Genomic DNA, 115,343 nt, shown 5'->3' with positions numbered 1-115,343 from the left:
CCGACCGCATCGCCATCATGAAGGATGGAGAGGTCATCCAGACCGGCACGCCGGAACAGCTGGTTGTCAACCCGGCGACCGACTATGTCGCCGAATTCACCCGCGATGTCGACCGCGCCAAGGTGATTTCGGCGCGCAGCCTGATGCGTGCCTGCGATGGCGCCGAGCACGGCGGCACGGTTTTGCCCGACGCCAAGATCGCCAGCTTCTCGGCCAGCATTGTCGCGTCGGGTAAGCCCTTCGCCGTGGTCAACGGCACCGGCAGGCCGATCGGCGAGGTGACGCCGCAATCGGTGATCGAGTTGCTGGCCGGTATCGAGCATACGAGAGCCGGCGCATGACGGTGACGGCAAGCGCCAGCCAAACGAGGCCACCGGTTCAGCGCTGGCTGCTGGTCTGGGCGCTCGCGCTGGCCGCCGTGCTGGTGGTGTTTCTGCTGCAGGACAGACTGCCCTGGGCCGTCAACTATCCGGCCGAGGCGGCTATCCCGGTCGCCGACTGGGTCAGTGCGCTGATGCGCTGGATCAAGTCGAACTTGTCCTGGCTGACCCGCTCGATCACCGCGGTGCTCGGCGTTCCCCTCGATTTCGCGCTCGACCTGCTGGCCAAGAATTTCAAGATTGGTCACGGTGCCGATGCCTATGTCCTGCCGCGCCTGTCCTGGATCGGCGTCTGCGCCGCCGCCTTCATCGCCGGGCATGCCGTGGGCGGTAGAAAACTCGGCATGCTGGTCGGCGGCTGCTTCCTCTACACCGCGCTGTTCGGCCAATGGACCAGCGCCATGCTGACACTGGCACTGATTTCCATCGCGGTGCCGTTCTGCATCGTCACCGGCCTGTTCGCCGGCATCTGGGCGTGGCGCAAGCCATGGGCCGAGCGGCTGATCATCTCCCCTGCCCTCGATTTGATGCAGACCATCCCGACCTTCGCCTATCTCATCCCGATGCTGCTCCTGTTCGGCAACAGCCCGGTCTCGGCGATGATCGCCACCGCCATCTTCGCCACGCCGCCCATGGTGCGGGCAACGATGCTGGGTCTGTCGCGGGTGCCCTCCGAGATCGACGATTTCTCAGAGATGGCCGGCTGCACGGCGCGGCAGAAATTGTGGCGCGTGCAGCTGCCGTCGGCGCGGCCGACACTGATGATCGGCGTCAACCAGGTGATCATGCTGGCGCTGAACATGGTGATCATCGCCTCGATGATCGGCGCCGGCGGCCTCGGCTATGATGTGCTGCTGGCGCTGCGTGCGCTGAAGGTCGGCGAAGCGATGGAAGCCGGGCTCGCCATTGTGGCACTCGCCATCGGGCTCGACCGGTTGAGCCAAGCCATCGCCCACAAACAGGCGAAGGGCCACGTTCAACGGCAGGCGAACCAGAGCTTTTGGCGGCGCTATCCCAATCTGTCGCTGGCCATCGCCATCCTGGTCGTGACGACGCTGCTCGGCCTGTTCGTACCGGCATTCGCAGCGGTGCCGAAGGCGATCACCTTCACCACCGCGCCACTGTGGAAGGCGGCGGTCAACTGGGTGACGATCAACTTCTTCGACGTGATCGAAGCGTTTCGCGTGGCGCTCATCCTCAATGTACTGAACCCGCTGCGCGCCTTCTGCGAAGGCTTTCCGTGGCTCGGCGCAGTGGCCCTGCTCGGCCTCGCCGGCTACCAGCTCTCAGGCCTGCGTCTCGCCGCCCTCGTCGCCGCGCTGACCGCCTTCTGCGCCGTCACCGGCCTTTGGGAAAAGACCATGGCGACGGTTTATCTCTGCGGCATCTCGGCCTTCATCGCTTGCCTGATCGGCATCCCGATTGGCCTGATGGCCGCGCGCAGCGACCGCTTCGAAAAGATCGTCACGCCCATCATCGACACGCTGCAGGTGCTGCCGTCCTTCTGCTTCATCATTCCTGTGGTGATGCTGTTCCGGGTCGGCGACGTCACCGCCATGATCGCCACGGTCGCCTTCGCCGTGGTGCCGGCGATCCGCTACACCAATCACGGCATAAGGCAGGTGCCGCCGGCATTGATCGAGGCGGCGAAGGTTTCCGGTTGCACGCCGCGCCAGACCTTCTTTCGGGTACAATTGCCACTGGCGCTTCCCGAAATCATGCTGGGCGTCAACCAGACGATCCTGATGGCGCTGGCGATGATCATCATCTGCGCCATGGTCGGCACACGCGACCTCGGCCAGGAAGTCTTCATCGCGCTGTCCAAGGCCGATTCCGGACGCGGCATTGTCGCGGGTCTCGCCATCGCTTTCATCGGCATCGTCGCAGACCGGCTGTTCAATGCCTGGACGGCGAAGGCGCGGGCAAGACTAGGATAATTGTTGAATGTCCAATCCCGGCGAACCGCCTTTTGCCGTACTCGTCTTCGACATGGCCAAGACCGGCGAGCCGGACGGGGAGCACGTAGTTTCGGGGTTTGAGACGCTGGAGGCGGCGACGTCCTACGCCATTGCGCGGGTTCGCGCCTCGGTGGAGGAGTTGCGCAAGCCCGGCATCGCCACTGCTGAGCTTCGCCAGCTCTGGCAGCTCTATGGCGAAGACTGTTCGGTGCTGAACGCCGGAGTGCGCGGCAGCGATCTACTCGACGATTTCATTGCGACGCCGGCGACGCCAGCCGAGTGCAACTGGCAGGCGCTGGCGCCCAGGCTGCGCCGCTTCCGCGCCTCGCTGCTGATCTCCAACGGCAACAACGAATCCGTCTGGGCGGGCGGCTTCTTTCGCTCGACCTACAGGCTGACGCGAGACGGCCTCCTCGAGCGCTTTGGCGACGACGCCATTGCCGCCTTCAAAGCCAAGGGGATCGAGCCGGCGGAGCCGACGAAGCTCATGGTCGCCAATTACTTCGAGCTTCCCGACCCGCCCTACCCGCCGCCAGGCTTGACGCTGCGATCCTGGAAGGTCGAGGTCGGTTTTGTCTGCCACGACGTGAAGTTCGGTGGCGACGCCGCCGGAATCTTCGCCTGGCCGCAAGAGCCGACCGACTGGGCGCTCAGAACCATGCAGTTCCTGCTGATGGCCGACATGATGGCCATGCGCGGCGATGGCCCCGACTGGGCCAACGACTGCGAGATACTAACCGCCAAGGTGACGAAGACGGAGGCGCCTCCCGACTATCCGCTGGGTTGAAAGGATGATCGTCACCTGCACCGCGGTCGGCACACGCGATCTCGACCCGGAAGTGTCCATCGCACTGTCCAAAGTCGCGGCATTGTCGCGGGCTGGCAACAACCTGCCATCGACATCATCGCGGTCGGTCGTCGACCCCTGAGCCGCGAAAGCTCAAGCACGGCTCGGATAGAACGGTTTCGCCTCTTCTGGAGTTCGCCTCTTCTGGAAATGCCAGGCCGCGCTCCAGCTCTTGACTTTGACGCATTTTCGCGCGGAAAGCTGCTTCATCCTCGACCAGCCTGAGCTTGCTGCCGAATGCCCGATCAGCGCGAACCGCCTTTTACTGTCGTCGTCTTCGACATGGCCAAGACCGGCGAGCATGTGGTTTCGGGGTTTGAGACGTTGGACGCGGCTACGTCCTACGCGATTGCTCGGGTTCGCGCCTCGGTGGAAGAGCTGCGCAAGCCTGGCATCGCAGCAGCCGAGCTCCGGCGGCACTGGCATATCCGTGGTGAGGATTGCACGGTGCTGAACGCCAATGTGCGCGGCAGCGATCTGCTTGACGATTTCATCGCGACGCCGGGGACACCGGCCGAATGCGACTGGCGGGCGCTGGCGCCACGACTGCGCCGTTTCTACGCCGCTGTGAACGTCTTCAACAACGATGGCAAATCTATCCGGGTCAGCGGCTTTTTCCGCGCGACCTACCGGTTATGGCACGCTGGCCTGCTCGCACGATTTGGCGACGACGCCATCGCCTCCTTCAAAGCCAAAGGCATCACGCCGGCAGTGCCGACGAGAGTCTCGGTCGACCATCACTTCGAGCAGCCCGATCCGCCGCGCCCGCCGCTCAGCGATATCAGGCCGTTGCTGTCGTGGAAGGTCGAGATCGATTTCGGATGCACCGATGTGAGGTTCGGCGCCAAAACCGACGGCGTCTTCGCCTGGCCCGAGGAGCCGACCGGCCGGGCACTCAACGACATGACACATCTGCTGATGGCTGACAGGCTGTCTATGTACGGCACCGGCCCGGAGGGTGCCTATTATAGCGAATTGGTGTGGGTCAAGGTGACGGAGACCGATGCGGCTCCCGACTACCCTCTGAATTGAAACTGGGCCGGTGCCGGCGCATTGTTTTGCATCACGCCGACCTATTCCGCCGCCACGCCCTTCACCTGGAGATAGCTTTCCATCGAGTCGTCCAGCGCCTGCAGCCAGGGCGTATGGTGCAATGGCGCCATGGTGCCGGTCATCAGCGAGCGGTAGGCGTGGTCGCGAAAGCTCATAATGTCTTCCGCCTTGTGGTGCTCCCATTCCATGAAGGTCTGGTTGACCGCCTCGACGTCGAAGCCGGGATAGTCGGTCTGGTCCATCAGTTCCTTGGTGTAGTCGCCCTGGAACCAGATCATCTGCTCGGCGTCTTCCAGCGTCTCTTCGCGTGCCCGCCACTTGGCGCCGTGCTCGGCCATCGCCTGTCCCGACGGCAGCTTGATGCGGCCCATGATGACGTCACGGGCGAACCAGGCCTGGGCGTCGAACATGTTGAAAGTGTAGAACTGGTCCTGCATGCCGATATAGGACAGTTTCAGGTTCTTCTCCCACACGACGCCCTCATAGAGCCCGTCCGGCCACATGCGGTTGGCGGTCTTCAGCTTCAGCTCTTCCGTGAGGAACGGGAAGGAATGCAGATAGCCGGTGCACAGGATGATGGCGTCGACGTCCTTGGTGGTGCCATCCTTGAAGTGCGCCGTCTTGCCGACGACCTTCTGCAGCAGCGGCACTTCCTTCCAGTTCTCCGGCCATTTGAACCCCATCGGCTTGGAGCGGTAGCTGGAGGTGATAGATCTGGCGCCGTATTTGTAGCATTGCGAGCCGATGTCCTCGGCAGAATAGGAGCGGCCGATGATCAGTATGTCCTTGCCCTTGAACTCCATGGCGTCGCGAAAATCATGGCTGTGCAGGATGCGGCCGTTGAATGTCGAAAAGCCTTCGAAATAGGGAACGTTGGGAACGGAAAAATGCCCTGAGGCGACGACGACATTGTCGAACTCCTCGGAGTAGGTGACGTCGTTGGTGCGGTCATGCGCGGTGACGGTGAATTTCCTCGTCTCGTCGGAGAAAGTCACCATGCGCACCGGGCTGTTGAAGCGTACCCATTCGCGCAGGCCTGATTTCTCGACGCGACCCTTGATGTAATCCCACAGCACCGCGCGCGGCGGGTAGGATCCGATCGGGCGGCCGAAATGCTCCTCGAACGTGTAGTCGGCGAATTCCAGGCACTCCTTCGGTCCGTTCGACCAGAGGTAGCGGTACATCGAGCCGTGGACGGGATCGCCGTGCTCGTCGAGGCCGGTGCGCCAGGTGTAGTTCCACAGGCCGCCCCAGTCGGACTGCTTTTCGAAGCAGACGATTTCGGGTATCTCGGCGCCCTTGTCGGCAGCCGACTTGAAGGCCCTGAGCTGGGCCAGACCGGATGGCCCCGCTCCAATGACGGCAACGCGCGTTTTCATGGCAGGCCTCCCGGTGTCATTCGATTTTTGGAATTGCTCTTACGAAACAAATTTCACTCACAGGACAGTAATTGCCTCTTGGATGCTGTCAACAGGCCTTGTGGAGAAACCGCGTTTCGCCCCAGCGGATTTCCGGAAACGGATGACGGCGCAAATCCGGTGCGGACACCATTCGACTTAACGGGCTTGCTGCGCGGTTGCGTTTCTGTATCGGCACCGAATATGTTCACCTGGAGTGAAATAATCATGGGGATTCGGGGGCGAGATGGCGAAGACAAGTTCCGACTCCAAGACTGCTTCGACAAGGGCAAAGCCACCGGCGAAGGCATCCGTGGACGGGAAGACCATCCGCGCGCCGCTGACGCAGAACCCGCATGCCATTCGCGACACCCGCGAAAAAGTGCTGGAGGTGGCGATCGGGCGCGAGGTGCGCGCCTTCCGCAAGAAGCTCGGCATCACCGTTGCCGATCTCGCCGTCGCCACCGATATTTCGCTGGGCATGCTGTCGAAGATCGAGAACGGCATCACCTCGCCGTCGCTGACCACACTGCAGGCGCTGTCGAGGGCGCTCGGCGTTCCCGTCACCGCCTTCTTCCGCCGATTCGAGGAAGAGCGCAGCGCCGTCTTCGTCAAGGCCGGCGAAGGGCTAGATGTCGAACGCCGCGGCACCCGCGCCGGCCATCAATACAATCTGCTCGGCCATATCGGCTCCAACACCAGCGGCGTCGTCGTCGAGCCGTATCTGATTACGCTGACCGAGGATTCGGATGTGTTCCCGACCTTCCAGCATGAGGGCATGGAATTCCTCTATATGCTGGAGGGCGAGGTGGTGTACCGGCACGGCAGCAACCTCTATCCGATGAAGCCGGGCGACAGCCTGTTCTTCGACGCCGACGCGCCGCACGGGCCGGAGCAACTGACGAAACTTCCGATGCGGTATCTGTCGATTATTTGCTATCCGCAGAGCGCGGGGTAGTCGGACCGCCGCAGCCCCCTCACCCGGATTGCCAAGGCCGAATTGCAAGAGCAATTCGGGGCAATCCGACCTCTCCCCGAGGGGAGAGGAGTCTGGCGTCGGCGCTGGCGATCTCTTCTCCGCTCGGGGAGAAGGTGGCCGCGCAGCGGCCGGATGAGGGGGCCTTTAGTCCGGCCCGAACCCCGGTGACGTCGCACTGCCATCATCCAGCTTCGACAGCCATTCCACCAATGTCGGCCGATACCGCGTCAGGCCCTTGTAGGTGGCCAGCTCTTCCGGCAAATCCCGGATCACCCGGTGCAGTCGCCTTGCCCATTTCGGCTGTGTCACCAGTTCGTCCATCTTGATGAGATAGCAGCGGATCGGGAAGACGATGCCGTTCGAGCGCGGCAGCCGCCAGAAGCTTTGCAGTTCGACGCGCAGATGCACCTTGTCGGCGACATTTTCGGGCGTTACCGTCGCGCGGTCCGGGCCCCATTTGTGGTAATTCTCCGGACTGGTGTCGAGGCGCGGGTTTATGGTCATCGTCCAGTTCAGCCGCCGCGCCGGCTTGCCCTGCTGGATGTTGGTGAGGAACTTCAGCGCCCTGACGAAAATGCCCTTTTCATGCGCCAACGGCACCGGCGCGTGCCATTCGAAGAAATTCATGCCGATGTCGAAATCGAGCGACCAGTCGGCCTGAGTGGTGACCATGCCGGCGTCCATCCAAAGATTGCCGTCGCGCTGATCGAGAATGCAGAAATCACCCTGGCTCTGGCGGGTGATGTACTCCATCGGCCCGTAAGGCAGTGTCGAGGTGTCGCCGAAGGTGAAGGTGTCGTCGATGCCGAGCGGCCGGTTGATCCAGCGCCAGCGGTCGCCGTCGCGGGTCAGGGTGAAATGCTCGGGATAGCCAAGTGCCTGTTGCTCCATCAAAAGTTCGAGCAGGTCCCAGCCGGCCAGCGTCATATGCGGCAGCGACTGGCAGCGCAGCGGATCGTCGGCCAGCACCAGTGCACGGTCCTGCATCTCGGCGACATAGTGCTCGTCGACGTCGATCAGGTTTTCCAGAACGCTGCCCTTGGGGCCAACCACATGCGGCTCGATGTTGACCGCATACATGTAGGCGTCTTCGTGGAACGGGAACGGAAACCGCCTGATGTGTTCCGGGCTGTTCCTGAAGGTGAAATCGTCGCGAAACGTTTCCTTGCGAAAGGTGATGCCCAAGCTGGCCTCCTATCTTTCCAGGACCAGCGACTTGCCTTCGAAGCGCGACACGCACGGCATGATCTTGCAGCCGGAACGATGGTCTTCCTCGCTGAGCCAGTGGTCGTTGTGGATGAACTTGCCGTCATACGAGACGACGTTGGTCTCGCACTGGCCGCAGACACCGCCGCGGCAGAGATAGGGCGGATCGACGCCGGCGGCCTCGATCGCTTCGAGCAGGCTCTGCTGCTCGCCGACGCGGATGGTCTTGCCGCTGACGGCAAGTGTGACGTCGAACGGCAGGCCGGGCTGGGGTGCCGCGAAATGCTCGTAGTGCACGGTCTCCGCCGGCCAGCCGAGAGCCGCAGCGCGCTCGCGCACCCAGTTGATCATGCCGGCCGGGCCGCAGACATAGAGATGGGTGCCGAGCGGCTGCGAGGACAAGAGACGGTCGAGTTCGATGCGCTCGTCGCGGTCGTCGTGATAGAGCCGGACGCGACGGCCATAGCGCTCCTGCAGCACATCGGCATAGGTGCCGAGCGAGGCGGTGCGGCAGGTGTAGTGCAGCTCGAAATTGCCGCCGGACCCGGCGAGCTGCGCGGTCTGCGCCATGAACGGCGTGATCCCGATGCCGCCGGCAAGCATCAGATGCTTCTTTGCCCTGAGGTCGAGCGAGAACAGATTGACGGGGTAGCTGACCACCATCTCCAGGCCAGGCTTGACGCTCCGGTGCATGAACAACGAGCCGCCGCGGCCGACATCGTCGCGGCGCACCGAGATGGTGTATTCGCGGGTGTCGAGCGGCGATCCCATCAGCGAATAGGGATTGAGCCTTGTGCGGTCGCCATCGCGCATCTCGACCACGACATGGGCGCCGCCGGAAAAGGTCGGCAAAAGCTCACCGTCACGGCGGCGGAAATGGAAGCGCGTCACCAGTTCGTTGACCGGGACGACGTCGCTGACGACGACATCGAGCTTGGTGGTGCCGGTGCTCATGGGAAGACCTCCTCTATGGGAGGGATCTCCGAGCGATCCTCGGCATTTATGCAGACGCCCTGGAATGCTGCCAGCCGTCGCGAATAATGATCGCGCACCAGAAGCAGCAGGCCGCAATGCGCGCAGGTGGCCGGCTGCGTCGTCACATTTTCGGTGATGCCTTTGCAATGCACGCACTGCATGCGCCGCGCCAATGAGCCGCGATGCTCGGTCTGCATGGAGGTATGATCGATGCCGGCTTCGAGCGCCACCTGCATGGCCTGGCCGATCAGCCCTTCGGTGCCGGCGAGATAGAGGCGCAGGCCCATATGCGCGTTGGCAAGCGTCTGCTTCAGCCGGGGCAGCAGGCTGGCGAAGGTTGGCGCGACATGAAATTGCGCGGACTTCAGTGCCTCAAGAGCGGCAACGTGCTTGCCGTCGGCCCCGGGAATGAAGACGATTTCGGCGCCGTCGAAGAAGCCGGGGGGCGCCGTCCTTGCCATATCGACGATCGCCAGCGCGCCTTCCGCATCCGCCACGAAAAGATGATGCTTGCCGGGCTGCGGGGACAGGGTTCCGTAAATGGGCCGGCTGATGATCGTTTTGGCTGCCATTCTCTACTTCGTACCTCAAAACCCCTCGCTGTCGATTGTGCCTCAGCCTTTCGCCGTGCGCTTGGTCTTTTTGGGATCGTCGAAGGGCAGAGGCTGCGCCGTCGCCCTGATCGAACCGCTCTTGTTGCGGATCTCGAGCTTGGTGTCCTTGACCGCGCAGTCGACGTCGAGGCGGGCGATGCCCATCGATTTCTCGACCAGCGGCGAATACATGGCGCAGGTGACCACGCCCACCTTTTTGCCGTCGCGATAGACCGGCGCGCCCTCATCCGCGGGTTGCTTGCCGTCGAGCAGCACGCCGTAGATCTTGAAGCGCTCCTTGCCCTTGAGGCGGTAATGCTCTTCGGCGCCGCGAAAGCCGGTCTTGCCGGGGCTGACGGTGAAGTCGAGGCCGAGCTCCCACAGCGTGTCGCCGGGGCCTTCGTTCTCGAACGGATATTTCTGCGAGTTGTCATAGGGATAAAACAGCAAATAACTTTCGACGCGCAGCATATCGAGCGTGGTGAAGCGGCACGGAATGATGCCGGCGCTCTTGCCCTCGTCGAGGATCCTGTCCCAGATCGTGCCGGCGTCCTGGCCGCGGCAGAATATCTCGTAGCCGCGCTCGCCGGTATAGCCGGTGCGCGAGATCATGACGGGAAAGCCGAACAGCTGCGTCTGCATATGATGGAAATAGTTGAGGTCGCGAATGCCCGGCACATGCTTTGAGAGATAGTCGACCGCGGTCGGTCCCTGCAGCGACAGGTCGTGCAGATTGTCGTCGAAGCGCAGCGATACGTCGCGGCCGACGGAAGCGCGCTGCAATTCCTCATGGCCGGTGCCGGAGCCGTGCACCACCATCCAGGCGTTCGGCCCGGTGCGGTAGAGGATGCAGTCGTCGGTGAATTTTCCGGCCTCGTTCAGCATGCAGGCATAGGCCGACTTGCCGGGATAGATCTTCTCCACGTCGCGCGTCGTTGCCAGGTCGATGAGGTGTGAGGCGTGCGGCCCGGTGATGTGAACCTTCTTCAGGCCCGACACATCCATCAGCCCGGCCCTGGTGCGGATGGCGGTGTATTCCTCGTCGGCGTCCTTGTCGTAGGTCCAGGCGGTGCCCATGCCGCTCCAGTCTTCGAGCTTCGAGCCTAACGCGCGATGGCGATCCGCCAGGGTCGAAAATCTCCAGGATGCCGTCATCCGCAAATCCTCCGTTCGAAAATTCTATTGTGTTCCCGGCTCCCTGCGCGAGGCGGGAGCATTTGGTCGAATATTGATCGCAAACGTCCTGATGCCGCAATACCCGGAAGCAAATAATTTCATTGTCAGGCAAAATTCGCGGCTGGGGACAAACGGTTAACCCAACGTAAAATCGGCTTGACAATTGCTGGATTCGGCCCGAATTTATGAAAAAAATTTCACTCTGTTGAAAGAGGGCAGCGGGCGGCCAATTCGGGGTCGGGCGCTGGAAAAGGGGAAACCGATGTCAGACCTGCAGCAGCGCATCGAAGCGCTGTACCGTTCCGACCTGCGCGGATCCGCGCTCCTGATCATCTGCCTTTGGGCGACGATCCTCTTCGTGCTTGTCATGACATGGCCCTACATCCCGGACACCGGGATCAAGATCGTCGTCGCTATCGCTGCCGCCGCCGTGCTGATCTTTAATACGGCCGCCATCCTGGCGATGGTCAATCACTACAAGGAAGACAAGGACTTCATCTACGGTCTCGACATCAAGAACGCCGACGCGGCCCGCAACCGCAAGTCCTGAAAACAGAACGTCCTGAGGGGTAGAAGTCATGTCGCGCTACACGCCGCCGGAACAAGGCAAGGCCGGGCAGATTTTCGATATCGTGGTCGTCGTGGTCGCCATTTTCGTGGCGCTGTGGCTGCCATTGAAACTCGGCCTGGCGGGTGCGGCGAAATCCATCGACGCGCTCGATGCCAAAACCTGGGAAGCGTTGGGACAGAACCCGACCATGGCCTCGATCTGGGAAAAGCTCGGCTATACGCCGGAGACCGCGCACGACATCATCCAGAACCGCTTCCACTACATCATCGACTGGCCGACGCTGATCATCATGGCGGCGGTGCTGATCGGCTATTTCGTCTTCCTGTTCCGCGCCTCCGACCGCGAATATCGCGACGTCATCAACGAAAAGTTCGACGACAAGTAACGCCAGAGATTTTGGGGAAGCACGCTCATGTGGGTCGCACTCTCTTACGCATCGTGGGGCATCTCGGTCGTGCTTGCGCTGTGGATGCTCTACGACTGGTTCAAGATCGACACGACCTATTCCGAGGAGGTGCTGACTTCCTCGCGCGAAGGCGAGCTTGAAGCCGCTTCCGAAAAACACCGGATCTGAGTGGGGATTGAACAATGACGATCACGCTTGAACCGGCAATACACGGCGACAGGGTTTCACTGCTACGCGTGCTCGGCCCGGCCCATGTCTGGGCGCTTGGCGTCGGCATCGTGCTGGTCGGCGAATTCACCGGCTGGAATTTCTCGGCCGACAAGGGCGGCGCACTGGCGGCGCTGATCGTCTGCTGGGTGGTCGGGCTCTTGTATACTTCGGTCGCCATGATCGACTCCGAGGTGACATCGACGGTTGCCGCCGCCGGCGGCCAATACGCGCAGGCCAAGCACATTGTCGGGCCGCTGATGGCCTTCAACGTCGCGCTGTTCCTGGTCTTTGCCTACACCATGCTGGAGGTTTCGGACGCCATCCTGCTCGGCGACACCATCGTCGCCAAGGCCGGCGTCGAAGGGCTCACCCACAACTCCTTCATTGCCGCCACCATCGTCGTGCTGGCATGGCTGAACTATCGCGGCGTGCTGATGACGCTCAACGTCAACTTCGTCATCACGGCGATAGCCTATGTCTCGATCGTTATCCTGTTCTTCTCGGTCAGCCCCTGGACGCAGGGTGCTGTGCTGAAGCTCAACGAACTGGTCACCCCCGGCAATGCGCTGCCCTATGGCTGGATCGGCGTCATCGCGGCCTTCCAGTTCGGCATCTGGTACTATCTCGGCATCGAAGGCACCACGCAGGCCGCCGAGGAAGTGCGCTCGCCGGCGCGTTCGCTGCCTTACGGCACCATGGCCGGCATGATCACGCTTTTGATCGCCGCCGCCATGACCTGGTATGTCTGCGCCTCGCTGATGCCCTGGGAGTACCTCGGTATCACCTATTATCCCTTGTGGGACGCCGGCAAGCTGACCGGCAGCCCGCTGCTGGAAAACCTGTTGTTCGTCGCCACGCTGCTCGCGGCACTGGCGTCGGCCAATGGCTGTATCAACGATGCGGCCCGCGCGTGGTTCTCGCTTGGACGCGACCGCTATCTGCCGACATGGTTCTCGGCCGTGCACCCGAAATACCGCACGCCCTATCGCTCGATCCTGTTCCTGTTGCCGATCGCGCTCGCCTTCGCCTTCATCGCCGACCTCAACCAGGCGATCACCTTCTCAATCCTGTCGGGCGTGCTGCAATACACCTTCATGAGCATAAACATCATGATGTTCCGCAAAAAGTGGCCGCTGGGCACGATCCGCCGCGGCTATACGCACCCGTTCCACCCGATCCCGGCGATCGTGCTGTTTTGCCTCTGCGTGGTGACCTTCTTTGCGATCTTCCTCGGCTACGGCACGCAGCTGATCGCCATGGTCGCCTTCTACTTCCTGATCTCGCTGTGGTTCCACTTCTACCGTTACCGCTATGTGCGCCGCGGCGACCAGTTCACCATGCCGTGGCCGAAGCCGCAGGGCTATTGACAGGAGAGGGCCTGCCGGTCTGGGCGGGCATGGCGTGACGAGGTGTCTGACGTGACGACAGCATTGCTGGCCGGGGCGGTCGCCGTGGCTCTCGTCCTGCACCTCGCCTGGCATACGCGCGCCAGCCGCAAAAAGGCCAAGGCTGATCTTGCAGCCGAGGCAGCCAGCATCCGGACCGTCATCACAGATGCCGTTGATGTCTCCGATGGCACAGCCGGCGTTGTCACCTGGGCCGGCACATGGAACGGACAGCGCGTGCAGCTGCGCACCATCGTCGACACGCTGGCAACGCGAAAGCTGCCGGCGCGATGGTTGAGTGTCACGATCACAGAGCCGGTTGCGGTGCCGGCGACCTTCGACATGATGATGCGGCCGGGCTCGCCGACGACCTTCTCCAATTTCGATCATCTTCAGCATACGCTGCCGAAGGCTCCGGGATTTCCGGCTGAAGCCGTGCTGCGAACCGACCTCAGGGCGGCGCGCTTTCCGCAGAACCTGATCGCCAGCCATCTCGACATCTTTGCCGAAGGCCGCGCCAAGGAACTCTTGATCACCCCGAACGGCGTGCGCATCGTCTGGCTGCTGGCCGAGGCCGAGCGGGCGCGCTACGGCGTGTTCCGGCAGGCCGCATTCGGCGGCGCAAGGCTGGATCCAACGCTGGTCGAGAGACTGCTGACCTCGGCCTCAGTGCTGCGCGATGCCATCAACCGACAGGAAAGGCAGGTCGCATGAGCGCACCCGCACCGACAAACCCGTATCTGGTGCTCGGCGCTGCCATCGTCTTACCGGCCAGCGGCCACGTCATTCTGGGCGTGCCCGTGCGCGGCCTGCAGTTCCTGTTCTTCATGGTGATCCTCGCCTGGGTGACGGCCAAGATCGCGCCGGCCGATGCCAGCTTCGTCGGCCGCCACGCCGGCGGCTTCCTGATCTATGCGCTGTCGATCCTCGATGCCTACAGAATAGCCCGCATCCGCACCGCCACATGGATTCACAGCGCCCGCGACGGCGGCGATAGTTCACAAGGCCGCATCGAGCCGGATACGTAACTACAGGAATATTTTTTTCATACGATTGAATTCGCACGACGCATTCGATACATCATCGTCTAGTGGTAACGTCGGGAGGCTGACATGTGTGGAATCGTCGGACTTTTTCTGAAAGACAAGTCGCTTGAGCCGCAGCTCGGCTCGATGCTGTCGCAGATGCTGATATCGCTCAGCGATCGCGGCCCCGACAGCGCCGGCATTGCCATCTATGGCGCGCCTTCCAGGAATGAAGCCAAGATCACCATCCAGTCCGCGAAGCCCGAGCGCGATTTCCGCGGCCTCGACGCCGAACTCGCGAAGGCCATCGGCGCGCCGGTGAGCATAGCGGTGAAGTCCACCCATGCAGTGTTGAGAACCGCGCCCGACAAGGTCGATGCCGCGCGCGAAGCGCTGCAGTCAATCCGCCCCGACGTGCGCATCATGGGCGCCGGCGAAGCGGTGGAAATCTACAAGGAAGTCGGTCTGCCGGAAGCGGTCGTCGACCGCTTCGACGTCCGCTCGATGACCGGCACGCATGGCATCGGCCATACCCGCATGGCGACGGAATCGGCCGTCACCACTATGGGCGCGCATCCGTTCTCGACCGGCGCCGACCAGTGCCTGGTGCACAATGGCTCGCTGTCCAACCACAACAATGTGCGGCGTGAGCTGGTGCGGGAGGGCATGAAATTCGAGACCGAGAACGACACCGAGGTCGCCGCCGCCTATCTCTCCTCGCAGATGGCGCATGGCAAGAACCTCGGCGAGGCGCTGGAAGGCACGCTGTCCGACCTCGACGGCTTCTTCACCTTCGTCGTCGGCACCAAGAACGGTTTCGGCGTGGTGCGCGATCCGATCGCCTGCAAGCCCGCCGTCATGGCCGAGACCGACCAGTATGTCGCCTTTGGCTCGGAATATCGGGCGCTGACCAAGCTGCCCGGCATAGACAATGCGAGGGTCTGGGAGCCGGAACCCGCAACCGTCTATTTCTGGGAGCATTGAGCCCATGCCGGCAACCAAACTTTCGAAGGCGGCGCAAGACCAGGCGTCCCGGGTCTTCGATCTTGATGTGTCGTCGCTGCGCGAGCTCAACCAGGCGCTTCACAATCTGACGCCCGGCTCCAACGAAACGGCGTGGGAAGTGCTGCACCCGAAGGGCAGCCATTCGGTTGCGGTCGGCGTCGACCAGCCTGTCAGCATCGATGTGCGCGGCAGCGTCGGCTACTACTGCGCCGGGATGAATGACGGCGCTGCCATCACCGTGCACGGCTCGGCCGGACCTGGCGTCGGCGAAAACATGATGTCGGGCTCGATCGTCATCAAGGGCGACGCCAGCCAGTATGCCGGCGCCACCGGCAAGGGCGGGCTGCTCGTCATCGAGGGCAACGCCTCGTCGCGCTGCGGCATCTCGATGAAGGGCATCGACATCGTCGTGCACGGCAATATCGGCCACATGTCGGCCTTCATGGCGCAGTCCGGCAATCTGGTGGTGCTGGGCGATGCCGGCGGCGCACTTGGCGATTCCATCTACGAAGCGCGGCTGTTCGTGCGCGGCAAGGTCGAAAGCCTGGGCGCCGACTGCATCGCCAAGGAGATGCGGCCCGAGCATATCGAACTGCTGCAGGGACTGCTCGACCGCGCCGGCGTCACCGGCGTCAAGCCGTCGGAATTCAAGCGCTACGGCTCGGCGCGCACGCTCTACAATTTCAATATCGACAACGCCGACGCGTATTGAGGCAGCATGACCTACAAGAACCCGCCGACGACGCCGCGCAAATCCGCGACCTTCGACGACTACACGCTTTCCGAAATCCGCCGCGCCGCGGCGACCGGCATCTATGACATCAGGGGCGCCGGGGCCAAGCGCAAGCTGCCGCATTTCGACGATCTGCTGTTCCTCGGCGCCTCGATCTCGCGCTATCCGCTGGAAGGCTATCGCGAGCGGTGCGACACGTCGGTGGTGCTGGGCTCGCGCTATGCCAAGAAGCCGATCGAGCTGAAAATCCCGATCACCGTTGCCGGCATGAGCTTCGGGTCGCTGTCCGGCCCGGCCAAGGAAGCGCTCGGCCGTGGCGCCACACTCTCAGGCACGTCGACCACCACCGGCGACGGCGGCATGACGGAGGAAGAGCGCGGCCATTCCAAGCAACTGGTCTACCAGTACCTGCCGTCGCGCTACGGCATGAACCCCAGGGATTTGCGCCGCGCCGACGCCATCGAAGTGGTCGTTGGCCAGGGCGCCAAGCCGGGCGGTGGCGGCATGCTGCTTGGCCAGAAAATCTCCGACCGCGTTGCCGAAATGCGCACGCTGCCGAAAGGCATCGACCAGCGTTCGGCCTCGCGCCATCCCGACTGGACCGGGCCGGACGATCTCGAGATCAAGATCCTCGAACTGCGCGAGATCACCGACTGGGAAAAGCCGATCTACGTCAAGGTCGGTGGCGCCCGCCCCTATTATGACACTGCACTTGCGGTGAAGGCCGGCGCCGATGTCGTCGTCGTCGACGGCATGCAGGGCGGCACGGCGGCGACGCAGGAAGTATTCATCGAAAATGTCGGCCAGCCGACGCTTGCCTGCATCAGGCCGGCAGTGCAGGCGCTGCAGGATCTCGGCATGCACCGCAAGGTGCAGCTGATCGTCTCCGGAGGCATCCGCAACGGCGCCGACGTCGCCAAGGCGCTGGCGCTCGGCGTCGACGCGGTGTCGATCGGCACGGCAGCGCTGGTCGCACTCGGCGACAATGATCCGCGCTGGGAAGCGGAGTACAATGCGCTCGGCACCACCGCCGGGGCCTATGACGACTGGCACGAGGGTCGCGACCCCGCGGGCATCACCACGCAGGACCCCGAACTGATGAAGCGGGTTGATCCGGTCGCCGCCGGACGGCGGCTGGCGAACTACCTCAAGGTGATGACGCTGGAGGCGCAGACCATTGCGCGTGCCTGCGGCAAGAACAGCCTGCACAATCTCGAGCCCGAGGATCTCGTAGCCCTCACCATCGAAGCCGCCGCCATGGCCGGCGTGCCGCTGGCCGGCACCAACTGGATACCGGGGAAAAACGGCTTCTAAAAAACACATCAAAATAAGCGAGGAACTATAATGGGGAACGATCTCGCCGCATTCGCCAAAGAGAACGGCGTCAAATATTTCATGATTTCCTACACCGACCTATTCGGCGGCCAGCGCGCCAAGCTGGTGCCGGCGCAGGCGATCGCCGACATGCAGAAGGACGGCGCCGGCTTCGCCGGTTTCGCCACCTGGCTCGACCTCACGCCGGCGCATCCTGATATGCTGGCGGTGCCGGATCCGGATTCGGTGATCCAGCTGCCGTGGAAGCCCGAGGTCGCCTGGGTCGCCGCCAACTGCATCATGGACGACAAGGAGGTCGAGCAGGCGCCGCGCAACACGCTGCGCCGGCTGATTGCGGAAGCCGCCACTGACGGCATGCATGTCAAGACCGGCGTCGAGGCTGAGTTCTTCCTGATCTCGCCGGACGGCAGCGTCATCTCCGACAAATACGACACGGCTTCAAAACCCTGCTACGACCAGCAAGCGGTGATGCGCCGCTACGATGTCATCGCCGAGATCTGCGATCATATGCTGGCGCTGGGCTGGAGCCCCTACCAGAACGACCATGAGGACGCCAACGGCCAGTTCGAGATGAACTGGGCCTTCGACGATGTGCTGGCGACCGCCGACAAGCACTCGTTCTTCAAGTTCATGGTCAAGTCGGTGGCGGAAAAGCACGGCCTGCGCGCGACCTTCATGCCTAAGCCCTTCCAGGGCCTGACCGGCAATGGCTGCCACGCCCATATTTCGGTGTGGGACAAGGCCGGCAAGGTCAACGTCTTTGCCGACAATGCGATGGAGCTCGGCCTGTCGGCCAAGGGCAAGAATTTCCTTGGCGGCATCATGAAACATGCCTCGGCGCTGGCCGCCATCACCAACCCGACGGTGAACTCCTACAAACGCATCAACGCGCCGCGCACCATTTCGGGCGCCACCTGGGCTCCGAACACGGTGACCTGGACCGGAAACAACCGCACCCACATGGTGCGCGTGCCCGGCCCCGGCCGCTTCGAGCTGCGGTTGCCGGACGGCGCCGCAAACCCTTATCTGCTGCAGGCCGTCATCATTGCCGCCGGTCTCGACGGCATCCGCTCCAAGGCCGATCCCGGCAAGCGCTACGACATCGACATGTACCAGAACGGCCACACGGTGAAAGGCGCGCCGAAGCTGCCGCTCAATCTGCTCGACGCGCTTCGCGAATACGACAAGGACAAATCGCTCAAGGCGGCGCTGGGTGAGGAATTCTCGTCGGCTTATCTAAAGCTGAAGCACCAGGAATGGAATTCCTATGCTTCGCACTTCACGCAATGGGAGCGCGACCACACGTTGGACATATAATCGTCCCAGCTGTGCGAGCGACCTCGGAATGACCTGATGAAATATTCGATCTTCTCGCTCGCCCGTGCTGCCCTTTCCGGCCACAAGAACTGGCAGCGCACCTGGCGCGATGCGGCGCCCAAGGACCACTACGATGTTGTGATCATCGGCGGCGGCGGCCATGGGCTCGCCACCGCCTGGTTCCTCGCCAGCGAGTTCGGCATCAGAAACGTCGCCGTGCTGGAAAAGGGCTGGATCGGCTCCGGCAATGCCGGCCGCAACACCACCATCATCCGTTCCAATTACGGCCTGCCCGGCAATACCGGCTTCTACGAGCTTTCGATGAAGCTTTGGGAGCGGATGGAGCAGGACCTCAACTATAACGCCATGGTCAGCCAGCGCGGCGTCCTCAACCTCTATCATTCCGATGCGCAGCGCGACGCTTATGCGCGGCGCGGCAACACCATGCGCATCAATGGCATCGATGCCGAACTGCTCGACCAGGCGGCGCTGAAGAAGATGCTGCCGTTCCTGAATTTCGACCATGCGCGCTTTCCCGTGCAGGGCGGCCTCCTGCAGCGCCGCGGCGGCACCGCGCGGCATGACGCGGTGGTCTGGGGCTATGCCCATGCGGCGAGCGAACTCGGCGTCGACATCATCCAGAACTGCGAGGTCACCGGCTTTGTCCGGGACGGCAACGGCAAGGTGACTGGCGTCGAGACGTCGCGCGGCAAGATCGGCGCCGGCAAGGTCGGCATGGCAGTCGCCGGGTCATCGTCGCGTGTCGCAGCGATGGCGGGCATGCGCCTGCCGATCGAAAGCCATGTGCTGCAGGCTTTCGTCTCGGAGGCGATCAAGCCGCTCATTCCTGGCGTCATGACCTTCGGCGCCGGGCATTTCTATGTCAGCCAGTCCGACAAGGGCGGGCTGGTCTTCGGCGGCGACATCGACGGCTATAATTCCTACGCCCAGCGCGGCAATCTGCCTGTCATGGAAGATGTCTGCGAAGGCGGCATGGCGCTGATCCCGATGATCGGCCGCGTGCGGCTTCTGCGCCAGTGGGGCGGCATCATGGACATGTCGATGGATGGCTCGCCGATCATCGACAAGACGCCGGTCGAGGGGCTCTACCTCAACGCCGGCTGGTGTTATGGCGGCTTCAAGGCGACGCCCGGTTCCGGCTTCGTCTTTGCCCATCTTCTGGCGCGTGACGAAACGCACAAGGAGGCGGCGCTGTTTCGGCTCGACCGCTTCCGGACTGGCGCCATGATCGACGAAAAGGGCCAGGGCGCCCAACCGAACCTGCACTGAGGCTGGCGAGATGCGTATTGTCTGTCCCTTCTGCGGCGAACGCGAACTCGGCGAGTTCAGCTATCTCGGCGACGCCAAGCCGGCGCGGCCGGCGGCGGGTGCCGGCGAGGATGCTGTCTACGACTACGTCTATCTGCGCGACAACATCGCCGGCGTGATGGCAGAGAACTGGTATCACGGCGGTGGCTGCCGGGCCTGGCTGAAGGTCACCCGCAACACGCTGACGCACGAGATCTCCGCGGTGGAACCGGCGGCGGGGGCTGGTGCGAGCCAGGTGGAGACATGAGCTATTCTGTCGAGACCACAGCCGTCGCGAAAAGCGCCAGCCCCCTACCTCCCCCTTGTGGGGAGGTAGGACCGCAGGTCCGGGTGGGGGTCGGTGCCGCACCCCCACCCCGCTGCTGCGCAGCGACCCTCCCCACAAGGGGGAGGGTAAGGGACGGCGCCATCCTTCGCCGTGACACCATATGGATCAGAGGCTGGACATCGTGACCTCTCATCGTCTCTCATCCGGCGGTCTCATCGACCGTTCCACCCCCCTCACCTTCCGCTTCGACGGCACGACATTTTCCGGCTTCCAGGGCGACACGCTGGCGTCGGCGCTGGTCGCCAATGGCGTCAAGCTGGTCGGCCGCTCGTTCAAATACCATCGTCCGCGCGGCATTCTGACTGCGGGCTCGGAAGAACCCAACGCGCTGGTCGAACTGCGCACCGGCGCACGGCGCGAGGCCAACACCAAGGCCACGACGGCCGAACTCTATGAAGGCCTCGAAGCGGCCAGCCAGAACCGCTGGCCGTCGCTGCGCCACGATGTGATGTCGGTGAACCAGCTGTTCGCACCGATCTTCGTCGCCGGCTTCTACTACAAGACCTTCATGTGGCCGGCAAAATTCTGGGAAATGGTCTACGAGCCGGCGATCCGACGCGCCGCGGGTCTGGGTCGCGCGGCGGTCACCCCCGATCCGGATCACTACGACAAAGCCTGGGCGCATTGCGATGTGGTGATCGCCGGCTCCGGCCCCGCAGGTCTGGCGGCGGCTTTGGCGGCCGGGCGCAGCGGCGCTCGCGTCATCCTGTGCGAAGAAGATTTTGCGCTCGGCGGCCGTCTGTTGTCGGATGGCGGCACGATCGATGGGCTGCCGGCTGCGGAATGGATCCAGCGCACACTGGCCGAACTCAGCTCAATGCCTGACGTTCGCATCATGACGCGCACGACGCTGTTCGGCGTCTATGACGGCGGCACCTATGGCGCGATCGAACGCGTCAACGATCATCTGCCGGTTCCGCCCGAGCATCAGGTGCGACAGCGGCTGTGGCGCATCGTGGCCAAGCGCTGTGTTGTGGCTGCAGGCGCGATCGAGCGTCCCATCGTCTTTGCCGGCAACGATACGCCCGGCGTAATGATGGCGTCGGCGATGCGGACCTATGTCGCGCGCTATGCCGCGACGCCGGCAAAGCGTGTTGCGCTGTTCACCAACAATGAGGATGGCTGGCGCACGGTCGAGACCGCGCTCGCAGCCGGACTGCAGGTCGCGGCGGTGATCGATGCGCGGACTGACGTCTCGCCTGCCCATCGTTCCCTCGCCTCCAGGAACGGCTTCACCGTGCTGCACGGCTCGGTCAGCGGCGTCGACGGCGGCAAGGACGGCGTAAGAAAAATAGCGGTGTCGCTGACCGGCGGCGCGCGCGCCGAGGTCGAGGCCGACGGGCTTGCCGTTTCCGGCGGCTGGAATCCGGCGGTCGGGCTCACCTCTTACCATCGCGGCCGGCCGAAATGGCGAGACGACATCGCCGCCTTCGTGCCGGACGGCGCGCCGCCCGGTATGGTCGCGGCAGGTGCCGCCAACGGTGCCTTTGGCCTCGGCGCCTGCCTGCGTGAAGGTTTTGAAGCTGGTGCGGCGGCCGCACGCGAAGCGGGGCGGTCGGGCAGCGCTGGATCACCGCCGACCGCCAGCGACGAGGCCTTCTCGCTGACGCCTCTCTGGCACGTCGCCGGCAAAGGCAAGGCTTTCGTCGACCAGCAGCATGATGTCACCGCATCCGACATCGAGCTGGCGCAGCGCGAAGGCTTTGAATCGGTCGAGCATCTGAAGCGCTACACCACGCTCGGCATGGCGACCGACCAGGGCAAGACGTCCAATGTCGCCGGCCTCGCCATCATGGCGGCGGTGTCGGGCAAATCCATTCCCGAGACCGGCACGACCATCTATCGGCCGCCTTACGTGCCTGTCGCCATCGGCGCCTTTGCCGGCCATCATCGCGACGAAAATTTCCATGCGACGCGGCTGACGCCGTCGCATCACTGGGCGGCCGAACAAGGCGCGATCTTTGTCGACACCGGCCTGTGGAAGCGCGCGCAATGGTATCCGCGCGCGGGCGAGAAGGACTGGCTGGAATCCGTGACCCGCGAGGTCAAGGCGGTGCGCTCGGGCGTCGGCTTCTGCGATGTCTCGACGCTGGGGAAGATCGATGTGCACGGCCCCGATGCCGGCGCCTTCCTCGACCGCGTCTACATCAACACCTTCTCAAACCTTGCCGTGGGAAAAGCCCGCTACGGGCTGATGCTGCGCGAGGACGGCCTCGTCTATGATGACGGCACGACCTCGCGGCTGGCCGATGACCATTATTTCCTCACCACGACCACGGCGAAGGCCGGGCTGGTGATGCAGCATCTCGAATTCTGCCGGCAGGTGCTATTCCCCGAACTCGACGTGCAACTCACCTCGGTCTCCGACCAGTGGGCGCAATTCTCGATTGCCGGGCCAAGGACGCGAGACCTGTTGAAGGAAATCGTCGACCCTGCCGAGGACCTTTCGAACGAAGGTTTTCCATTCATGGGCGTGCGCGAAGTCGCTTTGCGCGGCGGCATCAAGGCGCGGCTGTTCCGCATCTCCTTCTCCGGCGAGATGGCGTTCGAGATTTCGGTGCCGGCGCGTTACGGTGAAGCGATGGCACGCAATTTGATGCTGGCGGGAAAACCGTTCGGCGTGACGCCGTATGGCACAGAAGCCCTCGGCGTCATGCGCGTTGAAAAGGGCCATGTCGCCGGACCGGAACTGAGCGGCACGACGACCGCCGCCGATCTCGGTCTCGGCAAGATGATGTCGACCAAGAAGGATTTCATCGGTCGCGTCATGGCCGGCCGCGAGGCGCTGGTGGCGCCGGACCGGCAGGTCGTGGTCGGCATCAAGCCGGTCGACAAGGCGCGCCGCCTGCGCTCCGGCGCGCACATCATCCCGAAGGGCCAGACGCCCGGGCCTGATAACGACCAGGGCTACGTCACCTCGGTCTGCTTCTCGCCGGCGCTCGACCAGTGGATCGGTCTCGGCCTTGTCGAGCGCGGCCGCGAACGCATCGGCGAGATCGTCCACGCGCATGATCCGCTGCGCGGTGAAGACTACGATATCGAACTCTGCAATCCCGTCTTCTACGATCCCGATGGAGGGCGCCAGCGTGGCTGACTTTTTCTGGGATGTTCGCAGCCCGCTCGAGCGCGCGCTCGCTCCTGGCGCTTGCGGCCCGCAAGGCGATGCCGGTGTGTCGCTGACCGAGATCCGCAATTTCGACCTCGTCCAGGTGATGGCACGGCGCGGCAAGGCGGGTGATTTGGCCGAGGCCGCGAACGCTCGTTTCGGCGTCGCGGCTCCGGAAACGCCGAAGGCAGTTGGCACCGCTGATGCGACGCTGATCTGGTCGGGACCGGATCAGTTTTTTGTCCTGTCGAAGGGTGGCAGGACTGAGGTGCTCGCTCAGACCTTTGCATCTTCCGCTTCGCTATCCGACCAATCGCATGCACGCGTGCTGATCAGCATCTGCGGCCTCAAGGCGCGCGCCATGCTGGCGAAACTGTCGTCGATTGATTTGCATCCCGATGCGTTTCCGGTTGGCGCTGCTGCCGCGACCTCGATGGATCACACCAGCGTCACCCTCTGGCGTGGTGGTGACAAGGCGGATGGGCAGGCGGTGTTCAACCTCCTGGTGTTTGCGACGTTTGCCGAAAGTCTGTGGCACACGATGTTGGATTCGGCTGCGGAGTATGGTGTGGCTATCGAGCATTCCGAGGAGCTTTAGCTCGATAGTTTCAGATGTTGGCGCCGCCCCTCATTGCCCTGCCGGGCATTTCTCCCGGTATAGTGACGGGGAGAAAGAAGCTGGCCGCAGCCTCGGCGCTCATCCTGCAACGTTGGCGATTGGCGAAACCGGCGACGACAGCGTCCTTCGCCCCGTTTACGAGGAGAAGATGGCGGCGGCCAGATGAGGGGCAGCGCTGACGTTCGGAAGATAGGGCTGATCGGCAAGGTTCGGCCTTAGCGACCGCGGCGAGAACGCCACCCTCCACCTTGCCAAACCCAACCGCGCTGCTATTCTTGCTGCTAAAATAATTTTACACACAGGCAAACTTGTTTCTCGAACCGCAAGGCTGAGATGAGCCAGTCGCCCTACCCCTCTGTCGCAGCCGGACCGCCGCGGCCGAGCCTCATCCTGAGGCCCGGCCAGATCGCGCTGCCGCCGGGCATGGAGCGCCATACTATCCTGGGGAATGGCGCGGTGCTGATCGAGGTCGAGGCCGGCGATACGTTCACCGTGCGCAATGTCGAGGGCGGGCAGGCTTGCGAGTTGCTGGCCTGGGACAGGACCGGCGCCACCGATCCTTCCATCCTCGGCGAAAAGTCCAACAGCAATGCCGCCGGGATCAAGGCGCTTCTGGCCGAGGGCGATGACAGCCTGGCTTCCGTCCGTCGTGGCCTTGAGCGCCGCCAGGTGCAGCTCGACGAGCCCAAGGCGGTGCGTGTGTTCGGCGGCGCAACGCCTGCCGGCACCGAGCAGGCATTCACGGTCACGCGCGACGGCGCGATGCTGATTGCCGCACCCGGCGGGCCGATGCTCGTCGACGGCCATGATACGGCAACGCCGCTCACCGTCATGGTGCGCCGCGCCACCGTGCGCCTGAAGACAAAGTCGCAGCTGGCCGATCCGCTTGCCGATCTGGTGCTCGATCTGCGCGTCCATTCGGCGACAGCCGAATCCTATTTCGTCAAGGCCGGCGACTACCTGCAGATCATCAATGTCGACGGCCGCCAGTGCACCGATTTCCAGTGCTTCTCGGCGCGCAAGCTGGACAAGGGGCTGGACCATCCGCTCGACGTTACGACCACGCGCACGCTGATGGGGTCGAGCTACCCGATGCCCGGCCTTCACTCGAAATATTACGACCAGGACATGGAGCCATTGGTCGAGGTTATCCAGGACACGTGCGGCCGGCATGACGCCTTCGCGCTCGCGTGTGCGGCCAAATATTATGACGACATCGGCTATCCCGGCCACACCAACTGCTCGGAGAATTTCAATCGCGCGTTGGCCGACAAGGGTGTGACGCCCCGTGCCGGCTGGATGGCGATCAACTTCTTCTTCAACACGGCGATCGACGCCCATGGCGTGATGGTGTCGGACGAGCCGTGGTCGCGGGCGGGTGACTATGTGCTGCTCAGGGCGCTCACCGACGTTGTCTGCGTCTCCTCCGCCTGTCCCGACGACACGACACCGGCCAATGGCTGGAACCCGACCGACATCCATGTGCGAACCTATTCCGGCCAGCACAAATTCTCGCGAGCGATCGCCAGACGCATGACGCCCGATTCGGAACCGAAAATGACCCGCGAGACCGCCTTCCATTCCAGCTTCGCCAAGCACACCCGCAACTTCGTGGAATACCGGGGTTATTGGCTGGCCAATTCTTTCGCCAAAGAGGGGCCGATCGCCGAGTACTGGGCCTGCCGGCAGGACGCGGTGATCATGGACCTGTCGCCGCTGCGCAAGTTCGAGGTCACCGGTCCCGATTCCGAAGCGCTGCTGCAATACACGCTGACCCGCGACGTCAAGAAGCTCGGCGTCGGCCAGGTCGTCTATTCCGCCATGTGCTACGAGCATGGCGGAATGATCGACGACGGCACGCTGCTGCGGCTCGGCAAGGACAATTTCCGCTGGGTCGCCGGCGATGACCTGTCCGGCGAATGGCTGCGCGACACCGCCAGAAAACTCGGCCTCAACGTGCTGGTGCGCTCGTCCACCGACCAGATGCACAATGTCGCTGTCCAAGGGCCGAAGAGCCGTGACATTGTGCGAGAGGTGGTCTGGACCTCGCCGCTGCAACCGTCGATCGACGAACTCGAATGGTTCCGCTTCGCTGTCGCGCGCATCGGCGGCGGCAATGGCATTCCGGTCGTGGTGTCGCGCACCGGTTATACCGGCGAGCTCGGCTACGAAATCTGGTGCCACCCACGCGACGCCGAAAAAGTGTTCGATGCCATCTGGGAGGCCGGCCAGCCGCACGGGCTGAAGCCGATGGGCCTGCAGGCACTCGACATGGTGCGCATCGAAGCCGGGCTGATCTTCGCCGGTTACGAATTCTCCGACCAGACCGACCCGTTCGAGGCGGGCATTGGTTTCACCGTGCCGTTGAAGACCAAGACCGACGATTTCATAGGCCGCGAGGCGCTGATAAGGCGCAAGGAACATCCGCAGCACAAGCTCGTCGGCCTCGACATCGACAGCAATGTCGCGGTCGGCCATGGCGATTGCGTGCATGTCGGCCGCGCCCAGATCGGTGTCGTCACCTCGGGCATGCGCTCGCCGGTGCTGAACAAGAACATCGCCCTGGCGAGGCTTGACGTCACCCATGCGGCCACCGGCACAGAGGTCGAGATCGGCAAGCTCGACGGTCATGCCAAGCGGCTGCCGGCGCGGGTGGTGGCCTTCGCTCACTACGATCCGCAAAAGACCAGGCCGCGATCCTGAGGGTTGCACCCCCGGCCCTTCGCAGGCTCAGGGCGTTCGAAGCTCGAAAGCAATTGGCTTTCCGTCCGCTACCGCGGACCGCTTCTCACCCCACAAGGGGAGAAGGACAAAGCGAGCGTTTCGCAACCGTGATGTGCACGACGCCACAAATCACTTGACGTGAAAGCGCGCCGGATCAATCTTCACTGTTAAGAAAAAAATACGACTGAGTGGAAACACAGGAGTCGTGCGGTCATGTACCGGGGAACAAGCTTCGCGAAGCCGAGGCATCACCGGCCGGGAACACAAAAATGGGGAATTCAGACAGATGAGCACGATTACCACTGCCCTGGAGCAGCCCGCTGAAGGCAAGCTGCTCCGCAACATCGACTGGCGCGGCGCCTTCTGGGTGGCGAGCGGCGTTCCTGCCCTTGTCCTGTTTTCGATCGGCGGCATTGCCGGAACGACGGGAACGCTGGCCTTCGGGATCTGGATCGCTTCCATGATCATGGGCTTCCTGCAATCCTTCACCTATGCCGAGATCGCCGGCCTGTTCCCGAACAAGTCGGGCGGCGCCTCGATATACGGCGCCACCGCCTGGCTGCGTTATTCCAAGTTCATCGCGCCGCTGTCGGTGTGGTGCAACTGGTTCGCCTGGTCGCCGGTGCTGTCGCTGGGCTGCTCGATCGCCGCCGCCTATATTCTCAACGCGCTGGCGCCGGTGCCGCTGTTCACCGAGGCGTCGCCGGACGTCGTCGCCTATATCGCGGCGCATGCCGGAACGGTGCCTGCCGACGCCATCGTCGCGGTGACCGCGGCGGCCACGCCGGCGATCCGCAACTGGACGCTGTTCAGCCACACGCTAGGTCCTGTCTCCTTCACCCTCAATGCCACTTTCTTCATCGGCGCGGTGCTGATGCTGATCATCTTCTCGATCCAGCATCGCGGCATTCTCGGCACCGCCAATGTGCAGAAGTATATCGGCCTCCTGGTCATCATCCCGATGCTGATCGTCGGTGTCGTGCCGATCGTCACCGGCCAGATCAACTGGGCGAACTTTTCGCCGCTGGTGCCGCTGGCGGCGGCTTACGCGCCGGAGCCCGGCTCGTGGAACATTGCCGGCTGGACGCTGGTGCTGGGCGGCATGTTCATCGCCGCATGGTCGACCTATGGTTTTGAGACCGCCGTCTGCTACACATCGGAGTTCAAGAACCCGGGCACCGACACGTTCAAGGCGATTTTCTATTCCGGCCTGCTCTGCATGCTTCTGTTCATCCTGGTGCCCTTCACCTTCCAGGGCGTGATGGGCCTCAACGGCATGCTGGCGACGCCGATCGTCGACGGCTCGGGTGTCGCCGATGCACTGGCCGGCATGGTCGGGGGTGGCGCATTGATCCACAGCCTCTTGGTGATGCTGATGATCCTGGCGCTGGTGCTGTGCATCATGACGGCAATGGCCGGCTCGTCGCGCACGCTCTACCAGGGCTCGGTCGATGGCTGGCTGCCGCGCTATCTCAGCCACGTCAACGAGCATGGCGCGCCGACGCGCGCCATGTGGACCGATCTCGTCTTCAACCTGATCGTGCTGGCCATCGCCTCGGCCGACGCGACGAGCTTCTTCTTCATCCTCGCCGTGTCGAACTGCGGCTACATCATCTTCAACTTCCTCAACCTCAATGCCGGCTGGATCCACCGCATCGACAACGGCCACATCAACCGGCCTTGGAAGGCGCCGAGCTGGCTGCTCGGCCTCGGCGCCATCTTCGCCTATGTAAACGCCATCTTCATGGGCGCCGGCGCCAAGGTGTGGAACCCGATGGCGCTCTGGGCCGGCCTGATCACAGCCGCCTTGATCATCCCGGTGTTCTGCTACCGGCACTACGTCCAAGACAAGGGCAAGTTCCCCGACCACATGCTGGCCGACCTCGGCATGGCGGGCGCAGACCTCTCGGTCAAAAAGGCAGGCATGCTGCCCTACCTGACGCTGGTCGCCGGCCTGGTGGTGATGTTGCTCGCCAACTGGTACTTCGTCATCTGAAAGTGATGGCTTGAAAAGAATGGGCGCGCTTCGGCGCGCCCGTTTCTTTTTGTGGCAGACGTCAGCCGGCCTTGCGGATGACCGCTTCGGAGCCTTCGAAGAACCGGTTCGGCGGACGCTTCAGGCCGAGATTCTCGCGCAAGGTGGTGCCCTCATACTCGCGCCGGAAGAGCTTTCGCCGCTGCAGCTCGGGCACCACCTTCTCGGCGAAGTCGTCGAGCCCGGCTGGCAGATAGGGGAACATGACGTTGAAGCCGTCTGACCCTTCGGCAAACAGCCATTCCTCCATCGAATCGGCGATGGTTTTCGGCGTGCCGACGAAAGCAAGGCCGGAATAGCCGCCGAGCCGCTGCGCCAGCTGGCGGACGGTCAAAGTCTCCCGGCGCGCCAGCTCGATGACGCGCTCACGGCCGCTCTTGGAGGCATTGGTCTCGGGGATTTCGGGCAAGGGCGCGTCGGGATCGAAGCCGGATGCGTCGTGCCCCAGCGCGATCGACAGCGAGGCAATGCCGCTCTCGTAATAGACCAGGCTGTCGAGCTTGGCGCGTTTGGCCTGTGCTTCCTCGACACTGTCGCCGACGATGACGAAGGCGCCGGGCAGGATCTTGATGTCGTCGCGCGAACGGCCGAGCTTCTCGGCCCGGCTTTTGACATCGGCAAAGAAGCGCTGCCCAGCCGCCAGATCGGAATGGGCGGCGAAGATCACCTCCGCCGTTTCGGCTGCCAGCTGCCGCCCGGCCTCAGATGCGCCGGCCTGGACGATGACCGGCCAGCCCTGCACCGGCCGCGCAATGTTGAGCGGGCCGCGCACCGAGAGATGCTCACCCTTATGGTCGAGCACATGCAGCTTCGCGGGATCGAAATAGAGCCCGCTCTCGGCGTCGCGGATGAAGGCGTCGTCGGCAAAGCTGTCCCAGAGGCCGGTCACCACATCGTAGAATTCCCGCGCATTGTGATAGCGCTCGTCGTGCTCGACATGCTCGTCGAGGCCGAAGTTCAGCGCGGCGTCGGGATTGGATGTGGTGACGATGTTCCAGCCGGCGCGGCCGCCGCTGATATGGTCGAGCGAGGCGAAGCGACGGGCAATGTGATAGGGCGCGTCGAAGGTCGTCGATGCGGTGGCGACAAGGCCGATATGATCAGTGACGGCGGCGAGCGCCGACAGCAGCGTGAACGGCTCGAACGAGGTCACCATGTGGCTGCGCCGTAGCGCCTCGATCGGCATGTTGAGAACGGCCAGATGGTCGGCCATGAAGAAGGCGTCGAACTTCGCCGCCTCAAGCGTCTGCGCGAAGCGCTTCAGATGGGCGAAGTTGAAGTTGGCATCGGGATATGAGCCGGGATAGCGCCAAGCCCCGGTGTGAAGACTGACCGGACGCATGAAGGCGCCGAGCCGCAATTGCTTATTGTCTACCATGGGATGATCACCTGATGCGAATGAGCGTTGCCGCTCCGATATGTAAGCAGGATCGGACGGCTTTGCCGTCCTGGAAAGGAATTCTGTTTTGCAAAACCGGCGCCGCGAAGCATTTTCATACAGGTGGCCGTTCAACCTATTTTGATGAACCCGCCTGGTGTTGAGATACTTGCCGAGGTGCTCGGTGCCACCGGCAACGAGAAAGCCAGAACGCCGCACGTCAAGCGTACGGCGTTCCAGCCTTTTCCAAGGTGCATCCTGTGCGCCGGCAGCGCTTACTCGGCGGCCAGGGCAAGTGGCGGCCTGTCATTGTCCTGCACCGCCTCATCAGCTGGCTTCTTGCCTTGCTTCGGCTCGCGGCCGAAGAACAGCGCGTAGCCTGCCGGCAGCACCAGGATGGTGAGTACGGTGGCGACGAGGATGCCGCCCATCATGGCGTAGGCGAGCGGTCCCCAGAACACCGCACGCGAGATCGGGATCAGCGCCAGCACCGCCGTCATCGCCGTCAGCACGATCGGCCGGAAACGGCGCACGGCCGAGCCGATGATGGCCTCCGATCGGTCCATTCCCCTGGCGATGTCCTGATCGATCTGGTCGACCAGGATGATCGAGTTGCGCATGATGATGCCGAGCAGCGCGATGACACCGAGGATGGCGACGAAGCCGAACGGCGCGCCGCTGATCAACAGAGCCGCCGCCGCACCGATGATGCCGAGCGGACCGGTGGCCAGCACGAGCATCGCCTTGCCGAAATGCTGCAGCTGGATCATCAGGAGCACGACGATGACGGCCAGCATGATCGGCGCCTTGGCGGCAATCGAGGCCTGGCTTTCGGCGGAATCTTCCGCACCGCCCTGGATCTCGATCTTGTAGCCGGGCGCCAGGCCGGCGCGCATGCCCTGCATGTCATTGTAGAGCTTGGTGACGACGTCGTTCGACTGCACGCCATCCGGCAGCGTGGCGCGCACCGAGATGGTCGGCAGGCGATCGCGCCGCCATTCGACGCCCTGCTCGAGCACCGGCACCACCTTGGCCACCTGCGACAGCGGCACGAAGCCGCCGAAATCGGTCGGGATATAGACCGAGTCGACCGAGGACAGCAGGCTGCGGCTGGCGTCCGGTTCGCGGGCGACGATGGAAACCGTCTCCTCGCCATCACGGAAGTCATCGAGCGGCGCGCCGGACATCGCTGCCTGCAGCATCTGGCGGATGCGCTGCGAGGTGACGCCAAGCGCACGGGCGCGGTCCTGGTCGATGACCAGCTTCATCGCCGGTACCGGCTCCAGCCAGTCGTCATGGACGGCGCCGAGCAGCGGGTTTTCGGCGAATTTCGCCTTCACCTGGTCGGCGATGCGGCGCACCTCCTGGCGGTCCGGACCCATGATGCGCATCTGCACCGGCCAGCCGGTCGGCGGGCCGAGGAACAGACGGTCGACCTTGGAGCGGATCGAAGGGAAATCCTGCGCCAGGACTGAGCGCAGCTTGAGGATCAGCCGCTCACGTGCCGGCTCGTCATTGGCCATCACCAGAAGCTGCGCATAGTTCGGATTGCGCAATTGCTGGTCGAGCGGGAGGAAGAAGCGCGGCGCGCCTTCGCCGATATAGGTGGCGATGAAGCGCTTGTCCTTGTCGCCCATCATCCGGGCTTCCAGCGCCTTGGCCTGCGTCTCGACCTCCTTGATCGAGGTTCCCTCAGGCAACCAGAGATCGACGAGGATTTCCGGCCGCGAGGATTGCGGGAAGAAGTTTTGTGGGATGAACTGGAACGCCCACAGGCTGGTGGCGAAGGTGACCAGCGTCATCACCAGAACGATGATGCGGTGGCGCACCGCCCAGCCGACCGTGGCGCGCAGCCGCCGGTAGAAGCCGGTGTCGAAGGCGTCATGATGGTTGCCGGCATGCTTGCGCTGCTTGAGGATCATGTAGCCCAGCCACGGCGTGAAATAGACGGCGACGAACCACGACACGACGAGCGCGATGCCGACGACATAGAACAGCGTGCGCACATATTCGCCTGCGGTCGAGGCGGCGAAGCCAACCGGGATGAAGCCGGCGATAGTGATCAGCGTGCCGCTCAGCATCGGGAAGGCGGTCGAGGAATAGGCGAAGCTCGCCGCCTCGATCTTGACCAGCCCCTCCTCCAGCTTGCGCTCCATCATCTCGACGACGATCATGGCGTCGTCGACCAACAGCCCGAGCGCGATGATCAGGGCGCCGAGCGAAATGCGCTGCAGATCGATGCCGAGCTCGTACATGATGGCGAAGGTGGCGGCCAGCACCAGCGGAATGGCAATGGCGATGACCAGGCCGGAACGCCAGCCGATCGACAGCAGCGAGACAGCAAGCACGATCAGCAGCGCCTCGCCGAGCGCCTCCATGAACTCGTTGACGGCGTCCTTGACAACCTCGGGCTGGTTGGAAATCTGGTCGACCGCAACGCCGTAGGGCAGCGCTTCCTCAAAGCGCTTGTAGGTCGCCTCGACATCCGTGCCGACGTCCCTGACGTTAAAACCATTGGCCATGACGACGCCGACTTGGACGCTTTCGTGGCCGTTGAAGCGGTACTTGCGCTGATAGGGATCTTCGAGACCGGAACTCACGGTGGCGATGTCGCCAAGACGTGTCACCTGACCACCGGCGCGCAGGCGCAATTCCCTGATGTCGGCAGCCCTGGTGACATCGCCCTCGACCGAGATGCGCACCGAGCGCAGGCCGGTGTCGACGGAGCCCGCCGGATCGACATTGTTCTGGCCCTTGATGGCGTTCTGCAGGTCGGTCAGCGTCAGGCCGCGTTCGGCCAGGGCCTTGGACGAGACGTCGATATAAAGCTTCTCCGGCTGGTCGCCGATGATGACGGCCTTCTCGACGCCCGGCGTCGTCAGCAGCATGTCGCGAGCCTGGGTGGCAAATTTCTTCAGCTCCGGATAGCTGTAGCCGTCGCCGCCGATCGAGTGCAGGGTGATGAAGGTGTCGCCGAACTCATCGTTGAAATAGGGCCCGAGCAGGCCTTGCGGCAGGTCGCCGGAGATGTCGCCGACCTTCTTGCGCACCTGGTAGAAGGCGTCCTTCACCTCCTCTGCATTGGTGTCCCCCTTGATCTGGACGGTGATGATGGCGCTGCCGGCGCGGGTGTAGGAACGGACGAAGTCGAGGTGCGGCGTTTCTTGCAGCTTGCGCTCGATCTTGTTGACGACCTGGTCTTCCATCTCCTGGATCGAGGAGCCCGGCCAGATCGCCTGGACGACCATGACGCGGAAGGTGAAATCGGGGTCTTCCTTCTGGCCCATGCGCATCAGGCCGAGCGCGCCGGCAATGATGATCAGACCGAACAAGAAGCGCGCGATCGAGGGATGGCCGATGGCCCAGCGCGAAAGATTGAAAGGCTGCTTTTCATTGCTGTCGGTGGTGGTCATCGGCGTCAGTCCAATTCGTTGATCGTGAGCGCACACCCTCGGCATGCGGCTTCAGGTATTCCGATGCTGGCTTCCGGGCGGCGAGGCTTTCCGAGCGGAGAGACACTCATCGCGGTGGGACGCGCGGATCGATGCGGGGGAACTCGATCTTGGCGTCTCGACCATCGGGCGCTCGCCGCCCGGAAACCCTGAATTCGCTTGCCCAGCCCTTTCGCCGAAGCGACGATCAAGCCGGCTTCATGCCTGCGGTCAGCGCAGGGCCTTTGCGGCATCGCCTTCCGCAGAGGCGGCCTGGACCGCATCGCCGGTCAGCTTGACCTTGAGATTCTCGGTCATGAACTGGGTGCCGGCGGCAACGACGACATCCCCCGGCTTGAGCCCGTCGGCGACGCTGACGCCATCGGCGGTGAACTCCGCAATCTTGACCAGGCGCTCGTGCACCGTCTCGCCGGCGCGGTCGACGGTCCAGACAATCTTGCGACCATCCTTTTCCGCAAGCGCGCTGAGCGGGATCGACACCATCTCCTTCTTCTTGGCCACCGAGGCCTCGATGTTGGCGGTCATGCCGAGCAGCACGCGCGGGTCGTCGGGCAGCGAGACGCGGACGGCAAAGGTGCGCGACTGCTGGTCGGCGCTGCCGGCGACTTCACGCACTTTGCCGGAGAGCGCCAGCGCGTCATCGGACCAGAAGCTGGCCTTGACGTCCTTTCCCGGCTTGAAGGCGGCGATGTCCATTTCGGGAACCGCGATCAGCACTTCCTTTTCGCCGTCGACGGCAACGGTCATCACAGGCGTTCCGGCGCCGACCACCTGGCCGACATCGGCCGAGACCGCCGTGACGATGCCGTTCTCGCTCGCCTTGAGATCGGTGTACACGACCTGGTTCTGCGCCTGGGCAAGGGTAGAGCGGGCGGCATCGCGCGTCGCTACCGCCTGGTTGTAGCTCAGCGTCGCCTGTTCGAGTTGCGACTTGGAGGTGAAGTTCTTGGCAAAAAGCTGTTCGGCGCGCTTGCGGGACAGATCGACCGTCTCGACCTGCCGCTCGGCGGCGTCGAGGCTGGCCTTGGCGCTCTTGACCGACAGCTCATAGTCCGTGGGATCGATACGGGCTAGCACATCGCCTGCCGTCACATGCTGGCCGATGTCGACCAGGCGCTCAGTGACCTTGCCCGAGATGCGAAAGCCGAGGTTCATTTCGGTACGGGCTCGCACCGAGCCGGAATAGGTGAGTTCGCGACTCTTTTCGGCCTGGCCGATCTCGACCACCTTGACCGGACGGATGATGTCCTGGACCTCGGTCTTCTCCTGGCTGCAGGCGGCGAGCCCGAGCGTGGCGACGATCAGGCCGGCGACCGGCAGCTTGCGGATGATGGAACTGGACAAAGACACTTTCGTACTCCCGACTGGAGATGAACGGTCGACACCGGCGCCCGGCGGGCGGCGGCTATTACTTCAGAGCCTTGATCGCGTAATCGATGAGATCGTCGGGCATCGCCCGATTGGTCTTGGCAAGGCACTGCGCCACCATTTGCGGGTGGCACAGAATGACGGTGGCGGCGCCGAAGCAGCGCGATGCGATGACCGGATCCTGGTCGGCAAACTCGCCGGCCTCGATGCCCTCGCGGATGACCTCGGCAAACAGGTCGTGAATGCTGTCGATATGCTTGTCGATGACGCCCCAGTCGCGCTCGAGCGCGACGATGACCATTTCGTGGACCTTCTGGTCGTCGAGCATGACTTCCAGTGTCATCTTGTACTGCGCATGCACGTAGCGGCGCAGCCGCTCCTCGGCGCTGATCGGCAACCGGGAAATCTCGTAGGCCATGTTGTAGCTGGCGAGGAGCATGCGGCCGCAGACGGCCTGGTGGATTTCGACCTTGGAGGCGAAGAAACGGTAGATGTTGGCCGGCGACATGCCGAGTTCGCGGGCGATGTCGGCGACATTGGTCTTGCCGTAACCATAGTGCCGGAACAGGCGTTCGGCACAGTCGAGAATGCGGGTGACATTCTCCTGGCGGGTGGCGTCGGCCATTATGCTGGCGGCTTCGGACATGGCTCTCTGTCGATTTATGAGTGACGAATTTCAACTTTCGTCAGTCGTAAATCGAAAAGAGGGAAGTGTCAATGCGAATTCGACGTACGCGTATAATTTGGTGACAGATGGTGACAGAGGGTGTGCGCGAACTCGACCTTGCGTGCCGTTGCGCTCTGGAGCTAAGATCCCTTCACCATTTCCCGCAGCTGAAACTTCTGGATCTTCCCCGTCGATGTCTTCGGGATCTCGGCAAAAATCACCGCCTTCGGCACCTTGAAGCGGGCGAGCAGCGCGCGGCAGTGTTCGATGATCTCGGTCTCGCTTGCCGCCTTGCCGGGCTTCAACTCGACATAGGCGACCGGCACCTCGCCCCATTTGTCGTCTGCCTTGGCGACTACGCCGCAGGACGCCACGGACGGGTGTTTGTAGAGGGCCTCCTCGACCTCGATCGATGAAATATTCTCGCCGCCGGAGATGATGATGTCCTTGGAGCGGTCCTTGAGCTGGATGTAGCCGTCGGGATGCATGACGCCGAGGTCGCCGGAGTGGAACCAGCCGCCGGCAAAGGCCTCTTCGGTCGCCTTCCTGTTCTTCAGATAGCCCTTCATGACGATGTTGCCGCGAAACATGACCTCACCGATCGTCTCGCCGTCGGCCGGCGTCTTCTGCATCGTCCCCGGGTCCATCACGGTGAGGCCTTCCAGCGCTGCATAGCGCACGCCCTGCCTGGCCTTTTTGGCGCTGCGTTCGCCCTTGTCGAGACCGTCCCAGGCGCCGTGCCATTCGTTGACGACCGCCGGGCCATAGGTCTCGGTCAGCCCGTAGAGATGGGTGACGGCAAAGCCGGCATCGGCCATGCCCGACAGCACCGCTTCCGGCGGAGGTGCTGCCGCCGTATTGAAGGTCACCGTCTGGGGGAACGTCCGCTTGTCCTCGTCCCTGGCGTTGATCAGCACCGACATGACGACCGGCGCACCGCACAGATGGGTGACGCCGTGGTCGGCGATGGCATCGTAGATCGGCTTCGACCGCACCCAGCGCAGGCAGACATGGGTGCCGGCCTGGACGGCCAGCGTCCACGGGAAGCACCAGCCATTGCAGTGGAACATTGGCAGCGTCCACAGATAGACGGCGTGCTTGGCCATGCCGGCATGGATGGTGTTGGTGTAGGCCATCAGGGCAGCGCCGCGATGGTGGTAGACGACGCCCTTCGGGTTACCGGTGGTGCCCGAGGTGTAGTTGAGCGAGATGGCGTCCCATTCGTCGTCGGGCATCGACCAGGCGTAGCCCTCGTCACCGCCGGCGACGAACCCCTCATAGTCGATCGCGCCGATGCGCTCGCCCTTCGGATAGGGTGCATCGGCGGCATAGTCGGGATCGTCATAGTCGATGACCAGCGGCTTCACCTTGGCCAGTGCCAGTGCCTGTTTGACGACAGCAGCGAATTCGCGGTCGACGATGAGCACCTTGGTCTCGGCATGGTCGAGCTGGAACGCGATGACGGCGGCATCGAGCCTTGTGTTGAGCGAATGCAGCACTGCCTTGGTCATCGGCACGCCGAAATGCGCCTCCAGCATCGGCGGCGTGTTCGAAAGCATCACCGTGACGGTATCGCCCTTGCCGATGCCGCGCTTCGACAGCGCCGAGGCGAGCTTCAGCGAGCGCTGCCAGAAGGTGCGATAGGTGATGCGCTGGCTGCCATGGATGATGGCGACATGATCGGGATAGGTGCTTGCCGCCCGCTCCAGATAAGTGAGCGGCGTCAGCGGCTGGTGGTTGGCGGCGTTCTTGCCGAGATCCTGATCGTAGGGACTGCCCATCCCGTGCTCCCCGAGTTTTCTTTTGCTGAGAACTTCTAACCACAGGTTCCCGCCACGTCACCATCGGCGATTCCCGACCGGGCACATTTGGCGCAATGATCGTCCAGATTCGGGTGGGCAAAGAGGTATCGTGTACCCACGCCAGTTTGACTTTTGTCGAGAGCCGTGAATAATGTCAGCCGAGGAGACGGCATGGCGATCCGACCGGCAGAACAGCTTATCCACAAGGCCGCCTGGCTCTATTACGCCCATGGCCTGCGCCAGGACCAGGTCGCCAGCCAGCTTAACATCTCCCGCGCCTCGGTCGCCATGTATTTGCGCAAGGCGCGCGAGACCGGCATCGTCAACATCTCGACCTCGACGCAGCTGTTCACCGACGACGTGCTGGCGCGCCAGCTCGAGGACGCGCTCAAGCTTGATGCGGTGTGGATGGCGCCGGAGAATGCCTATGTCGTCGACCCTTCGACGGACGTTGCGGTGCTGGCGGCGGGCGTCTTTCTCGAACTGGTCAAGAAGGGCGACCGGATCGGCGTCGCCTGGGGCCGCACCGTCTACACCATCGCCGACGTCATGTCCTATGCCGACCTGCAGGACGTCACCGTTGTGCAGCTCTGCGGCAATCTCGGCGCGCCCTACTCCTACCGTCCCGACCAGTGCACGATGGAGATCGCCCGGCGGCTCAACGCCAAGGGCCTCAATTTCTACGCGCCGCTGGTGCTGACGACGGAATTGCTGGCGCATGGGCTGCGCGCCGAACCGGTGATCCGCGAACAACTGGCCGATATTGCCAACTGCGATCTGGCGCTCTATTCGGTCGGTACCGTCGACGCCGACAGCCATGTCGTCAAATGCGGCGCGCTCAGCCCCGGCGAGATGGGGCTGTTGCGCGAAGCGGGCGCCGCCGGCGTCGTTGCCGGCCAGATCATCGATGCCGCCGGCAAGGCGCTCGACTGCAGCTACAACCGCCGCGTCATCTCGGCCTCGCTGTCGTCACTGCGCCAGATCGAAAAGCGGCTGATGGTGGTGCAGGAAGACAGCAAGTTCGAACCGCTGCTCGCAGCACTCGCCGGCGGACTCTGCACGCATCTGGTCGTCGGCGCCGGCATGGCGCGGCGGCTGCTCGAATATGCCGGAGCCAGCGCGGGGGCAAAAAAGGCTTCCTGACAAACGAAATCCTTGCAGCGGCGCATTGTCATCAAGGCGTCGCGGCACTCCTGTTCACAGCAACATCAAAGACAGCAAAGCGGACATAGCGACATGAAGAACCTTTGGAATGACGACGACGCGGAAAGACTGGTGGCCGACTATGCGAAAAAGGGCGTGGCCCGCGACCTCGCGTTGCGCGTCTACACCACCCGGCTGCTCGGCGGCGAGCCGCGGCTGGTGCTGCATGGCGGCGGCAACACCTCCTGCAAGACCAAGGCCACCGATCTCGTCGGCGACGAATGGGATGTGCTGTGCGTCAAGGGCAGCGGCTGGGACATGGGTGTGATCGAGCCGCAAGGCCTGCCGGCGGTCAAGCTCGGCGCGCTGCTGAAGGCGCGTGCGCTGGCCAGCCTCGCCGACGAGGACATGGTGGCGCTGCAGCGGGCGAACCTCATCGACCCCGCCTCCCCCAATCCATCGGTCGAGACGCTGCTGCACGCCTTCCTGCCGCATAAATTCGTCGACCACACGCATTCGACCGCGATCCTCGCCATCGTCGACCAGGCGGACAGCAAGCCGCTGATCAAGACCGTGTTCGGCGACAAGATGGGGTACGTGCCCTACATCAAGCCGGGCTTCGACCTCGCCAAGGTGGCCGCCGATGTCTACGACGCCGACCCCAGCGTCGAAGGCCTGATCCTCGACAAGCATGGCATCTTCACCTTCGGCGACGCTGCGAAGCAGGCCTATGACCGCATGATCCATTATGTGAACGTGGCCGAAGACTATGTGGCGAAGAACGGCAAGCCGAAGACAGCGAAAGCCGCACTGCCGGCCAAGCTCGCAACGCCGGCAGCGATCGCGCCGATGCTGCGTGGCGCGGTGGCGGTGGCGCGTGGCGAAGGCCGCTTCGACCGCATGATCAGCGATTTCCGCACTTCGGACGCCATCGTCGATTTCATCAACTCAGCCGGCATTGCAGACTATGCCGGACGCGGCGTGTCGACGCCCGACCTGTCGATCCGCGTCAAGACCGGACCGATGGCGGTTCCGGCGCCAGACGCCGACAAGATTGGCGACTACAAGGCCGTCATCAAGAGCCATGTCGACGCCTTCGCCAACGACTATCGCGCCTATTTCGAAACCAACGATGCGCTGGACGACGTCCAGCGCACCATGCTCGACCCGATGCCGCGGCTGACGCTGGTGCCGGGCCTCGGCATGTTCGGCCATGGCCGCACGCTGAAGGATGCGAAGATCGCATCTGATGTCGGCGAGATGTGGATCGAGGCGGTGCGCGGCGCCGAGGCCGTCGGCAGCTTCCATCCTCTATCGAAGGCCGACCTCTTCCCGCTGGAGTACTGGTCGCTTGAGCAGGCCAAGCTCGCCTCCAACAAGCCGAAGCCGCTGACCGGCCAGGTGGTGCTGATCACTGGCGGCGCCGGCGCGATCGGTGCTGCGACGGCAAAACTGTTCGCCGCCAATGGCGCGCATGCCGTCGTCGTCGATCTCGATGCGGCCAGGGCGGCCGAGGCGGCAAAGGCAGCCGGCAACAATTCCATCGGCGTCGGCGCCGACATCACCAACCCGGCCGAGATGCGCGCCGCCTTCGACAAAGCTGTCGCTGTCTATGGCGGCGTCGACATTCTGGTCTCCAACGCCGGTGCCGCCTGGGAAGGCCGCATCGGCGAGCTCGACGATGCCATGCTGCGCAAAAGTTTCGAGCTCAACTTCTTCGCCCACCAGTCGGCGGCACAGAACGCGGTGCGCATCATGCTGGAACAGGGCACCGGCGGCGTGCTGCTGTTCAACACTTCCAAGCAGGCGGTCAACCCCGGCCCGAAATTCGGCGCCTATGGCGTGCCGAAGGCGGCGACGCTATTCCTGTCCCGGCAATACGCGCTCGACTACGGCGCGCACGGCATTCGCTCCAATGCGGTCAACGCCGACCGCATCCGCTCCGGCCTGTTGACCGACGCCATGATCGCCAGCCGTTCCGGCGCGCGCGGCGTGTCGGAGAAGGAATACATGTCCGGCAATCTGCTCGGACAGGAAGTGACGGCCGAAGACGTGGCGCAGGCCTTCCTGCACCAAGCATTGGCCGAACGCACCACCGCCGATGTGACGACGGTCGACGGTGGCAACATCGCCGCAGCGCTGCGCTAGACATAGACCTGGAGCGGTTCATCGTTCACCAAAACGACGAACCGCTCTCCCACCTGAAGGACTCCAGGCGGAGAACTGCTTTTGCAGGTCGTGCTGAAAAACTGCTCGAACTGGTCAAAATCCACTCCAATCCTTGGCCTATTGCTCGACCACTTTAGGGCGCGCCTTGTGTTTCGCATGCGAGCTCCGACCCTGATCATTGGCGGAGTTGTCCATGGCAGCGAAAAAACTTCGTATCGGCGTGCTGTTCGGCGGGCGCTCCGCCGAGCATGAGGTGTCGCTGCTTTCGGCAACCATGTCATGCGTACTCTGGATCGGCGAAATACGATGCCGTCCCGATCTTCGTCACCCGCGAGGGGCAATGGCTGCTGAGCCGCTTCGAGGATGGCGCGCTGGCAAAACCCGCGTCCGGCACAGAACTCGGCCTGGCGCCGGGCGGGCATGGGCGGATGCTGGCGATCCCCGCCAAGGGTGCGCCGCACGACCTGCCTGCCATCGAATATGGTGTTGCGGTACTGCACGCCTGCATGGCGAGGACGGCGCGGTGGCTGGTGCGAGTCGGGCGGTCATGATGCAGGGGCAGATTCCTAACAGATATTGTTAGAGCTTGTTGGATGCATTATAATGTGGGTATGAAAAACGAACCTATGCGCACCCTCACCATATCCCTCACCGCGCAGCAGATAGCTCGCCTGCAAAGCGCTATCGAAGGTGGCGGTTATGCTTCCAACAGCGAGATTGTCCGCGACGCCCTGCGCTTATGGGAGCAGCGCGAGGAATTGCGCACGCTCGAACTCCAGCACTTGAAGCGGGCCTATGCCGACGGGATGGGCAGCGGCAAGCCAGTGGCTGTCGACCCCACCGAGTTCATCGGCAGCCTGAAGGCAGAACGCCGCGCCCGTGGCTGGCTATAGGCTCACACCGCGCGCTTCGCAGGATTTGCGAGACATCTGGCACACCACCGCCGCCGACAATGAAAAGGCAGCAGACAGACTGTTGATGCGCATTTTCGAAAGACTGGAGCTGGCGGCGCAGCACCCCAAGATGGGCAGCGCACGGCCCGAGTTAAGCGCAACGGCCCGCGTGCTCGTCGAAGGCCGCTATATCATCATCTACGAGCCGCAGCCCGATGGTGTTATCGCTGTGGCGATTGTCCACGGGATGCGCGATCCAGACCATTGGTTGTAGGCCGGCAGGCTTACCATCAATATGAAAAGAGCGGCCCATGCCGCCCTTCGCATCTATCAGATGTCCGATCCTACTTCGCGTTCGGGTTCGGCATCCAGGCCGGCATGGCGACATCGGCATGGGCGAATTGCGGCAGCTTGGCCGACAGGTCCTCCATGTTCTTGATGTCCTTGTCGATCAGGTCCTTCTGGGTGATCAGCGTCGGCGGCACGATGACGTTGTGGCCGGGATCTTCACCGGCGAGCAGCTGCGCCAGCGCGCGCACCGAGACCTGGCCGACGACGGCCGGGTTGGTGGCGGCGGTGGCGGCCCAGGCGCTGTCGGTCTCGCGCATGGCCGCGATGTCCGAGGTAGAGATGTCGGCGGAGTAGATCTTGATCTTCTTGTTCAGCCCCGCCTCGTCGACGGCGATCTTCACACCCTTGGCGAACTCGTCATAGGGCGCGAACATCACATTGATGTCGGGATGCGCCTGCAGCACCGAGCGCGCCTGGTTGGCGACCGAGTTGGCGATCGGGTTGTCGAGCGTGCCGAACATCGCGACTTCCTTGATGCCGGCATGTTTCTTCTTCACGTCGACCCAGGTCTCGTTGCGGCGGTCGAGCGGCGCGATGCCAGCGACATAGACATAGCCGGCGTTCCAGCTCTCGCCATTGTCCTTGACCGCCTGCTCGAGCGCCAGGCGCGCAAGGTCCTTGTCGGACTGTTCGATCTGCGGGATCTTGGGGTTTTCGACATTGACGTCGAAGGCGACGACCTTGATGCCGGCATCGACCGCGCGCTGGGCGGCGTCCTTCATCGATTCCGTCAGGCCGTGCTGGATGATGATGCCCTGCACGCCGAGTGCGATGGCCTGGTCGACCATGTCGGATTGAAGGGCGGCGTCCTGGCGGCTGTCGAGCACGCGCAGATCGATGCCGAGCGCCTTGGACTGGGACTCGACGCCCGAGAGATAGGCCTGGAAGAAATCGCCGGTCGAGAGATAGCGCACCAGCGCGATCTTGACGCCGGGCTTGTCGAACGGCGCCGGCTTGTCGGCGGCAAAGGCCGGGACCTGCATCAGCATTGTTGCGCCGGCCAATCCGAGCGCGACCTTCCCCAAAAGTCGTCTTGTGATGTTCACGTTCTTTCCTCCGTTTGTTGAACCCAAAACTGTCCCGGCAGCCATTCTATCTCCTGCCCCGGCCGGAAAGGGCGAAGGTAAAGACAAGGGCGACGACGAGAACCACGCCCTTGACGAAATCCTGCGTGTAGTAAGGCGCGTTCATCATCGTCAGGCCTTGCAGCAGGATGCCGACGAACAGCGCGCCGATGGCGGTGCCGAAGGCGTTCGGCTTGGCGGCGCCGAGCACCGCGTAGCCGATCAGCGCCGCGGCAACCGCATCGAGCAGCAGATTATTACCCGACGCGATGTCACCGCGTCCAAGCCGTGCGGCCAGCAAAATGCCGCCGATCGAGGCAAAAACTCCTGAAATGACGTAGGCCCAGATCTTGTATGCCTTGACAGGCGCACCGGCGAGTTCGGCGGCCCGTTCATTGCTGCCCACGGCATACATCATGCGGCCGAAGCGCGTGTATTCGAGGAAGAACCAGATCAGCACGGCGAGCACGATGAGCACGACCACCGACACCGGAATGAGGTTCGGAATGAAGAAGTCGAAGCGGTGGCGGCCGAGCGCCAGGAAGGCGTCGGAGAACTTGCCGTTGGCGACCGAGCCGTCGGGCATGGTCATACCGGTGGCGATGGAGCGGCCTTCGGTCGGGATGCGCTGGAGGCCGACGAGCAGGAACATCATGCCGAGCGTCGCCAGCAGATCGGGCACACGCATATAGACGATCAGCCAGCCATTGATGAGGCCGACAAGGGCGCCGATGAGCAGGCAGATGAGGACAGCGACGACCACGTTCTGCTCCAGCACCACCATGACATAGGCCGCCGCCATCATGGCCGAGGTCGCGACCGAGCCGATCGAGAGATCGAAGCCGCCGACAACCAGTGTGGCGGTGACGCCCAGCGCCAGCACGCCGGTGATGGCGACCGACTGGAAAATGAAGACGGCACTTTGCGGCGAGACGAACCCGTCGGCGGCGATGGCGAAATACGCGATCAGGCCGAACAGAAGCACGATGAACCCATAGCGGATAGCGTAATCGCGCAGCGTCATTCAGCGCCCGCCGTCAATACCCAACTCAAACCCGTGCACTCCATTCCAACCCTCAGTTCTTCAATCATCGTGGCTCAGGCCGCACTGTGCAACGGCCCGCCCGCGACTTCGGCCAGCAGACGGTCGAGATCGACATCGGCGTTGCGGTGTTCGCCGACGATGGTCTGCTCGGACATCACCAATATGCGATCGGCCGTCTCCAGTGCCTCGTCGAGTTCGGTGACGAACAGCAGCGTGGCGCGGCCATTGGCGCTGGCCCTCAGCTTGGCGGCGATGTCGCGCCTGGCGGAGATATCGACGCCCTGGAACGGTTCGTCGAGAATGAACAATCGGGCGTCCTGCGCCATCCAGCGGGCCACCATCACCTTCTGCTGGTTGCCGCCCGACAGAGTGGTCATCTCGTCCTTCTCCGAGCGGCAGACGATGCCGAGATCCTCGATCTGCCGGCGGGCAATAGTGCGTTCAAGGCCGCGTTTGAGAACTGAAAAGCGCGACATGCGCTTGTGGAAGGGCAGGCTGATGTTTTCCTGGATGTTGAAGCCGCCGACGATGCCGTTTTCGCCACGGTCCTTGGCGACCAGAAACACGCCGGCGGCGATGGCTTCGCCGGTCGACGCGGGCGCATAGGGCTTGCCATATAAAGTCATCGTGCCGGACAGCGGTTTGCGCAAGCCGAACAGCGTCTCGGCGAGCGCGGTCTTGCCGACGCCGACGAGGCCGGTAATGGCAACGACCTCGCCGTCGCCGAGAGTCAGCGAGAATGGCCGGGCACCAGGGGCGATGCGGAAGGCATCGACGGTCAGGATCGGCTCGGCAGAACTCCTGGCTTCGATGCGGTCAAGATGGATCTTGCGGCCGAGCATGGCGTTAACGGCGCCCTCATAGTCGAGAGGCTTGCTGTCGAAGACGCCTGAGATGACGCCATCGCGCATCGAGACGATGCGGTCGGCCAGCCGCCTGATATCCGACATGCGATGCGAGATGTAGAGGATGGCGACGCCCTGCTCGCGCAAGCGGTCGAGCAGCGCAAACAGCCGGTCGGCCTCGGCGCTGGACAGCGACGAGGTCGGCTCGTCGAGGATCAGCACTTTCGGCTGGTGCGCCATGGCGCGCGCGATGGCCACCATCTGGCGATCGGCCAGCGACAGGTCGCTGATGCGGGCCTTGAGGTCAATGGCGAGCCCCATGCGGTCGGCCACCGCTTTGGCTTCGCGGCGCACCCGGCCGGGGTTGAACAGCAGCGGCGCGCCCTTGCCGCTCAGCCGGTCGAGCGTCAGATTGGTGGCGACATCGAGATCGGCGACGACGCCGTCATTGATGTTTTGGTGCACGGTAACGACACCGGCGCGGATCGCCTCTGCCGGCGTGTTCGGCACAAAGTTGCCGCCAGCGAGGTGCATGATGCCGCCGTCATGGTCGTAGACGCCGCTGATGATCTTGACGAGGGTGGACTTGCCGGCGCCGTTGGCGCCCATCAGCACGGTGATCTCACCGGCATGCAGTTCGAGCGAGACGCCGCCAAGCACCTCGATATGGCCGAAGGATTTCCTCAGCCCGTCCACGCGGAACACGGCATCATTGCCCATTCGTTCCTCCCTGAAGATGACGCTATGGGCTACGTCATCAATTGTCAACTCGATTGACAATTGCCAGTCAGCTTCCTAGCTTGGCCTCACCGCCATCGCTCCACTATGATTGGAGCGAGCAAGCGGGAGGGTGAGGAATGACTGCGAAATTGCCGTTTGAAGCACTGTCGGTGGAGACGCTTGCAACGCGCCTCGGTACGAACGAAGCGCTGTGCGCCAAAATCGGCAAGGGCCCTTGGAAGGTGCGCGAGGTCGGCGACGGCAATCTGAACCTCGTCTTCATCGTCGAAGGCGGCTCGGGTGCGGCCGTGGTCAAGCAGGCCCTGCCCTATGTTCGCCTCGTCGGCGACAGCTGGCCGTTGCCGCTCAAACGCTCCTTCTTCGAGTATCACGCGCTGACGCGGCAAGAGGCGCGCGCGCCGGGCTCGGTGCCGGCGATCCTCCATTTTGACGAAGCCCAGGCGCTGATCATCATGGAATATCTGGCGCCGCCGCACATCATCCTGCGCCGTGCCCTGATCGACGGCCGCGAGTTGCCAAATATCGCCCGCGACATCGGCCTGTTCATGGCCCGCACTTTGTTCCGCGGCTCTGATCTCTCCATGCCCACCAAGGACCGCAAGGCCGACCTGGCGCTGTTTGCCGACAATGTCGAGCTCTGCGGCATCACCGAAGACCTGGTGTTTTCCGACCCATATTTCGATGCCAAGCTGAACCGGCACACCTCGCCGCAGCTCGACGGCCTGGTTGCCGAACTGCGCGCCGACCGCGACCTCAAGGTCGAAGCGCAGCGGCTGAAGCATATCTTCGCCGCCAACGCCGAGACGCTGCTGCATGGCGACCTGCATTCGGGCTCGATCATGGTCACCGACACCGAGACGCGGATGATCGATCCGGAGTTCGCCTTCTACGGTCCGATGGCCTTCGATGTAGGCATGCTGCTCGCCAATTTCTGGATGTCCTACTTCTCGCAGCGCGGCCATGAACAGAAGGGCAAGCGTGACGCCATGCGTGCCTATCTGCTCGGGGTGACCAACGACACCTGGACGGTGTTCCGCGCCGAGTTCTCGCATCTATGGCGCACCGAGCGCACCGGCATGCTTTACCAGAAGAGCCTGTTCGAGGATCAGGGCGACATTCTCGCCTCGGAGCAGGCGCTCGACCATGTGCTGCACCAGATCTGGACCGACCTCTTGGGCTTTGCCGGCATCGAGGTGCACCGGCGCATCCTCGGCCTCGCCCACAATGCCGATTTCGAGACCATCGAGGACGAGGATCTGCGAGCCTCCTGCGAGGCCAAGGCGCTGAAATTCGGCCGTCACATCGCCGTCAACCGGCGCCAGATTCACGGCATGGACGAGGTCAATAATCTGGCCGCTTTGATCGAACGGGAGAGCAGGATTTGAACGTCGGCGAGCGCCACTACCGCACCATCTGGCTGAGCGACGACCAGCGTTCGGTCGAGATCATCGACCAGCGCTGGCTGCCGCACGAGTTCCGGGTCGAGACGATCGGGAGCGTTGCCGGCATCGCCACCGCGATCCGTGACATGTGGGTTCGTGGCGCGCCGCTGATCGGCGTCACCGCGGCCTACGGCGTCGCCATCCAGATGGCGGACGATCCGTCTGACGAAGCGCTCGACGCGGTCTGGGAGACGCTGCACAAGACGCGGCCGACTGCGATCAATCTACGCTGGGCACTGGACGAGATGCGGCGGTTCCTCAGGCCGATCGTATTGGGACAGCGCGCGGAGGCGGCCTATAAGCGCGCCGCGGAAATCGCCGACGAGGATGTCGATCTCAATCGCGCCATCGGCGAGAACGGGCTTGCCATCATCAAGGAGATCGCGGCACGCAAGAAGCCGGGCGAGCCGGTCAACATCCTCACCCATTGCAACGCCGGTTGGCTGGCGACGGTCGATTACGGCACCGCCACGTCGCCGATCTATCTCGCCGTCGAGGCCGGCATTCCGGTCCATGTCTATGTCGACGAGACGCGCCCGCGCAACCAGGGCGCCCAGCTGACCGCCTGGGAGATGGCCGGCCACGGCGTGCCGCACACGCTGATCGTCGACAATGCCGGCGGCCATCTGATGCAGCGTGGCGCGGTCGACATGGTGATCGTGGGCACCGACCGCACCACGGCCAATGGCGACGTCTGCAACAAGATCGGCACCTATCTCAAGGCGCTCGCCGCCTCCGATAATGAGGTGCCCTTCTACGTCGCTCTGCCCTCGCCGACCATCGACTGGACGGTGGGTGATGGCCTGACCGAAATCCCGATCGAGGAACGCTCCGGTGACGAGGTGTCGCTGGTCTGGGGCAAGACGGCGGACGGCAAGATTGCGCAGGTGCGGGTTTCGCCCGAAGCGACGCCGGCGGCCAATCCGGCGTTCGATGTGACGCCGGCACGGCTCGTGACGGGGCTGATCACCGAGCGCGGTGTGGCCAAGGCTTCGCGCGAAGGGTTGAAGGCGATGTTCCCCGAACGCGGATAATCTCCCCCCTTGAGGGGGAGATGTCGCCAAAGGCGACAGAGGGGGTCGGCGCGTCCTGACGCGACCTCCCAGCACCGACAGATGATGCTAGCGCTCCAGTCGAACCGCCCCCCTCTGGCCTGCCGGCCATCTCCCCCTCATGGGGGGAGATTAGCGCCTCACCGGCTGGCTACCGAATTTCGGCCATGCAACAAGAATTGCGGCCTCGATGGCCGCTGACGGTTGCGGTTCTGGCGAAATCCGGCCAGAAGCATCTAGGCCGGCAACCGGCCGGCCCGCGACGTTGCGCTTGAAACCAGATACGGGAGACTATTGGGTGGCTCGCATAACACTGAGACAATTGCTCGACCACGCCGCCGAATACGGCTACGGCGTACCCGCCTTCAACATGAACAATATGGAACAGGGCCTCGCCATCATGGAGGCGGCCGAGGAGACCAAGTCGCCGGTCATCCTGCAGGCCAGCCGCGGCGCCCGCGCCTACGCCAATGATGTGGTGCTGGCCAAGCTGATCGACGCGCTGGTCGAAATCCACCCCGACATTCCGGTCTGCATGCATCTCGACCACGGCAACAACGAAGCCACCTGCGTCACCGCCATCCAGTACGGCTTCACCTCTGTCATGATGGACGGCTCGCTGAAAGAGGACGGCAAGACGCCGGCCGACTATGCCTACAATTCCGGCATCACCCGGCGCGTCGTCGACATGGCGCATTGGGGCGGCGTGTCGGTGGAAGGCGAGATCGGTGTGCTCGGTTCGCTTGAGAGCGGCGGCGGCGAGCAGGAGGACGGCCACGGCGTCGAAGGCGCCATCAGCCACGACCAGCTCTTGACCGATCCGGAACAGGCGGTCGAGTTCGTCAAGGACACCCATGTCGATGCGCTGGCTGTCGCCATGGGCACCAGCCACGGCGCCTACAAATTCTCACGCAAGCCGGACGGCGCGGTGCTGGCGATGAACGTCATCGAGGAAATCCACCGCCGCCTGCCCAACATGCATCTGGTCATGCACGGCTCGTCCTCGGTGCCCGAGGACCTGCAGGAAATCATCAATAGATATGGCGGCCAGATGAAGCCGACCTGGGGCGTGCCGGTGGAAGAGATCCAGCGCGGCATCAAGCACGGCGTGCGCAAGATCAACATCGACACCGACAACCGCATGGCGCTGACCGGCGCCATCCGCAAGGTGCTGACCGAAAACCCGAGCGAGTTCGATCCGCGCAAATACCTGACGCCGGCCATGGCCGCGATGCGCAAGCTGTGCAAGGAGCGCTTCGAGCAGTTCGGCACCGCCGGCAATGCCCAGAAGATCAAGCCGCTGCCGGTGGCCGAGATGGCCAAGCGCTACAAGTCGGGGAGCCTTGATCCGAAGTTTGGGTGAAGTCCCCTGGCGCCTCTTCCTTCTCCCCTTGTGGGGAAGAAAGAAGAGCTATTGACATAAAAAAGGCCGGGCGCGAAAGCGGCCCGGCCAAAAGAAGGTCAAGAACCTTCAGAGGGGAACACCGCTCGGTGGAATGGGAGGAAACCGCCGAACGATAATTCCTATATGCGCGTATTCGCGGCAGATGGCGACGAACGGCTTTCTAAAACAACGCGAGATTCGGAAATTTCGTTCTCGTTTTGAAAGATTTCAGCCGGTGAGGCGTCGGTTTCCAGAAGATCGGCATAGTGCCGGCGCGCCACGTCGGGATGCGAGCGCAGGCGGCTCTTCAGCACATTGGTACCGACATTGCGAAACAGCGGATTGTCGGGATCGCTGGCCGGACCCCGCGCCTCGGCCGCCAGTTCCTCGGGCAGGTTGAGCAGCGGGATCGTGGCGTCGAGCCGGGCGCTGAAGAAGAAGGGCACCGAAATCCGCTCGACACCGGCCGGTGGCGTTACCACGCGGTGGACCGTTGCTCTCAGATACCCGTTGGAGGCCAGCTCGAGCAGTTCGCCGATGTTGACCACCAGCGTGTCGGGCAGCGGATCGACGTCGACCCAGGCACCGTCATATTCGACCTGCAGGCCCTTGCTCTCGTCCTGCAGCAGAAGCGTCAGGAAACCGCCATCCTTGTGCGCGCCGACGCCCTGGTCATTGCCGGTGGCGTCGCGACCGGGGTAGCGCACGATCTTCATGCGGTGGTTGGGCTCGGCCCGGTAGATCGGATCGAAGGCATCCTCGGTCTGGTCGAGCGACAAAGCGAAGGCCCTGAGCAGCCGGATCGCTACCGCTGTCGCCTTGGTCTGCCATGCCAGCAGAGCCGGCTTCAGCTCGGGCAGTGCCCCCGGCCACTGGTTCGGCCCTTGCAGCCGCGTCCAGGCGGGCACGCCGGGGCCTTGTTCGATGGCCGGGCGTTCGACGCCGATGTCGAGCTGTTCGCGCCAGTCGGCCTTGCCTTTGGTCAGCTCGCCGCCGGCGCGCGTGTAGCCGCGGAACTGCGAGGACTTCACCATTTCGATCGCCAGTTTGTCGGCTTCCGGCAAGGCAAAGAACCGGCGCGAGGCGTCGAGCACTTCTGCGGTATCCGCAGCCGATATGCCGTGGCCGGTCAAATAGAAGAAGCCGACATCGCGCGCGGCCGTGCGCAGGTCGAAGAGAAACGTTCGCCGCTCGGAAGCGCCCTGTTCGAGACGGCCGAGATCAAGCACGGGTACGATCCTGGGCATGGTCAAGCTCCTTGTTCCGCTGTCACGGTGGCACGCAGGCCGGTCCGATCAAAGCAACGCGCAATCCAATCTCGGCGCCGATAGAGAAAGCCGGCGCTGCGTTTGGCAGCCTGCCGGCAAATAACGTTCGTGGCGCTCATCCGCGCCGGTCCAGCCTGGCGACCAGCCGGTCGCCGACCCACTGGATGCCGCAAACGAGGATGATCAGCACAATGACCACGGCGACCATGACGCTGGTCTCAAAACGCTGGTAGCCGTAGCGGATGGCGAGGTCGCCAAGCCCGCCGGCACCGATGGCGCCGGCCATGGCCGAGGCGCCGATCAGCGTTACCAGCGTCACCGTGAAACCGGCGACGATGCCGGGCAATGCTTCGGGCACCAGCACCTCGCGAATGATCGTCCAGCGGTTGCCGCCCATGGCGCGCGCCGCCTCGATCAGGCCGCGATCGACCTCGCGCAGCGACACTTCGGCGATGCGGGCATAGTAGGGCGTCGCCGCAATCGACAACGGCACGATCGCCGCCCAGGTGCCGATCGAGGTGCCGACGATCAGCCGCGTCACCGGGATCAGCGCCACCAGAAGGATGATGAAAGGCACCGAGCGGAAGCCGTTGATGACGGCGCCGAGCGCGCGGTTCACCCACAGGCTTTCGGCAATGCCGCCGCGCTCGGTGGCAATCAATGCCAGGCCGAGCGGCAGTCCGAAGACGAGCGAGATGAGACCGGACGCGGCTGTCATCAGGACCGTCTCCCAGATCGAACGCAGCAGAAGTTCAAACAGAACCGGCGACATGGCCAAGCACCTCCACCCGCGCGTCGCGGGCCTTCAGGAATGCGATTACTTTCGACAGATGTTTCGGATCGTTGCCCGCGACCGCAAGGAACAGCGTGCCGACCGGCTGCTGTTGGACATGGTCGATGCCACCATGGACGAGGCGGAAAGGCCCCGGCACCGCCACCGCAAGATCGGACAGCAGCGGACCGCGCGCGGCCTCACCTGCGACGTCGACCCTGAGGATGAGCTCGGCGCCGCCTCCGGGAGCAAGCCGGCCGGCAATCTCGGCCGGCAGTTGCGGGCGGATGCCGCCGAGCAGGCTCCTGGTGATTTCGGAACGCGGCTCGGCAAAGACCGACCACACCGGGCCTTGCTCGACGATGCGCCCGGCATCGATCACCGCGACGCGGTCGGCGATCGAGCGGATCACCTCCATCTCGTGGGTGATGAGCAGGATGGTCAGGCCGAGCTGCCGGTTGATGTCTTTCAGCAAGGCCAGGATGGAGCGCGTCGTCTCCGGATCGAGCGCTGAGGTCGCCTCGTCGGACAGCAGCAGCGCTGGCCGCGCGGCCAGCGCCCTGGCGATGCCGACGCGCTGCTTCTGGCCGCCCGACAGCGAGGACGGATAGGCCTTCGCCTTCTCCGACAGGCCGACGAGGTGGAGCAATTCGGCGGCGCGCGCCAGCCGTTCGGCCTTTGGGCGGCCCTCGATCTTTAGCGGCAGCGCGACATTGTCCTCCACGGTCTTGGCCGACAGCAGATTGAAGTGCTGGAAGATCATGCCGATGCGACGCCGCAGCGGCTGCAATTCACGCTCGCCGAGCCGGCCGATCTCGCGGCCCTCGATGAAGACGTCGCCGGAGTCCGGCCGCTCCAGCCCGTTGAGGCAGCGGATCAGCGTCGACTTGCCGGCTCCGCTGCGGCCGATGATGCCGAGGATCTCGCCCTTCTTCACCGTCAGCGAGACGCCGTCGAGCGCAGGCGTCGCGCCAAAGCGGCGCTTGAGGTCGACGAGGCGTACGACATCTTCTTGCCCGGCCGATATATTGACCGGACCGGATGCCTCGGCCGTGACGTGCTGGTTCATCTCACTGTCCGTTTCAACGCTCGACAAATGCGACAGCGGCCCGCTCAACAGCGGGCCGCCTGCTCCTGACAACCAGGCGCCAATCAATAGGCGCTGATCCCGGTGCCCTTGTAGACCTTGTCGAACTCGGCCTTGACCGCCTCGTTCTGGTAGGACGCGACCAGCGTCTTCACCCACGCCTCGTTCTCGTTGCCGGATTTCACGGCGATGAAGTTGCGGTAGGGGTTGTCGGCCACTGGCTCCTGGGCGATGCGGTTGTCCGGGCCGAGACCGCTCTTCAGCGCCCAGTCGGTGTTGACGACAGCCGCGTCGAGATCCTCGACCGAGCGGCCGACAATGCCGGCGTCCAGTTCCTTGATGACGACCTTCTTAGGGTTCTCGGCAATGTCGGCGGTGGTCGCCAGGATGCCGGTGCCGTCCTTCAGCTTGATCACGCCTTCGTTCTGCAGAACGCGCAACGCGCGGCCCTCATTCGAGGGGTCGTTGGGCAAGCCGATGACGGCGCCTTCGGGCAGGTCGGCAACCTTGGTGTATTTCTTGGAGTAGAGGCCGATCGGCCAGACGCCGGTGTAGCCGACGCGCACGATGTGGTACCCTTGGGTCTTGATCTGGTTGTCGAGATAGGGCTGGTGCTGGAAGGCGTTGGCGTCGATCTCGCCGCGCTCGAGCGCCTCGTTGGGCTGGGTGTAGTCGTTGAACACCACGGTCTCGACGGTCAGGCCTTTTTCGGCGGCCTGGGCGACGACGACGCGCCAGACATCCTCATCCTCGCCGCTGATGATGCCGACCTTGATAGACTTCTTGTCCTCGGCGAAGGACGGCGTCGGCTGAGCCAGACCGGCAAGCGTGACGGCCGAGGCAAAAAGTGCCGCAAGGGCAGCTCGCCGGCTGATGGCTGAAAAAAGAAGAGAGCTGGAAGCGTTTCCGCGTTCGGACATTGTCGATCCCTCGTAATCCTGAAGTCATTGCGGCGAGGTGGAATACCAAGCCTTGACGACATCATCGGCAATGCTGCTTGCCGGATCAAAGAACCGCATTTCTTCTCAAACACGAAGCCGGGAATATTCTCTCAAAGATTTCGCAATTGCGAGAACGGTCACGCCGGACCGGTCAGAATGTCTCGACAAAGGGCCGCAGCTCGACCTCGAAGCTCCAGGCGCTGCGATGCTGGCGATGGGTCGCGAGATAGGTCTGCGCGATCGCATCGGGCGACAGCTGGCTGTCCGGTCGCTCGGGTTTCGTCCCGACCGGCTCGATCTGGCCGTCGATAATGAAATGGGCGACATGGATGTTCTTCGGGAAGAGTTCGCGCGCCATCGACTGAGCCAGACCGCGCAGGCCGAATTTCGGCATGGCAAAGCCGGCGGAGTTGGGAAAGCCCTTGATGCTGGCGGAGGCGCCGGTGAAAAGAATCGAACCGGAGCCGCGCGCAAGCAGCCGCCGCGCCGCTTGCTGGCCGACCAGGAAGCCGCCATAGGCGCCGACAAGCAAGGCTTGTTTGACCGCATCGGGATCGACCTCGGCGATCGGGCCGCGCGTGCGGCCGCTGGCATTGAAGACGGCAAGGGCCAGCGGGCCTTGCTTGTCGGCGGCGTCAAACAGGCCGGCGACGGAGGCCGGATCGGCGACGTCGGTTTCGACGGCCAGCGCGCCGGTTTCCCCGACCAGCGCCGCGAGTTTGGCCGTGTTGCGGGCGGCCAGCACCACACGATAGCCTTCCGTGGTGAGAAGGCGTGCCAAAGAGGCGCTCAGGCCCGCACCCGCGCCGGCGATCACTGCGACTTCGGATGCCATGTCGTTTCTCCTTGGCGATGACGTGTTCGTCTCATAGCTGGCGTCTTGAGCGGCGAGACGCAAGAACGGCGTTGCTCGATTTTCGCTGTTCGGTGAAAAACTCTGCCGGCAGGTTCGGAGCAATCGACCGCGGCCAGGGTCTTGCCTGGCGAGACAATCCGTCCGACAGGTGATTGCGTTGGAATCGCAAACGGTGTCGCAAGGGAGTCGACCGTGGAACCAATCTGGGCCGTCGGCCTGATGACCGGCACCGTGCTTGACGGCAATATCGACGTGGCGCTGATCAAGACCGATGGCGAGCGGATCGCCGATTTCGGCACCTATACGCTGGCCCCCTACCCCGCAGCGATCCGTGCCTTGCTGGAGGAGACGCTGCGTCAGGCCCGGGTGTGGAATTTCGACGGGCCGGAGCCGGCGATCTTTGCCGAAGCCGAGGAGGCGCTGACGCGGGCGCAGTCGGCGGCGGTGAAGGACCTTGTCGAAAGCTACGGCCTGACCATGGGCGATATCGGCGTGGTCGGCTTTCACGGCCAAACCGTGCTGCATCGTGCCCCGCAACCCGGGCGGCGCGGCGATACGCGCCAGTTGGGCGACGGCGAGCTGATGCATTCGATCCTGGGCGCCAAGGTCGCCTATGATTTCCGCTCGGACGATGTGCGCGCTGGCGGCCAGGGCGCACCACTGGCGGCTGCCTACCACGCGGCCCTTTTGAGGGAAGCCGACGCCAGCGGGGACACCGCTGTGCTCAATCTCGGCGGTGTCGGCAACGTGACCTGGTGGGACGGCAAGGACAACATCGTCGCCTTCGACACTGGCCCGGCCAACGCACCGCTCAACGATTTCATCAAGGCAAACGGCCTCGGCGAGATGGACCGCGACGGCGCACTGGGCGCGGCCGGCACCGTCGATGAAGTGCGGCTGGCCAAATTGCTCCAGCATCCGTATCTGACCAAGCCCTATCCGAAATCGCTCGACCGTTTCGACTTCGGCGCCGCCATGGCCGACGGCCTCAGCGCAGAGGATGGGGCGGCGACGCTGACGGCCTTCACCGTCTCGGCCGTCGGCAAGGCGCTCGATTTGTTGCCGCGCCGGCCGAAGCGCCTAGCGGTCAGTGGCGGCGGCCGCCGCAACCCGACGATGATGGCGATGCTGGCGAGGCGCGCCAACGTCGAGGTGGTGCAGGCCGAGACACTGGGCTGGAAAGGCGATGCGGTGGAGGCCGAATGCTTTGCCTTCCTTGCCGTGCGCGTGCTGCGCGGCCTGCCGATCAGCTTTCCCAGCACCACCGGCGTGCCGCAGCCGATGCAAGGCGGGCGGCTGGCAGGTTAGAGCTTCTTCTGCAGGAAGATGCGGCTGCGGCCGGTGGGAAAGTCAGGCAGTTCGCCGAAGCGCCGGTAGCCTTGCCGCTCATAGACTTTGGCCGCTGTCGGATTGAACGTGTCGATCCAGGCGTTCTGGCAGCCCCGGGCGACTGCTTCGCGCTCGGCAGCGTCCAGCATGTCGCCGGCCATATGCTGGCCGCGCAGGCGTTCGTCGACCCACAGCCATTGCACATAGAGCCAGCCCCAGGCGGTGTATCCCGAAATGCCGGCGACGACAGCGCCGTGCTCGTCACGAACGAAGACCGCGATCGGCTTGCGGCCGGAGGGGCCGACATCGCCGTCATTGAACGCCGTCAGCCGCTCGGCCAGGAAGGCGAGGTCGTCTGACGAGGGGTCGGCAGTGGTTTCAAGCGTCGTCTTCATCCGGGCGGGGCTCGCATGGCAAGCCAAGCTCTAGCGAAGGACGGGATGAGGACGCAAGCTTTACGGCTTGATGGGCGGCGGCGATCGCCATGACCCCGCTGCTGCCGCAACCAGCATCAGCACGGCGGCGACGATCGCGCAGATGGCAAAGCCGAACGATGAATAAAGCGGCCCGAAGCTGGTGGTGCCGATGAAGACGGCGAGGTAGGTGACCGAACTGTTCAGGCCCATGATGGTGCCACGGCGCGACGGATCGAGCGCGGTAAGGCGCATCACCAACACGTTCAGGCCGAAATGATTGGCAAGGCCCCATATGGCGATCATAGCCAGGATCAGCACAAAATTGCTGCTTGCGAGCGCGATGGCGACATAGACGACGGCGACCAGCAGATAGGCGAAGGGCATGACGCGCCGCGCGCCGATGCGGTCGATGACGCCGTCGAGGAAGGCCGCGGCGCCGAAGCCGGCGCCATAGGCGAGCGCGGCCAGCGCATTGGCGCTGACGGGCTCGCCCAGATCCTGGTGCAGATGATCGCCGAGATAGCCGTAGACGCCGTAAAAAGCGGTCATGAAGGCGGTGCAGGCGATGAGCAGCGGCACGATCCCCGGAATGGCCAGCGCAACGAACGGCGACGGTGCCGGGCCGCTCTTCCTGACGTCGCTGAGCGAGGTCATCGACAAGGCAGCAAGCGCAATGGCGGAAAGCACCGCGACGGCGGCGAAGACGGCGCGCCAGTGCACGAGATCGGCAAGCACGGCCGACAGCGACACGCCGGCCACCATGGAGACCGTCCAGCCGGTCAGCACGACGCCGATCGTGCCGCTTTCGCGGCCGGGCGGCGCAATTGCCGCTGCACTGGCATAGATGGCCGGCATGGCGACGCCGGCGGCGATGCCGGCGACGGCCTGGGCCGCGACCAGCATGATCACCGTCGGCGCCAGCGCGCTGGCGAGAAGCCCGACGGCCAGAAGAAGCAGCGCGCCCTGCAGCATGCGGCGGGCGCCGACGCCGTCGATATAGCGGGCGAGGAACAACGCGCTGGCCGAAGTGCCGAGGCCGAAGGCGGCCGACGCGGCCATCACCGCCGGCACGCTGGTGCCGAAGGATGCGGCGACTGCCGGAGCAATTGGACCCAGGACCAGCGAGTTCGAGCCGATGACGGCGATGCAGCCGGTCAGGAGATAGGCCAGCGCCGGGATCGGCTGATGGAGCGTTGCAGCTTGATGCGCGTTCGTCATCGGGTCATAATGGCCGAACTGAATTCCGCGACAACAAGGAATTTCGATATGGACGAAGAAACAGATGGGGTTCTGCAGAACAAGGTAGCTCCCCGAGAGCTCGACGCAATCGACCGAAAAATATTAGGCGTGCTGGTCGAGGATGCGACGATCAGCTACGCCGAACTTGGCGAACGCGTCTGCCTGTCGCCGCCGGCGGCGCATGAGCGGGTCAAGCGCCTGCGGCGCAGCGGCGCCATCCGCGGCACGGCTGTGATCATCGACCCGAAGGCGGTGAAGAAGCCGCTGCTCACCTTCGTGCATATCGATACCAAGGGCTGGGGCAAGACACCGGAGCTGATGGCCGTCTCCCAATATCCTGAGGTCGAGGAAATCCATTCGGTGGCCGGCGACACCTGCATGCTTCTCAAGGTCCGCACCGAGGACACCAGGGCGCTCGAAGGCCTGCTGGCGCGTCTCTACGAAACGCCCGGCGTCACCTCGACGCGAAGCTATGTCGTGCTGTCGACCTATCTCGAGCGCCCGGTGCAGCCCGAGATCACGGCGCAATGGCCGACGCCCCGGCATATGGCCACGCCGCTGTACTGATCTGCGCTATCTTCGTCTTGCCGGGGCCACAACAATCCTTCACAAAAGGCACCCTATATTGATGCCAGGCATTGATTTGGGGTGACGAGAGGCGCGGCTTGGAATTCGAACTGAAAACCATCGAGGCGCTGGCCCCCGATCAGGCGTCGCTAAGCGCCGCCTCGAAGCTCACCAAGCGCTCGAACTGGCCGCGGCTGGAGAAGAACGAGCAGCAGGCGCTGATCTGGGGCGAATGCCAGGGCTCGGGATCCAACCCCTATCGCACCGTCGTCGACACCGGCGACCACGGCTACAAATGCACCTGCCCGTCGCGAAAATTTCCCTGCAAGCACACGCTGGCGCTGATGTGGATCGCCGCCACGGCGCCGGCCAGCTTCACATCAGCCGAAACAACGCCGGAATGGGTCAATGACTGGCTTGGCCGGCGCTGGAAGAGTGCGCCCCCGCCGGTCGACGCAAAGGCTGGCAGGGGCGCGTCTGGCAAGAGCATTGGCGAGGCCTCGCAGGCAGAGGAAAGCACCGTCGATGACGCCGCCGCGACGGAGCGCCGCGAGACGGCGCAGCGCAAGCGGGCGGAAGATGCGCGCACCGCGGTGGCAGGCGCGCTGGACGAACTCGACCAGTGGATTGCCGACCAGCTGCGGCTCGGCCTTTCCGCCTTTGCCGACGCCAGCAGCGAGCGCTGCCGCCGCATTGCCGCCAGGCTGGTCGACATGAAAGCAACGGCGCTTGCGGGACGCATCGACGAAATCCCGGCCCGGCTAATGGCGCTGCGCAGCGAGGAACGGCCGGACGCGGCGATCCGCGAACTCGGCAAGCTGGTTTTGCTGGCCAAGGCCTGGCGCTCGGCGCCAGACGATCCCGAATTGAAGCGGCTGGTGTCGGCATCCGAAACCCGCGACCAGGTGCTGGCCAATCCCGATGCAAGACAGGTCGACAGCCAGTGGGAAGTCATCGGCGAGAAGATCGAGACCCGCCGCGACGGCCTTGTCAGCCATTCTACCTGGCTGCTCGACCTGAAAAGCCCGACGCCGCAATTTGCGCTGCTACTCGATTTCTTTCCGGCCTCGGCCGGCCGCCGCTCTGCCGCGTTCACACCTGGCGACCGGTTCGATGCAAGGCTGGTGTTCTATCCGTCACGCCAACGGCTGCGGGCGCTGGTAGCGGAGCGCAAGGGCGATGTCGTGTCGGGCGCCTGGCCGGATTTCGGCCTCGGCATTGTCAAGGATCCGCTGGCGGCGCATGCGGCGCACCAGGACGCAGCACCCTGGTCGACCGATAGCCCGCTGATGCTGCCTGCCGGCGCGATCCTGCTCGATGAGCGCGGCACCGCCTGGTGGCAAGCGGCGCACGACCCGCAAGGGATCGCCCTGCCTGTCGCCGGAACCGTCGATCAAACCGTGCTCGGTCTCGACCTTTCGGCAACGGCAGCCCTGTGGAACGGCGCGCGGCTCGATCTGCTCGCCGCGCAAAGCGGCTTCGGGAGGCTCGATCTGTCATGAACGAGCTCGAGCAAACCGGCCTGGCGACGATGCGCGACTGCTGGATCACCGGCGGAACTGCGTTCGATCTGGCGCCAGCCGCGTGGAAGGAAATCGCCGGCGGCGCAAGCCCGGACGAACGGGAGCGGCTGTTGCTGGCCATCGCCGCGCAGGCGCTCGATGTGGGCTTAAGGCCAGCCGCGCCGAAGTCGCTGAAGCGGCGCCCGCCGCTGCCGAGGCTTGGCCTGCCGCTGCTGCCGGAGCGGTTGCGGCCGCTGTTGCGGGCGGCCCTGAAGAACGCCGCCGATGCGCAGCGCAAGTCGCGTGTCGCGACGCTCGTCGCCAGCCGCGGCTACGTGCTGCATCCGATGGACTGGATGCCTTCGGCATCAGACCAGAACAGCCCTGACATCTATGCGCCGTGGATCGACTGGCAGGCCAGCGTCGAGGGGCTGAAGATTGCCCCGCAGGAGCAGCTGACGGCGCAGAACTGGGATGACTTTTACCCCGCCGCGCGCCGTATCGCGTTGGCCGAGATGCGCCGTCGCGATCCGGCCACGGCCCGCAGCCTGATGGAAGCCAAGGCGACGGGCGAGCCGGCTGAAGTCCGGCTGGCGCTCATCGAACTCATGCATTTCAACCTGACGGCCACGGACGCGCCATTCCTGAAAAGCCTGGCCACCGACCGCTCCGGCAAGGTGCGGGAGCTGGCGGGCCGGCTGCTGGCAAGGCTGGGCGAGCATGGCCGGCCGGGCAACGACGGAGCCGACGACCCCGTTGCCGAACTCGCCGCCTTCATCACAGAAGGCAAATCCGGCTTCATCCGCCGCCGCACCACATACATGCCGGCAAAACTCAAATCGGCTGCGCAAGAAAGTCGTCGCGTCGACCTGTTCGCAAGCTGTTACCTGGTCGATCTTGCGGCGCATTTCGGCAAAACAGAGTCCGATTTCATCGGGGCATGGCAATTCGGTGCCGATGACAGAGCGGATCTGTCTCTCGTTCGGATGGTCGCCGTGTCCGGCAGCGATGCCACGGTGGCGCTGTTGGCGGATACGCTTGTCGCCGAAGGTGGCAAGTCGGCATTGTTTGTCTTCCACCTCATGTTGCGTTTGGACAGCGGCAGGAAGCGGAACCTGATCAGGCAGATCCTGAAGGACGCTCAAAATCTTGAAGCGCTCAACCTGGTCGAAGGCGCCGAAGCGAGTTGGCTTGAATGGGACGATTTGACAAATGGCAAGGCGCTGTCGGCACTGCGCACCATGGTTGCGGGAAACGACGAGCCCGCGAAGCGAAGCGCGGACCACGCCCTGGAAACGATAGGCTTTCTTGCCACAGCGGAGACCGCTGAACGGTTGATCGGCGACATTGTTGCGGCCGGCATGCTGCCGGCGGCAGCCTCGCTCGCTTTCCTGCGCCTCAACGCGGCAATGACGGGAACCAACACATGACAATCCGGAGAACAGCACCATGAACGCAGCCATCCGCCTCCCTGTCGAGCAGGCCTATGCCGCTGAACTGCAGGCGCTGGCGCGCAATGACGAACGCCAGAAGCCGGCCGGATGGAGCCTGTCGCCGAAGGCCGTGCTGACCTATCTGCTCGGCGGCAAGGCAAGCGACGGCACCGTGATATCGCCGAAATATGTTGGCCGCCGCCGGCTGATGGAAACCGCGGTGGCGACACTCGCTACTGACCGCGCGCTGCTGTTGCTCGGCGTTCCCGGCACCGCCAAGTCCTGGGTGTCGGAACATCTCGCCGCCGCCATCATGGGCAACTCGACGCTGATCGTGCAGTGCACGGCCGGCACCGACGAGAACCAGATCCGCTACGGCTGGAACTATGCGCAGCTTTTGGCCAAAGGGCCGAGCCAGGAGGCGCTGGTGCCGACGCCGCTCTACCGCGCCATGGAGAGCGGCAAGCTATGCCGCCTGGAAGAGTTGACGCGCATGGGCTCGGACGTGCAGGACACGCTGATCACCGTGCTGTCGGAAAAGATGATGCCGATCCCGGAACTCAACACCTCGCTCTATGCCCAGCGCGGCTTCAACATCATCGCCACCGCCAACAACCGCGACAAGGGCGTCAACGAACTGTCCTCGGCGCTCAAGCGCCGCTTCAATGCGGTGGTTCTGCCGCTGCCCGAAGACATGGCCGAAGAGGTGGCGATCGTCTCCAAGCGGGTCGACGAGATGGCCGGCGGCCTCGACCTGCCGGTGCCGAAGAATGTCGGCGAGGAGATTGCGCGCGTGCTGACCATTTTCCGCGAGCTGCGCTCGGGCGCAACCGCTGACGGCAAGGTGACGCTGAAGACGCCTTCGGGTTCATTGTCGACCGCCGAGGCGATCGCCACCATGGTCGGCGGCCTCAGCCAGGCGGCGTGGTTCGACAGCGGCAAACTCGGCGCCGAAGGCCTCGCCGCCAGCCTTGTCGGCGCCATCGTCAAGGACCCGGTGCAGGACAAGGTGGTGCTGGAGGAATATCTCGAAACGGTGCTCAAGAAGCGGCCGGACTATGCCGGCTATTACGCGGCACTGAACGCAGCGATCTGAGGTCATGAGCGACGTCGCCTATTTCGGCATCCGCCATCACGGGCCGGGCTCCGCCGACAGCCTGGTGCAGGCGCTGCGGGACTTGCAGCCGGTCGCGGTGCTGATCGAAGGGCCGAGCGACGCGTCCGCCCTGCTGCCATTGCTGGCGCGCCCGCAGATGCAGCCGCCGGTGGCGCTGCTCTGCTACCCCGAGGACGACCCGGCCGCGACAAGTTTCTGGCCGTTCGCCGAGTTCTCGCCGGAATACCAGGCGGCGGTGTGGGCGGTGGAGAACAAGGCGGCATTGCGGTTCATCGACCTGCCGTCATCGGCACGGTTCGCGGCACCGGCAACCGACGACACCGACAAAACGGCTGACGCCGACAAGCCCGAACCCAAGGACGAAACCCGTGAGGATGGCGAGCCCGCATCGCATCGCGACCCGATCGGCACGCTGGCTGCGGCCGCCGGCTATGAAGATGGCGAAAGCTGGTGGGCCGACATTATCGAGCAGAATCCGCAGCCGGGTCCAATCTTCGCTGCCATCACCGATGCGATGACGACGCTGCGCGACGGCGAAGGTGCGATCGCGCCGTTCGAGGCCAAGCGTGAAGCGCATATGCGATTGGAAATCGCCGCCGCGCGCAAGGAATTCGCCGGACCGATCGCCGTCGTCTGCGGCGCATGGCATGTGCCGGCCCTGCAGGCCGCGCACACGCAGAAGAACGACCAGGCGCTGATCAAGGGAATTGCCCGGCGCAAAAGCATCATGACATGGGCGCCATGGACCGGGCCGCGTCTTGCGCTGGGCTATGGTTATGGCGCTGGCGTCGTCGCGCCCGGCTGGTGCAAGCATCTGTGGCGCACACGAGGGCGGCGCGACGCCGCGACGCTGTGGCTGGCGACGATCGCGGCGGTGCTGCGGGCGAAGGGCCATCTGGTGTCGACCGCGTCGCTGATCGAGGCCGAGCGGCTTGCGCGCACACTGGCTGCCATTCGCGAGCGGCCGAAGCCCGGCTTCGAGGAATTGCGCGATGCCGCGATCGCGGCGCTGTTCAACGGCGAAGCGGTGCTGTGGGCGCTGGTCGAGGCCGAGCTGCTTTTGGGCGCGGATGTCGGCGAGATTCCGCCCGACACGCCGCTGGCGCCGCTGATCGAGGACCTGCAGCGCAACCAGAAGGCGGCGCGGCTGAAGCCGGAGGCGCTGGAACGCGAGCTGTCGGTCGATCTGCGCAGCGAAAGCGGACTGTTTCGTTCGACATTGCTGCACCGGCTGAACGTGCTTGGCGTGCAATGGGGCAGGCTGGCTGACGCCGGCCGCAGCCGCGGCACCTTTCGCGAAAAATGGACGCTGGCCTGGGAGCCGGAATATGCCGTGCGCCTGGTCGAGAACCTGATCTACGGCCCGACTATCGAAAAGGCCGCCAATGGCCGCCTGATCTAGATGCTCGGTGCGGCCGCGAGCCTCGACACGCTTGCCGCCCTTGTCCAGAGCGCCATTACGGCGGATCTGTCGGAGGCCGCGAGCGCCGGCCTTGTAGCGTTGGAGGCGCGCGCAGCGCACAGCAGCGAATGCCTGGAGATGCTGGCCTCGGTGCCGCCGCTTGCCGACATCATCCGTTACGGCGAGGCGCGCAAGACCGAAACCAACCGGCTGTCCGGTTTGTTGGAACGGTTGATCGTCGAAGGCGCGATCGCGCTGCCCTATGCGGTGCGCGACCTGGACGAGCAGGCCGCCACCACGCTGGTCGGTGCTGTGCGCAAGGCCGACACGGCGATCCGGCTGGTCGAGCCCGGCGAAGGCGTGCTCGATGCATGGCGCAACGGCCTAACCGGCGTGCTGCAAGGTCCGCGCTCGACGGCGCTGCTCGCCGGCTGCGCCGCGCATCTGCTCTATGAAGCCGGCCAACTCTCGGCCGAGGACGCCGCCGGGCTGCTCGGACGCAGGCTGTCGCCGGGGACGCCGGTCGCCCAGGCAGCAGGGTTCTTCGAAGGTTTTTTCAGCACTGCCGGCCAGAGGCTGATCTATGACGAGGGTCTGCGCGGCGCCGTCGATGCGTGGCTGAAATCCCTCGACGAAGACGCCTTCATCGCGCATCTGCCGTTGCTGCGCCGTGTCTTCTCCAATCTGGACTCGATGGAGCGGCGGCGGTTGATCGAGGCCGTGCTCGGCCGCACCGCAAGGTTGCCGGCCGGCCTGACGCCGGCGCCTGATGGCGGCGAGGGCTGGCGCAGGCACCTGGAGCGGGTTGGGCCATTGCTGGCGGGCGGAGTGTGACAATGGATGACCAAGCCGAAGTGCCCGAACCCGGCCCAGCATCCTCCGATAGCGGGCGCGAGCGCCGCTGGCGGCTGGCGATCGGCGCCGATGACGAGGCTTCCTCCGCCCTTTCCAGTGATGACAAAAAACTGTCTTCGGCGCTCGATGCGCTTTACGGCGACGGCGCCAATGCCGATGCCGACCCGCGCAAGCGGCGCGGCGGGCTCGGCCGCTCGGCGCCACGCGTGGCGCAATGGATGGGCGATATCCGCTCCTTCTTTCCCGCCCAGGTGGTCCAGATCGTCCAGAAGGATGCCTTTGAGCGGCTGAACCTGAAGCAGATGCTGATGGAGCCGGAATTCCTCAAGGCGATCGAGGCCGACGTCAACCTCGTCGCCGACCTGATCTCGCTGCGTTCGGTGATGCCGGCCAAGACCAAGGACATTGCCCGCACCATCATCGCCGACATCGTCGCCAAGCTGATGCAGCGGCTGGAGCAGAAGACCGCCGAGGCGATCCGTGGCGCGCTCGACAAGTCGCGACGCACCAACCGGCCGCGCCAACGCGACATCGACTGGCCGCGCACCATCTCGGCCAATCTTCGCCACTACCAGCCTGAGCACAAAACCGTCGTGCCGGAAAAACTGGTCGGCTTCATGCGCAAGCAACGCCGGCTAGTCGATCTCGACGAAGTGGTGCTGTGCGTCGACCAGTCCGGCTCGATGGCGAGTTCGGTGATCTACGCCTCGATTTTCGCCGCGGTGATGGCGTCGCTGCCGGTCGTGCGCACCAAGCTGGTCTGTTTCGACACGGCCATCGTCGACCTGACCGAAGAGCTCAGCGACCCGGTCGAGGTGCTGTTTGGCGTGCAGCTCGGCGGCGGCACCGACATCAACCAGGCGGTCGCCTATTGCGCCGACCGCATCGAGCGGCCGACCAAATCCCACTTCGTGCTGATCACCGACCTCTATGAGGGCGGCAACGGCCAGGACTTGCTGCGGCGGCTTGCGGCGCTGGTCCGGTCCGGCGTCAATGTCATCGTGCTGCTGGCGCTGACCGATCAGGGCCGGCCGGGCTATGATCCGGCGATGTCGGCTTCGGTCGCGGCACTTGGCATACCGGTCTTCGCCTGCACGCCGGACCTGTTTCCCGACATGATGGCGGCGGCGTTGCGGCGCGAAGATATCGGCGCCTGGGCAGCCGGCGCCGACATCAAGCTGATCCGCGCCGAGACGGAGCCGAGCAGTCAGGCCTGACTATTCGAACGAATAGGCAAACCCGTCAGTGGAAGCGCTGACGGTCACCTTGGTCATCTTCTCGCCGTCGAGCGACCGGTTCAGCACGCCGCGGCTGAGTTCCGGCAACAGCGTGTTGGTGAGGATGGCGTCGATCATGCGGCCACCGGACTCGATTTCGGTGCAGCGCGCCTTGACCAGCGCCATGACGCCGTCGCCGATCACCAGTTCGGCGTCGTGGCTGGCGCGCAGCCGCCGCGCGATCTTGCCGAACTGATGGCGGGTGATGGCCTCGATCATCGAATCCGAAAGCGGATAGTAAGGGATGGTCACGACGCGGCCGAGGAAGGCCGCTGGAAACACCTTCAGCAGTGGAGCGCGCAGGGCAGCATCGAGGCCGTCGAGCCCTGCCCTCACCGTGCCGTTGCCGGTCCGCTCCATGATGACTTCGGACCCGACATTGGACGTCAGCAGGATCAGCGTGTTCTTGAAGTCGATGCGCCTTCCCTCGCTGTCATCCATCATGCCCTTGTCGAAGACCTGGAAAAAGATCTCGTGGACGTCGGGATGCGCCTTCTCGACCTCGTCGAGCAGGATCACCGAATAGGGTTTTCGGCGCACGGCCTCGGTGAGAATGCCACCCTTGCCGTAGCCGACATAGCCGGGCGGTGCGCCCTTGAGCGTCGAGACGGTGTGCGCCTCCTGGAATTCGGACATGTTGATCGAGATCAGGTTCTGCTCGCCGCCATAGAGCGTCTCGGCCAGCGCCAGGGCCGTCTCGGTCTTGCCCACACCGGAGGGGCCGCAGAGCAGGAACACGCCGACCGGCTTTTCCGGCGCTCCGAGCCCGGCGCGGCTGGTCTGCACGCGCTTGGCGATCATCTCCATGGCGTGATCCTGGCCGACGACTCGTTCGGACAAAGTGTCGGCGAGCTTGAGCGCCTTTTCGGTCTGGCTGGACAGCATCCGTCCCGTCGGGATGCCGGTCCAGTCCTGGACCACGGCAGCGACCGCATTGCGGTCGACCGATGGCAGGATCAGCGGCGTCTCGCCTTGCGCGGTGGCAAGCTCGGCCATGAGTTCACGCAGCCGCGCCAGATCGGCGACAGGATCTGACGGCGCAGCCTCGGCAGCCGGCGCTTCGGTCTCGGACGCTTCGGCCTTGGGCGTCTCGGCCTTGGGCACCTTGGTCTTTTCTTCGTCCGGCGCTGCCGGTTCGGCATCGGCCTCAGCTGTCGCCACCGCATCGAGCGGGACGCCGTCGCCGCGCAGCCGCGCGCGCAGTTCGAGGATCTCGGCAACCAGCGCCTTTTCGCGCTCCCAGCGCTCCTCGGCGGCGGCGAGCATGGTCCCCGTCTCAGTGAGCCCGGCCTCGACCCGCGCCTGCCGGTCAGTTACTTCGATGCCGATCGCTGCCTCGCGGCCGATGATGCCGCTTTCGACCTCGAGCGCCTGGCGGCGCCGCAAAATGTCCTCGACCTCGGCCGGCGTCGCATGCTGCGAGATCGCCACCCTGGCGCAAGCGGTGTCGAGCAGGCTGACCGCCTTGTCGGGCAATTGCCGCGCCGGGATGTAACGATGCGACAGGCCGACCGCCGCCTCGATCGCCTCGTCCAGGATCTGCACTTCGTGATGCTGTTCGAGCACGCCGGCTACACCGCGCAGCATGAGCACAGCGACCGCTTCCGACGGCTCATCGATCTTGACCACCTGGAAACGGCGGGTCAGCGCCGGGTCCTTTTCGATGTGCTGCTTGTACTCGGCCCAGGTGGTTGCGGCGATGGTGCGCAATTCGCCGCGCGCCAGCGCCGGCTTCAAGAGATTGGCGGCATCGCCGGTTCCGGCGGCACCACCGGCGCCGATCAGCGTGTGCGCCTCGTCGATGAACAGGATGACCGGCGTCTCGGATGACTGAACTTCGTCGATCACCGCCTTCAGGCGCTTCTCGAACTCGCCCTTGACGCTGGCGCCGGCCTGCATCAGGCCAACGTCGAGCATACGCACGCTGATGCCCTGCAGGGGCGGCGGCACGTCGCCCTGGGCGATGCGCAGGGCAAACCCCTCGACCACCGCGGTCTTGCCGACACCGGCCTCGCCGGTCAGGATCGGGTTGTTCTGCCGGCGCCGCATCAGGATATCGATGATCTGCCGGATCTCCGGGTCTCGGCCGACGACCGGGTCGATCTTGCCGTCATGGGCGCGCTGGGTGAGGTCTGTGGCGTATTTGGCCAGCGCGGAATCCCCGCCCGGAGCTCGCCGCGGCGCCTCCGCGGTGGGAGCCACTGCTGCCGTGGCGCCGGCTTCGAGCGAACCGTCCACCACCTCGGCAAAGCGGGCGATGACCCCGTCGGCGTCGATCTTGTCGAATTCGCCGCTGATCTTCGCCACCAGGCCTTCCAGCACCGGCGTCTTCAGGCAGGCGAGCACGACATGGGCGCTGCGGACCTCCTCCATGCCGAATTCCAGCGTCGCCAGGTTCCAGGCCTCCTGGATGGCGTGAAAGATGTGGTCGGAAAATTCCTCGATCGAGGTGGCGCCGTAGGGCAGCTTGTCGACGGCGCGGGTCATTTCGCTGGTAAGCCGGCTGGCATCGACGCCGGCATCGGCAATGATCATCTGCACATCCGAACGCTCGGACAGCACCAGTTGTTCTATGAAATGGACGAGTTCGACGTAAGGATTGCCGCGCAGCTTGGCGCTGTCGGCGGCGGCCTTGAAGGCGCGCAGGCAGACCGGATTGAGCTTGCCAACCAGTTCCTTGCGTTTGAACCCCTGCGACGACCGGCGCTGTTCCATCGAACGTGCTCCTGCAATCTGCCCGTCGACAGCCTGCCACATAAGCAGCCGCTTGACAAAGCGCTTGATGCAGCCGGCCTTTTCCCTTTGTGGAGAGTCCCGCGCCGCCAAATGCAGACAACCACGATTTTTTCTAATCCTATGCGATGCGCTTCACATACGAGGTTGGCCAAGCACGCCATGAATTGCGCCATCCGAGACGCAGTTGCACCGACATTCATTAGCGCTCGTTAACTTTTGAGCGGATGGCGAATTGTGGGAATATGCAACCGTGTGCTAACGTTGGGTCACGTACGGTTTTAGAGCCGGTCGCCGGGGGTATCTGTGATCGATCTCGCACTCTGGCTTGCTCCGCTGGACGGTGAAAATCCGTCAGGCGAAGACTTGCGCAACGATCCGGCTTTTCATGAGCTGGAGCGGCTCACGGAGCCGCAGGTCAAGGTCGTCCATGACGGGCGCAACAAGCCAGCCGCGCAATCGACCATTCCGGTCGACTGGCCTGCCGTGCTCGGCAAGGCCGAGGAGTTGCGTTCGCATGGCCGCGACCTGCGCTTGCTTGTCATTGTCGCCCGGGCGCTGGCCAATGAAGAGGGATTGGCCGGACTGGCACAGGGCCTGACCCTGATTGCAAGGACCTTCGAGACGCATTGGGAGACGATGCACCCGGCGCTGCGGGCCAGCCCCCAACCACGCGAGGCCGCCCTGCGCCGCCTCAACGCGCTGGCCGACCTGCAGAACGGCCAGGAAGGCCTGCTGGCGAACCTCAGGCAGATGGTCTTCTTCGCGCCGCGTCCCATCGGGCCGATCAGCGGACGCGATCTCGAACAGGGTGCGCTCGACGATCGCGTCATGCTTCAGGAAGCGGCATCGGGATTGAATGCCACGGAGAAGGCAGCGCTGGTCAGCGCGCACGGACAGCTCCTGAACCGGGTGGGCAGCGGTTGTGCCGCCCATCAGGACCAGGCCGGTGAACAGATGACAGCGCTCATCGCCGGGGCGCACGCAGCGATCGAGGCGCTCGACGCGGTCGATACGGCCCTGAATGCCCGTCTTGACAGCAACGGGGCTGCCGTCCCGGACCTGAAACGATTTTTGCAGCGCGTGCTGACGACGCTGGAACGCAACACGGCGGTCGAGACCACGGAAGAGGCAGCGACGAAGGGGGCTACCAGCCCGGCTGCTCCCCCGGCAAGCCCGGCCGCGCCGGTCAGAAACGGTCATGGAGCCGAGACGATGGCAAGCTACGCGGAGACCGGTGCGGGGCTCCCGGACAGGATTTCCTCGCGCGACGATGTGGTGAAGTGCCTCGACCTTGTGGTCGCGTTCTACGACCGCACCGAGCCGTCGAGTCCGATCCCGCATCTCGCCCGCCGGGTGCGCAGGATGGTGCACATGGATTTCGTTGAACTGATGGAAGACCTAGCCCCGTCGGGGCTCAAGGAATTCCGGCTGCTCGCCGGCGTTCCCGACGCCAAGAAGACTGCCCAGAAGGATGAAAGGTAGCAACACATGCCAGCCGAAAGCAAAGCGAAGGTCATCGAGCGAAATCGCGCCCCGCGCGTGCAGATCGCCTACGATGTCGAAACCTACGGCAGCCCGACGACGATCGAACTGCCGTTCGTCATGGGCGTGATGGCCGACCTGTCGGGCGCATCGCAGACCAGGGAAGCGTCCAAGACGGTGCTCGACCGTTCCTTTGTCGAGACCGATGCCAACCGCTTCCCCAAATTCATGGAAGCGCTGGGACCCAGGGTCAAGGCGCGGGTGAAGAACACGCTGCCGCAGGCCGAGGGACAGGAGCGCGACGAAGAACTGGCGCTCGACCTGACCTTCACCAAGATGGGCGATTTCGCCCCCGACAAGATCGCCGAACAGGTCCCGCAACTGGCCGAAATCCTCAAGATGCGGCGCCAGCTCGAGGAGCTGCTCGGCTTCATGGACGGCCGCGTCGATGCCGAAAAGCGCATAGCCCAATTGCTGAACAACCAGCCGTTGCTTGGCCAGATCGCCGCCCAGGCGCTGTCCGACGACAAGGGTGAGGAATAGATCATGGCCGAACAGCAAAAGACCGCAGCATCCGTCGCCGAGGCCGAGGCCGTCGATCTCGGTGAATTCAGCCAGCTGCTGGAGAAGGACTTCAAGGTCAAGAAGGACGACAGCGAGAAGCTGCAGCAGCTGGTGCGCAACCTGGCGCTGGCGGCGCAGTCGCGCTCCGAAACGACGACGATCTCGTCCAACTCGATCAAGTCGATCAAGTCGTTGATCGCCGGCATTGACAAGATGCTGACGACCCAGGTCAACGAAATCCTGCACGCGCCGGAAGTGCGGCAGATGGAAGGCACCTGGCGCGGCCTCTGGTACCTCATCAACAACACCGAGACGGATCAGAAGCTGAAGATCCGGGTGATGAACATTTCCAAGGAGCAGCTGGCCGATACGCTCGAAGACTATGAAGGCCAGATGTGGGACCAGAGCCCGATCTTCAAGAAAGTCTACACCGACGAGTATTCGATGCTCGGCGGCGAACCGATCGGCTGCGTCATCGGCGCCTACGAGTTCTCCAACCACCCGCGCGACGTCGGCCTGTTGCGCAACATCTCCGGCATCTGCGCCTCGGCGCACACGCCGTTCATCGCCGCCGCCTCGCCACGGCTGTTCCGCATGGACAGCTGGCAGGAACTGCCCAACCCGCAGGACCTGCAGCAGATCGTCTCCAACCCGGCCTACGCCTCGTGGCAATCGCTGCGCGAGAGCGAGGATGCGCGCTATATCGGGCTGACCATGCCGCGCGTGCTGGCGCGGCTGCCCTACGGCTCGGAGACAGTCCCGGTCAAGGGCTTCTCCTTCGAGGAGGAAGTGCAGGGCGATCACAACAAATATGTCTGGATGAACGCTGCCTTCCCGATGGGCGTCAACATCAACCGCAGCCACAAGCTCTATGGCTGGGGCACCCAGATCCGCGGCGTCGAAAATGGCGGCACTGTGCTTAACCTGCCGGTGCACTCCTTCCCGACCGATGACGGCTCGATCGCGATGAAATGCCCGACGGAGGTCGCCATCGACGACCGGCGCGAGGCGGAACTGGCCAAGCTCGGGCTGATGCCGATCCTGCACCGCAAGAACACCGATCTCGCGGCCTTTATCGGCGCCCATTCGCTGCAGGACGATGAGACGCGGGCGGGCCGCCTGGTCGACCCCGACGCCCAGTCCAACGAGCGGCTCTCCGCCAACCTGCCCTATCTGTTCCCGGTCTCGCGCTTCGCCCACTACCTCAAGGCGATTGCGCGCGACAAGGTCGGATCGTTCAAGGAACGCACCGACATGCAGATCTGGTTGACCGAATGGATCAACCGGTACGTGCTGGCCAACCCGGCCTTCGCCGACGACAAGGCGCGCGCCAAGCGTCCGCTTGCCGCCGCTGAGGTGCAGGTCGACAGCGTGGAGGGCCGGCCGGGCTACTACAACGCCCGCTTCTATCTGCGCCCGCACTACCAGCTGGAGGGCATCAACGCCTCGCTCAGGCTGGTGTCGGAATTGCCGTCCGTGAAGACCTGATTGCAGCAACCAAACCTTTGTTTGAAAGCGGTGGAGAACGAAAATGCCCACAATGAAGATCGACGGTTTTCTGAAAGTTCCGGATATCAAGGGGCCTAGCACACGCGACGGCCATGACGACGAGATCGAAATCCATGGCGTCGATTACAAGATGGTCGCGCCCTACGACCCCAATTCCCTCTCGCGCCGAGGCCGCGTGTCGATGGGCATGATCAAGTTCACCAAGCACTATGACAAGGCCTCACCCTATCTGGCCAAGGCCCTGTTCGAAAACAAGGCGCTGGACGAGGTCAAATTCTCCGCGCGGCGGACCATCGACGGCGAGAGCAAGGACTATCTGGTCGTTACCCTGACCGACGCCTCGATCATGGAATACGACATGTCGCAGGCCGATGATGAAGCCGACCTGATCCAGGAGGAAGTCTCCTTCGCCTACAAGAAGATCAAGTTCGTCTATGACGACAATGACGAAGCCGAAATGGATGTCTATGTCGGCAAGTGAGGGGCGAGCAAAGCGCCCTGCCGCCGACAAGGTACAGGCGGGCGGTTCACGGGCCAAGCGCGAGGCGGTACAGCCTTCGCTGTGGGACCGCCTCGTCAACGATCTGCCGGGCCTGAGCTCGGAGATAGACGGGCTCAGGCAGGCTCTGCAGGAGGAGCTTGGCGCAGAGCGCCTGGACGAGCTGCTGGCAGACGGACCGAGGCGCATCGACGCCGATGACGCATTGAACCCCGATCAGAAGCGCCGGCTGCACCGGCTGGCGTTTCAGAACCGGCACCGTGGCGAGCTTGAAAGCCGAGGCATCGTGGTGTCGCCCGATGTGCTGCGCGAGGCCGTGCGGCGCGACATCGAGGCGCTGTTCAACACCGAGCGTTTCGAATCCGCGCCGCTGCTATCCGATCTCGAGGCCGAGCAGATGACCGACAGTCCGACATCGCTGGCCGACTTTCCGGAGGTGCGCCGCAGCGTTGTCAATTATGGCGTGCCGTCCTTCTCCGGCCGGTCGTCGCGCGACTTCGATCGCGATGTTCTGGCACGCGAGATCCGCGCCGTGCTCGCCGCATTCGAGCCGCGGCTGAAGGAGAGCGCGACGAAAGTCACGGTCAACCTCGGCGACAAGACCGGCCTGAAGATCGAGATCGACGCCGTGCTGATCATGACGCCGACGCCCGAGCGCATGCGCCTGCGCACGACGATCAATCTCGACAACGGACTGGCGCGCACCGAGTTCAGGGAAGCCTGAGAGATGGACCGGGTCTTCGTAGAATATTACGAGGAGGAACTGTCCCACATACGCGGGCTGGCGGCGGAGTTCGCCGACATGCATCCGGCGGTTGCCCGCAATTTGTCGCTGGATACGGTGCCGTGTCCCGACCCCTATGTCGAGCGGCTGCTCGACGGCGTCGCCTTCCTCGCCGCGCGCACGCGCCTGAAGGTGGATGCCGAGCGCTCGCGGTTTTCGCGCAGCATCCTCGACGTGCTTTATCCCGATCTCGTCACGCCGGTGCCGGCAACCGCCATGGTGGTGCTGAAGCCCGGCCAGCAGGTGCAGACAATGCTTGCCGGCCACGTCGTCAAGCGCGGCACGCGGCTGGTCTCCAGCCTGCAGGCCGGCCTGTCGACACGCTGCACCTTCACCACCGCGCAGGACATGACGCTGTTTCCGATCGCGATCAGTTCGGTCGGCTATTTCCAGGACCGCAGCGCGCTTGCCGCCGCCGGCATCGGCCCGATCGCCGGCAAGGCCGGCGAAGCGGCACTTCGCATCACGCTGGCGCGGACCGGCAAAGGCAAGCTCGACGAACTGGCGCTCGACCGGCTCGACTTCTATTTCGCCAACCGCACCAAGGCGCCGCTAATCTTCGACGCCATCTTCGGAGTCTGCTCTGGTGTCGGCGCTCGACCGGAAGGCAAGACCAATCCATTGTCGCCGCTACCGCCGCCGGAGATGGTCGGCATTGCCGATGCCGAGGCGCTGATGCCGCGCACGCGGCCGACCTTCGAAGGCTACCGCCTGCTGCGCGAATATTTCATGATGCCCGAGCGCTTCCATTATGGGCGCGTCACCGGCTTGCTGCCGGTCGTGCGCAAATGCCAGGCCGGGCTCGAAATCATCTTCCTGTTCCGGCGTCCGGTGCCCGAACTCGCCGATCTGACGCCGGCGGATTTCGATCTCTTCGCCACCCCGATCATCAATCTCTTCGAGCGCGAGTGCAACATCGTCGAGCTCGACCAGCGCAAGACACGCCAGGTGCTGCATGCCGACCGCACGCGGGCGCGCGACTTTGAAATCTACCGCGTCATCCGCGTCGAAGACGCCGATGCCGAGGGACCCGACGCGGAGATACCGGAACTCTTCAGCCTTGGGCAAAATCGCGGCAGCGGCTGGGTCTATTCGACGGAGCGGCGGCCGCGCCGGCCGACCGAGGACGAGCGGCGCCAGGGCGTGACGCGGACCTCCTATGCCGGCGACGACGTCTTCCTGGCGGTGTCGCGCCCAGTCAACAGTCAGGCCAACCGGCCGCTCAAGCGCGTCGACGTCGTGGCACTGTGCACAAACCGCGATCTTGCCATCCTCGACGACACGCCAACGCTGACGCTGGAAGCGGGCGACCCGGTGGAATCGGTCAGGCTGCTCGGCGCGCTGCGTTCGCCGCAGCCGGCCATCCCGGCAGCGCTGCCGACCGGCGCCGACAGCGAGTCGCGCGCCGACGATCTGGCCTGGCGGCTGGTGTCGCAGCTGGCGCTGAACTTCCTCAGCCTGGCCAAGGAAGGCCGCGGCGTCGATCCGCTGCACGCGCTGCTCGATCTCTATGCCGAGCGCGGCGACCCCGGGCTCGCCCGCAATGTGCGCTCGATCGTGCGCATCGACTCGCGCGCGGTGATCGAAAGGCTGGCGATCGAAGGGCCGATGTGCTTCGGCCGCGGCACGGAGGTGACGCTGCATGTCGACCAGTCGGTGCTGGCTGGGCAGAGCACCTTGCTGATGTCGGGGCTGCTGTCGCGGCTGTTTGCCCGTCATGCCGGAATAAACGGGTTCGTGCGCACGCGCACGCGATTGCTCCAGAAACAGGAGGATGTGCCATGGCCGATGACGCCCGGCAATCGCTACCTGATCTAGAGCGAGCCGCAACCCTGTCCGAGAGTTTCGACTTCTTCGAACTGCTGCGCCGGCTCGAACGGCAAGGCGGCCTGTTCGGCCATTCCGGCCGGCCGGACCGCGAGCCGGCAAGGCTCGGCCAGAATGTGCGGCTGTCCTTCGCGGTGCAGGACGTGGTGGATTTCCGCGAGCCGACGGACAAGTCGCCGGCACGCGTCACGGTCAACAATCTCGGCCTGCTCGGACCCGAAGGGCCGATGCCACTGCATCTGACGCGCTGGGTGCTCGATCGCCTGTCGCAACGCTGGTATGCCGGCGCCGAGGCGCGGCAGACGAGCGACACGACCTTCGTCGATTTTGTCAATATCCTGCAGCACAGGATGATCGCGCTCTATTATCGGGCCTGGGCGGATGCGCATCCGGCTGTGCAGGTCGAACGCGGTGTCGGCGGCCGCGTCCGTTCCATGCTGGAAGCGATGGCCGGCATCGGGCTGCCGGGCACGCAGGATGCCGAACTCGATACAGTAAAACTTCGCCAGGCCGCCTCGCTCGCTGCCCAAGTCGACGGCCCCGAGCGACTGACGCTGTTCCTGGCCGAAGCCTTCAAGGTTCCGGTGGTGCTGAAGGAATTCGTCGGCGGCTGGATGACCATTCCCAAGGCGCTGCAGAGCCGGCTGGCCGGCAGCTATGCCACACTCGGCCGCAGCGCCACCATCGGCCCGCGCTCGTTCAGCCGGCAAAGCCGAATCGAACTGCGCATCGGTGCGCTCAGCTATATCGACTACAAGGCGTTCCTGCCCGGCGGCGAGCGGCTGAAGCTGTTGAAGCAGGCGGTGCGCGACCTAATCGGCGAGACCATCGATGTCGATCTCAGGATCGTGCTTGCGGCAAAGGCAGTGCCGCCGGCAAAGCTCGGCACCGTCCAGCTTGCCCGCACCACCTGGCTGGCGCGCAACCCTGCGCGAGGCGATGCCGAAGACTTGCGGCTGCGCACCATCGTCGGCTGGCGGGAAGAGGTTGCCTGATGAGCCTGCTGCTGACGCTCGAACAGGGACCCCGCGCGCAAGTCACGCGGCAGGCGCGGCTGGACGAGGGCGAGCTGGTAATCGGCCGCAGCGCCGACGCCGACTGGCAGATCAACGATCCCGACATGTTCGTCTCGCGCGCCCACTGCAAGATCACCAGCAAGCAGGGCGGCTATTTCGTCACCGATACCTCCAGCAGCGGGTTGTTCATCGACGATGCCGCCAGCCCGCTCGGCGCGGGAAATACCGCGCGCCTGCAAAGCGGCATGCGACTGCGACTGGGCGACTATGTGGTGTGGGTCGATTTGCAGACGGCGAAGACCGAGGCGCCGGCCTCCAGGCCTTCAGCGCCTGCCAGTAAGCCGGCGGCGTCGCGGGCGCCGGTCAGCCTCGGCGGCGACGATTTCTTTTCGTCCACCACGGAAGAAGAGCCGGGACGGCCACGCCCTGCCAACCTGCCCGATCCATTCGAAAAGCCGGTGCCCGGCGCATTCGCGCGTGCGCGGTCCGATGAACGCAGCTCGCAGGCGTTCGACGATCCGTTCAGCCTCGACCCTGTGGCAACGCCGGTGGCCGAGCCCACTGACAGAAACGGCGCCAAGCCATCGTTCGACGATCCCTTCGGCCTCGACTCCGCGCCGCTGTCGAGAGAGCCGAGCAGATCCAATCCTGAGAAGCCGCCGGGCTACGATGACGGGTTTGGTTTTGGCCCGGCCGAGTCCACCAGTCTCGACGCAGGCGCGACGGATGGCGGCGCAATCGATGCGGCCTCGCCTGCTCCCTCCGCGGCGCCGTGGGAGCTGCCGGCTCGCGCGGCCGAGCCATCGCCCAAGCCAACCCCGCAACCACCGCCCCGCCCTCCTGTCCGGCAAGCTGCAGCACGGCCATCGACCGGACAGCCGGACGCGGACCTTCGCGCTGCTTTCCTGCGCGGCATGGGTATGGACGAGGCCGGCTTTCCCGGCCGCAATCCGGTTGCCGACATGGAGAAATTCGGCCGCGAGTACCGGCTGATGATGGATGGGCTGATGCAGCTTTTGCGCAAGCGCGCCGAAGAGAAGGGCAACGCTCGCGTCGCGCAGACCGTGGTTGGCGCGTCCGAGGTCAACCCGCTCAAATTCCTGCCCTCGGTCGACGATGCGCTGGTAACCATTCTGGCCGAGCGCAGCCCCGGTTTCCTCGGCGCCGAAGCGGCGATCAAGGACGCGGTGCGCGATCTGGCGCAGCATCACGTTCGCGCCTGGCGCGGCGTGCAAGGCGCGCTCAAGCGCATGATCGACCGCTTCGATCCGGCGGCGATCGAGCAGGAACTGAAGTCGAGCTCGGCGATCGGCAATCTGCTGACCGGCGGGCGCGGCGCCAAGCTCTGGGAATTGTACCAGAAACGCCACCGTGAAATCGCTCACAGCGCCGAGACGCGCTTTCTGGGCGAGATCGGCGCTGATTTTCGTGATGCATATGAGGAGGACTGAGACATGATCGACAGACGCGAATTTATCCTTGCCATCGGGGCGACGGGACTGCTGACGGCTTGCCAGAGCGGCCCGCCCAAACCATCCGTCATCACAGTGAATCTTGCCGGCGGCGCCGGCATGAACCCGGGACCGGGCGGCGGCGACAGGCCGGTGACGGTGATGATCTTGCGGCTGAAAAGCACCGGCGCCTTCAATTCGGCCGATTATTTCGCCCTGCAGGGCGGTGCCGGCTCCGCACTTGGCGGCGATCTCATCGGCTCCGACACGATTTCCGTCGGACCCGGCAAGACCGCATCGAAGACCATCACGGTCGAGCCGGAAGTGGCAGCACTCGGCTTCGTCGCGCTGATCAGGGAACCCGGCGGACGCAACTGGCGTACCACCAAATCGGTTTCGTCGGGATCGAAATTCACCGTCAATGTGAAGCTCGGCAGCGGCGGCATTTCCGCCTAAAGCGCGTCGCGTTTGAACGGATTCAGGCGACGCGCTTTAGGTCTTTGTTTTTATGCATGTCGTTCTCTCAAAACCGTGACCACTTTTGAGCGACATGCATTGGGCGGCGAATCCGCAAAGCCGCGCGAGGCGATGAGCAGGAAGCAGAGAGTGCCGGCATGAACGATGCAAACAGGGTGCTGTGGTCGGAGGGACTGTTCCTCCGCACCCAGCATTTCCAGCAACAGGACCGCTTCTTCGAAGCGACGGTGCGCGGCGCCTTGCAGGCCGGGCATCTGCATACGTTCGGCTTTCGAACGCTGATGCTCGATCAGGCACAGCTCGATGCCGGCCAGATTTCGGTGCTCTCGGCACGCGGCATCTTTCCAGACGGGACGCCGTTCGCGATCCCCGAGACGATGGATGCGCCGCGGCCGCTGGCGGTGACGCCGGAGATGGGCGCTGGACCGGTGCTGATAGCGCTGCCGCTCGAGCCGCCAGGCGGCGTCGGCTTCGACCCCGCTCACGCCGAGCCGTCCGGCGCGCGCTATCGCGGCCGGATCGTGTCGGTGCGCGACGCCGTGCATGGCGGCTCCGATCCCGAGGAAATCGAGATCGCACGGCCGCAGGCGCTGTTGCTGGCGCCGGGCACGGCCGTCGGCGGCTACACCGCGCTGCCGGTGGCCGAACTCAAGGGCGTGCGCGCCGATGGCGGCGTGGCCTTGGACGACACCTTCCTGCCGCCGACCTTGGTCATCGGCGCGGCGTCCTGGTACAGCCGGCTGCTGCAGGAAGTGGTCACCGGACTCGACCAGATCGCCGAGGCGCATGGCAAGATGGTGCTGGGCGGCCCCGGGCGCAGCGTCGAGGATCTTCTGATCCTCAATTTGGTCAACGCCGCGCGGCCGCGGCTGGCGCACATGCTGGCGCAGGATGTCTTCCATCCAGCCGAGGTCTATATGGAGCTGGCCGGTCTCGCCGGCTCGATGGCGACCTATGGCTCGAGCGCAAGGCGGCTCGGCGAACTGCCTGTCTACGACCACATGGCGCCCGGACCCGCCTATTCGGCGCTGGCCGATGCGCTGCGTTCGCTGATCCTCAGCCTGCGCTACATCGAGCCGAAATCGCGCGCCCTGCCGGTCATGCGCCATGCCACCAATGTGTGGAAGATCCGCATCGACAACCCGAAACTTCTGGTGGCGAGCCGCATCGTGGTGCGGATCGGCTCCGAACTGTCGGAGGATGCCTTGCGCAAGATTTTCGTCAACCAGGCGACCGTCGGCTCGGCCAGCGAATTCGAAGGGCTGTGGAAATCACGCCTGCCCGGCATTCCGCTGAAGCCCCTGCATTCGCAACCGCGCGAAATTCCCTATGACGGCGACCGGCTGTGCCTCGAACTCGACCAGAAAAGCGAGCACTGGGCCTCGCTGCTCGAAGCGCCCGGTTTCGTGATCGGCGTTTCGGGCGTGCTGCCCAGCGAACCGCAGGTCGACTGCTACTCGGTCAACAGGTGAGATGATGAGCAGGGACGATCCATTCGGACTGTCCGAGGATCGGGAGCGGACGCGCATTCGGCTGAGCGGAGCGCCAACGCCGCGCGCCATGCCGCTGCCGGCGTCAGGGGTGACCGCGAAACGCTCCGCGCGCGCGCATCCGAACGTGCTCGTCAACGCGTTCTCGCCGCTGCTGGAATTTGCACCCGAACTCGAAAACGCGCAGCCGCCGGAGAACCCGGAAGCCCTGCGCACCAGGCTGCTCGACGAACTTGTGCGCTGCCGCGACACCACCATGGCGCAGGGCTCCTCGCTCGAGCGCGCCGACCAGGCCGCGTGGCTGGTGGCTGCGTTGCTCGATGATCTGGCGCTGAATACGCCGTGGGGCGGAGCCAGCGCATGGCCACGCCAGCCGCTGGTGGTGATGCTGCGCGGCGACGTCGATGCCGGCGCGCAGTTCTTCGCCCGGCTCGAAGAGCTTGAACGCCATCCCAATCGCGACCGCGAAATGCTGGAGTTGCAATATCATTGCATGGCGCTCGGCTTCCGCGGCAAATATCGCGTGCCGGGCCGCTCCGGCGACCGTTCGCTCAATGCGGTGCGGGTGGCTGCAGCGCGTTTCCTGCGCGACAGCGACGCCGAAGGCGCACCGCTGTCGCCCAACTGGAAGGGCGTGATCGCCTCCGACGAACCGCAGCGCTTCATCGTGCCGATCTGGGTGATGGTTGCGGCGGCGGCGGTGATCGCCACCGCCATCCATATCGGCCTGTCGATGAGCCTGAGCAGCCAGGCGGTCGAGCTTTCGGGGCTGGTTCGCGCCTTGCCGCCGCCGACGCGTACGGATGTAACCCGCACTTCGCCGAAGGTCGACGCGCCGCCGCCGGTGGCGGTGGATTTCGCGCTGCTGCCGGAGTTCCAGGCGGCAGCACCGGACGAGCTCAAGAGAGCGCTGAGCGGCACGGAGAGCGTGTCGCTGGCCCGGCTGGTCATTCAGGCCTCCAACCCCGAACTCTTCCAGTCGTCGCGGGCGCAGCTGTCCGACGGCTTCGATCCGCTTATCGCCTCGGTCGCCAAGGTGATCCTAGAAAACCAGGAGCTGATCGGCGATATCACCGTGGTCGGCCACACCGACGGCGTTCCCTTGCAAAAGACCAACCCACTGTCCACCAACCAGCGGCTGTCGGAAGCCCGCGCCGCGGAAATTGCCGATATCCTGATTCAGAACGGCGTGCCGAAGGAGCGCGTGCGCTCCGAAGGCCGGGCCGCCACCGATCCGGTGGCCGACGACGGCACACGCGAAGGGCGGGCCTTGAACCGCCGCGTCGAAGTGCTGGTCGAAAAGAGGCTGTGACATGTTCATCCTGCGCTTCCTCTGGGCGGTCCTGACTTCGCGTTTCCTGTGGACGCTGATCGGCCTGGCGCTGCTGTCGCTGATCATCTGGGTATTCGGCCCGATCGTACGGGTCGGCGACTATGTGCCGATGGCGTCGGAGACGGTGCGCATCGTCATCATCGCTCTTCTGGTGATCTTCTGGCTGATCTGGCTGATCGTCGCGCAGCGCCGCGCGATCCGCGCCAACCGCATGTTCGTCGCCGAGATTTCCGCCCCGGTCGAGGAAAAGCGGCTCAGCCCGGGCGAGGAAAACGTCGCCGCGGTCGGCGCCAAGTTCCAGGACGTCATGGTCGAGTTGAAGCGCCGCAAGCTCGGCGGCCGCAAGTTCCTGCGCGAGATGCCGTGGTATGTGATCGTCGGCCCCCCGGCGACCGGCAAGACGACGGCCTTGCGCCAATCCGGCCTCAACTTTCCGATCGACCTCACCGACGATCTGCAGGGCATCGGCGGTACCCGCAACTGCGACTGGTTCTTCTCCGAAAACGCAGTGATGATCGACACCGCCGGGCGCTATGTCCAGCAGGAAAGCCAGCCCGATGTCGACGCCGTGGAATGGCTGGGCTTCCTCGACCTGTTGAAGAAGCACCGTGGCCGCCGTGCGCTGAACGGCGTCATCGTTGCGCTTGGGATCGACGCGCTGTCCGAGGGCGACGAAGCCGTCAAGGCGCATGGCCGCAAGATCCGCAGGCGCCTGGCCGAACTCGAGGAGCGGCTGGAGATCCGCCTGCCGGTCTATCTGATGCTGACCAAGGCCGACCTGATCAGAGGCTTCGAGGCCTTCTTCGGCGGCCTGTCGACGGCGGCGCGCGAACAGGTATGGGGGACGACCTTCCCGCTCGATGCACGCGTCGACGCCAAGACGATCGCGGGCGAAATCACGACGCTGTCGAGGGAGCTGGAAAAGCGGCTGGTGCCGCGGCTGGAGGATGAGGACAAGCTGGCCGAACGGGCCGAGATCTTCCGCTTTCCCGCACAGCTGCAAAGCCTGTCCGAGCCGATCCAGGTGCTGGTCGAGGCGATGTTCGGCGAGAGCCGCTACGAGGAGGCAGCCTGGCTGCGCGGCCTCTATCTGACCTCGGCGACCCAGGAAGGCGCGCCGATCGACCGGCTGACCGCGGCGCTGGCCTCCTCCTTCGGCCTGCCGGCACGACGCACGATGCCGGCGCAGCGCTTCGAGAAGCGCAGCTTCTTCCTCAAGAACCTTCTGACCGAGGTGATCTTCAAGGAGGCCGGGCTTGGCACCTTCGATCCGCTGGCGCAGCGCCGCCGCAGCTGGATCTGGCGCGGTGCCGCCGCTGCCTGCGCGGCTGCGGCCATACTCGCCGGCGGCCTGTTCACCTGGTCCTACTACGACAACCGCAACGCCATCGCCGCGCAAGCCGGCCAGTTCGAAGCACTGCAGGCGCCGCTGACGTCGACCGCCGCGACGCCCGCCTCGGTGCTGCAGCCGGCTATGGACGTTGCGCTGACCGCCATGGACGAAGTCGTCAATGCCAGGACTGCGCCTCCGAACAAGGCGCAGGACCTGCTCGGGCCATCGGCTTCGGCCGAGATGATGCGGGCGCAGACCGACACCTATGACCACGCTCTGCGCAACGTGTTGGAGCCGCGCATGGTGGCGTTGCTGGAAGCGACCATGTGGCGGCAGATCCGCGATCCGGACTTCATGCTGGGCGCACTCAAGACCTACCGCATGATGACCGGCCTGTCTCAGATGGACTCCGACTTCGTCGAGAATTGGTGGGTGAACGACCTGCCCGAATTCGCGCCGGCCGCGCCCTTCCCGACCGCCGATGCCGAAGAACACCAGTTGGCCGCGATCCGGCGCATGGCGGTCGATGATAGCTACATCACACCCGACCAGGCGCTGGTCGCCGAAGCGCTGAAAACGGTCTGCACGATCTCGCTGCCGGCGCGGGCCTACAAGCAATTGCTGGCCGATCCGGCGGTGGCCGGATTGAAGGAATGGATCCCCGCCAATTTCGCCGGGCCGAACGGCGCCAAGGTGTTTTCGCGACGCTCCGACAAGACGCTGCGCGTCGGCATATCAGGCGCCTTCACCTATGACGGCTTCCACGATGCGATCCTCGACCGGGTCGAGGATGTCGCCGCCCAGGCGGCACTCGACCGCGCCGTGTTTGCCGGCGGCTGTTCTGAAAACTCCGAGACCTCGGTGTCGGCGCTGTCGGAAGACATCCTGAAGCTTTACTATGACGACTATATCGCGCAGTGGGACAGTTTTTTGCGCGACATGCGGCTGGCGCCGCTCAGCGACCTCAACATTGCCAGCGAGAATCTGAAAGACCTTTCCAGCGCCGATTCCGCGCTGAAGCGGCTGCTGACGGCGGTGGTCCAGGAGGTCGACCTCACCCGCTCGGACGAGGCGCCGACCGACGACAAGGCGGCGGCGAAGGGCGGCTCGAAACTGCTGGGCAAACTCGGCAAACTGGGCAAGATCGTCAAGACTGGCGCCAAGCTGCTGCCGCGCGCAGGATCGGCCAGCGAAGTCGACCTGACCGGCACGCTGGTGGCCGAACACTTCAAGCCGCTCAAGAGCACGATTGCCGAGGTCGACGGCCAGCCGCCGGCGCTCGATGCCGCGGTCGTTGCGCTGACGGCGCTGTCCAATGTGCTGCAAACGGTGACCGCCAATCCCGACCCGCAGGACGCGATCAAGAAACAGGGCGGGCTGGCCGAACTGACCGGCGCCGTCGCCCGCCAGGCACAGATCCTGCCCGACCCGGTCAACACCTGGCTGAGCGGCATTGCCGGCGACACCAGCGGGTTGACGCAGAAGGCCGTGGCCTCCGAGCTCAACGCCATCTGGCGCGCCGATATCCTGCCCTTCTGCCAGGCCGCGCTCAACGACCGCTATCCGTTCAGCCCAGACAGCGCCGTCGACGTCAATGTGCGCGACTTCGCCCGCCTGTTCGGACCGGCGGGCATGATCGACGGCTTCATCAACGACCATCTGCTCGGCTATGTCGACACATCGGCGCAGCCATGGAAATGGCGCGCCGATTTCGGACTCGATCCGTCGGCGCTTGCCGCCTTCGAGCAGGCGCGGCGCATTCGCGACGATCTCTTCCCTGGCGGCCAGGGCCCGGTGATGGCCTTTACGCTGGAGCCGACAGACCTGTCGCCCAACGTCACCCGTGTCACGCTCAATCTCGACGGCCAGAACCTGGTCTATTTCAACAATGCGACGCGGCCGCAACCGATGACCTGGCCCGGCAAGGACGGCACCGGCGTCATCTCGCTCGCCTTCCAGCCGATCGACGGCTCGCCCGAAATCATGCTCAACGAGACGGGTAGCTGGGCGTGGCTGAGGATGCTGCGCGGCGGCCGCTTTACCGGCACCTCGCTGTCCGACGTCTACAGCCTGCGGCTGGGGACGAAAGGCATGTACGCCGACTTCAAGCTGAAGGCGGCCAGTGTCGAGAACCCCTACAACCTCCAGATGTTCAAGAAATTCTCATGTCCGCCGCAGATCTGAACATCGGCTTCTTCGGCAAGATTCCGGCGACCGGAGATTTCGTTGCCGTAAACCTGCCGCGGACCTTCATCGACCGCTGGGACCGCTGGATGTCGATGGAGTTGCGCGAGAGGCCAGACGAGGGGGAATTGGATTCGCGTGTTTGGCGCTTCATCGTCAAGAGCGGCATTTTCGGCGACCGGCCCTGTGCCGGCGCATGGCGCATGAGCGAGGACCGCGTGGGACGCCGCTATCCGTTCGCGATCATCGGGATTGGGGCTACACCGGCACCTGACGATGCATGGTTCGACGGCGTTGCGTCAATCGTTGATGAAGCGGTCGAATTGCAGAGGACGCAGTCCTGGATAGCCGAAGGCTTGGCCAACCTTGCCGCGCCCAGCAACAGCCATGGCGATCCGAACCGGATTGGCTTCTGGCTCGACGACTGGTCGGTGCATGAGTTCGCGTTCTCGGATATTCACGACCTGGCGGCCAACGCCCTGCCGAAAATGCGCGCCCCGCGCCCTGAGACGGAATAGCTCTGATGGGCAGCACAGTCTTTGCTGAAGGCATGGGCTTCTTCCACAAAGGAAGCGGCGGCAAGGGCGTGGCGCCGGGAGATGTGTGCTTGAGCCCGCCTTCCCCGCCGGCAGGCCCGGTTCCGGTTCCATACGTCAACATGCTGTCTTCCAGCGATCTCACCAAAGGCAGTAAGAGCGTCAAGATCGAAGGCAATCCGACCGCGCTCGAAAGCTCGTCGGAGGTTGCGACCAGCACCGGCAACGAGCCGGCCACCCAAGGCCTCGGCGCGGGGGTCATAACGCACAAGATCAAGGGCAAGGGAGTGTTCAAGCTCTGGTCGTTCGTCGTCAAGGTGGAGGGTAAGGGTGTCTGCCGCCATGGCGACACCATGGAGCAGAACACGGCAAGTCCACTCCCGAACACCATCGATACCGCCGCCTTGGTCAACTTCCGCAATGCTCTTCTGGTGAAAGAGAAGAAGAAATGCACGACCGATTATTGCTACGACGATCATTACACCCAGCCAACAGGCCCGCAGAAAGCCAAGGTTCAGAACCGGCCATGCTGGGAATGCAAACGTAACCTTGACAGGTTGAAGAAACGCACGACCGGCAAGAACAAGACCGCGATCAAGCGACTGGAGGCCAAGGTCAACCGGCAAATTTCGGGGAAGGAAGCCCCGCTGATCGCCGATCACCAGCCGACGCAGAAGGCAGCGTGGTACGCGGGTGGATGCAATATAGAGATCGTCCCACAAGGCTTCAAGGATGCGATGAAAGCGCTTTACGTCAGGCCGCATTGCTCCAGCCACAGCAACAGCCAGCCGGGCCGGCAGTCGAAGGTGGACAACAAGGCGATTAGGAAGTTCATGAACGCTCGGGGGATCTAGGCGATGAGTGCAACGGGTTTTGCCGATCTCGACGCTGACTATACGGCGATAATCGATGCGTGGACCGCAGAGCTCCACGCCGTCATGCCGGCGATCGAGGAATGGTGGGGCGCACTGCAGCAGCGCCTGAACGCCTCCGGTGAGAACATAGCCAATCTGCATTGGCCCGCCGGGCTGGTGGCCCATCCACGGATTCTGGCGATCTACCGCAAGCACTACTTCAAGGTTCACGGCCTGAACCTTGAACGGTACGCCCGACAGACCGATGATGACAACGAGGACGATGAATCGAACTGGGGTGAGGATGGCGACGAAGCGGACGCCAGCGGTCCCGTGCCGCCCAATCTGCTGCTGGTCGAAATGATGTCCGAATACGACACGGAACTATTCAAGTACTTCAAGTACTTCGTCTATGTCCCGATCGGCGAGGATCCATCTCTCGAAATGTGCTGAGGCTAGAAGAAGATGGCAATGCGGATTGATCATAGTGTCGAACTCGGCCTGAACCGGCTTCTCAACGCACCCCAGGACGTTGTCGGTCCCGATCATGGAATCCGCCTCTCGCGCCGCGAGGCCTCTGCTGCCTATAGGTCCCTGTTCAAGGCCTACCTCGCTGACTTGCAGGAGACGTTCGAGGTGGCTTCCGAGATCTGGGAAGCTGGCCTCGACGAACTGGTCGATGGCGGCCTGACCGTCAATCAAGCGATCACGGCCCAGCTGGATGATGCAGCGGCCGGCCCGGCGAATCATCCGGCGGTGGTGTGGCTCGTGCGGGAATACTGGCTGCGATGCGTTGCGGTGGGGGAAACGCTGCCCGCGGCCGACCGCCTCGCGCCTGAGGTGTTCCTGCTGCAATGGGTCGTCGATGAAGGCAACAAGGAATATGTAGAACTGCTGACGGCCATGCCCTATTGGCCGATCGGGCTTGATGAAAACGGCCGGTGGTGCTGAACGATGGCCTTCGATGTCTGGCTGGAAAACAGGACACCCTTCGCCGCCGCGACGCACGTCCAATTGAATGCTGACGGCCAAGAAACTCTGATTGTCATGCTATCGGCAAGTTTCACGGCGACGGATGAAGGAAAGGAATTCCAGCCAGCGGCCGAACAGGTGCCGGTGATCTTTGGCGATGAGCCTTTTGGCGATCCGGCCCTTTCATCGACCCGCTACGAAGCGGACATCGCGCCCGTCAAGCCTGGCGCCGAGGTGATCGTGAATGGCGTCGCGCACGCGCCGGATGGAAGGCCGGTACGCGAGATGCAGGTTGGCCTGCGTGTCGGTAACTCGATCCGCAAGGTATTGCAGGTCGTCGGGGAGCGGATCTACGACTCCGGCGGCTACAGCGCACCGGCGCCTTTCCGGACCATGCCGATCGTCTATGAACGCACCTATGGCGGCACTTTGGAAGACTTGCGCACGGACCAGCGCAACCCAGTCGGCGTGGGGTACCATAACGCCCGGTCTGCAGATCCTGCGGTCAGAACCGAGGCGCCCAACGTCATGTATCCGGGCGAAGCGCAAGCCCGACCTGGGGAATCCCTGAGGCCGGCGGGATTCGGGACGATTGGCCGGGGCTGGCAACCGCGCCTGGCTTTCGCCGGAACCTACGACAAGGCTTGGCTCGATTCCCAATGGCCGCTCGCTCCCAAAGACTTCGACACGCGGCATTATATGTGCGCCCCAGCCGATCAGCAGATGGCCGGCATCGGCAACGGCGAGGATATCACGGTGATCGGCATGACGGCTTCGGGCAGATGGGATTTCCGCCTGCCGCGCATCACGGCCCCGCTTCGGCTCATTTATGACGATCGTGTAGAAGAAAACGCGTTCAAGCCTGACACCGTGCTCATCGAGCCTGACTTGAAGCGCGTGACCCTTAAGGCTCGTTTGGCAGTGGTAATCCGGCGCAACGTGCCGGCGCTGCGGGAAATCGCCTTCGGCCACATTTCTCCTGTTTGGATCAATGCGCGCCGCAAGCGAAAACTCTATCTCAATCTTCTCGGCGGCGACGGGGCCCTGCGCGATCGCTCGGCGTGGCAGCCGTGAAGCGGCCGCTCTACATCTCGGTTGGTGGCGCCGTCACGCCTGCTGGATTGAACGCGCGCCAGACCATCTCAGCCATTCGCGCCAACCTGTCAGCATTTCAGGAGGTGCCTCTTTCAGAGCCGTTTCCCACCACACAGATCGTGGCACGCATTCCAGCCAAGGCGGGCCTGCGACGCAATGACGGGGTATGGCTCGCCAGCATGGGCGCCCGCGCTCTCAAGGAGGCGATGCTCGACAACAAGGCAACGCCGGACCAGACCGCTGTTCTGCTCGCGCTGCCGGAGAGTTTCCGCGACCATCCAGCGTATGAAGAAGTCGAGCGGGGGCGCCTTTTGAATGCCATTTTCGAGCGATGCGGCCTGCGCTTCAATGCCGGCTCGCGCGTATTTGACGGCGGTGCCGCAGCCAGCGCCGGACTGCTCGACTATGCCGGCGACATGCTAGAATCCGGGACCGTCGCGCAGGTGCTGCTGGGTGGTGTGGACAGCCTCGTCAACGGGACCGACATTGCGCGCTTGATGCGAGCCAATCGTCTGAAATCCGAAAACAATGCTCAAGGGGCAGTCCCTGGCGAGGGCGCTGTCTTCGTGCGCCTGACGCGAGCGCCGGGGAGCGGGCCGGCTGCAATGATTTGCGGGGCGGGCCTGGCTCAAGAGATCGACAGCGTTCTTTCCGAACGCCAGAGTCAAGGCCGTGCGATGGTGGCTTCGCTGCTTGCTGCCTTCAGCGGGTCCGGACCCAAGGAACCCGATATCGAGTTCCTTGTCAGCAATGGAAACGGGGAACGGTACAGCGGGCTCGAACAACTGGTCGGTCGCTCGCGCTTCTACCGCACGCACCGCGAGATATTCCCGACAGCCTACCCTGCGATGACGGTCGGCGACATTGGAGCCGCTAGTGCGGCACTTGTTCTGATGCTGGCGGCCGACAGTTTTATAAGCGGTTACGCGCCGGGCCGCGTCGCAGCCTGCGAGCTTGCATCCGAGGGTGGCAACCGGTCGGCGATCGCGCTTACCGACCTCCGCCAACGCTGAACGGAGGGACAAGCCTTCCCTCGGCGAAAGCGATCACATCCACGCCGGGAACTTGCGTGTCCTGCGCCAGTCTGCCAGCGGCGCCTCGGGCGTGGCGATTGCCGCGCGCAACGCATCCACCCTGAGCCTGCGCATCGAACGGAACAGACGATGGTTGCGCCCGCCGCGCCCTTCGTCCCACCATGCTTCGACGCGATCGGCGGCCGGCAGCGAGCTGTCGTCGAGTTGGGCAAACCCCTCGCCAAGAACAGCTGGATCGGCAACGAAAAGGTCGGTGTCGCCGAAGTCCACCTCGAACAGATCGCGAAGTGCTGCACCCGCTGCGGATGCCAGTTCCGGCTCGCGCATCTTCTCGATCAGCCACGGCACCACCGCTTGGTCGCCGAGCAGCCCGATCGATGCCGTGGCCGCGATGCGCAAGACAGGCTGTCCGAGACGTGATTGCAGCCAGGCCTTGCCGGCCTTCGGCGGCGTCGTCAGCAGGCGCAACTCGATCGCCGCCTGCGCATGGTCCGTCTCCGTCAGCACGATCTTGTCGATCACCGAGTGCGCGGACCGAGCCTCGCCAAGCAGGCAAGCAGCGAAGGCGGCCGCAAGACGTTCTTTCGTTGTCTCGCCGTCAAGCCCAGCCAGGACTTCCGGAAGCAGGTCGCGCCGCCTGAGCACGCCGGCGAGCCGGACGGCGCGCCAACGCACGTTCGCATTGGAATGGCTGGCCAGATCATGCAGGCGCTGTCCCGGATCGACGCGATGATGCCAGAGCGCAGATAGCCCAAGACAGCGCAGCCGCGCGTCGCGCGTGTCCAGCCACTGCGCCACGAACGGGCGCAGGTTTTCGCCCGGCGTGCGCGCGATCGCGGCAGACAGGCTCGATATGCCGGCGTCACCTAGGCTTGCGCCCGCGTCGATTGCAGAGGTCACCAATTTGGCATCGCTCCAACGCATTGCCAGAGTGCCAAGCACGAAAATCTCGCCCGGTTCGGCGTAGTCGGCGAAGCGCGCTTGAGCAGCTTCCCAACCGGCCTTGCCGGCTGCCATGAGCCCTTCGAGATTGGCTTCGAGACGCTGGTCGATGCGGCCGATATCGGTCTCGTCGAGGATTGGACCGTCGATCTCCAGACGACGTCGAAGCCACAGGAACGCCGCGTCCTCGGCGTGTTGGTCCACGATCGCCGCAATGGTCGCGATGCTGTGCATCGGCAATGCCTCAGTTAAGATGCACGGCCCCGCCGCGGATGCGGTTGGTGCCACTGGCCTGGCTGGTCAACTGGGTGCCACGAATGGTCACGCGTCCATTCTTCTCCAGAATGATCGATGCCAGGCCGCAGCGCAGTTCAATGCGCTCATCGCCGTTGATGACGACACGTTCGCCGTCGCGGACGACTTCGAGGCTCCTGCCGCGGGGCGCAGGATCGACGATGCGCCCGACCACCAGCGGCCGCGCCGGGTCGCCGCCCTCGAAGAGCAAAGCCAGTTCGGATCCGACGGCCGAAACGTCCAGCTCCGTCAGGCTGCGCGCCGCTATCGCGGTCTCGCGCGGATTGCCGACGAAGACAACCAGCGGCGCCCCGCCTTGGAAGCCGATCAGCAGGCCGATCACGACGCCGTCGATACGCTCCAGCACTTCCATGATGATGCCCTCAATTGTTGTTGATCGTGCTGCCCTTGACGATCACCTCGCCGTCGGCCTTGACGGTGATCTTGCCGCTGCCCTTGAGGGTAATATCCTTCCCATCAGCGACAATGGTGCCATCCTTTTTCATCGTGATCGAGGCCGAACCGCATTTGAGCGTGATCGAGTCGGCCGCCTCGATCATCAGATTCTTGCCGACCTTGATCACACTGTCTTCGGCTATCTGGATTCCGCTGCCTTTGCCGACCTTGAGCGCGTGCCCGCCGCCGACATCGGTTGCGTCGTCCGCAGCGATTTTTGCCGACCTGCCCTTGCCGATCTGCGACGACTGTGCCCCGCCGATGGTGAAACTCTGATCGGCGCCAACATTGACGCTTTGCGCCGCCGCGATGTTCCAGCTATCAGCCGCGCCGATATCGTGGCTCTGCGCCGCGCCCACAGTGACCGACCGCGTCGCACCGATCGTGTTCGCCTGCGGACCGCCCACGGTCCGGGTCTCGGATGCACCAACGCTATCGACGCGTGCTGCGCCAACGGTCACCGTCTGCACAATCGCGACGGTCTGGGTGTGGTTGGCGCCGACCGTCTCGGTCGAGTTCGAGCCGATGTTGATCGTCTCATCGACCCCCACCGTCAGTGAGCGGTTCTTGCCCACCGTCTCGGTGTCGTTCGACCCGATATTGGTGGTCTGGTCGACACCGACCTTGACCGTCTTGTTGTTGCCGACGTCCTCGTCGAGGTTGTGGCCGACGGAGTGCTTGGCGTCGTGGTCGATGCGGTCGGACTGGTCGTGCTGGACCAGCTTCTGGCGATCATTCTTGATCAGAAGGTGGTGGTCCTTCTGCGCCTGGAAGTTGACCAGCTCCGAGCCGGCCTTGTCCTCGAACATCAGTTCGTTGTAGCCGCCACCGCCCTTCGACGAGTTGGACTTCCAGCCGGACTGCGTGGCGTTGCCAGGCAGTCCGTAGGGCGGCATCTGCGAGGCGTTGTAGACCCGGCCGGTGATGATCGGCAGGTCCGGATTGCCTTCGATGAAATCGACGATGACTTCCTGGCCGATGCGCGGGATCTGGATGAAGCCCCAGCCGCTGCCGGCCCAGGTCTGCGACACCCGCACGAAGCAGGAGCTCTTCTGGTCCTTCTTGCCGAGGCGGTCCCAGTGGAACTGCACCTTCACCCTGGCATATTTGTCGGTGAAGATCTCCTCGCCGGACGGACCGACCACGGTCGCCGTCTGCGGCCCGCGCATGATCGGCCTTGGCGTGATGCGCGGCGGCCGATAAGCAACTGAGGTCGGCGCCACACCGAGCACCACCTTGAAATTCTCGCCATCGGTGTCGACGCCGGCGCGATAGCCCGGATCGAACAGCCGGTACTCGGCGCTGATCACCAGATACTCCTTGTTCTGGTCGTCGCGCGGAAAGCCGTCGAGCTTGAAGGTGCAGCCGGAGAACAGGCCGCGCACCGTGCCGACGGCGGCAATGCGCAGGTGTGGCGCCTGGATTTCTTCGCGCCTGATCGCCGCCAGGCTGTCGCCGCGCCCGACTTCCAGATGCGCGCCGGGGTGGCGATAGTTCTCGCCCGCGGCCTGCTTGTGGCCGAAGGGCTGCGCCGACTTCGCCATCAAATCGGCGGCGGGTTTTTCGAAGTCATAATCGGTGTGGGCATAGGCGCCGGGGCGCACCGCGCTGCCTGGAATCCAGTCGGTGATGTATTCGACGTCGCGGCGCGAGCCCTGCCCTTCGAACTGATATAGCACCGTCTCATAGCCCGGCGCCGGCTTGAGCTTGCTCATGGCGTCGGCCAGGATCAGTGTGTGCTCACCCTCGGCATGCTCGAAGAAGTACATTATGCCTTCATGCTCGAGCAGCCGCTGCACGAAATCGAGGTCGCTCTCGTCGTACTGCACGCAATATTCGCGCGGCGGATAGGAGCCTTGCAAGCGCTTCTCGAACTTGGCGATGCCGCCATATTTGGAGAAAATCTCCTCCACGATCTCGACGGCGGTCTTGTCCTGGAAAATGCGGCAGTCGGTGGTATTGCCGAGGAACCACAGCCACGGCCTGACGACCGCCTCATAGTGAGCCAGCCGATCTTCGATGCGGGTAAGGCGAAACTCGGCGATGAGGCCGCTGAACCAGCGCTTGGGGTCGGCCTCGCCTTCGATCGAAACGGCGCCGCCCAGCATCTTCAGCGGGTCGATATCGGCATTGGTCGAAACAAATCCAACGGTGTAGGCAAGGCAGCGGCTGATCTCGTCGCGGCCGACGAGATGCGTGAAAGTCAACAGTTCGGCGCCGACCGGCGTCTGCACAAGCGCGGCGCGTTGTTCACTCGGCATGGGTCGTGCCCCTCCTGAGCGCTAGTGTGGCAGGTTCGAAGCCCTTCTTGTGTTAACGACCTCACGTTCAGGGATATTTCGCAACTTGCCACCCAAGCCATGTTGAGCCTACCACATGTTCTATGGCAGACCAAAGAGGACAAGCGGCAGGCCGTTGCTGTTTGCGCCGCTTTCGCCAGTGTGAAACGCCGCTCTCCCGCTGTGCCCGCAAGCTGCTAGACTGTGGCACATCGGATCAATGGAAACGGCAGCGGTCGACGGTCCATAGCGCATGTTCATCAGTCTGCAGATCAGCAATGTCGATGTCCTGCCTGCCGGGCTGCCGCCCGGCTACGCATCGCGCGACCGCGGCTTCGAGATCGGGCGGGAGAACTGCGCCTGGACCTTGCCCGATCCGGACAAGTTCATCTCCGGCCGACATTGCGAAATCCGCTACGAAGGCGGCGCCTTTTTTCTCCACGACGTCTCGCGCAACGGCACATTCGTCAACGGGTCGAGCCAGCGCCTGACCGGCCCGCATCGGTTGGCGCAAGGTGACCGGCTCCGGATCGGCCGCTATATCGTCTCGGTGTCGATCGATGACGGGAACCCAGCCTTCGGTGGCCATGGTTCGACGCAACGGCAGATGCCCGTTGCCGGATCCTTTCCAGACCATGTCGCATCGCCACGGTCACCGACCGCGCCACCCGCTTCGGTCTCCAGCCGGCCGCAGCAAGCCGACGAGATCCTGCGCGCGATTGCCGCCGGCGCCGGCATTCCGCCAGAGGTGCTTTTGCTGCGCCAACCGCAGGAGGTAGCCGGCGAGATCGGCGCGGTGCTGCGCATCGTCGTCGACGAGCTGGTGTTGCTGTTGAAGGCGCGCGCCGCTGCAAAAGTCCTGGCCAAGACCAGCGACCGGACCATGATCAATTCCGCCGACAACAATCCGCTGAAGTTCGTGCCCGGGACAGACGAAATCCTCGACATCATGTTCGCGCGGCGCAGGGCCGGCTATCTCGATGCCAGGCACAGCATCGAAGACGCTTTCCACGACCTCAAAACACATGAATTCGCCACCTTCGCCGCCATGCAGGCAGCGCTGTCGCGGTTGCTTGACGATCTGTCGCCCGAGGCGATTGCGAAAAAACTGCCGCCATCCTCCTTTGCCTCGAAGAAGACGCGCGCCTGGGACGCGCTGGTCGCGACCTGGCGGGCCAAGGAGGAAGCGCACGAGAACGGCATGCTGGACATATTCCTCACCTATTTCAGTGAAGCCTATGCCAAGGCCGCCAAACAGAAGACCGGCAAGGGCTAAGCCCGCGCACCGCTGAAGACACCGTGAAGGCGACCCGAGCACGGGCCGGCCACCAAAATTGCGCCGGGTTTCCATCGCAACCTTCTGAGACTACGATCACATACGACGATTGAGCACGCGGGTACGGTTGGTCGACCTCGGGGGTCTGCGGCACATGTCATGTCACGGCGAGATAGCGTCCTGCGGTCCGCGTTTGCGCGGACATGGCGCTGTGCGTCGCGGCGCGCGGGCGTAGAGGCAGGGATCGGCGATGAGCTCGAAGGATGATCCTTTCGATCCGACCGGCAAAACCGTCATCCGCCCCAGCCGCCCCAATCCCGGCCGCAAGCAAAAGACGGTTCTCGCCCGCGATGCGCCGGCCCCCGGCAGTACGGTGATCGCCCCTGCCAGCGTCCCGGAACCCACGGTTTTCGATCCCAACGCCGGCCGCCAGCCGCCGTCCGACGTCACGGGGACGGTGATCTATCAGGGAACGCCCTTCGCCAACGCGCCGGCCGATCCGCCCGTTCACGGCTCAGCCGGGACGGCGGGGAAAACGCCATGGGATGCGCTGCTCGGCGCCAGCGATGCCGTCGATTATGGCGCGGCCAACCCGATCGTCGCTGCCGCGGCGCCCTTGCTGATACTGCTTGGGCATCTGCGGCTGATGGCTGTCGAAAGACCGGCCGAGCCGCTGGCGCAGCATGTCGCCGGCCTGATCGAGGATTTCGACCGCAAGATCGCCAGGACCGATACCTCGGAAGAGGATGCGCGCATCGCCAGCTATGTGCTTTGCGAAACCGCCGACGATATCGTCGCCAATCTGCCCGGTTCCAGCCGGGATGCGTGGGCGCAGCACGCCATGCTGCAGCGCTTCTTCCAGGTCAAACCCACCGGCGCCGGTTTTTTCCAGGCGCTGAACACGGTGCTGGCGACGCCGGAACCTCATCGCAATCTCATCGAGCTGATGCATGTCTGCCTGTCGCTTGGCTTCGAAGGCCAGTATCGCGGCCAGCCGCGCGAGAGCCTCGAACGGGTCCGCCGCGACGCCTACGAGACATCAGCCTATTTCCGCGTCCTCGGTGACGACGACATCTCGCCGCGCCGGCAAGGCTTGTCGGTCACATCGGCGCAAGGCTCCAGGCGGGTTCCGCTCTGGGCCATAGCCGCTGCAACCGCGGCAGTTTTGACCGCAGCCTTTTTCACGCTGCGCGTGCTCATCACCAATGATGGCGAGGCTGTTGCCGGCGAGTTGCTGGCGCTCAATCCGGCGACGCCGGTCACCATCGAGCGCACCGGTTTCGTGCCGCTGACCGAGGAGGTGAAAGTCGTCGCAGCGCCAACGACGATTGCGCAGGTCGATCGCATCCGCACTGCCTTGGCCAAGGAGATCGAAGGCGGCGGCGTCAGCGTCGGCACTAAGGGTGATTTCATCATCGTGGAAATCAGCAACGCCCTGCTGTTCCAGTCGGGACGAGCCGAGGTCAAGCCGGAGTTCGAGCCGGTGGCCGCCAGCATCGCGGCGGCTCTCGACGCGGAGCGCGGGCCGATCCGGATCGTCGGCCACACTGACAACGTCAAACCGAAGAAGACCAGCGCCTTCAAATCGAATTTCGACCTCTCCGTCGCACGTGCCCAGTCGGTGGAAAAGATGATCGCAGCGCATTTCAGCGATCCGTCGCGGACAAAGGTCGAGGGCAAGGGCGAGGACGAGCCCATCGCCGACAATGCAACGCCGGACGGCCGCGCCAAAAACCGCCGTGTCGATGTAATGATCCCGCGGGAGGAGATGCTGTGACCGGCTGGCTGCTGCGCATCTTCAGCGCGCTCGCGCTCGCCGGCTTTGCCGCCGCGGTCTGGTACGCCGGCCCGTTAATCCGCTTTGCCGGCGCCCGGCCGTTGGATCCCATCTGGCTGCGGGCAGCGATCATCGGCATCGTCGTCGGAACGGTGGCGATCATCTATGCAATCCGGTTCTGGCGCAGGCGCAAGGCGCAGAAGGCGCTGGAGGCCGCCATGGCCAGCGCCGAGGATGACGGCAGCGATGCAAAGGTGCTGGAAGCTCGCATGAACGAAGCAGTCGCGACGCTCAGGCAGTCGAGCGGCAAGCGCAACTTCCTCTACGACGTCCCCTGGTACATCGTCATCGGCCCGCCGGGCGCCGGCAAGACCACCGCGCTGGTCAATTCCGGCCTGAACTTTCCGCTTGCCGGGTCGGGCCAGGCGCAGCCGGTGGCGGGTGTCGGCGGTACGCGCAATTGCGACTGGTGGTTCACCGACGAGGCGGTGCTGATCGACACGGCCGGGCGCTACACGACGCAGGATTCCCATCCACGGACCGACAGCAAAAGCTGGCTGGCGTTCCTGTCGCTGCTCAAGCGGCACCGGACGCGTCAGCCGATCAATGGCGTCATCCTGGCGATCAGCCTTGCCGATCTGATGGCGGACGGAGAGCAGGCGGCCCGTGACGCCGAGATCCGCAGCCGCCTGCAGGAAATCCACGAGGTCCTGAAGGTCCGCTTTCCCGTCTACGTGCTGTTCACCAAGGCCGACCTGGTCTCCGGATTCATGGAATATTTCGGCGGTTTCGACGAAGCACGCCGGCGCAAGGTGTGGGGCGCGACCTTCCAGACCGCCGAGCGCGGCCTGAACATGGTCGCAGAAGCGCCAGCCGAATTCGACGCGCTGGTGAAGCGCCTGACCGAAGAGATGAGCGAGCGGCTGCAGGCGGAGACCGATCCGGTCGCGCGCATCGCCATTTTCGGCTTCGCCGCGCAGCTCGGTGCGCTGAAAGGCCGGATCGTGAATTTCCTCGAGGGCGTTTTCGAGCCGACGCGCAAGCAGCTGAACGCCCCCCTGCGCGGCCTGTATTTTTCTTCCGGCACGCAGGAAGGCACGCCGATCGACCAGTTGCTGGGCAGCATAGGCCGCAGTTTCGGCAGGAATGCCCAGGCGCATCTTTCCGGCACCGGCAAAAGCTTCTTCCTGCACGATCTGTTGAGCCGCGTCATTTTCGCCGAGTCCGGCTGGGTGTCCTATGACAGGGCGGCCGACAGGCGCGTTGCGATCGCCCGCTACGCCGGCCTGACAGCGATCGCGGCCATAGCGATCGCCGCGCTTGGCGTTCTCGGCCTGAGCTTTACGACCAACAAATCGCTGGTCGCCGCGACCGGCCAGGCGGCAGGCCAATACCGCGCGACAGCCGCGCCGCTGCTGGCCAGCACGACGGTGTTGGATGCCGACCTCGAAACCGTCATCGGCGCGCTCGATGCGCTGCGCGGCCTGCCGGCCGGCTACGATACGAGAGACCAGCCCACCCCGGCCACGGCGACGTTCGGCCTCAGCCAGCGTGAGCGTATCCTTTCGGCCTCCGAGACCGCCTACCGGCAGGGGCTGGAGCGGATGTTCCGCTCGCGCCTGCTGTTCCAGCTCGAACGCACGATCGAGGCCAGGATGGCCGATCCGATGGCGCTGTACGAGCCGTTGCAGATTTACCTGATGCTGGGCGGCAAGGCGCCGAAAGTGGATGACGAGCTGGTCGTCACCTGGCTGAAGCGGGACTGGGAACAGAACCGCTATCCCGGCGCCCACAATCGCGACGGCCGCGCGCAACTGGAGAAGCATTTGCGCGCCATGCTGGCCCTCGACGATGACCAGGATCCCTCGTTCGAACTCAACCGCGCGCTGGTCGAATCCGCCCAGCGCTCGCTCGGCCGCATGAGCCTTGCCGATCGCGCCACCGCGCTCATCCAGTCGGCCACCTATGCGGCGGCGCTGGACGATTTTTCGGTGTCATCGCAAGCCGGCGCGGAGGCGCCGATGCTGTTCGAGCGCAATGACGGAAACGATCTCGCCGGCCTTCGCGTCCCCGGTCTCTACACCCATGCCGGCTTCGACTTCTATCTGGCGCAACTTGCCAGGAGCGCGCAGGCGCTGGTCGACGATCAATGGGTGATCGGCTCGAGCGGCGAGCAAGGCGGTTTCGACCAGGAACTGCTCAAGCTCGGCCCGGAGCTGCTCGATCGCTATGGCAAGGGCTTTGCGGCGGCGTGGAACGAGGTGCTCGACAGGTTGAAGTTCAAGGCAATGGCCGCCGACAAACCGCAATATCTGGCGCTGTCCGCAGCGGGATCACCGAGTTCGCCGCTGATGCAGCTGTTCGAGGCGATCGCGCGCGAAACAGCTTTGACGCAAGAGCGCAATCCGGCTGCGCCGTCTCAAGACAGCGACCAGGAAATCGCCGCGCGCGCCAAGGGCCTCGCCCACATCGGCATCGAGATTGCGGCGCGCAAATCGCAGAGCAGGGCCGGGACCGCCTTTGTCAGCACCCAGAGCCAGGATCCCGGCGCCAACATCGAAGCCCAGTTCCGGTCTTTCCAGGCTTTGGTGGCCGGGGCGCCGGGGCAGCGGCCGCTCGACGCCCTCACCCAGAATTTCCGCGAAATCTATCAGAGCGTGCGGCTGGCCGCCGATGTCCCCGCCCAGACGGACCAGGCCAACGCCAATCTGCAGCTGCAGATCTCGACGTTGCGCGCCAATGCTTCGCGGCTGCCGAAGGCGCTGGCCAGGATGGTGAGCGCGGCGGCGGACGATTTCGAGGGCACCGTCGCCGAAACATCGACCACGCGTCTCAACGAGATGCTGGAGGAGACCGTCGGCCGTCCGTGCGAGGAGGTGATTGCCGGGCGCTTTCCATTTGCCCCCGCCGGCACCGACGATGTCGCCATGGCGGATTTTGCCAGATTGTTTTCTCCGGGCGGGGTTCTCGACCGGTTCTTCGCGCAGAACCTGGCGTCGCTGGTCGACATGAGCGGCCAGGACTGGGACTGGAAACAGGACACCAGGTTCGGCCGCAATCTGGCGAAATCGACGCTGAAGAACTTTCAGCTCGCGGCACAAATCCGCGCGGCTTTCTTTCCGCTCGGCGGGCCGGTGCCGTCGATCAGCATCACATTCACGCCGCTGTCGTTGCATGGCGATGCCGACATGGCGCTGCTCAATATCGACGGCCAGGTGCTGCAGGCCACCCAAGCCGGCAACACGCCGGGCCTGATTCCGTGGCCGGGCAAGACCGGTTCGGCCAGTCTCAGCCTGACGCCGGAGCTGCCCGGCCGCGAGTCCGCAATCAAGTTCGACGGTCCCTGGGCGTTGAAACGATTGCTGGACAAGGGGCAGGTCACCGCCAATGGCGACAGTCTCGAAGCGCATTTCGTCATCGGCGGGCGCGATGTCGCCTACACGATCAAGACCGGGGAGGACGGCAATCCGTTCACGCTGCCGGCGCTCTCCGCGTTCAGCTGTCCGAAGGCTTTCTGATGGGGAATTGCATGGCAGGACCGGCGATTGCAGGACGCAGAGACAGCGGCGGCACCACACCGTCCGTCATCAGCGGCTTAGATTTCGATACTCTAATGAATGGGGCTGTGGCAGACTGGCCAGGCACGTCAGCCAAGGCGTTGCGGAGCGTAGGCAAGTGAACGATGCCGCCTTTGAGAGCTACGGCGTGAGCCACAAGGGCTGCGTGCGCGACCACAATGAGGACAGCTTTCTGGTCGAGCCGCAGATCGGCCTCTGGGTGGTGGCCGACGGCATGGGCGGGCACGAGGCCGGAGAAGTCGCTTCGGCAAGCATTGTCGAGCATCTGGCGACGATCGGCATCGCCAGTTCGGCGCCGGATCTGCGCGCCCGCTTTGAGGATCGGCTGAACCGGGCGCACGCCGAGATCCGCCGGATTTCGCGCTCACGCGGCGTGACCATCGGCTCCACCGTTGCCGCACTGCTGGCCATGGACGGCAGGTTCGCCTGCCTGTGGTCGGGCGACAGCCGCGTCTATCTCGTGCGCAACGCCGCGATCTCGCAGATTTCGCGCGACCACACCGAGGTGCAGGAACTGCTCGACAGCGGCGCGATCAGCGCAGCCGAAGCGGAGAACTGGCCGCGCCGCAACGTCATCACCCGTGCCATCGGCGTCAACGACGAAATCGCCATCGACTTCCAGCAGGGAGAGACCCTTGCCGGCGACATCTTCATCCTCAGCACGGACGGGCTGACGGCGCATGTCAGCGACGCGGAAATTGCGGCAGCAGTGCTCTCGGCAGCGCCGCAGGCTGCCTGCGAAAAGCTGCTTTCCATGGTGCTTGAGCGCGGCGGCACCGACAACGTCACCATCGTTCTGGTCAAGATCAGAGACAAAGGCAATGGCCTGTCCCGAGCAGGAGGCCACGACCGATGAGCTCCGACGACAAGACCCGGCTATTGCCCAACATGGCGGATACCAGCGTCGGCACGCAGCTCAGCGGCATCTACGAGCTCGACGAACGCATCGCGTCGGGCGGCATGGGCGAAGTCTATCGCGGCCACAACATCCAGACCGGCGATCATGTCGCGATCAAGATCGTGCTGCCGGAATTCGCCCGCGATCAGACGATCCTGTCGCTGTTTCGCAAGGAAGCCTCGATCCTCAACCATCTGTCGCATGACGCGGTCGTGCGCTACCACGTCTTCACCATAGATCCCGGCATCGGGCGGCCCTATCTGGCGATGGAATTCGTCGACGGCCAGTCGCTGTACGACGTCATGCGCGGCGGGGCGATGGCGACTCCGGATGTGCGCAAACTGTGCCACCGGCTGGCCTCGGGCCTGAGCGCCGTGCACCAGGCCGGCGCCATCCACCGCGATCTGTCGCCCGACAACATCATCCTGCCGGGCGGCCGGGTCGAGCGGGCAAAGATCATCGATTTCGGCATTGCGCGATCGGCCGCGGTCGGTGGCGAGACGCTGATCGGCGGCAAGTTCGCCGGAAAATACAACTATGTTTCTCCCGAGCAGCTCGGGCTCTATGGCGGCGAGGTCAGCGAACAGTCCGACATCTACAGCCTAGGGCTGGTGCTGGCGGCGGCGCTGCGCGGCAAGCCGATCGACATGGGCGGCTCGCAATACGAGATCGTCGAAAAACGGCGGACCGTGCCTGATCTCTCCGGCATCGATGCCGATTTCAGGGACATTGTCGAAGCGATGCTGCAGCCTGACCCGGATGATCGACCGGCCAGCATGGCCGAAATCGCCCGGTTGACGCGCGACGACAGCGACGCGACCTTGCCGCCGGCCTCGCTTGCGCCCCGGCCCGGCCTGCCGCGAACCGGGCAAACCGCCGGGCCTGTTTCGAAGATCGGGGACTCGCCGGCCCAAGGCTTCGGTTCGGCCCCGCCAAGCGGCACGGCGGAGCCGTCTTTCGTGCCGCACGTGCGCCCAGCGCACCTGTCGCAGCCGAAACCGGCTGCTGAAACTCCCAGACGAGAAAGCACACCGCCGAAGCGTGCTACTACAGGCAGAAATCTGACGATCGCGGTGCTGTCGGCGGTGGCCGTGGTATCGCTTGGAGGGCTCTATGCATCGGGTATCGTGGGATTCGGAGACCGGCCTCGCGTCACCGACACCGGCAAGCCGCTCCAACCCGAACTGACAAAGCCGATCGTCGCTGACAAGCCCGTTCCGGACACTGCGCCGGTCGAGAAGACGGTGCCAAAGACGCAACCAGCGGAGACTGCGGCTGAAGATCAGGCCAAAGCGCCGGTCGAGCCGCAGCCGACGCCACCAGTCGCGTCGAGCGCTACGGCCCCGCTGCCGGCCGCACCAACCGACAAGACCGTCGCGCTGCAACCGCCATCCGGCCCGTCACAGTCCGATGCCGCGAAGAACCCCGAGCCTGTCAGTCCGCCGGTAGAGCCCAAGGCGACAGCGCCGGCCACGCAAACACCTGAACCAACGGCCGAGGCACCCACGCCCACAGCACCGGCGCCGGAACCCACCGCTCAAGCGCCCGAGCCCAAGGCGCAGGCCCCTGAACCGGCCGCGCAGGCGCCCAAGCCGGACACGCAGGCGCCTGAACCGACCGCGGAGCCCAAGCCAAGCCAGCCCGATATCGCCAGCGGTGAGCAGGCCGACAAGCCGGCAGAGCCCGAAATTGCCATGAACGTGCCCAAGCCGGAGGTGCCGCCACCGGCCGATGCGGCCGCGGAGCGGGCCACCTGGGTACGCGCCTTCAATGGTGGTGACTGTTTTTATGCGACGGTGACGTCGGCCACCGACAAGGGTGTCGCGATCGAGGGCTTCGGCACGTCGGTGCCACCCTTCGAACAGTTGCTTGGGGAATTCCAGGCGAAGTTCCATGTCGAGCCGGATATCAGCGTCCGCCTTATCCAGCCCCCGCAATGCGGGATCACCGGCTTCCTGCGTTTCATGGGCGCGAGCACGGCCGACAGGCCGCAGCTTGTCCTCGACCAGACATCGGTGCCGGATGGCTCGCCGATCGACGGCACGCTGGTGACGCATGGCGGGCTGGTGTCGAGCGTGTTCCTGATCGACCACAGGGGCATCGCCTTCAACCTCGACGACCATGTTGTCGTACAAGCCGACAAGGCGACCTTCTCGATCCCGATCGGGCTCGGCGCCGCCGACAAGGCGGCAGGCAAGGCGTTGCCGCAGATCATCATGGTGATCACCGGGCCGCAGGACATTAAGGCGGCGGACTTCACAACGCCGACGCCGGCCTCGGTGCTGTTGCCCAGGATACTCGACGAGATCGGCGCCAGGAGTTCGGCATTTTCGGCGACCGCCAAATATTTCCGCCTCGGCGGCTAGCACCGACGCCGATGCAACGCCGTCGCCGAGATCCCGTCCTGCTTGCCCGGAACGTGCGCGTGAAGCTCGCCGCGAGCGCGGTCGCGACGCTGTTGCTGGCGCTTCTTTCCACCGGGCAGGCGCGCGCCGAATTCACCGTCTGCAACCAGACGCTCGACGTCGTCAATCTTGCCGTCGGTCAGAAGGTCGACGATGCCGACCAGACCGATGGCTGGTGGACCATCGGCGCCAATCAATGCGTCAACGTCATCCGCGAGGAGCTGACCAACCGCTACATCTACATCTACGCGACGGATGTCTTCGGCCACGCCATTCTGGCAGGCTCCACCGACATGTGCATCGAGCGGCGGCGGTTTTCGATCCGCGGCATCGATGAATGCTGGCAGCGCGGCCATATCGCCGCGAAGTTTCTCGAAGTCGACACGCAGGAACAGGTGCGCTGGACCTTCTTCCTGACCGGAAGCGCACCGTGACGCACAGCATCGACACCAGCTTCAAGGCAAAGAAGCAGGCGCGCGCCGCGCTGCGCAGGCGCAGGATCTGGATCGGGCTGGCGGCTGGCCTGGCGACAATCGTCCTCGCCGCGATTGCCACCGGCTTTTATCTTACCGCCGACTACTGGTCGTTCGGCGACGAAGACGAGGAACTGCACGCCGTCGAAGGCTCGGACGACGTGCCGGCCGACGCATCGGTCTACGTGCCGGCCATCATCGACCTTGCCGGCGACCCGATGTGGATCACACTGGCGCCGGAGGCGGGCGCCGCCAAGAGCCGCGGGATGCCGCGCCCGACGGAGCTCGACCAGGCCGGCATCTCCCCTCAGATCATGGTTCTCTCCGACGTGATGCTGAGCGCCAGCGAAAAATTCATGACGACGATCCCCTCGACGCAAGAGGATTTCGCTTTCTTTCAGGCGCAGCGGAAGACCGCGGTCGCGCCACCCGCCGAACCCAGCGATCCGCAGAATGACCTGCAGAACGATCTTCAACCATCGCCCGGCGCGGACGGGGCTCCGGCGGCCTCCGGCCCAGCTCCTGACCCGCAGGTCGCTCCGGGTGCATCGGCGGCGGCCGATGACCCCGAGGCCGGCTGGGGCGAGACCATCGATGAGGGCGAAGCAGCACTCCCCGCCTTTCAGAAAACACCGGTCGAAAACAACACCAGCGTTGCCACCGTCAGCTCGGAATACCAGCGCTTCGAGGCGACCGAGGACATTTTCGTGAAAATCCTCAACGACCGCAGCCTGGACAGCGTGGCGCTCGATGCGCATCTTTCCGCCGACGACGCAAAGCTTGCCGGCGAGGCGCTGAAGGCGCTGTTCGACAAGGACGGCCTGCAGTCTGGTTATGTCGTGGCGATGCGCGGCTTCAGGCCGACGCGCGAGACCACGACGATGTCGCTGATGCAGGTTTCGATCTACGCCAGGAACGTCTTTGTCGGCACGCTGACACGCAACGCGGCCGGCGCCTTCGTGTCGGGCGTCGACCCGTGGGTGCGCGAGGACCTGTTCAATTATTCGGGCGCCGAGACCGAAGGCACGCAGAAACGGCAATACCGCCTGCTCGACGCGATCTACTCGACGGCGGCCCGCAACAATGTGCCGAGCGGCATCATCGGCGAAGCCATCATGTATCTGTCGCGCGGACAGGATCTGGATGCTTTCGCCAGCGAGGACCAGCGCCTTGTGCTGATCTATTCGCAGACGCCGCGCGGCAAGAACGAGACCGACGGACGGGTGCTCTATGTCGGCATCCAAGGCACGCAAAAGAGCCTCGATTGTTTCGTTTTCCAGCAGAGCGACGGCCAGTTTTCCTGCGTCTCGGGCGATGACCAGGTGCGCTCGCTGACGGTGGCCAACGGCATGGTGACGCCGGTCAACGGAGTCATGACGTCGACCTTCGGGCCGCGCAAGCATCCGATCCTGGGCGTTGTTCGCATCCACAAGGGCGTCGACTGGGCGGCACCCGTGGGGACCCCGATCGCCGCAGCCTTCGACGGCGAGATCATCTTCCAGGGCGACGGCGGCGGCTACGGCAATGTGGTCAAGATCGCCCATGGCGGCGGCCGCGAGACGCGCTACGCGCATATGTCGAAATTCGCCATTGCCAGCGGTGTCGGCACCAAGGTGAAGGCCGGCGACATCATCGGCTATATCGGCACCACCGGCCTGTCGACCGGGCCACATTTGCATTTCGAACTCTATCAAAGCGGTCAGGCGATCGATCCGCTCGGAACAGTGACCGCTGCAATCGCCGTCACTTCCAGCGATCCCGCCGTCGAAACGCTGACCGACCGTATCGTCCACGTCGAATCGGGCGGTAGCGCGCGGGCCAAGAACCCGCTGTCTTCGGCGACAGGCGCCGGCCAGTTCATATCCAAGACCTGGATCCGGATGATGAACACCTATCGTCCCGAACTCGCGCGATCGCTGTCGACCGCAGACCTGCTCGCTTTGCGCTACGACGCCACCATCTCGCGTGAGATGGTGCGCAATCTGGCGCGCGAGGGCGAAGCCTATCTCAAGGCGCGCGGCCATCAGATTACCGCCGGCCGGCTCTATCTCTGCCATTTCCTCGGCATGGAAGGCGCACATCAGGTGCTGGCGTCGCCGGGATCGGCGCAGTTGAGCGCCGTGCTCGGCTCGTCCGTTATCCAGGCCAACCCGTTTCTTGCCGGCAAGACCGCCAGCTACGTCGTCGACTGGGCGGAACGGAAGATGGGCCGCAAATTGCCGACGCCCGCCACCACCGATGCGGGCCAGCAGACGACGACGGAAGTCCGCCAGACATCGCCGGAGTTCGAAAAATACAAGCAGGCGATAACGGCACTGGTCGGCTCGATCCAAAATACTCTTGAGCCGGGCTAGAGCTGGCAGTTCGCCCCGGCTTTCGCCAAGCCGATTGGTTCTGAGGCCGGCGAATGGTATGTTTGCGGATATTTGGGAAGGTTTTTGGGTCCTTGTGAACCAAAACTGTGGCTGGGATCACATACGCCCAACAGCCATTTTGGCAGAAGCGATACAGTCGCTGGTGAAATTTAGCATGCGCAGCCATCAATAACGCGCCCCATTGGGGCGGAGGGCCGATCCCATGAAAGCGTTTGCCGTCCTTTTGAGCGGATTTTTTCTGTTAATGCTGACCGCGCTTGGCACCGTCCAGGCGGCGGCGCCGGATGCCGGTGGCGTCAAACGCGTCGCGCTGGTCATCGGCAACAGCAAATACGTCCATGCCGTCGAATTGCCCAATCCGGCCAATGACGCGCATCTCATCGCATCGACGCTGCGCAATGCCGGCTTCGAGGTGATCGAGGGCGTCGACCAGGACAATGCCGGCATGCACAGCCTGATCAGCAAATTCACCGAGCAGTCCTACGATGCCGACCTCGCCGTCATTTTCTATGCCGGCCACGGCATGCAGGTCGACGGCAAGAACTTTTTGATCCCGGTCGACGCCGAACTGACGTCACCTGCCTATCTCAAGACCCGCACCGTCCAGATCGACGACTTCATGGCCGCATTGCCACCCGACCCGGCGGTCGGCGTCATCATCCTCGATGCCTGCCGCGACAATCCTCTGGCACGCACACTGGCGGCCGCGATGCCGAAGACCCGCTCCACCGCGCTGGGCACCGGCCTGGCGCCGATCGACCCTAAATCAGAGGGCGTCGGCACCGGCGGCATCCTGATTGCCTATGCCACCGACCCGGGCGCCATCGCCTTTGACGGCAACGGCGTCGACAGCCCCTACTCGACCGCGCTCGCCCGGCACCTGACCGAACCCGGCGTCGAGATCCAGAGTGCGCTGACGCGGGTGCGCGGCGAAGTGGCCGAGACCACGCAAGGCCGCCAGCGGCCATGGCACAACGCATCGCTGGGCCGCGAGGTTTTCCTTGGCAAACCGGCCGCCGAAGCCGTGCCGGTGGCAAAACCGGCCGCCGACGACGCGAACGCCGCGACAGCGCCCGCCCCCACTCTCGTCACCAGCGAACCGCCTTCGTGGGAAGTCGAGCAGCGGCTTTGGGACGAGGCCTCGAAGCGCAACACCGCGCCATTCTACGAAGCCTATCTCGAACAGTTCCCGAATGGCCGCTTCGCCACGGTGGCGCGGCTCAACATCGATGCGCTGAACGATCCGAAAGCCCAGGAACGGGACGTCGCCGCGCTTGCTGCCGAAGAAGCGAACTCGGGTTCTGCCGTGCGCACCTCGGTAGGCATTTCGGACGACATGAAGAAGGTGCTGGGCACCGAGGCGACGGAGAACGCGATCGGTCTCGATCGCCAGGGCCGCATCGACCTGCAATTGCGCGTCGAGGCGCTGGGCAACGAGCTTGGCCGCGTTGACGGCAATATCGGCGCCAAGACCCGGCAAGCGATCGGCGACTGGCAAGAGGGGAACGGGCTGCCTCCGACCACCTTCCTGACGCGCGAGCAGCTGGCGTTTCTGATCATCCAGACGGATCCGATGATGGAGGCCGTGCGTGCCAAGCATGAGGCCGACCAGGCCGGCGTGGACAAGCCGAGAAAACAGGTGGTGCAGAAGGCCCGCACGCTGAAGCCCGCGGTGGAAAAGCCACGCAAGAAGCAGTACGCCCAGAAGCCGCGCCGGCAACAGCAGTTCGTGCAGAAAAGGCGCAACCGCGAGGTCGTGCGCGAGGATGAGCCGCCGCCGCGGGACAATAATGATTTCCTGACCAAGGCGCTGATCTTCGGCACCGGCGTAGCGGTCGGCGGCGTGCTCAAGAACTGATCGATCATGTCAAACAATAAAAACGCCGCGTGTCCGTTGGACGCGCGGCGTTGTGTTTGACGACGGCCGGAAGACGCAGCCGGCGAAGCTACTGCGCCTTGATCCGCATCTCGACCCGCCGGTTGACGGGATCGTAGGGATCGGGATTGCGTGGATTGGCCTCGCCGAGACCGACCGCCTTGATGCGGGTGGATTCGATGCCGTTGGATTCGAGGAAGGCGGTGACCGATTGCGCCCTGCGCTGCGACAGGCCTTCATTGTAGGTCGCCGAGCCGGATGCGTCGGTATAGCCTTCGACGACGAAGGACAGCTTGCTCAGCCGATCGTCCTTCAGCGCCTTGGCGAATTCGTCGAGTTCGCTGCGCGCCTTGGCGTCGAGCTCGGACGAATCCAGGCTGAAATTGATCAGCATATCGAGGCCGGTCTTCTCCGGGGGCTTTTCTTTCTGGCTGGTCTTGCTCTTGCACTCGTCCTCGGTGCCGACACAAATCCCGCGTGCCGCGCCGTGATCGATCGCGCCGGCAAAGAACTTCACAATGTCTTCCGATCTCTGAAGTGGGTCGGCATAGACGTGAGTCGAGAAAAGCACGGTCGCCAATGCCAAGACTGAAATGTGCCGCTGCATAACGGTTACTCCCGTTTCGAGCATCCGATTTTCACTCAGGCCCGATCCATGGATCCGGGCCAACTCTTCCTGTTCGACAGTGATCTGTCGAGATCACGGTCGGCTGTGGAATATACCAAACCGTGAGGCGTTTGTCTGTGAACAACGTCATGGACATGTGGTGGTCGACAGACTTGACCCGCGCCTCGCAGGCGGGTTGAGTGAGGGCTGGGGGAGGATAACAGCAGCGATGGTCAACGGGCTTCGATTCCAGACCGCACGCGATCTCTTCGCCGCGAACACGGCTGTCGCCCGGGACATGACGGCCGTTCCGACCGACCAGCCCTCGCTCGAGTTCTGCCGCCGGCTGATGGCCGGGCGCATCCCCGAGGAAGCGATTACCTTTTGCGCCTATCTCCTGCCTGACCGGGCCGCAATCTGGTGGGGCCATGAGTGCCTTGGGCATCTGACCGAGCTGCTCGAAGAGCAGGATCTCGCAACGCTGGCCCTGATCCAGGACTGGGTCGGCGACCCCAACAATGCGAGCCGCCGGGAGGCTGTCGCCGGGGCGGCGATGACGCAGCAGCACACGCCTGCCGGCTGGATCGCGCTAGCGGCGCAACGGCACATCAATGGCCTGACGCCGCAGACCAACGGGTCGAGGCTGCGGCCGCTGCCGGCTGCGCATGCCGTCAATGCCGGCATACTGGCCGGACTGGCGCGGGTTGCGGTGGCGGACCGTTTCTCCGTGCTCACCGCCTTTGTCGAGATGGGCATCCATCTGGCCGAAACCGAGGCGCTGCGCCGAGCCTGATTGCTCTGGATCGTGATGAGATTTCATTGAAATCTGATCCAACCCATTGTTGGCGGTCTCATTTGCAGCCGTTTTGCGCCCATTTGCCGAGTGCCACCTTGAAGCGCGTGCCCAGCGGGTGTTGCAGGCGCAACACCGAGACATCATTGGTGACGTAGGTCTTGGCCTGGTCGCACAGCCGCTCCTCGGTCCATTGATGACAGTTGCTGCACTGGTTGTCCCAGACGGACTTTTCCAGGCCCTCGACCGGACTGAAGTGCGGCTTGCCCTGGATGAGTTGGGCGATGCTCTTGCCGTCGATCGCCGGGTCGCCGAAATTGACCGGAACGTCGAAAAGGACTGGCGCGTCCGAGCCCAGCTTCGGAATTTCCTCACGCAGCTGTTCCAGCGCCTGCTCGCCGGCGTCCGTACCCGGCGGATTGGCGGCCGCGCCGGTGCGCGCCTGCGTATCGCCTTCGGGCGCAGCCGCGCCGGAATCGCCGACGATCAGCGGCGCCTTGAGATCGACCTTGTGAAGCACGACATCGGTGGTCAGCGAAACGTTGATCCAGGGCCGCTGGCGTCCGGCTGTGGCCTTGAACACATCCGACGTAACCCGGTTCATCGCTTCGGTGATCGAGACGTTGACCTCGCCGATATGGGCAAGCAGCGCCGCCGAAAATGGCGAGTGCTCGCCCGGTCCGTCATAGGCGAGCTGGTTGGGACTGGCAGCGAAGGCGACCAGCGTGCCGGCGCCGCCATTCTCGATCGGTATTTCGGCAAGGCCGCTGCTTGCCGTGCTGTCGCCGCCAGTCTCCTTGGCAAGCACATCGGCGAGCGGGTTGTCGCGGCAGGCGTCGAGGAACACCAGCCTGATGCTGGTCTCGCGCGACATCTGCCGCAGGATGAAGTCCACCTGCACGGCTTCGAAGTCGAGCGAGGTCTCGTCCTCCAGCGCCGCATCGACAGGCAGCAGGTAATTCCTGCCCGAGACCTGCAGGCCATGACCGGCATAGAAGAACAGCGCGATATCGGCGCCACGCACCTGCCGCGCGAATTGCGCGATCTTTTCCTGCGTCTGCGCCTTGGTGAGATCGAGGCCGGAGACGATTTCGAAGCCCAGCCCCTTCAGGCGATCGGACATTGCCTGCGCATCGTTCACCGGATTGGGCAGCACCGGCGCGTTCCGGTAATGGGAATTGCCGAGCACCAGGGCGATGCGGCGTTCGGCACTGGCCGCGGTCATGGTAATGGTCATGGTCAACGCAAGCGCCAGCACGGCGAGGCCGATGCCGCGCATGAAGTTGCCGCAACTTGCAATCATGTCCAAACGCACCGGATTCCTTTTCGGTTGACGGGCCTTCTCAGTTAAGGACCGGCTCAGTTGGAGAGCGGCGTGGCGGAGAACTCGATCCGCCGGTTCAGCGCCTTGTTCTTCGGCGTATCGTTCGGCGCCACCGGCTTTTCCTCGCCATAGCCGGAAGCCGTGATCTGCGCCGATGGAATGCCCGCAGCGATGATCGCGTCGGCGACCGCCTTGGCGCGCCGTTCCGACAGGTTCTTGTTGGCCGTCGGCGAGCCGTCGGAATCGGTATGGCCCGAAACCTCGACCTTCAGTTTCGGACATTTGCCGACGACGCCGACCACCTCGGCCAGCAGTGGGCGGCTCTTTTCGTCGAGCCGAGCGCTGGCTGGGCGAAAATAGACGGCGCCGGTGCGCGACAGCACCTCGAACCTGTTCAGGCATTCATCGTCGCTGAAGGACGTCTTGCCTGCATCTGTGGTGACCGGCCCGGCATCGGCTGGGGCTGCGGCGGCGACGGCAGGCGCCGCCGCCGGCTTGGCCCCATCAGCGGTGAAGACGAAGTCGAACGACACCGAAGCCGTCGGGACGATGCTGCTGACATTGGCCGCCTGCTGGAGTTTTTCGATGTTGGGCAACAGGCCGAAATCCTCGACATGCACGGCGACCGGCGCCTCCGAGGCGATCGACACCATGCTGTCGGTGATCATGGTGACCACTACATCGGCCTCAAGGTCCTTGTCGACGCCGTGCAGGCTCAGGCGAAACGGGATATGCGCGCTCATGCGCCGTTTGGTGGCGAGATCGGCAAAAGCGGCGGGATCGACTTTCGCCGTCACTTCCGCCGTCGGGAATTTAAAGGTTTCGAAGAACAGGAAGCGCATGCGGACATTGCGAAGGTCGATGCCGGTGTCGACCGAGTTGAGGTCGAACGTGACCTTGGCGGCGCCATCCGATGTCAGCGTGCCCGAGAGGTTCCTGATCTTGTTGGTTTCGACAATGGTGTTCTTCTTCACCGATTGATAGGTGAGTGTCGAATTCGCCGGATCGAGCGTCCAGTTCAGCTGCGCGTTGGCCGCCTGCGGCGCAAGCAGCAACAGACCGAACACCACGACCACCAGAGCGGGCGGACGCCAGCGCTGCGACCACTTTCCATGCCTTACTAATCCGACGACCCCGAACATGCATGTCCCCCGTGACAACACATTTCAGTTGCGATGACGGCGGTCGAACGCCGTGACCTCAGCCAGCATAGAGCGTTAGCCGCGGCTTAGCGAGTAGCGGAGGCGTGATATCGCCGTTGCTTGCTCGGACAGGCCCCGGTTACCGGCTGGCCCACAGCACCCCACGCTCGAAGATGGTGCGCATTTGCGGCACGGAAAACTCATCCGCGGTGTGGCCGAGCCCGCTGAAGAAGACGCGGCCCTTGCCGTAGCGGCGCTTCCAGACCACGGGCATGACGACGCCGTCGATGAAGTCGAGATGCTCACCGCTGAACGTCGTCGTCGCCAGCACCTCGTTGCTCGGGTCGACATGCATGTAATACTGCTCGGAATGGTAGGCGAAACCCTCGATACCCCTGACGATCGGATCGTCGCTGATGATGTCGACACGGTAGTGGATGATGTCGCCGGGGTGCGCGACCCATTGGCCGCCGGTCATGAACTGATAGGCCGGCTCGTTGCGAAAACTGTCGCCCATGGTGCCGTGGAACCCGGCAAGGCCGGTTCCGCCGCTGACGGCGGCCGTGAGGTTTTGCAGCTCCGGTTTCTCGATCGTCGACATGGTGATCACCGGCACGATCAGATCGATGGCCGGGAGTTGAGGATCGGCGAGCGCCGATGTGCCCTCTTCTATCCGCACTTCGAAGCCATGCCCCGTCAATATCTCGCTGACGACAGCGGCGCTGCGGGCCGGCGTGTGACCCTCCCATCCGCCCCAGAAAATCAGTGCCGTCTTGCTCATGCTCGTCTCTCCTTTGGTCGGCAATATTGATAGGCAAGCGGAACGCTTTTGTCTTCCCTTCCATGACGGGCATTCTGGGACGGGCATTTCTGGTCGGAAATCACGACCCGGCGATGAATTCCGTGGATGAGGACCGATTGGCCGCGCTGGCGTCTTGTTTCAATGCCGGGCTGCACTCAAATCAGCTGTCTTCGCGTTTGCGCAGACATCGGTCCGATCCGCCGCAACCAGCCGGAGCCTTCCGGGGAGACCGCTCTATGAGTTTCGACCAGACGACTGTCGCCGCTTATCTGGAAGTCATCACCATCAACCTTGTGCTGTCTGGCGACAATGTCGTGGTGATCGGCATGGCGGCCGCAGGCCTTGCCAAGGCGTTGCGGCAGAAGGCGATCGTCGCCGGCATTGCCGCGGCGGCGGTGATCCGCATCGTCTTTGCGGTGATCGCGGTGCAGCTGCTTGAAATTCCGGGCATCATGCTGGTCGGCGGCATGCTTTTGTTCTGGGTGTGCTGGAACATGTTCCAGGAGTTGCGCTCGGCCGGCGACGGCGAGGACGTCGACACTGAAGCCGCAGCACTTGCGACGGCGCGGCCGGCCAAGGCGCTGCGCACCGCGATCCTGCAGATCGTCGTCGCCGATGTCTCGATGTCGCTGGACAATGTGCTGGCCGTGGCGGGCGCCGCCGCCCACGACATGAATGCGCTGGTGTTCGGTCTCATCCTGTCGGTGGTTCTGATGGCGGTCGCCTCGACGCTGGTGGCGGCGCTGCTTGCCAGGTATCGCTGGATCGGCTGGCTCGGTCTGGCAATCATCGTCTATGTCGCGGGAAATATGACTCTGGACGGCGTCGAGCAGATGAGAACGGTCGACTTCCACGCGCTGCTCTCGCCAGTTGCAAGCTAGATCCTCCTGGCGATCAAATGATATCGAAAATCCGCCCTGGGTTGAGAATGTTGTGCGGATCGAACGCCACCTTCAGCCGGCGCATGGCTGATAGTTCGGCGTCGCTGCGCACGAGGTTCAGCCATTTCTTCTTGTCGAGGCCGATGCCGTGCTCGGCCGAGACGGCGCCACCGCATGCCGCCACGCCGCGATAGATGATCTCATAGGCGGCCGCCGGTTCCGTGGTGTCGACCTGATAGTGCAGATTGCCGTCGCCGAGATGGCCGAAGACGTAGATCTCGGCGCGGCTGTCGACGGCGTGGATCGCGGCTTCGGCGTTGCGCAGGAAACCCGCCATGGTCGCCAACGGGATGCTGATGTCGACGCCGATCATGCCCTCGATCGCAAACAGGAAGCGGTTGGCCTCTTCGCGCACATCCCATAGCGCACGGAATTCGCGCGGCGACTGCGAGACGACCACGTCGGCGACGATACCGTCTTCGACCGCCTGCATCAGCACCGAAGCGAAACGCTCGCCGTCCAGCTCGGCCTGATTGCCCTGGATCTCGGCCAGCACGTAAACCGGCGCGCCGGCCGGCAGCGGCGCCGGCGCCGCCATGCCGGCAATCATGGAGCCGTAGAGCGGCGAGAAATTCAACTCATAGGCTGACAGCAAGGGACCGAGCCGCTGCTTGAGCAGGTCGAGCAGCGCAATGGCCGCCCCCAGCGAGCCAAGGGCGCAAAAGGCGGCAACCTCGGTGGCGGGCTTGGGATGCAGCCGCAGGCAGGCGCGAGTAACCACGCCCAGCGTGCCTTCGCTGCCAATGAAAAGCTGGTTGAGATCGTATCCCGAATTGTCCTTGGCCAGGCCACGCAACGAAGTCAGGATCGAGCCGTCGGCAAGCACGGCCTCCAGCCCCAGCACCTGGGCGCGGTACATGCCGTAGCGCAGCACGCGAATGCCGCCAGCATTGGTGGCGATGTTGCCGCCGACCGTCGCCGTGCCGCGCGCGCCGATATCGACGCCGAACATCAGGCCGGACGCATCGGCCGCTTCCTGCACCATTTGCAGCGGCGCGCCGGCTTCCGCGATGATGGTTGCCGCGGCGCGGTCGGGCGCTTCGACCGCGGTCATGCGCTCCAGCGACAGCACCGCTTCGCCCGGCTGCACGCGCGCGCCGCCGGCCAGCCCGGTGCGGCCGCCATGGACGACCAGCTTCTGGCCGATACCACTGCATAGGCGCAGGATTTCGGCGACGTCGGCGGCGTTGCGCGGACGCAAGACCAGTTCGGGCTGGCCGCCGCCCTTGCCGGAGAGGTCGTCGCCATAGCGCGGATCGATAGCATCGCCGATCACAATCGCGGCGGCATCGAGCCGACGATATAGCTGGGAAAGAAGCCGATCGATCTGTTGTGTCATGGTGCCTGGACTTTCAGCGCTCTTTGTGACCTAGACTTTGATGCGCGACAATTTTCGCGTCAATTGAACAAATTTACGCACGGTATAATCTGTCATTGCGCGTTGAACCCACTGACGTTTCCTGTAAATTTCGTCTGCCGTTGCGTGGCGGATGCGCCGGCTGCAGGACCCTGGGCAGCGTCAAGGGATGACCGAGGTTCTGGCGCGTGCCAGACGAGGGATTGAATGCCGATGACGCACAAGACGATGGAGGATTTCGCCCGCTCCTGCGGCGTCTCCAGGCCGACGCTGTCGAAATATTTCGACGATCCGACCAGCGTCAAGCCGGCAACGCGCAAGCGCATCGAAGAGGCGTTGCGCTCATCCGACTACCAGCCCAATCTGTTTGCCCGCAACCTCAACCGCAAGCGCACCCGCGCCATCGGTATTGTCGTACCGACGGTCACCGACCCCTTCTATTCCGAAATGGTCAGCCGCATCGAACTTCGGCTGCGCGACGAGGGCTACTGGCCGATCGTCATCTCCTCGCATGGCTCGACCGAGCTCGAAATGGAGGCGACACGTACCATCCTGTCGCTGAAAGTTTCGGGCGCGCTGATCGCGCCGCTCGGCTTGCGCTCGGACCGGCGCACGCTGGAGAAGCTGACCCAGACAATGCCGGTCGTCTATTTCGATACCTATCTCGAAGGCGGCACGCCCTTTGTCGGCAACAACAATGCCCAGAGTGTCTCGACCATCGTCGACTATCTCTGCCGCTCCGGCGACCCCCCGGTCTATTTCGACATCCCGCATGTCAATCACAATTCGCCGGAGCGCCTGAACAGTTACGTCGCCGCGATGCGTCAGCTTGGCCAGGAGCCGGTGGTTATCGGCAACACCCGAGACTACACATGGGATTTCGAGCGCATCGGCTACGAGCAGATGGAACAGATGCTCGGGGCCAGCGGCCTGGGGGGGGAGCCCCGAGGGGTGGCCGGGGCAGCCCGGGGGGTGGGCGGCGAACACAGGGGGGGGGGCGGCCGGGGCCGAAAAGTGGGTGAT

Annotated in this window: 92 protein-coding genes and 2 pseudogenes (1 of these 94 running past the window's edge); 65 read left to right on the top strand and 29 right to left on the bottom strand. The window is 64.2% G+C overall.

Features of this window, described 5'->3' with window-relative positions; translation table 11 throughout:
• The 4 genes from NKI32_RS23425 to NKI32_RS23410 all read left to right on the top strand — a co-directional run.
• Nucleotides 1-341, top strand: the final stretch of a protein-coding gene (locus NKI32_RS23425; protein ID WP_353003784.1) for a quaternary amine ABC transporter ATP-binding protein. Its footprint begins 739 nt before the window's first position; the window shows 341 of its 1,080 coding nt (coding positions 740-1,080); its start codon lies off the left edge, out of view; it ends in the stop codon at nucleotides 339-341.
• Complete coding sequence (locus NKI32_RS23420; protein ID WP_353003782.1) at nucleotides 338-2,317, top strand: ABC transporter permease; 1,980 nt, start codon at nucleotides 338-340, stop codon at nucleotides 2,315-2,317. The genes NKI32_RS23425 and NKI32_RS23420 overlap by 4 nt, the downstream gene beginning before the upstream one ends.
• A gap of 7 nt (nucleotides 2,318-2,324) precedes the next feature.
• Entirely contained in the window at nucleotides 2,325-3,125 is an 801-nt protein-coding gene (locus NKI32_RS23415) for a hypothetical protein (RefSeq protein ID WP_353003780.1), read from the top strand.
• 297 nt (nucleotides 3,126-3,422) lie between these two features.
• Nucleotides 3,423-4,217, top strand: a complete 795-nt coding sequence (locus NKI32_RS23410) for a hypothetical protein (protein ID WP_023684423.1) — start codon at nucleotides 3,423-3,425, stop codon at nucleotides 4,215-4,217.
• Between the two features lie 41 nt (nucleotides 4,218-4,258).
• On the opposite strand, the gene NKI32_RS23405 is transcribed toward NKI32_RS23410, so the two are convergent.
• Nucleotides 4,259-5,617, bottom strand: a complete 1,359-nt coding sequence (locus NKI32_RS23405; protein ID WP_353003778.1) for a trimethylamine monooxygenase — start codon at nucleotides 5,615-5,617, stop codon at nucleotides 4,259-4,261.
• A gap of 265 nt (nucleotides 5,618-5,882) precedes the next feature.
• Here NKI32_RS23405 and NKI32_RS23400 point away from each other — a divergent pair, with 265 nt between their 5' ends.
• A complete protein-coding gene (locus NKI32_RS23400) occupies nucleotides 5,883-6,593 on the top strand; it encodes a helix-turn-helix domain-containing protein (protein ID WP_023687066.1) in 711 nt (236 codons plus the stop codon).
• Nucleotides 6,594-6,758: 165 nt separating this feature from the next.
• On the opposite strand, the gene NKI32_RS23395 is transcribed toward NKI32_RS23400, so the two are convergent.
• From NKI32_RS23395 to NKI32_RS23380, 4 genes are read right to left on the bottom strand one after another with little or no spacing between them, the layout of a single operon-like run.
• Nucleotides 6,759-7,799, bottom strand: a complete 1,041-nt coding sequence (locus NKI32_RS23395) for a heme-dependent oxidative N-demethylase family protein (RefSeq protein ID WP_023735617.1) — start codon at nucleotides 7,797-7,799, stop codon at nucleotides 6,759-6,761.
• Nucleotides 7,800-7,808: 9 nt separating this feature from the next.
• The gene (locus NKI32_RS23390; protein ID WP_023687064.1) at nucleotides 7,809-8,774 is read right to left on the bottom strand and encodes a PDR/VanB family oxidoreductase; all 966 of its coding nucleotides are present in this window, start codon (nucleotides 8,772-8,774) and stop codon (nucleotides 7,809-7,811) included.
• A complete protein-coding gene (locus tag NKI32_RS23385; protein ID WP_023668542.1) occupies nucleotides 8,771-9,367 on the bottom strand; it encodes a dimethylamine monooxygenase subunit DmmA family protein in 597 nt (198 codons plus the stop codon). The genes NKI32_RS23390 and NKI32_RS23385 overlap by 4 nt, the downstream gene beginning before the upstream one ends.
• Before the next feature lie 42 nt (nucleotides 9,368-9,409).
• Nucleotides 9,410-10,543 (bottom strand): aminomethyl transferase family protein, encoded by a 1,134-nt coding sequence (locus NKI32_RS23380; RefSeq protein WP_023668543.1) that lies wholly within the window; start codon nucleotides 10,541-10,543, stop codon nucleotides 9,410-9,412.
• 283 nt (nucleotides 10,544-10,826) lie between these two features.
• On the opposite strand from NKI32_RS23380, the gene NKI32_RS23375 reads away from it, so the two are divergent.
• From NKI32_RS23375 to NKI32_RS23300, 16 genes are all read left to right on the top strand, one after another.
• The gene (locus NKI32_RS23375; RefSeq protein ID WP_023668544.1) at nucleotides 10,827-11,114 is read left to right on the top strand and encodes a hypothetical protein; all 288 of its coding nucleotides are present in this window, start codon (nucleotides 10,827-10,829) and stop codon (nucleotides 11,112-11,114) included.
• 28 nt (nucleotides 11,115-11,142) lie between these two features.
• Nucleotides 11,143-11,520 carry a hypothetical protein gene (locus NKI32_RS23370; RefSeq protein WP_023668545.1) on the top strand — a complete coding sequence of 126 codons (378 nt, stop codon included), beginning with the start codon at nucleotides 11,143-11,145 and terminating at the stop codon, nucleotides 11,518-11,520.
• Nucleotides 11,521-11,547: 27 nt separating this feature from the next.
• Nucleotides 11,548-11,709: a hypothetical protein gene (locus tag NKI32_RS23365; protein ID WP_023668546.1), complete on the top strand. Its 162-nt coding sequence runs from the start codon at nucleotides 11,548-11,550 to the stop codon at nucleotides 11,707-11,709.
• A gap of 14 nt (nucleotides 11,710-11,723) precedes the next feature.
• A complete protein-coding gene (locus NKI32_RS23360; RefSeq protein WP_023668547.1) occupies nucleotides 11,724-13,118 on the top strand; it encodes an APC family permease in 1,395 nt (464 codons plus the stop codon).
• Nucleotides 13,119-13,160: 42 nt separating this feature from the next.
• Nucleotides 13,161-13,850, top strand: a complete 690-nt coding sequence (locus tag NKI32_RS23355; RefSeq protein ID WP_023704841.1) for a hypothetical protein — start codon at nucleotides 13,161-13,163, stop codon at nucleotides 13,848-13,850.
• On the top strand, nucleotides 13,847-14,164 hold the full coding sequence (locus tag NKI32_RS23350; protein WP_023668549.1) for a hypothetical protein: 318 nt from the start codon (nucleotides 13,847-13,849) through the stop codon (nucleotides 14,162-14,164). Before NKI32_RS23355 ends, NKI32_RS23350 begins: the two co-directional genes overlap by 4 nt.
• Before the next feature lie 84 nt (nucleotides 14,165-14,248).
• Entirely contained in the window at nucleotides 14,249-15,145 is an 897-nt protein-coding gene (locus tag NKI32_RS23345) for a class II glutamine amidotransferase (protein ID WP_023668550.1), read from the top strand.
• 4 nt (nucleotides 15,146-15,149) lie between these two features.
• Nucleotides 15,150-15,878 carry a GltB/FmdC/FwdC-like GXGXG domain-containing protein gene (locus tag NKI32_RS23340; protein WP_023820985.1) on the top strand — a complete coding sequence of 243 codons (729 nt, stop codon included), beginning with the start codon at nucleotides 15,150-15,152 and terminating at the stop codon, nucleotides 15,876-15,878.
• Between the two features lie 6 nt (nucleotides 15,879-15,884).
• Nucleotides 15,885-17,213, top strand: a complete 1,329-nt coding sequence (locus NKI32_RS23335) for an FMN-binding glutamate synthase family protein (protein WP_023668552.1) — start codon at nucleotides 15,885-15,887, stop codon at nucleotides 17,211-17,213.
• Between the two features lie 30 nt (nucleotides 17,214-17,243).
• Nucleotides 17,244-18,551 (top strand): type III glutamate--ammonia ligase, encoded by a 1,308-nt coding sequence (glnT, locus tag NKI32_RS23330; protein ID WP_023726360.1) that lies wholly within the window; start codon nucleotides 17,244-17,246, stop codon nucleotides 18,549-18,551.
• A 36-nt stretch (nucleotides 18,552-18,587) separates the two neighbouring features.
• A complete protein-coding gene (locus NKI32_RS23325) occupies nucleotides 18,588-19,841 on the top strand; it encodes a sarcosine oxidase subunit beta family protein (protein WP_023820984.1) in 1,254 nt (417 codons plus the stop codon).
• Nucleotides 19,842-19,851: 10 nt separating this feature from the next.
• Complete coding sequence (locus NKI32_RS23320; protein ID WP_023820983.1) at nucleotides 19,852-20,127, top strand: sarcosine oxidase subunit delta; 276 nt, start codon at nucleotides 19,852-19,854, stop codon at nucleotides 20,125-20,127.
• Nucleotides 20,128-20,308: 181 nt separating this feature from the next.
• Complete coding sequence (locus NKI32_RS23315) at nucleotides 20,309-23,302, top strand: sarcosine oxidase subunit alpha (protein WP_353003776.1); 2,994 nt, start codon at nucleotides 20,309-20,311, stop codon at nucleotides 23,300-23,302.
• Complete coding sequence (locus NKI32_RS23310) at nucleotides 23,280-23,912, top strand: sarcosine oxidase subunit gamma (RefSeq protein WP_084558897.1); 633 nt, start codon at nucleotides 23,280-23,282, stop codon at nucleotides 23,910-23,912. Before NKI32_RS23315 ends, NKI32_RS23310 begins: the two co-directional genes overlap by 23 nt.
• A gap of 354 nt (nucleotides 23,913-24,266) precedes the next feature.
• Nucleotides 24,267-26,636: a trimethylamine N-oxide demethylase gene (locus NKI32_RS23305; protein WP_353003774.1), complete on the top strand. Its 2,370-nt coding sequence runs from the start codon at nucleotides 24,267-24,269 to the stop codon at nucleotides 26,634-26,636.
• Nucleotides 26,637-26,943: 307 nt separating this feature from the next.
• Nucleotides 26,944-28,653 carry a trimethylamine N-oxide permease gene (locus tag NKI32_RS23300; protein ID WP_353003772.1) on the top strand — a complete coding sequence of 570 codons (1,710 nt, stop codon included), beginning with the start codon at nucleotides 26,944-26,946 and terminating at the stop codon, nucleotides 28,651-28,653.
• Nucleotides 28,654-28,714: 61 nt separating this feature from the next.
• Here the strand turns inward: NKI32_RS23300 and NKI32_RS23295 are convergent, their stop codons facing one another.
• The 5 genes from NKI32_RS23295 to NKI32_RS23275 all read right to left on the bottom strand — a co-directional run bounded on the left by NKI32_RS23295 (nucleotide 28,715) and on the right by NKI32_RS23275 (nucleotide 37,338).
• The gene (locus tag NKI32_RS23295; protein ID WP_353003770.1) at nucleotides 28,715-30,070 is read right to left on the bottom strand and encodes an LLM class flavin-dependent oxidoreductase; all 1,356 of its coding nucleotides are present in this window, start codon (nucleotides 30,068-30,070) and stop codon (nucleotides 28,715-28,717) included.
• A gap of 275 nt (nucleotides 30,071-30,345) precedes the next feature.
• Nucleotides 30,346-33,483, bottom strand: coding sequence for an efflux RND transporter permease subunit (locus NKI32_RS23290; RefSeq protein ID WP_353003768.1), 3,138 nt, complete (start codon nucleotides 33,481-33,483; stop codon nucleotides 30,346-30,348).
• Between the two features lie 249 nt (nucleotides 33,484-33,732).
• Nucleotides 33,733-34,872, bottom strand: coding sequence for an efflux RND transporter periplasmic adaptor subunit (locus NKI32_RS23285; RefSeq protein WP_353003766.1), 1,140 nt, complete (start codon nucleotides 34,870-34,872; stop codon nucleotides 33,733-33,735).
• A 58-nt stretch (nucleotides 34,873-34,930) separates the two neighbouring features.
• Nucleotides 34,931-35,536, bottom strand: a complete 606-nt coding sequence (locus tag NKI32_RS23280; protein WP_286461551.1) for a TetR/AcrR family transcriptional regulator — start codon at nucleotides 35,534-35,536, stop codon at nucleotides 34,931-34,933.
• Nucleotides 35,537-35,697: 161 nt separating this feature from the next.
• The gene (locus NKI32_RS23275; protein WP_353003764.1) at nucleotides 35,698-37,338 is read right to left on the bottom strand and encodes an acyl-CoA synthetase; all 1,641 of its coding nucleotides are present in this window, start codon (nucleotides 37,336-37,338) and stop codon (nucleotides 35,698-35,700) included.
• Between the two features lie 192 nt (nucleotides 37,339-37,530).
• Between NKI32_RS23275 and NKI32_RS23270 the strand changes: the two genes are divergently transcribed.
• The 5 genes and pseudogenes from NKI32_RS23270 to NKI32_RS23250 all read left to right on the top strand — a co-directional run bounded on the left by NKI32_RS23270 (nucleotide 37,531) and on the right by NKI32_RS23250 (nucleotide 41,838).
• On the top strand, nucleotides 37,531-38,502 hold the full coding sequence (locus NKI32_RS23270) for a sugar-binding transcriptional regulator (protein ID WP_353003763.1): 972 nt from the start codon (nucleotides 37,531-37,533) through the stop codon (nucleotides 38,500-38,502).
• A gap of 93 nt (nucleotides 38,503-38,595) precedes the next feature.
• Nucleotides 38,596-40,650 carry a bifunctional aldolase/short-chain dehydrogenase gene (locus NKI32_RS23265; protein WP_353003762.1) on the top strand — a complete coding sequence of 685 codons (2,055 nt, stop codon included), beginning with the start codon at nucleotides 38,596-38,598 and terminating at the stop codon, nucleotides 40,648-40,650.
• Between the two features lie 214 nt (nucleotides 40,651-40,864).
• A pseudogene (locus NKI32_RS23260) lies at nucleotides 40,865-41,212 on the top strand (D-alanine--D-alanine ligase A); the annotation flags it as partial.
• 85 nt (nucleotides 41,213-41,297) lie between these two features.
• Nucleotides 41,298-41,564, top strand: coding sequence for a ribbon-helix-helix domain-containing protein (locus NKI32_RS23255; RefSeq protein WP_353003760.1), 267 nt, complete (start codon nucleotides 41,298-41,300; stop codon nucleotides 41,562-41,564).
• Entirely contained in the window at nucleotides 41,551-41,838 is a 288-nt protein-coding gene (locus NKI32_RS23250; protein WP_353003759.1) for a type II toxin-antitoxin system RelE/ParE family toxin, read from the top strand. The genes NKI32_RS23255 and NKI32_RS23250 overlap by 14 nt, the downstream gene beginning before the upstream one ends.
• Nucleotides 41,839-41,908: 70 nt before the next feature.
• On the opposite strand, the gene NKI32_RS23245 is transcribed toward NKI32_RS23250, so the two are convergent.
• The 3 genes from NKI32_RS23245 to NKI32_RS23235 all read right to left on the bottom strand — a co-directional run bounded on the left by NKI32_RS23245 (nucleotide 41,909) and on the right by NKI32_RS23235 (nucleotide 45,589).
• Nucleotides 41,909-42,961, bottom strand: coding sequence for a substrate-binding domain-containing protein (locus NKI32_RS23245; protein ID WP_023692173.1), 1,053 nt, complete (start codon nucleotides 42,959-42,961; stop codon nucleotides 41,909-41,911).
• A gap of 46 nt (nucleotides 42,962-43,007) precedes the next feature.
• Nucleotides 43,008-44,003, bottom strand: coding sequence for an ABC transporter permease (locus tag NKI32_RS23240; RefSeq protein WP_023668572.1), 996 nt, complete (start codon nucleotides 44,001-44,003; stop codon nucleotides 43,008-43,010).
• Nucleotides 44,004-44,077: 74 nt separating this feature from the next.
• Nucleotides 44,078-45,589 (bottom strand): sugar ABC transporter ATP-binding protein, encoded by a 1,512-nt coding sequence (locus tag NKI32_RS23235; protein ID WP_023701522.1) that lies wholly within the window; start codon nucleotides 45,587-45,589, stop codon nucleotides 44,078-44,080.
• A gap of 137 nt (nucleotides 45,590-45,726) precedes the next feature.
• Between NKI32_RS23235 and mtnK the strand changes: the two genes are divergently transcribed.
• From mtnK to fba, 3 genes are all read left to right on the top strand, one after another.
• On the top strand, nucleotides 45,727-46,995 hold the full coding sequence (gene mtnK, locus NKI32_RS23230) for an S-methyl-5-thioribose kinase (RefSeq protein WP_023668574.1): 1,269 nt from the start codon (nucleotides 45,727-45,729) through the stop codon (nucleotides 46,993-46,995).
• Nucleotides 46,992-48,086, top strand: coding sequence for an S-methyl-5-thioribose-1-phosphate isomerase (gene mtnA, locus NKI32_RS23225; protein ID WP_023668575.1), 1,095 nt, complete (start codon nucleotides 46,992-46,994; stop codon nucleotides 48,084-48,086). Before mtnK ends, mtnA begins: the two co-directional genes overlap by 4 nt.
• Nucleotides 48,087-48,402: 316 nt before the next feature.
• Entirely contained in the window at nucleotides 48,403-49,467 is a 1,065-nt protein-coding gene (fba, locus tag NKI32_RS23220; RefSeq protein WP_023687044.1) for a class II fructose-bisphosphate aldolase, read from the top strand.
• Between the two features lie 161 nt (nucleotides 49,468-49,628).
• Here fba and NKI32_RS23215 read toward each other — a convergent pair whose 3' ends face one another.
• From NKI32_RS23215 to NKI32_RS23195, 5 genes are all read right to left on the bottom strand, one after another.
• Entirely contained in the window at nucleotides 49,629-50,735 is a 1,107-nt protein-coding gene (locus NKI32_RS23215) for an isopenicillin N synthase family dioxygenase (protein ID WP_023815197.1), read from the bottom strand.
• Between the two features lie 136 nt (nucleotides 50,736-50,871).
• The gene (locus tag NKI32_RS23210; RefSeq protein WP_023668578.1) at nucleotides 50,872-51,528 is read right to left on the bottom strand and encodes a methionine ABC transporter permease; all 657 of its coding nucleotides are present in this window, start codon (nucleotides 51,526-51,528) and stop codon (nucleotides 50,872-50,874) included.
• Nucleotides 51,509-52,597, bottom strand: a complete 1,089-nt coding sequence (locus tag NKI32_RS23205) for a methionine ABC transporter ATP-binding protein (protein ID WP_023704825.1) — start codon at nucleotides 52,595-52,597, stop codon at nucleotides 51,509-51,511. The genes NKI32_RS23210 and NKI32_RS23205 overlap by 20 nt, the downstream gene beginning before the upstream one ends.
• Nucleotides 52,598-52,680: 83 nt before the next feature.
• Nucleotides 52,681-53,535 (bottom strand): MetQ/NlpA family lipoprotein, encoded by an 855-nt coding sequence (locus tag NKI32_RS23200; RefSeq protein ID WP_023668580.1) that lies wholly within the window; start codon nucleotides 53,533-53,535, stop codon nucleotides 52,681-52,683.
• 172 nt (nucleotides 53,536-53,707) lie between these two features.
• Complete coding sequence (locus NKI32_RS23195) at nucleotides 53,708-54,391, bottom strand: SDR family NAD(P)-dependent oxidoreductase (protein ID WP_023668581.1); 684 nt, start codon at nucleotides 54,389-54,391, stop codon at nucleotides 53,708-53,710.
• 213 nt (nucleotides 54,392-54,604) lie between these two features.
• On the opposite strand from NKI32_RS23195, the gene NKI32_RS23190 reads away from it, so the two are divergent.
• The gene (locus NKI32_RS23190) at nucleotides 54,605-55,720 is read left to right on the top strand and encodes an anhydro-N-acetylmuramic acid kinase (RefSeq protein ID WP_023749143.1); all 1,116 of its coding nucleotides are present in this window, start codon (nucleotides 54,605-54,607) and stop codon (nucleotides 55,718-55,720) included.
• Here the strand turns inward: NKI32_RS23190 and NKI32_RS23185 are convergent.
• Both NKI32_RS23185 and NKI32_RS23180 read right to left on the bottom strand, forming a co-directional pair.
• The gene (locus NKI32_RS23185) at nucleotides 55,717-56,136 is read right to left on the bottom strand and encodes a GNAT family N-acetyltransferase (RefSeq protein WP_023726346.1); all 420 of its coding nucleotides are present in this window, start codon (nucleotides 56,134-56,136) and stop codon (nucleotides 55,717-55,719) included. The two genes, NKI32_RS23190 and NKI32_RS23185, sit on opposite strands and share 4 nt — an antisense overlap.
• A gap of 60 nt (nucleotides 56,137-56,196) precedes the next feature.
• The gene (locus NKI32_RS23180; RefSeq protein WP_023726345.1) at nucleotides 56,197-57,375 is read right to left on the bottom strand and encodes an MFS transporter; all 1,179 of its coding nucleotides are present in this window, start codon (nucleotides 57,373-57,375) and stop codon (nucleotides 56,197-56,199) included.
• A gap of 48 nt (nucleotides 57,376-57,423) precedes the next feature.
• Between NKI32_RS23180 and NKI32_RS23175 the strand changes: the two genes are divergently transcribed.
• The 6 genes and pseudogenes from NKI32_RS23175 (at nucleotide 57,424) to NKI32_RS23150 (ending at nucleotide 65,489) form a co-directional block, all read left to right on the top strand.
• Nucleotides 57,424-57,963: an Lrp/AsnC family transcriptional regulator gene (locus tag NKI32_RS23175; protein WP_023687041.1), complete on the top strand. Its 540-nt coding sequence runs from the start codon at nucleotides 57,424-57,426 to the stop codon at nucleotides 57,961-57,963.
• Between the two features lie 98 nt (nucleotides 57,964-58,061).
• On the top strand, nucleotides 58,062-59,465 hold the full coding sequence (locus tag NKI32_RS23170; protein WP_353003757.1) for an SWIM zinc finger family protein: 1,404 nt from the start codon (nucleotides 58,062-58,064) through the stop codon (nucleotides 59,463-59,465).
• Entirely contained in the window at nucleotides 59,462-60,895 is a 1,434-nt protein-coding gene (locus tag NKI32_RS23165) for a DUF5691 domain-containing protein (RefSeq protein WP_353003755.1), read from the top strand. The genes NKI32_RS23170 and NKI32_RS23165 overlap by 4 nt, the downstream gene beginning before the upstream one ends.
• Nucleotides 60,896-60,914: 19 nt before the next feature.
• Entirely contained in the window at nucleotides 60,915-61,994 is a 1,080-nt protein-coding gene (locus tag NKI32_RS23160) for an ATP-binding protein (RefSeq protein ID WP_353003753.1), read from the top strand.
• 4 nt (nucleotides 61,995-61,998) lie between these two features.
• Nucleotides 61,999-64,251 (top strand): annotated as a pseudogene (locus NKI32_RS23155) (DUF5682 family protein).
• Between the two features lie 2 nt (nucleotides 64,252-64,253).
• The gene (locus NKI32_RS23150) at nucleotides 64,254-65,489 is read left to right on the top strand and encodes a VWA domain-containing protein (protein WP_353003751.1); all 1,236 of its coding nucleotides are present in this window, start codon (nucleotides 64,254-64,256) and stop codon (nucleotides 65,487-65,489) included.
• Here the strand turns inward: NKI32_RS23150 and tssH are convergent, their stop codons facing one another.
• Nucleotides 65,490-68,264: a type VI secretion system ATPase TssH gene (gene tssH, locus NKI32_RS23145; protein ID WP_023709956.1), complete on the bottom strand. Its 2,775-nt coding sequence runs from the start codon at nucleotides 68,262-68,264 to the stop codon at nucleotides 65,490-65,492.
• A 324-nt stretch (nucleotides 68,265-68,588) separates the two neighbouring features.
• Between tssH and tssA the strand changes: the two genes are divergently transcribed.
• From tssA to NKI32_RS23055, 18 genes are all read left to right on the top strand, one after another.
• Entirely contained in the window at nucleotides 68,589-69,767 is a 1,179-nt protein-coding gene (gene tssA, locus NKI32_RS23140) for a type VI secretion system protein TssA (RefSeq protein WP_353003748.1), read from the top strand.
• Nucleotides 69,768-69,773: 6 nt separating this feature from the next.
• The gene (gene tssB, locus NKI32_RS23135; protein WP_023673718.1) at nucleotides 69,774-70,310 is read left to right on the top strand and encodes a type VI secretion system contractile sheath small subunit; all 537 of its coding nucleotides are present in this window, start codon (nucleotides 69,774-69,776) and stop codon (nucleotides 70,308-70,310) included.
• A gap of 3 nt (nucleotides 70,311-70,313) precedes the next feature.
• On the top strand, nucleotides 70,314-71,819 hold the full coding sequence (gene tssC / locus NKI32_RS23130; protein WP_023682611.1) for a type VI secretion system contractile sheath large subunit: 1,506 nt from the start codon (nucleotides 70,314-70,316) through the stop codon (nucleotides 71,817-71,819).
• Between the two features lie 52 nt (nucleotides 71,820-71,871).
• The gene (locus NKI32_RS23125; protein ID WP_023673716.1) at nucleotides 71,872-72,321 is read left to right on the top strand and encodes an Hcp family type VI secretion system effector; all 450 of its coding nucleotides are present in this window, start codon (nucleotides 71,872-71,874) and stop codon (nucleotides 72,319-72,321) included.
• Nucleotides 72,308-73,063: a type VI secretion system baseplate subunit TssE gene (gene tssE / locus NKI32_RS23120; protein ID WP_023673715.1), complete on the top strand. Its 756-nt coding sequence runs from the start codon at nucleotides 72,308-72,310 to the stop codon at nucleotides 73,061-73,063. Before NKI32_RS23125 ends, tssE begins: the two co-directional genes overlap by 14 nt.
• Nucleotides 73,064-73,066: 3 nt before the next feature.
• Entirely contained in the window at nucleotides 73,067-74,941 is a 1,875-nt protein-coding gene (tssF, locus tag NKI32_RS23115) for a type VI secretion system baseplate subunit TssF (protein ID WP_352655720.1), read from the top strand.
• The gene (gene tssG, locus NKI32_RS23110; protein WP_023815188.1) at nucleotides 74,905-75,945 is read left to right on the top strand and encodes a type VI secretion system baseplate subunit TssG; all 1,041 of its coding nucleotides are present in this window, start codon (nucleotides 74,905-74,907) and stop codon (nucleotides 75,943-75,945) included. Before tssF ends, tssG begins: the two co-directional genes overlap by 37 nt.
• Complete coding sequence (tagH, locus tag NKI32_RS23105) at nucleotides 75,945-77,417, top strand: type VI secretion system-associated FHA domain protein TagH (protein WP_353003746.1); 1,473 nt, start codon at nucleotides 75,945-75,947, stop codon at nucleotides 77,415-77,417. Before tssG ends, tagH (NKI32_RS23105) begins: the two co-directional genes overlap by 1 nt.
• 3 nt (nucleotides 77,418-77,420) lie before the next feature.
• Nucleotides 77,421-77,873, top strand: a complete 453-nt coding sequence (tssJ, locus tag NKI32_RS23100; protein WP_023714855.1) for a type VI secretion system lipoprotein TssJ — start codon at nucleotides 77,421-77,423, stop codon at nucleotides 77,871-77,873.
• A gap of 158 nt (nucleotides 77,874-78,031) precedes the next feature.
• Nucleotides 78,032-79,366, top strand: coding sequence for a type VI secretion system baseplate subunit TssK (gene tssK / locus NKI32_RS23095; RefSeq protein WP_353003744.1), 1,335 nt, complete (start codon nucleotides 78,032-78,034; stop codon nucleotides 79,364-79,366).
• A gap of 4 nt (nucleotides 79,367-79,370) precedes the next feature.
• Complete coding sequence (icmH, locus tag NKI32_RS23090; RefSeq protein ID WP_353003742.1) at nucleotides 79,371-80,696, top strand: type IVB secretion system protein IcmH/DotU; 1,326 nt, start codon at nucleotides 79,371-79,373, stop codon at nucleotides 80,694-80,696.
• A gap of 1 nt (nucleotide 80,697) precedes the next feature.
• On the top strand, nucleotides 80,698-84,234 hold the full coding sequence (tssM, locus tag NKI32_RS23085) for a type VI secretion system membrane subunit TssM (protein ID WP_353003740.1): 3,537 nt from the start codon (nucleotides 80,698-80,700) through the stop codon (nucleotides 84,232-84,234).
• On the top strand, nucleotides 84,216-84,752 hold the full coding sequence (tagF, locus tag NKI32_RS23080) for a type VI secretion system-associated protein TagF (protein WP_023682618.1): 537 nt from the start codon (nucleotides 84,216-84,218) through the stop codon (nucleotides 84,750-84,752). Before tssM (NKI32_RS23085) ends, tagF begins: the two co-directional genes overlap by 19 nt.
• 5 nt (nucleotides 84,753-84,757) lie before the next feature.
• The gene (locus NKI32_RS23075) at nucleotides 84,758-85,624 is read left to right on the top strand and encodes a DUF4150 domain-containing protein (RefSeq protein WP_023682619.1); all 867 of its coding nucleotides are present in this window, start codon (nucleotides 84,758-84,760) and stop codon (nucleotides 85,622-85,624) included.
• A 3-nt stretch (nucleotides 85,625-85,627) separates the two neighbouring features.
• Nucleotides 85,628-86,077 (top strand): hypothetical protein, encoded by a 450-nt coding sequence (locus tag NKI32_RS23070; RefSeq protein WP_353003738.1) that lies wholly within the window; start codon nucleotides 85,628-85,630, stop codon nucleotides 86,075-86,077.
• Nucleotides 86,078-86,095: 18 nt separating this feature from the next.
• Nucleotides 86,096-86,575, top strand: a complete 480-nt coding sequence (locus tag NKI32_RS23065; protein ID WP_023682621.1) for a hypothetical protein — start codon at nucleotides 86,096-86,098, stop codon at nucleotides 86,573-86,575.
• Nucleotides 86,576-86,578: 3 nt separating this feature from the next.
• A complete protein-coding gene (locus NKI32_RS23060; RefSeq protein ID WP_352625549.1) occupies nucleotides 86,579-87,670 on the top strand; it encodes a DUF2169 family type VI secretion system accessory protein in 1,092 nt (363 codons plus the stop codon).
• Entirely contained in the window at nucleotides 87,658-88,704 is a 1,047-nt protein-coding gene (locus tag NKI32_RS23055; RefSeq protein ID WP_023682623.1) for a hypothetical protein, read from the top strand. The genes NKI32_RS23060 and NKI32_RS23055 overlap by 13 nt, the downstream gene beginning before the upstream one ends.
• A 33-nt stretch (nucleotides 88,705-88,737) precedes the next feature.
• Here NKI32_RS23055 and NKI32_RS23050 read toward each other — a convergent pair whose 3' ends face one another.
• The 3 genes from NKI32_RS23050 to NKI32_RS23040 are packed head-to-tail and all read right to left on the bottom strand — an operon-like array spanning nucleotide 88,738 to nucleotide 92,678.
• Nucleotides 88,738-89,901 carry a hypothetical protein gene (locus NKI32_RS23050; protein ID WP_023704807.1) on the bottom strand — a complete coding sequence of 388 codons (1,164 nt, stop codon included), beginning with the start codon at nucleotides 89,899-89,901 and terminating at the stop codon, nucleotides 88,738-88,740.
• Nucleotides 89,902-89,911: 10 nt separating this feature from the next.
• Entirely contained in the window at nucleotides 89,912-90,337 is a 426-nt protein-coding gene (locus tag NKI32_RS23045; protein WP_023682625.1) for a DUF6484 domain-containing protein, read from the bottom strand.
• Between the two features lie 7 nt (nucleotides 90,338-90,344).
• The gene (locus NKI32_RS23040; RefSeq protein ID WP_353003736.1) at nucleotides 90,345-92,678 is read right to left on the bottom strand and encodes a type VI secretion system Vgr family protein; all 2,334 of its coding nucleotides are present in this window, start codon (nucleotides 92,676-92,678) and stop codon (nucleotides 90,345-90,347) included.
• 271 nt (nucleotides 92,679-92,949) lie between these two features.
• On the opposite strand from NKI32_RS23040, the gene tagH (NKI32_RS23035) reads away from it, so the two are divergent.
• The 8 genes from tagH (NKI32_RS23035) (at nucleotide 92,950) to NKI32_RS23000 (ending at nucleotide 107,336) form a co-directional block, all read left to right on the top strand.
• Complete coding sequence (gene tagH, locus NKI32_RS23035; RefSeq protein WP_023692193.1) at nucleotides 92,950-93,972, top strand: type VI secretion system-associated FHA domain protein TagH; 1,023 nt, start codon at nucleotides 92,950-92,952, stop codon at nucleotides 93,970-93,972.
• Nucleotides 93,973-94,222: 250 nt separating this feature from the next.
• On the top strand, nucleotides 94,223-95,749 hold the full coding sequence (tssL, locus tag NKI32_RS23030; RefSeq protein ID WP_353003734.1) for a type VI secretion system protein TssL, long form: 1,527 nt from the start codon (nucleotides 94,223-94,225) through the stop codon (nucleotides 95,747-95,749).
• Nucleotides 95,746-99,267, top strand: coding sequence for a type VI secretion system membrane subunit TssM (tssM, locus tag NKI32_RS23025; RefSeq protein WP_353003732.1), 3,522 nt, complete (start codon nucleotides 95,746-95,748; stop codon nucleotides 99,265-99,267). Before tssL ends, tssM (NKI32_RS23025) begins: the two co-directional genes overlap by 4 nt.
• Nucleotides 99,268-99,424: 157 nt before the next feature.
• A complete protein-coding gene (locus NKI32_RS23020) occupies nucleotides 99,425-100,183 on the top strand; it encodes a PP2C family protein-serine/threonine phosphatase (protein ID WP_023687014.1) in 759 nt (252 codons plus the stop codon).
• Nucleotides 100,180-102,591 carry a serine/threonine-protein kinase gene (locus tag NKI32_RS23015; protein WP_023667923.1) on the top strand — a complete coding sequence of 804 codons (2,412 nt, stop codon included), beginning with the start codon at nucleotides 100,180-100,182 and terminating at the stop codon, nucleotides 102,589-102,591. The genes NKI32_RS23020 and NKI32_RS23015 overlap by 4 nt, the downstream gene beginning before the upstream one ends.
• An 11-nt stretch (nucleotides 102,592-102,602) precedes the next feature.
• Nucleotides 102,603-103,064 (top strand): DUF1036 domain-containing protein, encoded by a 462-nt coding sequence (locus tag NKI32_RS23010; protein ID WP_023667922.1) that lies wholly within the window; start codon nucleotides 102,603-102,605, stop codon nucleotides 103,062-103,064.
• A complete protein-coding gene (locus NKI32_RS23005; protein WP_353003729.1) occupies nucleotides 103,061-105,457 on the top strand; it encodes a M23 family metallopeptidase in 2,397 nt (798 codons plus the stop codon). Before NKI32_RS23010 ends, NKI32_RS23005 begins: the two co-directional genes overlap by 4 nt.
• A 265-nt stretch (nucleotides 105,458-105,722) precedes the next feature.
• Nucleotides 105,723-107,336, top strand: coding sequence for a caspase family protein (locus tag NKI32_RS23000; protein WP_245263940.1), 1,614 nt, complete (start codon nucleotides 105,723-105,725; stop codon nucleotides 107,334-107,336).
• A gap of 88 nt (nucleotides 107,337-107,424) precedes the next feature.
• Here NKI32_RS23000 and NKI32_RS22995 read toward each other — a convergent pair whose 3' ends face one another.
• Nucleotides 107,425-107,961 carry an OmpA family protein gene (locus NKI32_RS22995; protein WP_023709975.1) on the bottom strand — a complete coding sequence of 179 codons (537 nt, stop codon included), beginning with the start codon at nucleotides 107,959-107,961 and terminating at the stop codon, nucleotides 107,425-107,427.
• Between the two features lie 229 nt (nucleotides 107,962-108,190).
• Here NKI32_RS22995 and NKI32_RS22990 point away from each other — a divergent pair, with 229 nt between their 5' ends.
• Nucleotides 108,191-108,754, top strand: a complete 564-nt coding sequence (locus NKI32_RS22990) for a DUF6931 family protein (protein WP_023667916.1) — start codon at nucleotides 108,191-108,193, stop codon at nucleotides 108,752-108,754.
• Nucleotides 108,755-108,812: 58 nt separating this feature from the next.
• Here NKI32_RS22990 and NKI32_RS22985 read toward each other — a convergent pair whose 3' ends face one another.
• From NKI32_RS22985 to NKI32_RS22975, 3 genes are all read right to left on the bottom strand, one after another.
• Nucleotides 108,813-110,057 (bottom strand): caspase family protein, encoded by a 1,245-nt coding sequence (locus NKI32_RS22985; protein ID WP_352460812.1) that lies wholly within the window; start codon nucleotides 110,055-110,057, stop codon nucleotides 108,813-108,815.
• Between the two features lie 56 nt (nucleotides 110,058-110,113).
• Complete coding sequence (locus NKI32_RS22980) at nucleotides 110,114-111,220, bottom strand: OmpA family protein (protein WP_353003726.1); 1,107 nt, start codon at nucleotides 111,218-111,220, stop codon at nucleotides 110,114-110,116.
• Between the two features lie 139 nt (nucleotides 111,221-111,359).
• Nucleotides 111,360-112,001 (bottom strand): ThuA domain-containing protein, encoded by a 642-nt coding sequence (locus tag NKI32_RS22975; protein WP_353003723.1) that lies wholly within the window; start codon nucleotides 111,999-112,001, stop codon nucleotides 111,360-111,362.
• A gap of 257 nt (nucleotides 112,002-112,258) precedes the next feature.
• Here NKI32_RS22975 and NKI32_RS22970 point away from each other — a divergent pair, with 257 nt between their 5' ends.
• Complete coding sequence (locus NKI32_RS22970; protein WP_353003721.1) at nucleotides 112,259-112,903, top strand: YjbE family putative metal transport protein; 645 nt, start codon at nucleotides 112,259-112,261, stop codon at nucleotides 112,901-112,903.
• Between the two features lie 13 nt (nucleotides 112,904-112,916).
• On the opposite strand, the gene NKI32_RS22965 is transcribed toward NKI32_RS22970, so the two are convergent.
• On the bottom strand, nucleotides 112,917-114,302 hold the full coding sequence (locus NKI32_RS22965) for an FAD-binding oxidoreductase (protein WP_353003718.1): 1,386 nt from the start codon (nucleotides 114,300-114,302) through the stop codon (nucleotides 112,917-112,919).
• Between the two features lie 225 nt (nucleotides 114,303-114,527).
• On the opposite strand from NKI32_RS22965, the gene NKI32_RS22960 reads away from it, so the two are divergent.
• On the top strand, nucleotides 114,528-115,343 hold an 816-nt coding region (locus NKI32_RS22960), incomplete at its 3' end, for a LacI family DNA-binding transcriptional regulator (RefSeq protein WP_353003716.1).

This window comes from Mesorhizobium sp. M0761 (genome assembly GCF_040320205.1).
Taxonomy (GTDB): domain Bacteria; phylum Pseudomonadota; class Alphaproteobacteria; order Rhizobiales; family Rhizobiaceae; genus Mesorhizobium.
This window is presented reverse-complemented; position numbering and strand designations above follow the sequence as displayed.

Coding starts and splice junctions, on each gene's coding strand:
- glnT (WP_023726360.1), top strand. CDS start 17,244: ATGGGGAACGATCTCGCCGCATTCGCCAAAGAGAACGGCGTCAAATAT.
- NKI32_RS23255 (WP_353003760.1), top strand. CDS start 41,298: ATGCGCACCCTCACCATATCCCTCACCGCGCAGCAGATAGCTCGCCTG.
- tssE (WP_023673715.1), top strand. CDS start 72,308: ATGTCGGCAAGTGAGGGGCGAGCAAAGCGCCCTGCCGCCGACAAGGTA.
- tssH (WP_023709956.1), bottom strand. CDS start 68,264: ATGGAACAGCGCCGGTCGTCGCAGGGGTTCAAACGCAAGGAACTGGTT.
- NKI32_RS23125 (WP_023673716.1), top strand. CDS start 71,872: ATGAAGATCGACGGTTTTCTGAAAGTTCCGGATATCAAGGGGCCTAGC.
- NKI32_RS23360 (WP_023668547.1), top strand. CDS start 11,724: ATGACGATCACGCTTGAACCGGCAATACACGGCGACAGGGTTTCACTG.
- NKI32_RS23405 (WP_353003778.1), bottom strand. CDS start 5,617: ATGAAAACGCGCGTTGCCGTCATTGGAGCGGGGCCATCCGGTCTGGCC.
- NKI32_RS23275 (WP_353003764.1), bottom strand. CDS start 37,338: ATGGGCAGTCCCTACGATCAGGATCTCGGCAAGAACGCCGCCAACCAC.
- tssB (WP_023673718.1), top strand. CDS start 69,774: ATGCCAGCCGAAAGCAAAGCGAAGGTCATCGAGCGAAATCGCGCCCCG.
- NKI32_RS23400 (WP_023687066.1), top strand. CDS start 5,883: ATGGCGAAGACAAGTTCCGACTCCAAGACTGCTTCGACAAGGGCAAAG.
- NKI32_RS23000 (WP_245263940.1), top strand. CDS start 105,723: ATGCTGACCGCGCTTGGCACCGTCCAGGCGGCGGCGCCGGATGCCGGT.
- NKI32_RS23335 (WP_023668552.1), top strand. CDS start 15,885: ATGACCTACAAGAACCCGCCGACGACGCCGCGCAAATCCGCGACCTTC.
- NKI32_RS23350 (WP_023668549.1), top strand. CDS start 13,847: ATGAGCGCACCCGCACCGACAAACCCGTATCTGGTGCTCGGCGCTGCC.
- NKI32_RS23060 (WP_352625549.1), top strand. CDS start 86,579: ATGGCCTTCGATGTCTGGCTGGAAAACAGGACACCCTTCGCCGCCGCG.
- NKI32_RS23380 (WP_023668543.1), bottom strand. CDS start 10,543: ATGACGGCATCCTGGAGATTTTCGACCCTGGCGGATCGCCATCGCGCG.
- icmH (WP_353003742.1), top strand. CDS start 79,371: ATGAGCAGGGACGATCCATTCGGACTGTCCGAGGATCGGGAGCGGACG.
- NKI32_RS22980 (WP_353003726.1), bottom strand. CDS start 111,220: ATGTTCGGGGTCGTCGGATTAGTAAGGCATGGAAAGTGGTCGCAGCGC.
- NKI32_RS22970 (WP_353003721.1), top strand. CDS start 112,259: ATGAGTTTCGACCAGACGACTGTCGCCGCTTATCTGGAAGTCATCACC.
- NKI32_RS23385 (WP_023668542.1), bottom strand. CDS start 9,367: ATGGCAGCCAAAACGATCATCAGCCGGCCCATTTACGGAACCCTGTCC.
- NKI32_RS22995 (WP_023709975.1), bottom strand. CDS start 107,961: ATGCAGCGGCACATTTCAGTCTTGGCATTGGCGACCGTGCTTTTCTCG.
- tssL (WP_353003734.1), top strand. CDS start 94,223: ATGAGCTCGAAGGATGATCCTTTCGATCCGACCGGCAAAACCGTCATC.
- NKI32_RS23310 (WP_084558897.1), top strand. CDS start 23,280: ATGGAGGGCGCCAGCGTGGCTGACTTTTTCTGGGATGTTCGCAGCCCG.
- NKI32_RS23175 (WP_023687041.1), top strand. CDS start 57,424: ATGGACGAAGAAACAGATGGGGTTCTGCAGAACAAGGTAGCTCCCCGA.
- mtnK (WP_023668574.1), top strand. CDS start 45,727: ATGACTGCGAAATTGCCGTTTGAAGCACTGTCGGTGGAGACGCTTGCA.
- NKI32_RS23065 (WP_023682621.1), top strand. CDS start 86,096: ATGCGGATTGATCATAGTGTCGAACTCGGCCTGAACCGGCTTCTCAAC.
- NKI32_RS23270 (WP_353003763.1), top strand. CDS start 37,531: ATGGCGATCCGACCGGCAGAACAGCTTATCCACAAGGCCGCCTGGCTC.
- NKI32_RS23215 (WP_023815197.1), bottom strand. CDS start 50,735: ATGCCCAGGATCGTACCCGTGCTTGATCTCGGCCGTCTCGAACAGGGC.
- NKI32_RS23295 (WP_353003770.1), bottom strand. CDS start 30,070: ATGGTAGACAATAAGCAATTGCGGCTCGGCGCCTTCATGCGTCCGGTC.
- tagH (WP_023692193.1), top strand. CDS start 92,950: ATGTTCATCAGTCTGCAGATCAGCAATGTCGATGTCCTGCCTGCCGGG.
- NKI32_RS23340 (WP_023820985.1), top strand. CDS start 15,150: ATGCCGGCAACCAAACTTTCGAAGGCGGCGCAAGACCAGGCGTCCCGG.
- NKI32_RS23075 (WP_023682619.1), top strand. CDS start 84,758: ATGGGCAGCACAGTCTTTGCTGAAGGCATGGGCTTCTTCCACAAAGGA.
- NKI32_RS23365 (WP_023668546.1), top strand. CDS start 11,548: ATGTGGGTCGCACTCTCTTACGCATCGTGGGGCATCTCGGTCGTGCTT.
- NKI32_RS23415 (WP_353003780.1), top strand. CDS start 2,325: ATGTCCAATCCCGGCGAACCGCCTTTTGCCGTACTCGTCTTCGACATG.
- NKI32_RS23150 (WP_353003751.1), top strand. CDS start 64,254: ATGGATGACCAAGCCGAAGTGCCCGAACCCGGCCCAGCATCCTCCGAT.
- NKI32_RS22985 (WP_352460812.1), bottom strand. CDS start 110,057: ATGATTGCAAGTTGCGGCAACTTCATGCGCGGCATCGGCCTCGCCGTG.
- NKI32_RS23210 (WP_023668578.1), bottom strand. CDS start 51,528: ATGTCGCCGGTTCTGTTTGAACTTCTGCTGCGTTCGATCTGGGAGACG.
- NKI32_RS23345 (WP_023668550.1), top strand. CDS start 14,249: ATGTGTGGAATCGTCGGACTTTTTCTGAAAGACAAGTCGCTTGAGCCG.
- tssF (WP_352655720.1), top strand. CDS start 73,067: ATGGACCGGGTCTTCGTAGAATATTACGAGGAGGAACTGTCCCACATA.
- NKI32_RS23280 (WP_286461551.1), bottom strand. CDS start 35,536: ATGTCCGAAGCCGCCAGCATAATGGCCGACGCCACCCGCCAGGAGAAT.
- NKI32_RS22990 (WP_023667916.1), top strand. CDS start 108,191: ATGGTCAACGGGCTTCGATTCCAGACCGCACGCGATCTCTTCGCCGCG.
- tssG (WP_023815188.1), top strand. CDS start 74,905: ATGGCCGATGACGCCCGGCAATCGCTACCTGATCTAGAGCGAGCCGCA.
- NKI32_RS23315 (WP_353003776.1), top strand. CDS start 20,309: ATGGATCAGAGGCTGGACATCGTGACCTCTCATCGTCTCTCATCCGGC.
- tssC (WP_023682611.1), top strand. CDS start 70,314: ATGGCCGAACAGCAAAAGACCGCAGCATCCGTCGCCGAGGCCGAGGCC.
- NKI32_RS23370 (WP_023668545.1), top strand. CDS start 11,143: ATGTCGCGCTACACGCCGCCGGAACAAGGCAAGGCCGGGCAGATTTTC.
- NKI32_RS23265 (WP_353003762.1), top strand. CDS start 38,596: ATGAAGAACCTTTGGAATGACGACGACGCGGAAAGACTGGTGGCCGAC.
- NKI32_RS22975 (WP_353003723.1), bottom strand. CDS start 112,001: ATGAGCAAGACGGCACTGATTTTCTGGGGCGGATGGGAGGGTCACACG.
- NKI32_RS23185 (WP_023726346.1), bottom strand. CDS start 56,136: ATGAAGACGACGCTTGAAACCACTGCCGACCCCTCGTCAGACGACCTC.
- tssM (WP_353003740.1), top strand. CDS start 80,698: ATGTTCATCCTGCGCTTCCTCTGGGCGGTCCTGACTTCGCGTTTCCTG.
- NKI32_RS23160 (WP_353003753.1), top strand. CDS start 60,915: ATGAACGCAGCCATCCGCCTCCCTGTCGAGCAGGCCTATGCCGCTGAA.
- NKI32_RS23320 (WP_023820983.1), top strand. CDS start 19,852: ATGCGTATTGTCTGTCCCTTCTGCGGCGAACGCGAACTCGGCGAGTTC.
- NKI32_RS23195 (WP_023668581.1), bottom strand. CDS start 54,391: ATGGCATCCGAAGTCGCAGTGATCGCCGGCGCGGGTGCGGGCCTGAGC.
- tagF (WP_023682618.1), top strand. CDS start 84,216: ATGTCCGCCGCAGATCTGAACATCGGCTTCTTCGGCAAGATTCCGGCG.
- NKI32_RS23240 (WP_023668572.1), bottom strand. CDS start 44,003: ATGACGCTGCGCGATTACGCTATCCGCTATGGGTTCATCGTGCTTCTG.
- NKI32_RS23010 (WP_023667922.1), top strand. CDS start 102,603: ATGCAACGCCGTCGCCGAGATCCCGTCCTGCTTGCCCGGAACGTGCGC.
- NKI32_RS23070 (WP_353003738.1), top strand. CDS start 85,628: ATGAGTGCAACGGGTTTTGCCGATCTCGACGCTGACTATACGGCGATA.
- tssJ (WP_023714855.1), top strand. CDS start 77,421: ATGATCGACAGACGCGAATTTATCCTTGCCATCGGGGCGACGGGACTG.
- tagH (WP_353003746.1), top strand. CDS start 75,945: ATGAGCCTGCTGCTGACGCTCGAACAGGGACCCCGCGCGCAAGTCACG.
- NKI32_RS23200 (WP_023668580.1), bottom strand. CDS start 53,535: ATGTCCGAACGCGGAAACGCTTCCAGCTCTCTTCTTTTTTCAGCCATC.
- NKI32_RS23375 (WP_023668544.1), top strand. CDS start 10,827: ATGTCAGACCTGCAGCAGCGCATCGAAGCGCTGTACCGTTCCGACCTG.
- NKI32_RS23410 (WP_023684423.1), top strand. CDS start 3,423: ATGCCCGATCAGCGCGAACCGCCTTTTACTGTCGTCGTCTTCGACATG.
- tssK (WP_353003744.1), top strand. CDS start 78,032: ATGAACGATGCAAACAGGGTGCTGTGGTCGGAGGGACTGTTCCTCCGC.
- NKI32_RS23180 (WP_023726345.1), bottom strand. CDS start 57,375: ATGACGAACGCGCATCAAGCTGCAACGCTCCATCAGCCGATCCCGGCG.
- NKI32_RS23165 (WP_353003755.1), top strand. CDS start 59,462: ATGAACGAGCTCGAGCAAACCGGCCTGGCGACGATGCGCGACTGCTGG.
- NKI32_RS23420 (WP_353003782.1), top strand. CDS start 338: ATGACGGTGACGGCAAGCGCCAGCCAAACGAGGCCACCGGTTCAGCGC.
- NKI32_RS23040 (WP_353003736.1), bottom strand. CDS start 92,678: ATGCCGAGTGAACAACGCGCCGCGCTTGTGCAGACGCCGGTCGGCGCC.
- NKI32_RS23015 (WP_023667923.1), top strand. CDS start 100,180: ATGAGCTCCGACGACAAGACCCGGCTATTGCCCAACATGGCGGATACC.
- NKI32_RS23205 (WP_023704825.1), bottom strand. CDS start 52,597: ATGAACCAGCACGTCACGGCCGAGGCATCCGGTCCGGTCAATATATCG.
- NKI32_RS23235 (WP_023701522.1), bottom strand. CDS start 45,589: ATGGGCAATGATGCCGTGTTCCGCGTGGACGGGCTGAGGAAATCCTTC.
- NKI32_RS22965 (WP_353003718.1), bottom strand. CDS start 114,302: ATGACACAACAGATCGATCGGCTTCTTTCCCAGCTATATCGTCGGCTC.
- NKI32_RS23325 (WP_023820984.1), top strand. CDS start 18,588: ATGAAATATTCGATCTTCTCGCTCGCCCGTGCTGCCCTTTCCGGCCAC.
- NKI32_RS23290 (WP_353003768.1), bottom strand. CDS start 33,483: ATGACCACCACCGACAGCAATGAAAAGCAGCCTTTCAATCTTTCGCGC.
- NKI32_RS23390 (WP_023687064.1), bottom strand. CDS start 8,774: ATGAGCACCGGCACCACCAAGCTCGATGTCGTCGTCAGCGACGTCGTC.
- NKI32_RS23050 (WP_023704807.1), bottom strand. CDS start 89,901: ATGCACAGCATCGCGACCATTGCGGCGATCGTGGACCAACACGCCGAG.
- NKI32_RS23305 (WP_353003774.1), top strand. CDS start 24,267: ATGAGCCAGTCGCCCTACCCCTCTGTCGCAGCCGGACCGCCGCGGCCG.
- NKI32_RS23300 (WP_353003772.1), top strand. CDS start 26,944: ATGAGCACGATTACCACTGCCCTGGAGCAGCCCGCTGAAGGCAAGCTG.